This is a genomic window from Acidovorax sp. LjRoot194, assembly GCF_964253015.1.
Classification (GTDB): domain Bacteria; phylum Pseudomonadota; class Gammaproteobacteria; order Burkholderiales; family Burkholderiaceae_C; genus Acidovorax.
In genome coordinates, this window is the sequence record NZ_CAXUQB020000001.1 from 501,355 (window position 1) to 613,900 (window position 112,546).

Annotated in this window: 95 protein-coding genes, 6 tRNA genes and 2 pseudogenes (2 of these 103 running past the window's edge); 62 read left to right on the plus strand and 41 right to left on the minus strand. The window is 67.3% G+C overall.

Features of this window, described 5'->3' with window-relative positions; translation table 11 throughout:
• The 5 genes from sctW to sctV form a co-directional block, all read left to right on the plus strand.
• Positions 1 to 579 carry the 3' portion of a type III secretion system gatekeeper subunit SctW gene (gene sctW / locus ACSQ3N_RS02430; RefSeq protein WP_056164676.1) on the plus strand. 525 nt of this gene lie to the left of the window's left edge, so only the last 579 of its 1,104 coding nucleotides appear in the window; its start codon lies off the left edge, out of view; the stop codon is at positions 577 to 579.
• Between the two features lie 2 nt (positions 580 to 581).
• On the plus strand, positions 582 to 965 hold the full coding sequence (locus ACSQ3N_RS02435) for a hypothetical protein (protein WP_056164674.1): 384 nt from the start codon (positions 582 to 584) through the stop codon (positions 963 to 965).
• Between the two features lie 154 nt (positions 966 to 1,119).
• On the plus strand, positions 1,120 to 1,551 hold the full coding sequence (locus tag ACSQ3N_RS02440; protein ID WP_056164672.1) for a hypothetical protein: 432 nt from the start codon (positions 1,120 to 1,122) through the stop codon (positions 1,549 to 1,551).
• Between the two features lie 8 nt (positions 1,552 to 1,559).
• Positions 1,560 to 1,979, plus strand: a complete 420-nt coding sequence (locus ACSQ3N_RS02445; protein ID WP_156371973.1) for a tetratricopeptide repeat protein — start codon at positions 1,560 to 1,562, stop codon at positions 1,977 to 1,979.
• Between the two features lie 12 nt (positions 1,980 to 1,991).
• Positions 1,992 to 4,112 carry a type III secretion system export apparatus subunit SctV gene (gene sctV, locus ACSQ3N_RS02450; RefSeq protein ID WP_082516783.1) on the plus strand — a complete coding sequence of 707 codons (2,121 nt, stop codon included), beginning with the start codon at positions 1,992 to 1,994 and terminating at the stop codon, positions 4,110 to 4,112.
• Positions 4,113 to 4,216: 104 nt separating this feature from the next.
• On the opposite strand, the gene ACSQ3N_RS02455 is transcribed toward sctV, so the two are convergent.
• Entirely contained in the window at positions 4,217 to 4,549 is a 333-nt protein-coding gene (locus ACSQ3N_RS02455; protein WP_056164669.1) for an STAS domain-containing protein, read from the minus strand.
• 146 nt (positions 4,550 to 4,695) lie between these two features.
• On the opposite strand from ACSQ3N_RS02455, the gene sctD reads away from it, so the two are divergent.
• The 3 genes from sctD to ACSQ3N_RS02470 all read left to right on the plus strand — a co-directional run bounded on the left by sctD (position 4,696) and on the right by ACSQ3N_RS02470 (position 6,812).
• Positions 4,696 to 6,252 (plus strand): type III secretion system inner membrane ring subunit SctD, encoded by a 1,557-nt coding sequence (sctD, locus tag ACSQ3N_RS02460; RefSeq protein ID WP_436145498.1) that lies wholly within the window; start codon positions 4,696 to 4,698, stop codon positions 6,250 to 6,252.
• Positions 6,249 to 6,503, plus strand: a complete 255-nt coding sequence (locus ACSQ3N_RS02465; RefSeq protein WP_056164666.1) for a hypothetical protein — start codon at positions 6,249 to 6,251, stop codon at positions 6,501 to 6,503. Before sctD ends, ACSQ3N_RS02465 begins: the two co-directional genes overlap by 4 nt.
• A 69-nt stretch (positions 6,504 to 6,572) precedes the next feature.
• Positions 6,573 to 6,812, plus strand: a complete 240-nt coding sequence (locus ACSQ3N_RS02470) for an EscF/YscF/HrpA family type III secretion system needle major subunit (protein ID WP_056164664.1) — start codon at positions 6,573 to 6,575, stop codon at positions 6,810 to 6,812.
• Positions 6,813 to 6,912: 100 nt separating this feature from the next.
• On the opposite strand, the gene ACSQ3N_RS02475 is transcribed toward ACSQ3N_RS02470, so the two are convergent.
• The 5 genes from ACSQ3N_RS02475 to ACSQ3N_RS02495 form a co-directional block, all read right to left on the minus strand.
• A complete protein-coding gene (locus ACSQ3N_RS02475; RefSeq protein WP_436145499.1) occupies positions 6,913 to 7,395 on the minus strand; it encodes a type III secretion system chaperone in 483 nt (160 codons plus the stop codon).
• Between the two features lie 69 nt (positions 7,396 to 7,464).
• Entirely contained in the window at positions 7,465 to 8,061 is a 597-nt protein-coding gene (locus ACSQ3N_RS02480; protein ID WP_436145500.1) for a hypothetical protein, read from the minus strand.
• Positions 8,062 to 8,148: 87 nt separating this feature from the next.
• Positions 8,149 to 10,260, minus strand: a complete 2,112-nt coding sequence (locus ACSQ3N_RS02485) for a hypothetical protein (protein ID WP_436145501.1) — start codon at positions 10,258 to 10,260, stop codon at positions 8,149 to 8,151.
• Positions 10,261 to 10,422: 162 nt separating this feature from the next.
• Positions 10,423 to 11,505, minus strand: coding sequence for an ABC transporter substrate-binding protein (locus tag ACSQ3N_RS02490; protein ID WP_436145502.1), 1,083 nt, complete (start codon positions 11,503 to 11,505; stop codon positions 10,423 to 10,425).
• A gap of 29 nt (positions 11,506 to 11,534) precedes the next feature.
• Complete coding sequence (locus tag ACSQ3N_RS02495; protein WP_436145503.1) at positions 11,535 to 14,273, minus strand: MFS transporter; 2,739 nt, start codon at positions 14,271 to 14,273, stop codon at positions 11,535 to 11,537.
• 140 nt (positions 14,274 to 14,413) lie between these two features.
• Here ACSQ3N_RS02495 and ACSQ3N_RS02500 point away from each other — a divergent pair, with 140 nt between their 5' ends.
• Positions 14,414 to 15,115, plus strand: a complete 702-nt coding sequence (locus tag ACSQ3N_RS02500; protein ID WP_436145504.1) for a GNAT family N-acetyltransferase — start codon at positions 14,414 to 14,416, stop codon at positions 15,113 to 15,115.
• Here the strand turns inward: ACSQ3N_RS02500 and ACSQ3N_RS02505 are convergent.
• Genes ACSQ3N_RS02505 through ACSQ3N_RS02515 form a run of 3 tightly spaced genes read right to left on the minus strand, consistent with a single transcriptional unit; the run spans position 15,094 to position 19,956 of the window.
• Positions 15,094 to 17,178, minus strand: a complete 2,085-nt coding sequence (locus ACSQ3N_RS02505; protein ID WP_436145505.1) for a PP2C family protein-serine/threonine phosphatase — start codon at positions 17,176 to 17,178, stop codon at positions 15,094 to 15,096. The genes ACSQ3N_RS02500 and ACSQ3N_RS02505 overlap by 22 nt on opposite strands.
• Positions 17,168 to 19,135 (minus strand): hypothetical protein, encoded by a 1,968-nt coding sequence (locus ACSQ3N_RS02510; protein ID WP_436145506.1) that lies wholly within the window; start codon positions 19,133 to 19,135, stop codon positions 17,168 to 17,170. Before ACSQ3N_RS02510 ends, ACSQ3N_RS02505 begins: the two co-directional genes overlap by 11 nt.
• Positions 19,132 to 19,956, minus strand: coding sequence for a hypothetical protein (locus ACSQ3N_RS02515; RefSeq protein ID WP_056164639.1), 825 nt, complete (start codon positions 19,954 to 19,956; stop codon positions 19,132 to 19,134). Before ACSQ3N_RS02515 ends, ACSQ3N_RS02510 begins: the two co-directional genes overlap by 4 nt.
• 41 nt (positions 19,957 to 19,997) lie before the next feature.
• On the opposite strand from ACSQ3N_RS02515, the gene ACSQ3N_RS02520 reads away from it, so the two are divergent.
• A complete protein-coding gene (locus ACSQ3N_RS02520; RefSeq protein ID WP_056164634.1) occupies positions 19,998 to 20,489 on the plus strand; it encodes an ATP-binding protein in 492 nt (163 codons plus the stop codon).
• 120 nt (positions 20,490 to 20,609) lie between these two features.
• Positions 20,610 to 21,050, plus strand: a complete 441-nt coding sequence (locus ACSQ3N_RS02525) for a type III secretion system chaperone (protein ID WP_056164631.1) — start codon at positions 20,610 to 20,612, stop codon at positions 21,048 to 21,050.
• Between the two features lie 93 nt (positions 21,051 to 21,143).
• Here ACSQ3N_RS02525 and ACSQ3N_RS02530 read toward each other — a convergent pair whose 3' ends face one another.
• Genes ACSQ3N_RS02530 through ACSQ3N_RS02540 form a run of 3 tightly spaced genes read right to left on the minus strand, consistent with a single transcriptional unit; the run spans position 21,144 to position 23,296 of the window.
• Positions 21,144 to 21,710 carry a TPM domain-containing protein gene (locus tag ACSQ3N_RS02530; RefSeq protein WP_056164628.1) on the minus strand — a complete coding sequence of 189 codons (567 nt, stop codon included), beginning with the start codon at positions 21,708 to 21,710 and terminating at the stop codon, positions 21,144 to 21,146.
• A gap of 2 nt (positions 21,711 to 21,712) precedes the next feature.
• Positions 21,713 to 22,654 (minus strand): TPM domain-containing protein, encoded by a 942-nt coding sequence (locus ACSQ3N_RS02535; RefSeq protein WP_436145507.1) that lies wholly within the window; start codon positions 22,652 to 22,654, stop codon positions 21,713 to 21,715.
• Positions 22,655 to 22,693: 39 nt separating this feature from the next.
• Positions 22,694 to 23,296 (minus strand): LemA family protein, encoded by a 603-nt coding sequence (locus ACSQ3N_RS02540; RefSeq protein ID WP_436147906.1) that lies wholly within the window; start codon positions 23,294 to 23,296, stop codon positions 22,694 to 22,696.
• Positions 23,297 to 23,557: 261 nt separating this feature from the next.
• Between ACSQ3N_RS02540 and ACSQ3N_RS02545 the strand changes: the two genes are divergently transcribed.
• The 3 genes from ACSQ3N_RS02545 to ACSQ3N_RS02555 all read left to right on the plus strand — a co-directional run bounded on the left by ACSQ3N_RS02545 (position 23,558) and on the right by ACSQ3N_RS02555 (position 25,648).
• Positions 23,558 to 24,001, plus strand: a complete 444-nt coding sequence (locus tag ACSQ3N_RS02545; protein ID WP_056164621.1) for a YybH family protein — start codon at positions 23,558 to 23,560, stop codon at positions 23,999 to 24,001.
• Between the two features lie 68 nt (positions 24,002 to 24,069).
• The gene (locus ACSQ3N_RS02550; protein ID WP_436145508.1) at positions 24,070 to 25,095 is read left to right on the plus strand and encodes a YheT family hydrolase; all 1,026 of its coding nucleotides are present in this window, start codon (positions 24,070 to 24,072) and stop codon (positions 25,093 to 25,095) included.
• Positions 25,088 to 25,648 (plus strand): DUF2946 family protein, encoded by a 561-nt coding sequence (locus ACSQ3N_RS02555; RefSeq protein ID WP_436145509.1) that lies wholly within the window; start codon positions 25,088 to 25,090, stop codon positions 25,646 to 25,648. Before ACSQ3N_RS02550 ends, ACSQ3N_RS02555 begins: the two co-directional genes overlap by 8 nt.
• 225 nt (positions 25,649 to 25,873) lie before the next feature.
• Here ACSQ3N_RS02555 and ACSQ3N_RS02560 read toward each other — a convergent pair.
• From ACSQ3N_RS02560 to ACSQ3N_RS02575, 4 genes and pseudogenes are all read right to left on the minus strand, one after another.
• Positions 25,874 to 26,437, minus strand: a pseudogene (locus tag ACSQ3N_RS02560) (c-type cytochrome); the annotation flags it as partial.
• Positions 26,438 to 26,594: 157 nt separating this feature from the next.
• Complete coding sequence (locus ACSQ3N_RS02565) at positions 26,595 to 28,013, minus strand: efflux transporter outer membrane subunit (protein WP_056164611.1); 1,419 nt, start codon at positions 28,011 to 28,013, stop codon at positions 26,595 to 26,597.
• The gene (locus ACSQ3N_RS02570; protein WP_436145510.1) at positions 28,006 to 31,161 is read right to left on the minus strand and encodes an efflux RND transporter permease subunit; all 3,156 of its coding nucleotides are present in this window, start codon (positions 31,159 to 31,161) and stop codon (positions 28,006 to 28,008) included. Before ACSQ3N_RS02570 ends, ACSQ3N_RS02565 begins: the two co-directional genes overlap by 8 nt.
• A gap of 13 nt (positions 31,162 to 31,174) precedes the next feature.
• Positions 31,175 to 32,488 (minus strand): efflux RND transporter periplasmic adaptor subunit, encoded by a 1,314-nt coding sequence (locus ACSQ3N_RS02575; RefSeq protein ID WP_436145511.1) that lies wholly within the window; start codon positions 32,486 to 32,488, stop codon positions 31,175 to 31,177.
• 194 nt (positions 32,489 to 32,682) lie between these two features.
• On the opposite strand from ACSQ3N_RS02575, the gene ACSQ3N_RS02580 reads away from it, so the two are divergent.
• The 21 genes from ACSQ3N_RS02580 (at position 32,683) to ACSQ3N_RS02680 (ending at position 53,624) form a co-directional block, all read left to right on the plus strand.
• On the plus strand, positions 32,683 to 33,339 hold the full coding sequence (locus ACSQ3N_RS02580) for a TetR family transcriptional regulator (protein WP_056164602.1): 657 nt from the start codon (positions 32,683 to 32,685) through the stop codon (positions 33,337 to 33,339).
• Between the two features lie 98 nt (positions 33,340 to 33,437).
• Positions 33,438 to 33,513: transfer RNA gene (locus tag ACSQ3N_RS02585), tRNA-Arg, on the plus strand.
• Positions 33,514 to 33,608: 95 nt separating this feature from the next.
• A tRNA-Tyr gene (locus tag ACSQ3N_RS02590) sits at positions 33,609 to 33,694 on the plus strand.
• A gap of 67 nt (positions 33,695 to 33,761) precedes the next feature.
• A tRNA-Gly gene (locus tag ACSQ3N_RS02595) sits at positions 33,762 to 33,835 on the plus strand.
• Between the two features lie 61 nt (positions 33,836 to 33,896).
• Positions 33,897 to 33,971 (plus strand) — tRNA-Thr (locus ACSQ3N_RS02600).
• 74 nt (positions 33,972 to 34,045) lie between these two features.
• On the plus strand, positions 34,046 to 35,236 hold the full coding sequence (tuf, locus tag ACSQ3N_RS02605) for an elongation factor Tu (protein WP_436145484.1): 1,191 nt from the start codon (positions 34,046 to 34,048) through the stop codon (positions 35,234 to 35,236).
• A 21-nt stretch (positions 35,237 to 35,257) separates the two neighbouring features.
• Positions 35,258 to 35,333 (plus strand) — tRNA-Trp (locus tag ACSQ3N_RS02610).
• 90 nt (positions 35,334 to 35,423) lie between these two features.
• On the plus strand, positions 35,424 to 35,810 hold the full coding sequence (gene secE, locus ACSQ3N_RS02615; protein ID WP_056165003.1) for a preprotein translocase subunit SecE: 387 nt from the start codon (positions 35,424 to 35,426) through the stop codon (positions 35,808 to 35,810).
• Entirely contained in the window at positions 35,807 to 36,403 is a 597-nt protein-coding gene (gene nusG, locus ACSQ3N_RS02620; RefSeq protein WP_056165005.1) for a transcription termination/antitermination protein NusG, read from the plus strand. Before secE ends, nusG begins: the two co-directional genes overlap by 4 nt.
• Positions 36,404 to 36,577: 174 nt before the next feature.
• Positions 36,578 to 37,009, plus strand: a complete 432-nt coding sequence (rplK, locus tag ACSQ3N_RS02625) for a 50S ribosomal protein L11 (RefSeq protein ID WP_007850051.1) — start codon at positions 36,578 to 36,580, stop codon at positions 37,007 to 37,009.
• A gap of 1 nt (position 37,010) precedes the next feature.
• Positions 37,011 to 37,709, plus strand: coding sequence for a 50S ribosomal protein L1 (gene rplA / locus ACSQ3N_RS02630; RefSeq protein WP_056165008.1), 699 nt, complete (start codon positions 37,011 to 37,013; stop codon positions 37,707 to 37,709).
• A gap of 237 nt (positions 37,710 to 37,946) precedes the next feature.
• Complete coding sequence (gene rplJ / locus ACSQ3N_RS02635; protein ID WP_056165010.1) at positions 37,947 to 38,471, plus strand: 50S ribosomal protein L10; 525 nt, start codon at positions 37,947 to 37,949, stop codon at positions 38,469 to 38,471.
• Positions 38,472 to 38,510: 39 nt separating this feature from the next.
• Entirely contained in the window at positions 38,511 to 38,888 is a 378-nt protein-coding gene (gene rplL / locus ACSQ3N_RS02640) for a 50S ribosomal protein L7/L12 (RefSeq protein ID WP_007850046.1), read from the plus strand.
• Between the two features lie 300 nt (positions 38,889 to 39,188).
• Complete coding sequence (gene rpoB / locus ACSQ3N_RS02645) at positions 39,189 to 43,301, plus strand: DNA-directed RNA polymerase subunit beta (RefSeq protein WP_436145512.1); 4,113 nt, start codon at positions 39,189 to 39,191, stop codon at positions 43,299 to 43,301.
• A gap of 21 nt (positions 43,302 to 43,322) precedes the next feature.
• Positions 43,323 to 47,561, plus strand: a complete 4,239-nt coding sequence (rpoC, locus tag ACSQ3N_RS02650) for a DNA-directed RNA polymerase subunit beta' (protein WP_056165013.1) — start codon at positions 43,323 to 43,325, stop codon at positions 47,559 to 47,561.
• A gap of 189 nt (positions 47,562 to 47,750) precedes the next feature.
• Complete coding sequence (locus ACSQ3N_RS02655) at positions 47,751 to 48,380, plus strand: LemA family protein (protein ID WP_056165016.1); 630 nt, start codon at positions 47,751 to 47,753, stop codon at positions 48,378 to 48,380.
• Positions 48,381 to 48,404: 24 nt separating this feature from the next.
• A complete protein-coding gene (rsmB, locus tag ACSQ3N_RS02660) occupies positions 48,405 to 49,841 on the plus strand; it encodes a 16S rRNA (cytosine(967)-C(5))-methyltransferase RsmB (RefSeq protein WP_056165018.1) in 1,437 nt (478 codons plus the stop codon).
• 37 nt (positions 49,842 to 49,878) lie between these two features.
• Entirely contained in the window at positions 49,879 to 50,463 is a 585-nt protein-coding gene (locus ACSQ3N_RS02665) for a DUF4390 domain-containing protein (RefSeq protein WP_369817127.1), read from the plus strand.
• Positions 50,460 to 52,754 carry a sensor histidine kinase gene (locus ACSQ3N_RS02670; RefSeq protein ID WP_056165022.1) on the plus strand — a complete coding sequence of 765 codons (2,295 nt, stop codon included), beginning with the start codon at positions 50,460 to 50,462 and terminating at the stop codon, positions 52,752 to 52,754. Before ACSQ3N_RS02665 ends, ACSQ3N_RS02670 begins: the two co-directional genes overlap by 4 nt.
• A 41-nt stretch (positions 52,755 to 52,795) precedes the next feature.
• Positions 52,796 to 53,476, plus strand: coding sequence for a response regulator (locus ACSQ3N_RS02675; RefSeq protein ID WP_056165023.1), 681 nt, complete (start codon positions 52,796 to 52,798; stop codon positions 53,474 to 53,476).
• Between the two features lie 72 nt (positions 53,477 to 53,548).
• Positions 53,549 to 53,624: transfer RNA gene (locus tag ACSQ3N_RS02680), tRNA-Phe, on the plus strand.
• Positions 53,625 to 53,692: 68 nt separating this feature from the next.
• Here the strand turns inward: ACSQ3N_RS02680 and ACSQ3N_RS02685 are convergent.
• On the minus strand, positions 53,693 to 54,289 hold the full coding sequence (locus ACSQ3N_RS02685) for a hypothetical protein (protein WP_156371989.1): 597 nt from the start codon (positions 54,287 to 54,289) through the stop codon (positions 53,693 to 53,695).
• Positions 54,290 to 55,091: 802 nt separating this feature from the next.
• Here ACSQ3N_RS02685 and ACSQ3N_RS02690 point away from each other — a divergent pair.
• Entirely contained in the window at positions 55,092 to 56,069 is a 978-nt protein-coding gene (locus tag ACSQ3N_RS02690; protein ID WP_156371990.1) for a hypothetical protein, read from the plus strand.
• A gap of 293 nt (positions 56,070 to 56,362) precedes the next feature.
• On the opposite strand, the gene ACSQ3N_RS02695 is transcribed toward ACSQ3N_RS02690, so the two are convergent.
• On the minus strand, positions 56,363 to 57,457 hold the full coding sequence (locus ACSQ3N_RS02695) for an AraC family transcriptional regulator (RefSeq protein WP_436145513.1): 1,095 nt from the start codon (positions 57,455 to 57,457) through the stop codon (positions 56,363 to 56,365).
• Between the two features lie 301 nt (positions 57,458 to 57,758).
• On the opposite strand from ACSQ3N_RS02695, the gene ACSQ3N_RS02700 reads away from it, so the two are divergent.
• From ACSQ3N_RS02700 to ACSQ3N_RS02710, 3 genes are read left to right on the plus strand one after another with little or no spacing between them, the layout of a single operon-like run.
• Positions 57,759 to 58,559 carry an SDR family oxidoreductase gene (locus ACSQ3N_RS02700; protein WP_396505174.1) on the plus strand — a complete coding sequence of 267 codons (801 nt, stop codon included), beginning with the start codon at positions 57,759 to 57,761 and terminating at the stop codon, positions 58,557 to 58,559.
• 13 nt (positions 58,560 to 58,572) lie between these two features.
• A complete protein-coding gene (locus ACSQ3N_RS02705) occupies positions 58,573 to 60,144 on the plus strand; it encodes a flavin-containing monooxygenase (RefSeq protein WP_436145514.1) in 1,572 nt (523 codons plus the stop codon).
• 42 nt (positions 60,145 to 60,186) lie between these two features.
• On the plus strand, positions 60,187 to 61,437 hold the full coding sequence (locus tag ACSQ3N_RS02710) for a dienelactone hydrolase family protein (RefSeq protein ID WP_436145515.1): 1,251 nt from the start codon (positions 60,187 to 60,189) through the stop codon (positions 61,435 to 61,437).
• Between the two features lie 75 nt (positions 61,438 to 61,512).
• Here ACSQ3N_RS02710 and ACSQ3N_RS02715 read toward each other — a convergent pair whose 3' ends face one another.
• Both ACSQ3N_RS02715 and ACSQ3N_RS02720 read right to left on the minus strand, forming a co-directional pair.
• Positions 61,513 to 63,015 carry a tripartite tricarboxylate transporter permease gene (locus tag ACSQ3N_RS02715; protein WP_436145516.1) on the minus strand — a complete coding sequence of 501 codons (1,503 nt, stop codon included), beginning with the start codon at positions 63,013 to 63,015 and terminating at the stop codon, positions 61,513 to 61,515.
• A 12-nt stretch (positions 63,016 to 63,027) separates the two neighbouring features.
• Positions 63,028 to 63,486, minus strand: coding sequence for a tripartite tricarboxylate transporter TctB family protein (locus ACSQ3N_RS02720; RefSeq protein ID WP_436147907.1), 459 nt, complete (start codon positions 63,484 to 63,486; stop codon positions 63,028 to 63,030).
• A 164-nt stretch (positions 63,487 to 63,650) separates the two neighbouring features.
• Here ACSQ3N_RS02720 and ACSQ3N_RS02725 point away from each other — a divergent pair, with 164 nt between their 5' ends.
• Positions 63,651 to 64,070 (plus strand): MarR family winged helix-turn-helix transcriptional regulator, encoded by a 420-nt coding sequence (locus ACSQ3N_RS02725; RefSeq protein WP_436145517.1) that lies wholly within the window; start codon positions 63,651 to 63,653, stop codon positions 64,068 to 64,070.
• Between the two features lie 157 nt (positions 64,071 to 64,227).
• Here the strand turns inward: ACSQ3N_RS02725 and ACSQ3N_RS02730 are convergent, their stop codons facing one another.
• The gene (locus ACSQ3N_RS02730) at positions 64,228 to 64,989 is read right to left on the minus strand and encodes an SDR family NAD(P)-dependent oxidoreductase (protein WP_436145518.1); all 762 of its coding nucleotides are present in this window, start codon (positions 64,987 to 64,989) and stop codon (positions 64,228 to 64,230) included.
• 669 nt (positions 64,990 to 65,658) lie between these two features.
• On the opposite strand from ACSQ3N_RS02730, the gene ACSQ3N_RS02735 reads away from it, so the two are divergent.
• A complete protein-coding gene (locus tag ACSQ3N_RS02735) occupies positions 65,659 to 66,912 on the plus strand; it encodes an Hsp70 family protein (protein WP_436147908.1) in 1,254 nt (417 codons plus the stop codon).
• Positions 66,913 to 67,145: 233 nt separating this feature from the next.
• Here the strand turns inward: ACSQ3N_RS02735 and rsmI are convergent, their stop codons facing one another.
• Positions 67,146 to 68,099, minus strand: coding sequence for a 16S rRNA (cytidine(1402)-2'-O)-methyltransferase (gene rsmI / locus ACSQ3N_RS02740; protein ID WP_436145519.1), 954 nt, complete (start codon positions 68,097 to 68,099; stop codon positions 67,146 to 67,148).
• Between rsmI and ACSQ3N_RS02745 the strand changes: the two genes are divergently transcribed.
• The 3 genes from ACSQ3N_RS02745 (at position 68,099) to ACSQ3N_RS02755 (ending at position 69,939) form a co-directional block, all read left to right on the plus strand.
• Entirely contained in the window at positions 68,099 to 68,542 is a 444-nt protein-coding gene (locus tag ACSQ3N_RS02745; RefSeq protein ID WP_436127688.1) for a YraN family protein, read from the plus strand. The genes rsmI and ACSQ3N_RS02745 overlap by 1 nt on opposite strands.
• 102 nt (positions 68,543 to 68,644) lie before the next feature.
• Positions 68,645 to 69,256 (plus strand): SIS domain-containing protein, encoded by a 612-nt coding sequence (locus tag ACSQ3N_RS02750; RefSeq protein ID WP_056165057.1) that lies wholly within the window; start codon positions 68,645 to 68,647, stop codon positions 69,254 to 69,256.
• Between the two features lie 17 nt (positions 69,257 to 69,273).
• A complete protein-coding gene (locus tag ACSQ3N_RS02755) occupies positions 69,274 to 69,939 on the plus strand; it encodes a BON domain-containing protein (protein WP_436127689.1) in 666 nt (221 codons plus the stop codon).
• A gap of 293 nt (positions 69,940 to 70,232) precedes the next feature.
• On the opposite strand, the gene ACSQ3N_RS02760 is transcribed toward ACSQ3N_RS02755, so the two are convergent.
• From ACSQ3N_RS02760 to ACSQ3N_RS02775, 4 genes are all read right to left on the minus strand, one after another.
• Positions 70,233 to 71,147 carry an NAD(P)-dependent oxidoreductase gene (locus tag ACSQ3N_RS02760; protein WP_396505167.1) on the minus strand — a complete coding sequence of 305 codons (915 nt, stop codon included), beginning with the start codon at positions 71,145 to 71,147 and terminating at the stop codon, positions 70,233 to 70,235.
• 142 nt (positions 71,148 to 71,289) lie between these two features.
• A complete protein-coding gene (locus tag ACSQ3N_RS02765) occupies positions 71,290 to 72,426 on the minus strand; it encodes a PilT/PilU family type 4a pilus ATPase (RefSeq protein WP_056165062.1) in 1,137 nt (378 codons plus the stop codon).
• Between the two features lie 76 nt (positions 72,427 to 72,502).
• The gene (locus ACSQ3N_RS02770; RefSeq protein ID WP_056165064.1) at positions 72,503 to 73,138 is read right to left on the minus strand and encodes a Crp/Fnr family transcriptional regulator; all 636 of its coding nucleotides are present in this window, start codon (positions 73,136 to 73,138) and stop codon (positions 72,503 to 72,505) included.
• Positions 73,139 to 73,345: 207 nt separating this feature from the next.
• Positions 73,346 to 74,389: a type IV pilus twitching motility protein PilT gene (locus tag ACSQ3N_RS02775; RefSeq protein ID WP_056165066.1), complete on the minus strand. Its 1,044-nt coding sequence runs from the start codon at positions 74,387 to 74,389 to the stop codon at positions 73,346 to 73,348.
• A gap of 37 nt (positions 74,390 to 74,426) precedes the next feature.
• On the opposite strand from ACSQ3N_RS02775, the gene ACSQ3N_RS02780 reads away from it, so the two are divergent.
• Positions 74,427 to 75,146 carry a YggS family pyridoxal phosphate-dependent enzyme gene (locus ACSQ3N_RS02780; protein WP_436145520.1) on the plus strand — a complete coding sequence of 240 codons (720 nt, stop codon included), beginning with the start codon at positions 74,427 to 74,429 and terminating at the stop codon, positions 75,144 to 75,146.
• A 16-nt stretch (positions 75,147 to 75,162) separates the two neighbouring features.
• Here ACSQ3N_RS02780 and ltaE read toward each other — a convergent pair whose 3' ends face one another.
• Positions 75,163 to 76,233 carry a low-specificity L-threonine aldolase gene (ltaE, locus tag ACSQ3N_RS02785; protein ID WP_436145521.1) on the minus strand — a complete coding sequence of 357 codons (1,071 nt, stop codon included), beginning with the start codon at positions 76,231 to 76,233 and terminating at the stop codon, positions 75,163 to 75,165.
• 241 nt (positions 76,234 to 76,474) lie between these two features.
• Here ltaE and ACSQ3N_RS02790 point away from each other — a divergent pair, with 241 nt between their 5' ends.
• On the plus strand, positions 76,475 to 79,765 hold the full coding sequence (locus ACSQ3N_RS02790; RefSeq protein WP_436147909.1) for a carboxyl transferase domain-containing protein: 3,291 nt from the start codon (positions 76,475 to 76,477) through the stop codon (positions 79,763 to 79,765).
• A 42-nt stretch (positions 79,766 to 79,807) separates the two neighbouring features.
• On the opposite strand, the gene ACSQ3N_RS02795 is transcribed toward ACSQ3N_RS02790, so the two are convergent.
• The gene (locus tag ACSQ3N_RS02795; protein WP_436145522.1) at positions 79,808 to 80,446 is read right to left on the minus strand and encodes a LysE family translocator; all 639 of its coding nucleotides are present in this window, start codon (positions 80,444 to 80,446) and stop codon (positions 79,808 to 79,810) included.
• A gap of 80 nt (positions 80,447 to 80,526) precedes the next feature.
• Positions 80,527 to 81,339: an AraC family transcriptional regulator gene (locus ACSQ3N_RS02800; protein WP_436145523.1), complete on the minus strand. Its 813-nt coding sequence runs from the start codon at positions 81,337 to 81,339 to the stop codon at positions 80,527 to 80,529.
• Between the two features lie 89 nt (positions 81,340 to 81,428).
• On the opposite strand from ACSQ3N_RS02800, the gene ACSQ3N_RS02805 reads away from it, so the two are divergent.
• Both ACSQ3N_RS02805 and ACSQ3N_RS02810 read left to right on the plus strand, forming a co-directional pair.
• Positions 81,429 to 82,568, plus strand: a complete 1,140-nt coding sequence (locus ACSQ3N_RS02805) for an aminotransferase class V-fold PLP-dependent enzyme (protein ID WP_436145524.1) — start codon at positions 81,429 to 81,431, stop codon at positions 82,566 to 82,568.
• A gap of 51 nt (positions 82,569 to 82,619) precedes the next feature.
• Positions 82,620 to 83,939, plus strand: coding sequence for a DUF445 domain-containing protein (locus ACSQ3N_RS02810; protein ID WP_436145525.1), 1,320 nt, complete (start codon positions 82,620 to 82,622; stop codon positions 83,937 to 83,939).
• 640 nt (positions 83,940 to 84,579) lie between these two features.
• Here the strand turns inward: ACSQ3N_RS02810 and ACSQ3N_RS02815 are convergent.
• The 5 genes from ACSQ3N_RS02815 to purU form a co-directional block, all read right to left on the minus strand.
• The gene (locus tag ACSQ3N_RS02815) at positions 84,580 to 85,014 is read right to left on the minus strand and encodes a hypothetical protein (protein ID WP_436145526.1); all 435 of its coding nucleotides are present in this window, start codon (positions 85,012 to 85,014) and stop codon (positions 84,580 to 84,582) included.
• Positions 85,015 to 85,474: 460 nt separating this feature from the next.
• Positions 85,475 to 87,007: an FAD-linked oxidase C-terminal domain-containing protein gene (locus ACSQ3N_RS02820; protein WP_436145527.1), complete on the minus strand. Its 1,533-nt coding sequence runs from the start codon at positions 87,005 to 87,007 to the stop codon at positions 85,475 to 85,477.
• A 226-nt stretch (positions 87,008 to 87,233) separates the two neighbouring features.
• A complete protein-coding gene (locus ACSQ3N_RS02825) occupies positions 87,234 to 87,767 on the minus strand; it encodes an N-acetyltransferase family protein (RefSeq protein ID WP_436145528.1) in 534 nt (177 codons plus the stop codon).
• Between the two features lie 130 nt (positions 87,768 to 87,897).
• Positions 87,898 to 88,803 (minus strand): LysR substrate-binding domain-containing protein, encoded by a 906-nt coding sequence (locus ACSQ3N_RS02830; protein WP_436145529.1) that lies wholly within the window; start codon positions 88,801 to 88,803, stop codon positions 87,898 to 87,900.
• A 174-nt stretch (positions 88,804 to 88,977) separates the two neighbouring features.
• The gene (gene purU, locus ACSQ3N_RS02835) at positions 88,978 to 89,829 is read right to left on the minus strand and encodes a formyltetrahydrofolate deformylase (RefSeq protein WP_056410008.1); all 852 of its coding nucleotides are present in this window, start codon (positions 89,827 to 89,829) and stop codon (positions 88,978 to 88,980) included.
• A 136-nt stretch (positions 89,830 to 89,965) separates the two neighbouring features.
• On the opposite strand from purU, the gene ACSQ3N_RS02840 reads away from it, so the two are divergent.
• Positions 89,966 to 92,227, plus strand: a complete 2,262-nt coding sequence (locus tag ACSQ3N_RS02840; RefSeq protein ID WP_436145530.1) for a putative bifunctional diguanylate cyclase/phosphodiesterase — start codon at positions 89,966 to 89,968, stop codon at positions 92,225 to 92,227.
• A 192-nt stretch (positions 92,228 to 92,419) separates the two neighbouring features.
• On the opposite strand, the gene ACSQ3N_RS02845 is transcribed toward ACSQ3N_RS02840, so the two are convergent.
• Complete coding sequence (locus tag ACSQ3N_RS02845; RefSeq protein ID WP_436145531.1) at positions 92,420 to 93,358, minus strand: ChaN family lipoprotein; 939 nt, start codon at positions 93,356 to 93,358, stop codon at positions 92,420 to 92,422.
• 560 nt (positions 93,359 to 93,918) lie between these two features.
• On the opposite strand from ACSQ3N_RS02845, the gene ACSQ3N_RS02850 reads away from it, so the two are divergent.
• The 5 genes and pseudogenes from ACSQ3N_RS02850 to ACSQ3N_RS02870 all read left to right on the plus strand — a co-directional run bounded on the left by ACSQ3N_RS02850 (position 93,919) and on the right by ACSQ3N_RS02870 (position 99,516).
• Complete coding sequence (locus tag ACSQ3N_RS02850; protein WP_436145532.1) at positions 93,919 to 96,375, plus strand: adenosylcobalamin-dependent ribonucleoside-diphosphate reductase; 2,457 nt, start codon at positions 93,919 to 93,921, stop codon at positions 96,373 to 96,375.
• A gap of 46 nt (positions 96,376 to 96,421) precedes the next feature.
• Positions 96,422 to 97,741, plus strand: coding sequence for an NnrS family protein (locus tag ACSQ3N_RS02855; protein ID WP_436145533.1), 1,320 nt, complete (start codon positions 96,422 to 96,424; stop codon positions 97,739 to 97,741).
• A gap of 28 nt (positions 97,742 to 97,769) precedes the next feature.
• A complete protein-coding gene (locus ACSQ3N_RS02860; protein ID WP_436145534.1) occupies positions 97,770 to 98,459 on the plus strand; it encodes a nitroreductase family protein in 690 nt (229 codons plus the stop codon).
• 48 nt (positions 98,460 to 98,507) lie between these two features.
• Positions 98,508 to 98,919, plus strand: a pseudogene (locus tag ACSQ3N_RS02865) (ribonucleotide reductase subunit alpha).
• A gap of 12 nt (positions 98,920 to 98,931) precedes the next feature.
• Complete coding sequence (locus ACSQ3N_RS02870; RefSeq protein WP_436145535.1) at positions 98,932 to 99,516, plus strand: hemerythrin domain-containing protein; 585 nt, start codon at positions 98,932 to 98,934, stop codon at positions 99,514 to 99,516.
• Positions 99,517 to 99,551: 35 nt separating this feature from the next.
• Here the strand turns inward: ACSQ3N_RS02870 and ACSQ3N_RS02875 are convergent, their stop codons facing one another.
• On the minus strand, positions 99,552 to 100,283 hold the full coding sequence (locus tag ACSQ3N_RS02875) for a GNAT family N-acetyltransferase (RefSeq protein ID WP_436145536.1): 732 nt from the start codon (positions 100,281 to 100,283) through the stop codon (positions 99,552 to 99,554).
• Positions 100,284 to 100,461: 178 nt separating this feature from the next.
• On the opposite strand from ACSQ3N_RS02875, the gene ACSQ3N_RS02880 reads away from it, so the two are divergent.
• Both ACSQ3N_RS02880 and ACSQ3N_RS02885 read left to right on the plus strand, forming a co-directional pair.
• The gene (locus tag ACSQ3N_RS02880) at positions 100,462 to 101,958 is read left to right on the plus strand and encodes a PLP-dependent aminotransferase family protein (protein ID WP_436147910.1); all 1,497 of its coding nucleotides are present in this window, start codon (positions 100,462 to 100,464) and stop codon (positions 101,956 to 101,958) included.
• A gap of 176 nt (positions 101,959 to 102,134) precedes the next feature.
• Complete coding sequence (locus ACSQ3N_RS02885; protein ID WP_436127717.1) at positions 102,135 to 103,211, plus strand: AbrB family transcriptional regulator; 1,077 nt, start codon at positions 102,135 to 102,137, stop codon at positions 103,209 to 103,211.
• Between the two features lie 99 nt (positions 103,212 to 103,310).
• Here the strand turns inward: ACSQ3N_RS02885 and ACSQ3N_RS02890 are convergent, their stop codons facing one another.
• The 3 genes from ACSQ3N_RS02890 to ACSQ3N_RS02900 form a co-directional block, all read right to left on the minus strand.
• Positions 103,311 to 103,610 carry a BTH_I0359 family protein gene (locus ACSQ3N_RS02890; RefSeq protein WP_056165082.1) on the minus strand — a complete coding sequence of 100 codons (300 nt, stop codon included), beginning with the start codon at positions 103,608 to 103,610 and terminating at the stop codon, positions 103,311 to 103,313.
• Between the two features lie 366 nt (positions 103,611 to 103,976).
• Positions 103,977 to 105,164 carry a DUF3108 domain-containing protein gene (locus tag ACSQ3N_RS02895; RefSeq protein WP_436145537.1) on the minus strand — a complete coding sequence of 396 codons (1,188 nt, stop codon included), beginning with the start codon at positions 105,162 to 105,164 and terminating at the stop codon, positions 103,977 to 103,979.
• A gap of 27 nt (positions 105,165 to 105,191) precedes the next feature.
• Positions 105,192 to 105,974, minus strand: a complete 783-nt coding sequence (locus ACSQ3N_RS02900) for an IclR family transcriptional regulator (protein ID WP_056165086.1) — start codon at positions 105,972 to 105,974, stop codon at positions 105,192 to 105,194.
• A gap of 101 nt (positions 105,975 to 106,075) precedes the next feature.
• On the opposite strand from ACSQ3N_RS02900, the gene ACSQ3N_RS02905 reads away from it, so the two are divergent.
• Both ACSQ3N_RS02905 and ACSQ3N_RS02910 read left to right on the plus strand, forming a co-directional pair.
• Positions 106,076 to 107,089 (plus strand): fumarylacetoacetate hydrolase family protein, encoded by a 1,014-nt coding sequence (locus ACSQ3N_RS02905; protein ID WP_436145538.1) that lies wholly within the window; start codon positions 106,076 to 106,078, stop codon positions 107,087 to 107,089.
• A gap of 371 nt (positions 107,090 to 107,460) precedes the next feature.
• A complete protein-coding gene (locus ACSQ3N_RS02910; protein ID WP_436145539.1) occupies positions 107,461 to 108,441 on the plus strand; it encodes a Bug family tripartite tricarboxylate transporter substrate binding protein in 981 nt (326 codons plus the stop codon).
• A gap of 118 nt (positions 108,442 to 108,559) precedes the next feature.
• On the opposite strand, the gene ACSQ3N_RS02915 is transcribed toward ACSQ3N_RS02910, so the two are convergent.
• Positions 108,560 to 108,973, minus strand: coding sequence for a VOC family protein (locus tag ACSQ3N_RS02915; RefSeq protein ID WP_436145540.1), 414 nt, complete (start codon positions 108,971 to 108,973; stop codon positions 108,560 to 108,562).
• Positions 108,974 to 109,121: 148 nt separating this feature from the next.
• The gene (locus tag ACSQ3N_RS02920; RefSeq protein WP_436145541.1) at positions 109,122 to 110,144 is read right to left on the minus strand and encodes a zinc-binding alcohol dehydrogenase family protein; all 1,023 of its coding nucleotides are present in this window, start codon (positions 110,142 to 110,144) and stop codon (positions 109,122 to 109,124) included.
• Between the two features lie 158 nt (positions 110,145 to 110,302).
• Between ACSQ3N_RS02920 and ACSQ3N_RS02925 the strand changes: the two genes are divergently transcribed.
• From ACSQ3N_RS02925 to ACSQ3N_RS02940, 4 genes are all read left to right on the plus strand, one after another.
• Positions 110,303 to 111,235 (plus strand): LysR substrate-binding domain-containing protein, encoded by a 933-nt coding sequence (locus ACSQ3N_RS02925; RefSeq protein ID WP_436145542.1) that lies wholly within the window; start codon positions 110,303 to 110,305, stop codon positions 111,233 to 111,235.
• A 200-nt stretch (positions 111,236 to 111,435) separates the two neighbouring features.
• The gene (locus tag ACSQ3N_RS02930; protein WP_156371991.1) at positions 111,436 to 111,765 is read left to right on the plus strand and encodes a hypothetical protein; all 330 of its coding nucleotides are present in this window, start codon (positions 111,436 to 111,438) and stop codon (positions 111,763 to 111,765) included.
• A 3-nt stretch (positions 111,766 to 111,768) separates the two neighbouring features.
• Complete coding sequence (locus ACSQ3N_RS02935; RefSeq protein WP_436145543.1) at positions 111,769 to 112,122, plus strand: hypothetical protein; 354 nt, start codon at positions 111,769 to 111,771, stop codon at positions 112,120 to 112,122.
• 189 nt (positions 112,123 to 112,311) lie between these two features.
• A protein-coding gene (locus tag ACSQ3N_RS02940; RefSeq protein ID WP_436145544.1) for an iron-containing alcohol dehydrogenase crosses the window boundary here: on the plus strand, positions 112,312 to 112,546 show its 5' portion. It continues 929 nt past the right edge of the window; the window shows 235 of its 1,164 coding nt (coding positions 1-235); it begins with the start codon at positions 112,312 to 112,314; its stop codon lies beyond the right edge, outside the window.

Here is a 112,546-nt window from a genome sequence, read left to right on the forward strand (position 1 = left end):
GGCACGGCGCAGGAGGGTGCACGGGGCCATGCCGATGTGGCGCAGTTCCAGTCCACCTACCGCGACGTGGTGCTGGGCAACCCGTCGCTGGCGGGCACCCTGAAGCTGGCTCTGGAGCGTTTTGGCGACAGCGACTTTGCGGCCGGATTGGCACGCCTGACCCAGGCGCTGGGCCAGGACCTGGCAGCCGCCCGGCCCTCGGCCGACCCCACGCGGCTGCAAAACCTGGTGCAGGACCTGTACCACCTGGGGGTGGCCTCGACGGTGCTCGATGCCAGCCGCGAGCTGCACGCCAAGATCAGCGAACAGCACGGCCCGCTCACCGGCACGCCGGTCGCACTGATGCAGGACCTGGTGGGCATCAGCGCCGAAAAATGGGTGTCGGGTGCGCGGTTCACCGCGCTGGCCGAGAAGTTCGGCGCCACCGGGGTGGAGGCGCAGATCCATTTCCTCACGGGGGTGAAGCTGCTGGTGCGGGACATGCCAGTCAAGGTGTTCGTGGACGGGGACCAGCGGCAGACGATTTTTCAGGCGGTGCAGGATGCGCTGGACGCCGCCATCGACAAGGAGGACTACTGACCATGGCGCATTTGCAACAGGCGCTGGCCGATTTCGGCCGCGATATCGGCCTGCCCACGCTGGAGAGCGGCCCGGACGGGGGCGTGCAGCTGCGTCTGGAGTCGGGCGCGCTGCTGGGGGTTGCCCAGCAGGGCGAGGAGGTGGTGGTGCACTGGGCCGAACCGGTGCGGTACGACATTGCTGCGCTGCTTTTGCGCGCCATGAAGCAGGCGGGCGATGCCCGCGATGCCGCCCAGCCCGTGCAGGTGGGCCTGCGCAGCCTGCCGTCCGGCGACTGGCTGGTGCTGGCCACCCGGTTCGCGGCCGACGGCGTCAGCGCCCGCCGCATTCGGGAGGCTTCGGAGTTTCTGCGCCAGTGGCAGGCCGACCTGGGCGGTAGCCGCTGACCGCGCGCGTGCGAACTCGCAAGCGGCAGAAGGCCACCACCGGGGCGCATCGGCACAACTAAACTGCGCGCGCCATGGAACTTCCCGGTGCGCGCGGTTACTGAAACACGCAAGGCTGCGCCCGCACCCTGCGAATCTTCTGGGAGCATGCTGTATGACGGATATGAGAATCAGCGGTCTGATGTTTGACCGGGGCATCGACAGCATTACCTACGCCCAGCAGGATGCGCAGGCCATGCTGCCCGAACGCGGTGAATCTGCCCCGCCCGACGTGGGCTCGCGCGCCCAGCTGTCGACCTTGCTGGACAAGCCCTCCATCGACGACTTCCTCGACACGGCCACCCGCCCGCAGATCGCCAACCGCGATCTGCTGGTTCCTTCGCGGTTTCGCGAGGCGCTGGACAACACGCTGCAGCAACTGCGTGACGCGGCAGCCCAGTGGCAGTCGCCTGCCGGCACCGAGGCGCCCGCCCAGGGGCGCGACGACGAGCTGCGCGTGCTCAACCGCGCCACCCGCTTGCTGACCGAAGAAGTGGGACTGCGTGACCTGGTGCAGATGTACCGCAGCGCCCTCTACCAGGGCTGATGGCGCACATGGCATCTGAAGCATCAGCAGCAGTGGCAGCAGCAACGGCGAGCACCGAGCCTTCTGGTGCAGTCCCGGCGGCAACCATCGAACTGATGGACCTGCTGGCCTTCGTGTACCTGCAAAACGGCCTGCCCGACAAGGCGGCCGTGCTGCTGGCCGCCCGCAACATCCTGGCGCCCGAAGATCCCCGGGCCCTGCTGTCGCTGGCACTGGCCCAGGTGCGCTCGGCCAAACCCCAGCGGGCCCTGAACACCCTAGAGCAACTGGCGCTGCTGGGCGCCATGGACGCTTCCTTTCATCTTGTGCGCGCCCAGGCCTTGCATGCGCTGGACCGCCGCGACGAAGCGGCGGCTGCGATGCGTGCCTTCGTCGCACAGCGCAACGCTGCAGAGCCCACCCCGGAGACCGCGCCCACCGGGCGCTGATTGCATTCCACCATGTCCCAGACTGCTTCGTTCTCCCCGTTCGCCCGCCTGCAGCGCTTCGTCCAGATACTCACCAGCCGCAACGACCTGATCCTGGCGTTCTTCCTGGTGGCGGTGATCTTCATGATGATCCTGCCCCTGCCGACCTGGCTGGTGGACGCGCTCATCGGCATCAACATGACGATCTCGGCCATCTTGCTGATGGTGGCCATGTACCTGCCGTCGCCGCTGGCGTTCTCGTCGTTTCCGTCGGTGCTGCTGGTGACCACGCTGTTTCGCCTGGGCATCTCGATCGCCACCACCCGCCTGATCCTGCTGCAGGGCGACGCGGGCCACATCATCTTCACGTTCGGCAACTTCGTGGTGGGCGGCAACCTGGTGGTGGGCCTGGTGGTGTTCCTGATCCTGACCATCGTGCAGTTCGTGGTGATCACCAAGGGCGCGGAGCGCGTGGCCGAAGTGGCGGCGCGCTTCTCGCTCGACGCCATGCCCGGCAAGCAGATGTCCATCGACGGCGACATGCGCGCGGGCACCATCGACATGGACGAGGCCAAGCGCCGCCGCAACATCGTCGAGAAGGAAAGCCAGCTCTACGGCGCCATGGACGGCGCGATGAAGTTCGTCAAGGGCGACGCCATCGCCGGCCTGATCATCGTGGCAGTGAACCTGCTGGGCGGCATCGTCATCGGCACCACGCAGCGCGGCATGACCGCTGCGGACGCGATGAAGACCTACTCCGTGCTGACCATCGGCGACGGCCTGATCGCGCAGATCCCGGCGCTGTTCATCGCCATCTGCGCCGGCATGATCGTGACGCGCGTGCAGACGGGCGACGGCCCCTCCAACGTCGGCAAGGACATCGGCCAGCAAGTGCTGGCGCAGCCCCGCGCACTGCTGATCGCTGCGGCCGTGGCGCTGGGCATGGGGCTGATCCCCGGCATGCCGCTGCCGGTGTTCCTGATTCTGGCGGTGGTCATTGGCACCATCGGCTTCACCATCCTGCGCGGCACCCGGCGCGTGGTGGACGAAAAAACCGGCGAGGTCACCGAGGTGCCCGCCATGCAGCCTGCGGGCGAGGCGCGCACCAAGCCCAAGGCATCGGACGGCAGCGACGAGTTCGCACCCACGGTGCCCTTGTTGATGGATGTGGCCGCGGGGCTGCAGACCAGTTTTGACGCCGGCATCCTCAACGACGAGCTGCTCAAGATCCGCCGGGCTCTGTATTTCGACCTGGGCGTGCCGTTCCCGGGCATCCAGCTGCGCTTCAACGAATCCCTGCCGCCCGAGAGCTACAACATCCTGCTGTCCGAAGTGCCGGTGTCGCAGGGCCGCCTGCGCCCCGGCTACCTGCTGGTGCGCGAAAGCCTGAGCAACCTGGATGCGCTGCAGATTCCCTACGAGGAAGACCGCAAGTTCCTGCCGCACATCCCCACCCTGTGGGTGGGCGACCAACTGCGCGAGCCGCTGTCGCGTGCGGGCATTCCGTTCATGGACCCCAGCCAGGTGCTGACGTACCACCTGGCGTTCGTGCTCAAGAAGTACTCTGCCGACTTCATCGGCATCCAGGAAACCCGCTTTTTGCTGAGCGCGATGGAGGGCCGCTTCCCCGATCTGGTCAAGGAGTCCACCCGGGTCCTGCCGATCCAGAAGATCGCCGAAATCCTGCAGCGGCTGGTGTCCGAGGACATCTCCGTGCGCAACCTGCGCGCCATCCTGGAGTCGCTGATCGAATGGGGCCAGAAGGAAAAAGACTCGGTGCTGCTGACCGAGTACGTGCGCTCCACCCTCAAGCGGCACATCAGCTACAAGTATTCGAGCGGGCAGAACATCCTGCCCGCCTACCTGCTGGCGCCCAGCATCGAAGACACCGTGCGCGGCGCGGTGCGCCAGACGTCAGCGGGCAGCTACCTGTCGCTGGACCCGGCGGTGAGCAAGCGGCTGGTGGAGAACATCAAGAAGGCGGTGGGCGACATCGGCGGCAACGCGCAGCGCCCGGTGCTGCTCACTTCCATGGACATCCGGCGCTACATGCGCAAGATGATCGAGCAGGACCTGTACGACCTGCCCGTGCTGTCCTACCAGGAGCTGACCCAGGAGATCAACATCCAGCCGCTCGCGAGGATCGACCTGTGAGCGGAAGCCGACCCTGGAGCGATGCTCCTGAATTCATAGCTGCTACCGCTTGTCCAGCAAGCGGTAGGGCCTATTTTTTCTTCAAATTGAACGCCCCGTCGGCGTTACACCTTGGCGAGGCCTTCGTCCAGCGTGGCAGTCACGGCAAACAGGGTCAGGAAGCCGCTCATGTCGAACACCTCGCGCACCATGTCGCGCAGGCCCACGAGCACCAGCTTGCCCTTGGTGGTGCGCAGCTTCTTGCCCGCCAGCAGCACGACGCGCAGGCCGGCGGAGCTGATGTAGTCCAGGGCCGAGAGGTCGAACACCAGGCGCTGGATGCCCGTGTCGAGCTGCTCGGTCACCACGCGTTCGAGTTCTGGCGAACTGCTGCTGTCCAGACGGCCACGGGGACGCAGGATGAGGATGTCATTGCGGCGTTCCTGTTCGAGATTCATGGACGCAGTCCTTCGGGGGTGAGGGGTGAAATGAGGGAGAAAACCGGGAACGGCGCATTGTATGGGCCGCCCTGCCAACCCGCGCGGATTAATTGCCCGGCGGCTGCCCGGCGTGCAGCGCGGGCGTCGGCCGCCGGAGGCGCACGATGAGCGCCACGGCAGAACTGCGCATCCTGACCGGCCGGCACGCCGGGGCGCGCGCACCCCTGGCGGGCGGCGAGCGCATGGGGGCGGACGACGGTTGCGACCTCATCCTGACCGACCTGGACCTGCCCTCCGACATGGGCGCCTGGGTACAGATTGCCATGGGCCGCTGGTGGGTGCGGTCATCGCCGCCGGAGGCGCAGGCACCGGCCGATGCCCCGCCGGCAGATCCCGCTTCCTCCTGGGTGTCCGAGCAGCCCTGGGGTGCCGTAGCCTACCTGGGGCAGGTGGCGATCACGGTCAGCGCGGCGGACGCCGCCTGGCAGGCCGTGCCGCACGGCCATGTGGATGCGGCTGGTGCGGCTGCAACCGCTGACAAAACCGCCGCAGGAACCAGTGTGACGGCGGCCAACGGCGGCTCGCCAACGCAGGCCTCCGGCACCGGCGACCCGATGCTGGCTGTCATTCCACAGAACGACGCGGCCGATCCACAGCACGGCCAACACCAAGCATTGGAGCAGGGCGGGCGTGCGGTGGACGCCGCGGTGCGCACCGGCGCGGGTGTGGCCGCAGGCGCCGCGTCGTCGCCCAAGGCGCGCCGCCGGTGGCAGCCGGCATTGATCATCGGCTTGGCGCTGGCGGCGTTGCTGCTGTCGGTGTTCTGGTCGTTGCTGAAGGGCCAGGGGGCCCAGCGCGCGGCCCAAGGCGCAGAGGCTTCGGAGGCCAGTGCCGCGGCGGCCGGGGCCGAAAGCCAGCAGCGCCTGCTGCGCGACATCCAGCTGGCCATCGCCCGTGTGGACCCCGGCCTGCGCATGCGCATCGAGGCGCTGCCCACAGGCGGCGCCCGGGTCAGCGGCTGGGTGGCAGACATCGCGCAGCTTGACCGTCTGGCGGAAGGGCTTTCCGGCATCCGCCCCGCGCCCGCGCTGGCGGTGCGCACGGCGTCCGATCTGATGGACGACCTGGTCGAAGCGGGCGGGCCGGACGCGCAGGCCCTGCGGTTCGAACTGCTGGGCGAAGGCCGGGTTCGCGCACATGGCCTGGTCATGGCACCGGCCGAGCGCGACAGGGTGCTGGCTCTGGTGCGCGCCCGCGTGCCGCCGGGCATCGAGATCGTGGACGGCCTGCGCGTGGCCTCCGCCCAGGGCGGCACGGTGCAGGAATGGCTGCGCACCGCGGGTTTCGCGGGCGCAGAGGCACGCTGGGACGGCGAGCATATGGTGATCGGGCTGGAGATCGGCGGCCAGGAAAGGTCGCGGCTGGAGTCACTGCTCGCGCGGGCCGCCACGCCGCTCTCCGGCATACCGTTCGTGCTGCGCGCGCGCGAGGTCGGCCGCGCGCCGGTCGTGGCCGCGGTGCCGGCGGTGCCTGCACACGCCAGCAAAGCGCCGTTGCCTTTCAGCATCCGCAGCGTGGTGGGCGGGGCAGTGCCTTATATCGTGCTGGGCGATGGCTCCAAGCTGCAGCCCGGCGGCCGGCACGCGGGCTGGCGCCTGGTGGCCGTGGAGCCGGACCGGATCGTGTTCGACGGGCCGCGCTCCCTGGTGGTACTGCGGTGAAGCTGTTGCTGCCCGATGCCCACCCGGTAGCGCCCGACGAGCCGCTCAGCGAACTGGAGGCGCAACTGCGCGGCCCCCACGCCGACGTCGCCCGCGCCGACGCGCTGGCCCGGATCGCCGCCCTGGAGCAGCGAATGCGCGCCGTGCTGGCCGACGGCGTGCTCCCGGCGGACTATCCCGCGCTGATGGCAGTGCTGGACGCTTGCCAAGCAGCGCGTGAAGTGTTGACAATGGCGGTGCGCGCGCCCTGAAGGGGCCACGACGGCACCGTTATGCCTTTTTTCATCGTGTTCACCCTTTCTTGAATCAGGAGCTTTCCCATGCTGACAACCGGCGGTATTACTTTCAACTCGATCAACAGCTCCATCTCGCAAGTCACCTCGCGCCGTGAAGCCGACCTGCAGAACACCATCAACAGCCTGGGCGACAGCCCCAGCACCGGCGAGCTGCTCGGCCTGCAGCAGCAAGTGCAGCAGTGGACCATGTTCACCCAGATCCAGAGCACCATCGTCAAGGAAGTGTCCGAAGCGATGAAGGGCGTGATCCAGAAGGCTGCCTGAGCGCGCACGCAGGGGCACCGCCCTCAGGGCGCTGCCCCTGCGTCAATCAATCCAGGGGGCCCGGGGCGACTGGGCCTGGGGCGATTTCGTCTTCAGGGCTTCACGCTCGCTGGTGGAAGAAGGCCATTCCACCCTGAGCCTCCGCAGTCAACGACTGCGCCGCCGTGCCCTGCGGCTCGCCGCCCAGGAAGGTAGACCAATCCTGCGCATGGTCCACAAAGCGTTCCACCGCCTGCACAAACTCGGCAGATGCGCCCGGCACCCGCTCATCGAAACGCTGCGACAGCAGCACCGACGCTGGTTCGTTTTCATCCAGCGACAGCGTGGCGCCGCCGGTGCCGCGCCAGAATCGGTTGGCGCGCAGCATGGCGGCCATCACTTCCTCGCGGCGTGCGGAGGGCACGGCGCCCAGCACCGCAAAGCAGGTGAGCGCATGGGCCGCGGCGTCGTGCTGCAGGTGCACGGCGATCTGGTCGAACGCCAGGGTGCAAGCGCCCTGTGCATCGAGTTCGACCGGGAACAGGCCCGCGGCCTGGCGCAAGGCATCGAACAGCGCACTGCGCGTTGCGGCGGTGTCGGTCATGGGAATCTCTCGCTTTCTTGTCTTCAAGGGTGGTTTCGTTCGCCCGGTGGCGGCAGCGGCACGGCCTGGTTACAGCGCACGCACCGACACGAGTGCCGACAAGTAGGCATCGCCGTCGGCGGCCAGGTCGTCCAGCGACGCTGCGCGGCCGGGTTGGGTACAGCCCCATCGCTGCGGCTGGCTGCCGAAGGCGTCGTCCACCAGCACCAGCGTGCGTCCCTCGGGCCAGCGGCCGTCGGCGCGGGCTGCGGCGGCGCGCTCCTGCAGCAGGCGTGCCAGCGTGAATGCGCCCTCTACCGCCATGGCAGGCGTAGCGCCGGCCGTGCCTGCGCCATCCCCCGCCGGTGACCAGTCGCGCTGCATGAACAGCGCCACGTCCGGGCCTGCGCTGTAGCAGCGCAGCCGGGCATGCAGCCCGCTGCCGATGATGCCGAGCACCGCGTCACCACGCACGCTGCCACCGCGCGAAGACCAGGCCTGAAAGGCTTGGTCTGGGTCGAGTTCAGCCCATTGCGCAGCCACGCCACTGGCGAACAGGTGCGAGGCCAGGGGCTCCAGCGCGTGCACCACGCCCTGGGCGAGCGGTGGCGCGGGCAGGCCAGCACGGGCCAGCCAGCCAGAGGCCGCAGTGCTGGGGCGGGAAAGAAGACCGGAGAGCTTGTCCATGGTGCGTTCCGAGGTGTTGGTAGTCCGGGTGGAAAGTTGCGTGGCGGCTTGGCGCAAAGACCGGGGTGTCGGCGTGCCGGATGTGCGTCAGCGAACGCTGCGCGGGTCCAGCAGCGGTTGCTGGCGACTTGTGCGGACCTCGGCCAGGATGGACGATTCGCGCGCGACGTAGCTGACGTTGGAGATCTGTTCTTCCAGCGCCTGGATCTGCCGGTTGACCGCGGGGGTGCGGGGCTGGCTGCGCAGCGTTTCGAGCTGGGTCAGGGCGTCGGTGGTGCCCATGCCCAGCAGGCTGCCAACGCGCTCGGAACCCCAATCTTCGGTGCGCTCGGCGACCTGGCCCTTGGCCTGCAGGTCGCGCACATGCGTCTGGATGGCGCCGAGCCGGCTCTGCGCGGCCGCTTGCTCCCCGGGGGTGAAGCCCGGCCCCATCAGTTCGAGCATCTTGTCGGGCGTCATCGCCAGCAGTGCGGTGGCGGTCTTGGTGCTGACCACCTGGGGCAGCACGCAGCCCTTGAACGGCGGCGATTCGCCGGTGCGCGAACGCATCGCCGCGGGGTTCACATCGTTGGGGTGGGTCAGCTGGTCGCCGAAGGCGATGTCGTTGTCGATGCCGATCACGCCGGTGACGCGGCCATCCGCGCCTTGCTGCACGATGTAGTTGTGGCCGTGGCGGTCCACCTGGCCGCACAGCGCATCGAGCCACTGCAAATCGGTGGTTTTCTCGCGCAGCACCGGGTCGGAGAAGTCGAACGCCACGAAGGCATCCTTCTCCTGCACCGTGGTGTCGCCGTCCATGTTTTCAACTTCCATGGAGTTGATCAGCTGAATGCCCCCTTCCACCAGCTTGCCATCCACGAAGCCTTTTTCCCGTGCGTAGGCCGTGGCCAGCTCGGGGCTCGCGCTCAGCTCGGCGCGCTTCTCGGGCGACAGCGTCACGACCACATCCCCCGACTTCAGCGGCGACAAGCCTGGCGCGAAGGACATCACCAACCCCATCCGCTGCTGGCCATCCACCTCGTGCACGCCGATTTCGGCTTTGGGTGTGACGCCCATGCCCAGGTGCTGGTCCAGGCGGTGCACCGCCACGTTGCGCTGCTCCATCACGGGCCGATCGGTGTTGATGCCGGACGCCGAGACCGCATCAGGCTGGGCGCCCCCCGGCACGGAGGGCTTGAACACGCCGGTGAAACGCGTGCCGTCGCTCAACTGGTAGTGGCCCTTGAACACCGTGTTGACCGCGCCGCTGCCCAGCTTCGTCAAGCCGCCGCCGGCCTCCGGGCTCCTGTCGAGCGCCTTGTCGTTGAAGGCCAGGCCCGCTGTCTCGGGGCGGATCGGCACGCCGGTCTGCGCGTACTGCTGCGCCAGGCCTTCGGGCATCTTGAGCTTGATGGCCTGCACCAGCGACTCTCCGTCGAGCGGCAGGCTGAACAGCCTTTCGACGCCCGCCTGCAGTTCGGCGGGGTTCATGCCGCTGGCGCGCAGTTCGGTGGTCACGGCACGAATGTCCTGCAGTGACAGCGGCGGCTTGTGCTGCGAGAACGCGCGCGCATCGGCAACGCTCAGTCCCTCGGGCATGCCTTCCCTGCCGATCTGATCGCGCAGCCCATCGAGCTGCGCGCGCTGGGCCTGCACCTGGCTCTTGAGCAGGGCGATGTCGTCCCGGTGACTGTGGCGCGAATTGCCCTGCGCATAGGCGTCGCAGGAGCGTTCGAGCTCGCCCAGTTCCTGCGACAGCTTGTGGATTTGCCCCTCGGCATAGGCCTTGCGGGACTCCGGGGTGGTGGGCGGTGCGGGCGCGCGGTCGCTGCCGGCGGCCTGGTGAAAGGACTCGAGCTTGTTCAACACTTCCTTGTAGCCGGTGGAGCGGTGCAGCACGGTGATGCCGAACAGCTTCCAGTCACGCTTGGGCTCGCCCACGGTGTCGCGCAGCGCGGTGGGTGTGGCCAGCGCCTCGCGGCGCAGCGCTACCGGCGCCTGGGGCGCGGTGGTGACGGTGCGCTCCTGCAGAGACCGTCCGCTCGCGGGCTGGGGTGTGGCGCGCAGCTCTTCGCCCAGCGATGCGTGGGGCGGGGTGGCCAGGGCGGTCACGGTGTGGCCGCCGAGCTTTCCCTGCACTTCGCCGCTGCCCGTCGGGGCGGTGCCTGAGGTCCAGGTCGGAGCCGTCGTGGTGCCGGTCTGGATCGGGGAAAAGGACATGGCTGCTGCTCCTGGCGGTGCGGGGAAGGGGTGGGGCGGCCTCAAGGCCGCGGGACTGCCGCCCGGGCGCCAAGGCGCGGGCGGTGCATGGACTTGGTAACCCCGCCGTGCAAGAGGTTCCATCGCGCCCTGCCCAGGGAGGCGATGGATGGCGTTGCGCGCCTACTTGGCCGCTGCCTGCGTTTCCACGTTGATGACTTCCGCCACGTTGAGCAGCAGCATGGGCGGGTACAGGCCCAGGGCCTGCACGGTGCGCATGTTGATGAGCAGCGAAAAGCGCTGCAGCGTCGACGCTGGAATGTCCTGGGTGCGTTTTTTCTCGACCAGGATCTGGCGCGCCATGGACCCGGCGTAGCGGCCGATGTTGGCGCCGTTGGAGAACAGCCCGAACATGCAGCCCGACTGCCGCACGATGCTTTCGGTGGCGCAGAAGGTCGGCAGCTTGTTGTCCAGCGCGGCGGCAGTGACGGCATCGCGGTGCGTGAAGGCCAGGAAGGTGATGGGCCCCACATACAGCAGGTCGGCGCCGCGCTCGGCCAGGCTCTTGACCTGTGCGGTGATCTGCCCCGGGTCCGGTGCGCCGGTGGGCAGCAATGGCAGGGCGGCCTCGACGACTTCGAAGTTCTGCGTCTTGGCCAGGTCCTTGAGCCGGTCGCGGATGAGCGCCGAATTGGGCTCCACCGGGTTGTGCAGATAGCCCAGCTTGGCAAACGGGCGGTAGGCGCGGATCGCGTTGAGCTGCACCGGCAGGGGCGCCACGTGGCTCACGCCCGTCACGTTGCGCGAGGGGTGCTCCAGCGTGGGCAGCAGACCTGCGCCCACCGGGTCGGTCACTTCCGTGAAGACGATCGGGATGTCGCGGATCGGGTTGCCGGCGTTGGGCTGGTCGTGGCGGCCCGCCAGTGCCAGCGACGTGGGCGTGCCCCACACGTAGATGAGGTCCGGGTTGGCTGCGCGCACCCGGCTGCGCAGGTCGGCAATGTCGTCGGCCTTGCCCGAGTAGCGGATGTTGACGTAGCGCACCGGCACGTCCTGGCGCTGCAGGTAGCTGGTGAACCCGGCCTCGATGTTCTGCTCATCGCGCGGCAGCACCATGGCCACGGTGTAGCGCGCGGTAGCGGCCGCCACCGCGGCGGCGGCACCGCTCGATGATGCGGCGGGGGCGGGCTGCTGCGCCTGCGCGCCAAGCCCGCAGAGAATCGATGCGGCCGCCAGGGCCTGAAGTGCTTTGGAAACGAAGGGCATGAATATCTCCTGTGTGCCGGGCACGGGCGTTACGCGGCCACGCCGGCGCGCGGTGCCACGCGCAGGCCGGCTAGCAGTCCCAGGGTGGCAACCGTCAGCAAGATGCCGACCGCGACGACGGCCCCGGCAAAGCCGAAGGCCGTGACCGCAATCGCCGTCACGAAGGGCGCGACGATGCTGCCGGCCCGCTCGATGAGGCGGAATGCCGCCAGCGCCTGCTCCGGCGTGGCCGTGGCCTTGCCGTCGGGCTGGTGTTCGAACACCTCGGTGGTCAGTGCGATTTGGGGCGACGACTGGAACGCCTGCCCGAAGCCCAGCAAGGCGCAGCAGGCGGCCATGCCCCAGACACCACCGAGCGCCGGCAGCGACAGGCAGGCCAGCACGCTCAGCGCGCCACCCAGCACGATGAAAGGCTTGCGCTGCCCCAGCAGGTCCGACCAGTGCGCCACCAGCGTGGCGGTGGACGCAAAGCACAGAAAGTACAGCAGCAGCACGCGGCCTGCCACGGCGGGCTGCTGCTGCAGCTCGCTCATGTACAGCGGCACCACCACCGACAGCACGGTGACGGCCACCAGGCGGCCGGGCAGGGCGGAGCCCAGGATCACGCACACCGCGCGGGGTTCGCGCAGCACGGCCCAGTAGCCGCGCCAGCCGCCCGTGGTGGCCAGTCCGCGCTGGGCGGCCTGGGCGCCCATGGTGGCGCTGTCGAGCGACAAGCGCATGGCGGCCACCAGGGCGGCGGCCATGCACAGTGCGCAGGCCACAAAACCCGCCACATCGCCAGCGCGCGCCGCGATCATTCCGCCAAACGGCGGGCCCACGATGCCGGCTGCGACGATGGCGGCGGCCACTTCGGCCAGCCCACGCGCGCGCTGCTTGGGCGGTGTGATGCGAACGATGGCGGTCTGCACCAGGATCAGCGCCAGCCCGTAGGCCGCGCCGCCCGTGGCGCGCAGCGCGATGAGCGTCCAGGCATCCTTGGCCCAGGACGTGGCGGCCAGCGCGAACATGCCGACCAGGGCCGACAGCACCAGGCTCCATCGCAGGTCGAATCGCTTGGCCAGCGCCGGGCCCAGCGGCTGGGCCAGTGCCAGCGTGGTCATGAACGCAGCGACCGGCAGGCCCGCCACCATGGTGGGCGACAGCGCCACGTCGAACGGACGGACCTCGCTGGCGAATACCGTGAAGAACGGCCGCAGCAGCTCTTCGGACAGCGCCACCAGAAAGACGGTCAGGCGCAGCAGCGTCAACTGCGACGCGACGGCGGCGGGCACTGCCGTGGCCTCGGCGCGGTCGCCCTGCCGGTGGCCCGCAGCCTCCAGCAGCTGCGCGCGGCACTCTGCGGCGTCGCGGTCATGGGCCTCGGCCGCGTCGCGCGCAACCGCGTGCCGGCGTTGCCAGCGGCGTTGCACGCGCTGCCAGCCCCGGGCCTGGGCGTAGGCGGCCAGCGGGTACAGCAGCGACTTGCGCCACAGGCCGCGCGACAGCTCGCGCACCAGCACTGCAGCGATCACCAGGGCCAGCACCAGATCGAGCAGCATGCCGCCCAGCTGGCGGTTCACGTAGTCGGCAGGGTAGCCCACCACGATCCGCCCGCCATCGGGCGTGACGTTGATTGCGCGTTGGGAGAAGTCCTCCTCGCTCTCTCGCCGCTGGCCCGCGGGCACATCGTCGCCCCAGGTGGTGTGCGTGGCGGCGGCATCGCCCTGGCGCAGCGCCAGGTAGCTCAGCTCCGGCGCTTCGGCCAGCTGCTTCTTGAAAAGCTCGTCCATGCCGTTCAGCTGGCTCCATGGCACGCCTGCGGCGAGCGCACGGGCCACCTGGCCGGACAGGGTGCGGGCCACGGCGTCGGCGTTGTTCTGGATCTGCTCGGTGACGAAGGGGCGGGCGGATTCGCGCGCGATCCACACCATGGTGGAGGGCGCTGCCACCCCCGCCAGCAGCAGTGCCAGCCACAGGGCCTTGCCGTAGCCTTGGGTGCGCGTGCCGTTCGTACCGTTCGTACCGGTGGTTCCGTTCGAGCCATGGACCCTGTCGGTGCGGGCCGTGGGGTCCGCTTCCATGGCGCGACTGGCGCCATGGCGGCGGCGCTGCAGCGACTCGATCACGCGGGTGCCCCAGCGGATCAGCGCCCACCAGGTCAGGAACAGCGTGCCGACAATGAGGGGCAGCGCCTTGAGCACCATGCTGGTGGCGGCATGGTGGGCCTGCTGCCGCACGACGGTGGGGTCCAGCGCCGCCCAGATGGTGGCGGCAGGCGTACCCGTCGAATCGAACATGACCGTGCCCACGAAGACGCCCCGGCCCGTGGTGCGCACGCTGGGGGGGTGGTCCGGGCCGCCGGTGCGCAGCGGCGCGTTCCAGCGCCCGTCAATGGCGGTGCGCAAGGTCTCGTCGCCGGCCTTGGCCACCGGGTCCCCGCGGTCCGTGTCCACAAAGACGGCGCGCAGCGCCTTGTCCTCGGACTGCATGCGCTGCAAGCGCTCCACCAGGGAAGTCTGGTCGGCCACCGCCACGCCGAACTGCATGCCGCGCTCCGCCTCGTCCGCCACCTGCTGCAAGAGCCGCACCACCCGGTCTTGCGACAACTGGGTGAGCAGTTGCTCGGTACGCCAGGCGATCAGCACGAGCGAGAGCCCGAACAGCGCCAGCGAGAAAATCGCCGCGAACACCAGCGACTCGCGGCGCAGGCGGGGGCGCAGCGCCGCGAGATCGACGGACGCGGCAGGGCTCTGCGCGGCGCCTTCTGTGATGGTGCTGTCACTCATGAGGTATACCCTTTGGCTTGGCTGCGATGCAGGGGCTTGCTTTGCAACAGCCACGTTGTCGTGCAAACTCGCACGCTGCTGTCGGAGTCTCTGGTTTGCTGTCGTCGATTCAACTTACGCCCCCGTCCCTGTCGCCTGATGTGGCATTCGCCCATCTCCCGGATCTGAGTGCCCACATCCTTTTGCCGCGTGACTTTGCGGCATGGAGCGCGCTGCGCGACCGGGTCATCGCCGACTTGCCCAACCCCGACTTCTATGTGCGCGAAGACGATGAGCAGGCGTTCTTCGAGGCCCACACGCAGCCCCGGGGCGAGACCATCGGTGTGTTTGCGCACGGCGCGCTCGTCGCCTATGCCATGGTCGGGTTTCCCGAGGCGGATTCGCCCGAGAACCTGGGGGCCGTGATCGGCATCGAGCCGGAACTCCACGCCCAGGTGACCCACCTGTCGAGCTGCATGGTGCTGCCCGAGTGGCGCGGCCGCAAACTGCAGCGCACGCTGCTGGCCGCGCGGCTGGCGCTGGCGCATGCGCGCGGCCGGCCGCTGTGCATGGCGATGGTGTCTCTGCTCAATCACAGCAGCAGGCACAACCTGCTGCGCCAGGGCCTGCACATCGCATGGACGGGCGTGATCGACAGCCTTCAGCGCCATGTGGCCATGATCGACCTGCAACACGGCCTGCACTTCGACATGGGCGACGAGAAGCTGCTGCAAAGCGATGACTTCCATGCCCTGCAGGCGGCCTGCACCGCTGGCTACACCGGCATCGGCGAGGTGCGCGATGCATCGGGCGTGCGCCTTCGGTACGTGCGGCACCTGCATCATGACCGCGCTCCCTGGTAGGTGATAGCCACGACGGTGATGTCGTCCGCCTGCGCAGCCCCAGCCTCGAACGTGCGCACTGCCTGAACCACGCGCTGCGGCACGCCGCCCGAATGGCCTTTGTGCAGAGGGTCGGCACCCACGGCCACCATGGCGTCGAGCAGCGCCTGGTCGCCGAACAGATCGCCTTCGGCATTGTTGGCTTCGGTCACGCCGTCCGTGTACAGCAGCAGCGTCTCGCCGGGTGACAGCATGACCTCGCCCTCGTTGTATTCCTGGCCCTCCAGCACGGCCAGCGCCATGTTGGTGCCGCGCTCGAAGAAGGTCGCCTTGCCGTCCCGCAGCCGAATCGGCGGGTTGTGGCCGGCGTTCACGTAGGTCAGCCGTCCGCTGCTCAGGTGCAGCACGCCGTAGAACACGGTGACGAACATCATCTGGTCGTTCTCGGCGCACAGCTGGTCGTTCAGCGCGGCGATGGTCGCGCCGGGCAGGCGCAGGAACAGCGCATTGCTCTTTAGCAGCGTGCGCGAGATCGCCATGAAGAAGGCGGCCGGCACGCCTTTGCCCGAGACATCGGCCACCACGATGGCCAGGTGCTCGTCGTCGATGGGGAAGTAGTCGTAGAAGTCGCCGCCCACTTCCTTGGCGGGGATCATGGTGGATGCGATGTCCACCTCGTCCATGTCGGGCGCTGACCGCGGCAGGATCGACAGCTGCATCTGGCGCGCGATCTCCAGCTCCTGCTGCAGGCTGGCCAGCATGGCCTGTGTCTGCACGGCGGCCTGCAGCTCGCGCAGCAGCTTGAGCAGGCGGCTTTGCTGCGTGCTCACCAGGCCCGACATGCGCCCCAGAATCCCGGCCAGCTCGGCCAGCTGGTTGGTGCCGCTCTGCACGGTTTCGGCGACGGGCGTGGGGATTTCGCCCCGCGTGGCGAGCGACGCGAGGATCTCCTCGCGCGACGCCGGGTCCAGGCTCTCGGCCAGCGAGCGCAGCTGGTCGCGGATCAGGCGCTCCTGCTGGTGGCGGATGCGGATGCGTTCCTGCCGCAGGGTTTCCAGGTTGAGCAGTTCCGAACGGATGGCTACCACGCCCCGCGCGATGGCGCCGGACTCGTCCTCCGCCTCTTCCTCGCCGTCGTCCAGCGACGCATCGGTGGCCCCGCTGGCCAGCGCCTTGAGCACCCCCACCGAGCGGCTGAGCGGCTCCATGGCGTGCTGCATGTAGGCCGCCAGGCCCATCACCACCAGGGCGGCAAACAGCAGGGCACCGCCGGCAGCCGCCCAGTTGAAGAACTTGTCCGACCGGTACTGCGCGGTGACATCCTGCGCCCACACCAGTGCGCCCACCACGCGCTTGTCGGGGTTCATCACCGGCTGGCTCACCAGCTGCAGCGCGCCCTGGCCGGTAGCGGATGTCGTCGACAGCGGCAGGATCAGCGCCTGCGAAGACCGCACGGGCACCACGGCGCCGGTGGCGGACAGGCTGCCGGGCTGGGTGCCCAGGGTTTCCTTGCCGCGCATGTTGACGAGGAAGATGTCACCGCCCAGGTAGGCGGCCAGCTCGGGCAGCCGCTGCGCGACGTCCTGGCCGATGGCCAGCGCACCGCCGTCGAAGCCGCGCACCAGCACCCAGTCGTACTGCCGCGGCGCCACCTGGCTCAGGCCGCGCACGCCCGAGGGCGATTCCATGGCGGCCTTGACCCAGCCGGATTCGGCCAGCGGCTGCGGGTCGAACCCGGGCTCGGTGGTGGAGATGAGTCCGCCGCCAGGCCCCAGGATGTCGATGCGCAGGCCCGGCGCCTGGCGCACCGCATGCGCCAGCAGCGAGTCGATGCGCTGCTGCGCACCGGGGGCCTGCAGGTTGCGAAACGACGGGTCTTCCAGCAGCTTGCGCGCCAGCGCGTCCTGGCGGTCCAGGCTCTCGTTCTGGAGCTTGTCCCACGCGATCCGCTGGCCCTGCAGCAGAGCCTCGTTGTAACGCTGCGCCCAGCGCTGCTCGCCGAGCCAGCCCATCATGCCCAGGGCGGTCACCAGCAGTGCCATCGCCAACAGCAGGATGAACATGATGCGCCGCTTAAGCTGCATCGTTGTCCTTTCGTGTCGGCTGCCAGGGCTGCGGACGGGGTTGGGCCCACCAGCTGGCCCCGACGGCCAGCGTGGCGACGAGCATCAGGCTGGTGGTCGGCAGGCCCGCTGCCGCGATGCCGCCAGCGAGCAGGGCGCCGATGGCGGCTCCGAGCAGCGTGGCAGACGCCGTGGTGTGGCGGGTGCGCTGTGTCGATGTCACGGCATGACCCAGCAGGTACGCCGTGAGCAGGGCCGCCACCGACAGGGCGGCGATGTGCCAGGAGCCCGTGCCAGGCAGTGCCAGGGCCAGTGCATTCAAGGTGGCTGCCACCCCCAGAGCCGCGCCGGTGTGGCGGCGCCGGCGCAGGGGATCGAGCAGACCCCCCAGCAGTCCGACACCCAGTGCACTGGCCACTGCGGCTTCAGAAAGTCCGTGGGGAATGGCAGTGGCCGCCACCCAGCCCAGCACCATGAGCAGGCCCGACGCCGCCGCGGTGCAGGCCGTGGCGCCCCATGCGCGCAGACCGGTGCGGGCCGCCGCCGTGGGCTGCGGCAGGTTGCGCCCGCCGACCCGGTGGCGCCAGGGGCTGCGCGGCTCGTTCCAGCGCAGCAGCAGGAAGCTGGCGCACAGCAGCGGCAGCGTCAGTGCCAGCCCGCCATACAGCCCGCCGAGCGCGGTGAACGCGACCGAGCCCAGTGCCGGGCCGAGCCAGACCGTGGCGCCCACCCAGGCCCCGATCGCTGCCTTGGGCCAGCGGGGCATGGCGTGCTTGAAGTCCTGGCGGCGCGGCACCTGCTCGACCGTCATGCAGGCCGCCAGCGCGGCACCGGCGAACCCGCCGCACCACAGCGCCACGACCGGCAGCAGGTGCAGGGGGTTGTATCCCGTCAATGCGCCCGAGGCCAGCACCAGGGCCAGTGCGGCCAGCCCGGCGCAGGCCGAGAACAGCACCGACAGCACAGGCCAGCGCCGGCCCTGCGTGATCCAGGCGGCAACGGTGGCAGCGACGATGAACGCGGCAGGCAGCAGCGCGAAGTGGAGGGGGGCGATGTCGGCCACCGCGCTCGATGCCGATGCGGCCAGCCCCAGCAGAGCCATGGCAGCAAGGGTCATGAGCAGGCTGGTCCAGAAGGACTGCGCCTCGGCGGCCACCACACGCACCTGCGTGAGGCCGTGGTCGGCAAATCGGTGGGTGCCCTGGGCTTCAGCCAGCAGCATGTCCAGGTATTCGCGCCGCTGGGCCTGGGGCTCGGTCTGGCGCAGCGACGAAATCAGGCGGCGCACCCGGGTGAGTGTTTCGTGGACGCCGCGCACGGCATGGCCCAGCTGCTGCGCCCGCAGGTCGAACCCGCGCCGGTGCGGCAGCACGATGGACCGGTCGTAGCGCCCGCTGGCAATGGCGCGCATCGCCAGCCGCACGGCATGGTTGCGCAGCTTGACACCCTGGGCTTCAGAAAAGCGCGCGGCCAGGAAGGCCAGCGCCGCCAGCAGCAGCACCGTGGGCAGCAGCAGGATGGCGGCCGAGCGTGCAAACGGCCCGGCGCCTGTCTCCTGCAGGGCCAGGCGCACGGTGCCGCGCGGCTCGCCGCGCACGGTGATGGGTGCATCGGCCACGGTACCGGCAGTCGCCTTCGCGGACCTCTCCCGTTCCACGAACCACAGGACCTTGCCGGGCCCCTGCAGCAGTGCGATGGACTGGATTTCGGCATGGGCGCCCAGGCGCTGGTTGAAGAGTGCCTCCACCCCCACCAGGCCGTCGAGCGGGATGCCGATGTCCAGCGCGTGGCCGATGCGCTGGCTCAACGAGTCGGCCATGAGCTGGGCGCGCACGCGCTCGCTCTCTTGCCGCATGCCGCGCAGCTGCTCGTACGTGTTCCAGGCCAGGGCGGCGGCCGCTGCCAGCAGCAAGACCAGGGCGACGCTGCCCAGGCGCAGGGCGGCATTGGGGCGGCGGGGCCTGCGGTGGCTGCTCATTCCAGGCGCTCGCTTTCGTCCAGCCGTGCCAGGCAATCGTCCATGCGCGCACGCACCGCAGCCGCTTCGGCCAGGGACTGGGCCATGCGGCCGGTGCGCTCGTAGGACTGCCGGCGGTATTGCGGTGCCAGGGCCCAGCGCGCGGCCGCCCAGCCGATCACCACCACCAGCACGAAGATCGCCAGGGTGGTGAGCAGGATGGGGCTGAGCAGCTTGTCGCGCAGCGAGCCGCCGTCCACCCACTGCAGGGCCGGTGCCGGGGCTGCGTAGCTGGTGCTGATGTGTCCCACCACTTCGCCGAAGGCGTTGTGCAGGGGCAGGCCCATGACGGCCTCGGTGCCTACCAGGGCAATCCAGGTGCGGTCGCCGTGGGCTCCGGCTTCGGCGGCCTGCGCGACGCGGGCATGCAGGGGCTCGCCAATGGCGCCGCGGTCGGTGCTGAACAGCGCGATGCCGGCGCGGTCGACCACGTCGATGGCATGCAGTTGCCGGTCGCTGGCCAGTGCCTTTTCAAGCCGCGAGGGCATGGCACGGTGGTCGGGAAGGTCCAGGCCCAGCGCCAGGTCGCCCTCGATGGACTCCTGCAGGCCGGCCAGCGTGAGCGACAGCCGGGCGCGCTGGATGCCCTGTTCTTCCTGGGTGCGGATGTTTAGCAGCAAAAAGGCGATGAGAACCACGCCTGCCAGCACGATCAGCAGCCACAGCCCGGCCAGCTCCCACAGCGCCGCAAACCCGGGCTTGGCGCCCACGGGCGGCGTGGCCGGCGCGGCAGCACCGGGCTGCGCCGGGGTATCAACGGGTGAAAAGGCGGCTCCGCTCATGCCACAATGCGCCGACGCGTGTGCAGGCCGAGAGAGCGGCGATGCGCATCGATGTCCACGGCCCTTTCGAGCGCATGCTGTCTATGAACCCTCCGGCTGAACTGCACTGCACCCTGTCCGGTACCGTCGCGGAGCTCCCGTCGTTCTTCGAGCGCATGGAGGATTGGGCCATGGAGCAGGGCGCTCCCATGCCGCTGGCATCTTCTTTCGGACTCATGCTGGATGAGTTGCTCACCAACGTCGCTACCCACGGGTATGGCGGTCAGGGCGGGCCGGTGTCCGTGCAACTGGTGTTCACGGCCCCCAGCACCTTGAGCGCTGTGGTGCGCGACGAAGGTCCTGCGTTTGATCCCACCACGCTGGTGGCTGCCGATATCGAGGCGTCGCTCGAGGACAGGCATATCGGTGGGCTGGGTGTGCATTTCGTCAAGAAGTTGGCGGATCGTTTCGTTTACCGCCGGGACGGCGCCGTCAACGAAATCGCGGTGTCTCGCACATGGGCGCCGGGCGGCGCTCTGGGCGAAGGTATGTAGCAAAGTGTACAGGCGTATCATTGCCTGTGACCAGCGCCATGTGCGCTGCCCGGCCGCGCTCGCGCCCGGGTGCATCGACTCCTCCCCCTACCGTTTTCCCTTCGACCGCTCCCTGGTGCCATGTCCGACAGCCACGTGTCCCCGTTGATCGCAGCACTGGGTGAAGCCATTGGCATTCCGGCACTGCGCGCCGATGCGCAGGGGTGCTGCCGGCTTCTCTTCGATGGCGACCGCGCGGTGGAACTGCGGTGCGCCCCAGCGCAGGGGCGCTGGGTGCTGTCCTGTGCGCTGCGCGGGCAGCGTCTGGACACGGCGGGAATGCAGGTGCTGATGCAGGGAAACCACATGGGCGCCGGCTTTGGCGGCGGATGGTCGGGCGTGGACGCTCAGGGGCTGGCTGTGGTGCATTTGCCACTGCCGCTGCCCGAGGCATCGGCCAACGCCATGCTCAGCGCCATCGAGTTGCTGCTCAACCATGTGGAGCGATGGGAGCGGCGTCTGCTGGAAGCCGTGCCCGCCGCATCCGGCTCGCGCATGGCTGAGTGGGCGCAGCGCATCTGACGCTCGCGCTGCCAGCGGTTTGAGCGCCTGCCGCTGTCGCCTCATTCCGCGCATTCTCTTTGCCACCAGGGCGTGGAACCTTAACCGTGGCCTTCAGCCCCTGCGGCCGATGATGGGCTCGTCGGGCAGCTCGTTGCCAGGGCGTTTGCTGGTGCTGCCTGCAGCACCCGTAGCACCCGCGGGGCTCGCAGGGAAGTGCTGTTGCAGCAGCGCAGACACTTCGGAAATGGCGCGGGCAAGCCCTTCCTCGTGGCGCCCGGCGCGAAACGCATCGCCCATTGCGGCCACCATGCGCTGCCAGGTATCGGCCGGCACGGCGCCTGCCAAACCCCGGTCGGCCACGATCTCGATGGCGTGCTCGGCCTGCAGCAGATAGATCAGGACGCCGTTGTTGCCCTCGGTGTCCCACACCTGCAACTTGCCGAACTGGGCCACTGCGCGCTCACGGGCGCTGGCACCGCGCCACAGGTACGACAGGGGCAGCCCTGCCTCGACGCAGATGCGGATCTGCCCGGTGTGCAGTTGTTCGCTGGTCGCGACGCGCTCGGTGAGCCGCGCGATCAGATCGGCAGGGAAGGACCGCGTGAGCGCACCGTCGGCCCAGCGGTGGCGGGCCAGGCGCTGGCAGCGGTGCCAGAGGGAGTGGTTATGTCCTGCCATGTTCACCAGCCTCCCGACGCGCCGCCGCCGCCAAAGTTACCGCCGCCGCCCGAGCTGAAACCGCCCCCTGACCCGAAGCCCCCGCCGCCGCGGCTACTGCCACCGCCGCCCCAGCCGCCAGCGCCCGCACCCCAGCCGCCCGCGCTGCCGCCGTGGATCACCGGGCCGCTGCGGCCGCCAAAGAGCCAGGTGTAGAGCAGTGCGATCAGGCCGGCGCCGCCGGCCAGCAGCAGGCTGGAGGTGATGAAGAAGGCAACGGCGCCCACGCCTCCGCCCATGACCAGGCCGCCCATCCGCCCGCCCAGCAGGCTGCGTGCCAGCGGGCCCGCGACGATCACGCCGAAGAACAGAAAGATGGCGAGGTCCGTCCAGTCGAACCCGCTGCCTCCCGCAGAACTGCGGCTGCGTTGGGGCTCGCTGCCTTGCTCCGGGGCGGGCAGGGCCTCGCCTGCGATGCGTGCGCTCAACTGGGCTACCGCGGCGGTCAGGCCGCCAGCGTAGTCGCCCTGTTGAAACTTCGGCTTCATGGCGCCGTCGATGATGCGTGCCGCGGCGATGTCGGGGATGGCGCCTTCCAATGTCTTGGCGACCTCGATGCGCATCCTGCGGTCGTTCTTGGCCACGACCACCAGCACGCCGTCGCCCACCTCGCGGCGGCCGATCTTCCACACGTTGGCGACGCGGTTGGCGTACGCGGCGATGTCTTCGGGCGCGGTGCTCGCCACCATCAGCACCACCACCTGCGCGCCGCGGGTGCGCTCCAGCGCCTGCAGCTGCGCGTCCAGCGCGGCAGCGTCGTCGGTACTGAGCGTGCCGGTCTGGTCGATCACGGCGCGGGTGAGGGCGGGCACGGGCTGCAGGCCCTTGTCAGCCTGGGCCCAGGTGCTCGATGTTGCTATTAAAAATATAGCTGCTAGCGCCCGCCAGATGCGCGGTAGAGGCATTTTTTGGTCCAAGTGAGGGGCTGTGTCGGCGCGCAGGCCTCAGCGCTTGGGTTGTGATGCCGAGAAGTCCACCGTGGGCGGTGCGGAGATCTGCGCCTCGTTGGCGACCGTGAAGGTGGGCTTGGGCGCGTAGCTGAACGCCTTGGCCGTGAGGTTGGTGGGGAAGCTGCGCGCGAGCACGTTGTAGTTCTGCACGGTCTCGATGTAGCGGTTGCGCGCCACGGTGATGCGGTTTTCGGTGCCCTCCAGCGTCACGCGCAGGTCGCGAAAGCCCTGGTTGGCCTGCAGCGTGGGGTAGCGCTCGGACACCACCATCAGCCGCGACAGCGCGCCCGACAGCTCGCCCTGCGCCTGCTGGAACTTGCTGAACGCCTCGGGGTTGTTCAGCGTCTCGGGCGTGACCTGGATCGACGTGGCCTTGGCGCGGGCCTCGACCACGCGGGTGAGGGTTTCCTGCTCGAAGTTGGCCTCGCCCTTCACGGTGGCGACGATGTTGGGCACCAGGTCTGCGCGGCGCTGGTACTGGTTGAGCACCTCGCTCCAGGCAGCCTTGGACTGCTCGTCCAGCCGCTGGAAGTCGTTGTAGCCACAGCCGCTCAGGGCCAGAACGACGGTGAGCAGGGCAAGAATGCGTTTTGTCATCATGAAGGTGGGCACCAGGTAAAACTAAAAAGCCGGACATCAGGGGCCGGGCCGCCGTCGAGCGCTACTGCCATGCCGACCATTCGGCGGATTCTGCATTACACCGGCGCCAGCAGACCTGCCCGGTGCCCTGTACGGTTGGGGGGGCGACTGCACGGGTTGGCCGCACAGGTTGCCTGCACAATAGCAGCCTGCGCGCAGCCCGACCATGAGCCCAGCGCGCTTGTCGTCCTCGGACTTTTCCTACGCCACACTCACCCCATGCCCCGCCCCAGCGCCGCCACCCTCGGAGGGTCCTCGGATGACACCGAGGCCGCTTTCTATGAAGCCCTGCAGCGCGGCGACATCGAGCTGCTGATGTCCTGCTGGTCGGAGGACGACGACATCGTCTGCGTGCACCCCGGGGGCCCGCGGCTCATGGGGGCTGCAGCGATTCGCGCCGCGTTCGAGGCCATGTTCGCCCATGGAACGGTGCGGGCCCGGCCGGTGCAGGTGCACCGTGTGGTGGCCCTGTCGAGCGCGGTGCACAGCGTGGCCGAGCAGGTCGAGGTGATGCTGCCCGACGGCCTGCACCAGGCCGTGGTACTGGCCACCAACGTCTACCACAAGACCCCCGAAGGCTGGCGCATGGTGGCCCACCACGCCAGTCCCGGCACGGCGCCCGACGCGCAGGTAGTGGACACGCAGCGCCCGGTGCTCCACTGAGCCGTGATGCGGGACGTGGATTCAGGTAATTTTGTACCCTACCGCTTGATAGGTAAGCGTTTTAAGCTATGGAATATGTAGCGCCGCGCTGGTTGCCCGGTGGCCAGTTGCAGACCATCTGGCCTGCCCTGTACTCCCGCCGCGCGTTCGGCCCCCCGCCCCAGTACCGGCGCGAGCGTTGGGACACGCCGGACGGCGATTTCGTCGATGTGGATTTTCTGGTGGACGGTGCCCCCCGCACCGATGTCGCAACACCCCGGCCCCTGCTGGTCGTGTTCCACGGCTTGGAAGGTTCATCGCGCAGCCACTATTGCGAAGCGTTCGCTGACTTCGCGCGTGAGCGAGGCTGGGCCTGCGCGCTGCCGCATTTTCGGGGCTGCAGCGGCGAGATCAACCGCGCCCCGCGGGCCTACCATTCGGGCGACCATGCCGAGATCGGCTGGATCCTGCAGCGCCTGCGCGCATCGCACACCGGGCCGCTGGTGGCGGTGGGCGTGTCGCTGGGGGGCAATGCGTTGCTGCGCTGGGCCGCCGAGGTGGGCGAGGACGCCGCACGCAGCGTGGACGCGGTGGCGGCCGTGTGCTCGCCCATCGACTTGGCGGCCGGTGGGCACGCCATCGGGCGGGGCTTCAACCGGCAGGTCTACACCCGCATGTTCATGCGCACCCTGGTGCCCAAGGCGCTGCAGAAGCTGGCGCAGCACCCGGGGCTGTTCGACCGGCAGGCGCTGCTGGCCGCGCGCGACCTGTACGCTTTCGACAACGTCTTCACCGCGCCCGTGCACGGCTTTCGCAACACCGAGGACTACTGGCTGCGGGCCTCGTCCAAGCCGATGCTGCACCGCATCCGCGTGCCGGCGCTGGTGGTCAATGCGCGCAACGACCCCTTCGTGCCGGCGGCCAGCCTGCCGCAGGCGCACGAGGTGGGCCGCTGCGTGACGCTGTGGCAGCCCCCGCACGGCGGCCACGTGGGCTTTGCGCAGGGGCGGCTGCCCGGCAATGTGCGCGGCATGCCCGACGCCGTGGGCGGCTGGCTGGCGAATCAGGCTGACATCGGTGGCTGGACAGCCGCCGCACAATCGCCCCATGGATGACATCGTCAAGCAAGCTATTGCCAAATGGCCCAACGTGCCCCACTGCTACGGCTGGCTGGGGCTGGACGCGCGGGGCCGCTGGTACCTGCGCGACGACGCGGTGCAGGCCACGGGCCCCTTCCCCGACGCCAAAGGCTCGCTGCTGCAGCACGAAAAACTGATCGAGTTCATCGAGCGCAATTACGAGTCCGATGGACAGGGCCAGTGGTTCTTTCAGAACGGGCCGCAGAGGGTGTACGTCGAGCTGGAGGTCACGCCCATCGTCTGGCGCATTCAGCCGGACCTGTCCTTGGTGTCGCACAGCGGGCAGGCTGCCACGGCGCTCGATTGCCTGCTGGACGAAGAGGGCCGGGTCTACCTGGCCGCAACCCAGGGCCTGGGCTTGGTGCACACGCTCGATGTTCTGCTAGCGTCCGAGGCGGTGGAGCAGGGACTGTGGTCGCCGCGCGAGGTGCGGGCGGCCGATCTGGCCGGGCTGTACGGCTACATCCAAAGCCCCCAGGCGCTCCGGGCTGCCAGCGGCGGCGGGGCGGCTGCACCAGCGCCGGTCTGATGCGTCGGCGGGGCTCAGTGGAAATGGTCGGAACAGTGGGGCTGGCGCGTACCGCGCGGGCATGAAAAAGCCGACCTCGGTGGGTCGGCTCTCTTCGGTAGGGTGAGCGCCGTGACGGCGTACGTCCCTCAAGGAAAACGGGCCATGCGCCATTCACCCCCCCATGACCGCAGCGTGGTGCCGCAGACACAGTGTGCGGGCCGCAAGGCCCGCAGAGGATCACTGCGATGCAGCCGAGGCAGGTGCCGCAGCGGCAGAGGCATCCGCGGCAGGTGCCGATGCACCCGCAGCCGCCGGAGCGGCGGGCTCCGCAAACTTGGCACCCGCGGCATTGGCCATGTAGGCCACGGCGCGTGCGATTTCGGTGTCGTTGAAGTCACCACCACCCTGCGGCGCCATGGCGCCCTTGCCCTTCAGGGCCGAATGCACCAGGGTGTCGAAGCCGGTCTTGATGCGTTCTGCCCAGGCCGCGGCATCCGCGAGCTTGGGAGCCCCTGCAGCGCCCGTGGCGTGACAGGCAGCGCACTGGCCCTTGAAGACTGCTTCACCCGTCGCCAGAGGCCGGTTGGCATCGCGCACCTCGACCATGCCCACCTTCTGAATGCGCTCTGCGATGGACTTTTCAGGGTTGGCTGCACCCATGGCCGGCTTGTCGGCCGACGTGACGTACATGACCAGGCCGATGATGGCAAAGATAGGAACCACAAACGAGAAAAAACTCGCCAGCAGCAGTTGCTTGGGGCTCTTGATCGGGCCGGTGTGCGCTTCTTCGTGGTGGGTGTCGCTCATGACTTCCTCTGGTGTATCGGGGGGCTTTGTGAAATCAACCTTAAATTATATCTGCGGCCCCAGGAACTTCAGTCCCGCGCGACGCACACGCGCACCCCGATGAACCCTGAGTGCACCCCTCGCAGCCATGGGCGGGCCGCGGGGGGGCAAGCCCGCCTCAGGAGCGGTTGTCGGCCACAGCCGGCGCGCCGCCGCCCAGGGCCTTGTACAGCGTCACCTGGTTTTGCAGCTGCGCCAGGCGCACCTGCACCACTGCTTGCTGCGTGGCAAACAGCGAGCGCTGGGCGTCCAGCAGGTCGAGGTAGCTCGATACGCCGTTGCGGTAGCGCAGGTCGGCCAGCTGCAGGCGGGCGCCCTCGGCCTCGGCCTGCCGCTGCTGGGCCAGGGCCTGCTCGCCCAGTGTGGCCTGCCCGGCCAGGGCATCCGACACCTCGCGGAAGGCGGTCTGAATGGATTTTTCGTACTGCGCCACGGCAATGCTCCGTCCGGCACGCGCGCTCTCCAGGTTGGCCTGGTTGCGGCCCGCATCGAAGATGGGCAGCAGCAGCGACGGCGCAATCGAGAAGCCCCACGAGCCGCTCTTGAACAGCCCCGACAGCTCGTTGCTGGCCGTGCCCGCCTGCGCGGTGAGCGCAATGCGCGGGAAGAACGCCGCCCGCGCCGCGCCGATGTTGGCGTTGGCGGCAATCAGTTGCTGCTCGGCCTGGCGGATGTCCGGGCGGCGCGTGAGCAGCTCGGACGGCAGGCCCGCGGGCAACTGCGCCATGGCCGGCGCGTTGGCCAGGCGGCTGCCCGCCAGGCTGGCGCGCACGTCGTCGGGCAGGGCCTGGCCCAGCAGCAAGGCCAGGGCGTTTTCGTCCAGCGCGCGCTGGCGCTGTTGCTGCGCCAGCGTGGCGCGGGCCGCCTGGGTCAGCGATTCGGCCTGGCGGAAGTCCAGCTCCGACGTAACGCCTGCGTCCAGGCGCATCTTGGTCAGGCGCACCGATTCTTCGCGCGAGGCGAGGGTCTGGCGCGACAGCTCCAGCAGCTCTTCGTCGGCCAGCAGGTTCAGCCAGCCGTTGGCCACGGCAGCCACCAGGCTCACCTGCGCGGCGTTGCGGCCTTCTTCGGTGGCCAGGTACTGCGCCAGCGCCTGCTCCTTGAGGCTCGCGATGCGGCCGAAGAAGTCGATCTCCCAGGACGAGATGGCCAGGCCGACGCTGAACGAGTTGGTCAGGTCGCCGTTGCTGGCCGACGGGCCCCGGGTCGCGTTGGCGGCCAGGCCCACGCCCGGGTACTGGTCGGCACGCCGCACCTGGTAGGTGGCGCGGGCCTGCTCGATGTTGAGCACCGCCACGCGCAGGTCGCGGTTGTTGGCCAGCGCTGCTTCGATGAGCTGGCGCAGCCGGGGCTCGGCAAAGTAGTCCTGCCACGGGGCGGCGGCCGCGCCTTGTGCAGCGCCGGTGGTGTCTGCGCCGAGCGTCGTGTACGCCGACGGCACGGGAGCCGCGGGGCGCTCGTACGTGGGGATGAACGAGCAGCCGGCCAGCAGCGCGGCCGCGGCCAGGGCGGTGAGGGTGCTGCGGTGATTAGTCATGGGTTCCAACTCCTGCTTCTTCTGCATGGCGGCGGTTCATTTCCTGCTGGCGCGCGCTGCCCTTGAACAGGCTGCGCACCACGACGAAGAACACGGGCACGAAGAACACCGCCAGTGCCGTGCCGGTGATCATGCCGCCGATCACGCCGGTGCCGATGGCGCGCTGGCTGGCAGAGCCGGCGCCCGATGCAATGAACAGCGGCACCACGCCCAGGCCGAACGCCAGCGATGTCATCACGATGGGGCGGAAACGCAAGTGCGCGGCCTCCAGTGCGGACTCGACCAGTCCCTTGCCCTGGGCATGCAGGTCCTTGGCGAACTCGATGATCAGGATGGCGTTCTTCGCGGACAGGCCGATGATGGTGATCAAGCCCACCTGGAAGTACACGTCGTTGGCATACCCGCGCAGCAGCGTGGCCAGCAGCACGCCCAGCACACCGAGCGGCACCACCAGGATCACGGCCAGCGGAATGGTCCAGCTTTCGTACAGCGCGGCCAGGCAAAGGAACACCGCCAGCACGGCAAAGCCGTACAGGATGATCGCCTGCGATCCCGCCTGCTTTTCTTCACGCGACGTACCCGTCCACTCGAAGCCGAAGCCCGGTGGCAGCTGCGCGGCGAGCTTTTCCATCTCGGCCAGCGCGGCACCGCTGCTGTAGCCCGGGGCAGGCTCGCCGCTGATGCGCATGGCGGGGTAGCCGTTGTAGCGCACCGTCTGCTGCGCACCCTTGACCCACTTGGTGGAGGCAAAGGCCGACAGCGGCACGGGCTGGCCCTGCGCGTTGGTCGCGTTCAGGCGCAGCAGGTCGTCGGGCTGCATGCGACCTGGCGCGTCGGACTGCACCACCACGCGCTGCAATCGGCCCTTGTTGGGGAAGTCGTTCACGTAGCTCGAACCCAACGCGGTGGAGATGGCGCTGTTGATGGCGTCAAAGCCCACACCCAAGGCCTGCGCCTTGTCACGGTCGATGTCGATCTGCAGCTGTGGAGCGTCTTCCAGGCCATCGGGGCGCAAGCCCGTCAGCACCTTGCTCTGCATGGCCATGCCGAGCATCTGGTTGCGCGCGTTGACCAGGGCGTCGTGCCCCATGCCCGAGCGGTCTTGCAGGCGGAAAGAGAAGCCGCTGCCGGTACCCAGTTCCGGAATGGCCGGCGGGCTGAGCGGGAAGATGAACGCATCGCGCACGGTAGACAACGCACCGAAGGCGCGGCCCGCCAGGGCGCTGGCGGATTGGCCGGCGTCCTTGCGCTCGTCCCAGTCCTTGAGCGTCACGAAGGCAATGCCTGCGTTCTGCCCCTGGCCCGAGAACGAGAAGCCCAGCACGCCCACCATGCTCTGCACTTCAGGCTGCTTGAGCATGAAGCCTTCGACCTGCTTCATCGCCTCGAGCGTGCGCTCTTGCGTGGCGCCGGGCGGCAGTTGCACGTTCACCAGGATGTTGCCCTGGTCTTCCTGCGGCAGAAACGCCGTGGGGATGCGCGTGTACACCACACCCACCACGAGCAGGATGGCGCCGTAGATGACAAGGTAGCGCGCCGCCTTGCGCAGGATGCGCGACACCAGGCCCTCGTAGCCTTTGGCGGTGCGTGTGAACACGCGGTTGAACCAGCCGAAGAAGCCGCGCTTTTCGTGGTGGTGCCCCGCCTCGACGGGCTTGAGCAGCGTGGCGCACAGCGCCGGCGTGAGCGACAGCGCCATGAAGGCCGAGAAGGCGATCGACGCGACCATCACGGCCGAGAACTGGCGGTAGATGTTGCCGGTGGAGCCCGCAAAGAACGCCAGCGGCACGAACACCGAGATCAGCACCACGGTCACGCCGATGATGGCGCCCGAGATTTGGCGCATCGCCTTGCGCGTGGCCTCCAGGGGCGAGAGCCCTTCTTCGCTCATGATGCGCTCGACGTTTTCCACCACCACGATGGCATCGTCCACCACGATACCGATCACCAGCACCATGCCGAACATGGTCAGCACGTTGATCGAGAAGCCCAGCGCCAGCAGCGTGCCGAACGTGCCCAGCAGGGCAATCGGCACCACGATGGTCGGGATGATGGTGTAGCGCCAGTTCTGCAGGAACAGGAACATCACCAGGAACACCAGCACCACGGCTTCGACCAGGGTCTCGGCCACTTGCGAAATCGAGATCTTCACGAAGCGCGAGCTGTCGTACGGGATGGAGTACTTCACGCCTTCAGGGAAGAACTTCTGCAGCTCGTCCATCTTCTCGCGCACCAGGCGGGCCGACTCCAGCGCGTTGCCGCTGGGCGACAGCTGCACACCCAGGCCGACGGCCGGGGCGCCGTTCAGGCGCGCCGAGGTGGCATAGCTCTGGCCGCCGAGTTCGAGGCGTGCCACGTCCTTCAGGCGCACCGACGATCCGTCGGTATTGGCGCGCAGCACGACGTTGCCGAACTGCTCCACGCTGGACAGCTGGCCCTTGACCACCACCGTGGCCGCAATGCCCTGGCCAGTGATGTTGGGCAGGTCGCCCATCACGCCGGCGGACACCTGGGCGTTCTGTGCGCGGATGGCGGCCGTCACGTCGGCGGCAGACAGGTTGAAGCCGCGCAGCTTGTCGGGGTCGATCCAGACGCGCATCGCGTTTTCGCTGCCGAACAGCTGCACCTGGCCGATGCCCTTGACGCGCTGCAGCTCGGGCTGCAGGTTGCGGGCCGCGTAGTCGCCCAGCTCCACCGGGGTGTACTTGGGGTTGTCCGACGCCAGCATGGCAAACAGCAAAAAGTTGCTGCGGGCCTTGTCGACGCGCACGCCCTGCTGGGTCACGACGGACGGCAGGCGCGGCGTGGCGCGCGACAGGCGGTTTTGCACGTCCACCTGGGCCAGGTCGGAGTTCGTGCCGGGCTCGAAGCTCAGGGTGATGCTTCCGGAGCCATCGGCCTGGGCCACGGACTCCATGTACAGCAGGCCGGGCGAGCCGTTCATTTCACGCTCGATGACGGACAGCACGCTGTCCTCGAGCGTCTGGGCGGAGGCGCCTGGGTAGGCGGTGTTGATCACGATCGATGGCGGGGCCACCGGCGGATACTGGGCAATCGGCAGTTGCGTGATGGCGACGCCGCCCATCACCATGATGAACAGCGCAATCACCCACGCAAAGATGGGGCGGTCGATAAAGAACTTGGCCATGCTGGGCTGCCTCTTATGGCTTGGAGGCCGCGGCCGATGCGGCTGGAGCAGCCGATGCAGCCGTGGCGGTTGCCGCAGCCGGTGCCGCGGCGGAGGCGCCCGGCTGTGCAGGCGCGGCGCCCGGCGCTTGCCACGGCACAGGCTTCACCGGCGTTCCGGGCGGCAGCATCTGCAGTTTCTGGAAGCCGTCCACCATGACCTTCTCGCCAGCCTTCAGGCCGTCGAGCACCACCCAGCGGTTGTTCTGTGCGGCGCTGATCTTGATGGTGCGCTGCGAGATCTTGCCGTCATCGGACACCACGCTGATGGTGTCGCCTTGCTGCGTGCGCGTGACCGCCTGCTGGGGCAGCGTGATGGCGTTGCTGGCCTGGGCCTGCTCGATGCGCACGCGCAGGTACAGGCCGGGCAGCAGTTCGCCCTTGGGGTTGGGCACTTCTGCGCGCAGCGTGACCTGGCCGGTGCTGGCGTCCACCGACAAATCGGTGAACAGCAGCTTGCCCGGCTGGGCGTATTCCGTGCCATCGCTCAGCACCAGCTTGACGCTGGCGGCCTCGCCCCCGGCGCGCTTGAGCTGACCGTTCTCCATGGCACGGCGCAGCTGGAACACATCGCTGGCCGACTGCGTGAAGTTCACATACACCGGGTCGATCTGCTGCACCACCGCCAGCGCCGTCGCCTCACCCTGGCCCACCAGTGCGCCTTCGGTCACCAGCGCCCGGCCAATGCGGCCGGAGATGGGGGAGGTCACGCTGGCGTAGCCCAGGTTGATCTCCGCCGTGCGGACAGCCGCCTTGCCGACTGCCACGTCGGCTTGCGCCTGCTTCTCGGCCGCTTCGGCATTGACGAAGTCCTGCTTGCTGATGGCATTGGCGCTCACCAGCGGGCGATAGCGGTCCACCTGGGCACTGGCCTGCGCCAGATTGGCTTGCGCCTTGGCCAGGCTGGCGCGCGAGCTTTCTGCAGCGGCAGCGTAGGGGGCGGGGTCGATGCGGAACAGCGCCTGGCCCGCCTTCACATCGCTGCCTTCCTTGAACAGGCGCTGCTGCAGGATGCCTGCCGCGCGTGCGCGCACCTGTGCCGTGCGGGATGCCTCCACGCGGCCTGGCAATTCAGTGACCAGCCCCACATCTCCGGGAGTGGCCGTGACAACGCCCACCTCGGGCGCAGGCATTTGAGGGGGTGCACCGCCGGCAGCCTTGCCGTCGGTTTTTCCGCAGGCGACAAGGAGCATCGCCACCGCGCTCACCGCCACGAAAGTGCGCGTCGTGCGGTGCGAAAGGGCCTGGGGGAGGGCGGAGCTGGCGGATGGGTCACGCAGTGTGCGCATGAGAGTCCTTCTGATATGCGTCAAGGAAATGGGGTTGTAGGGGATGGCGGGCCGGCCACGGGCCGTCCCCGGAGAACCCGACAAAACAAGTGCGCGATTATACATACAACCATGAATGTATAATTGTCGATGTGTATGCCCTTGCGTTCTTGCAGGGGCATTAGGACCGGACGGAGCAGAGGAGATAAGCCACCATGGCACGCCGAACCAAAGAAGATGCCATTGCCACCCGCAGCAGCCTCATCGATGCTGCCGAGCAGGTTTTTGGCGAAAAAGGAGTGTCGCGGGCGTCGCTCAGCGATATCGCCCAGGCCGCAGGTGCCACACGCGGTGCCATCTACTGGCACTTCAAGGACAAGGTCGACCTTTTCAACGCCATGATGGACCGCGTGACGCTGCCCCTGGAGCAGGGCTACGGCGAGTTCGAAAGCAGCACGTGCCCCGACCCGGTACAGCGCCTGCGCGCCGTGATGGCGATGGTGCTGCGCGGCGTGGCCTTTGATGAGCGCACGCGCAGGGTCTTCGAGGTGGCGCTGTACAAGGTGGAGTACGTGAGCGAGATGGTAGGCGTGCGCGAGCGCCACATCGCGGCGTCCGAAGGGTTCACGCGCCAGCTGGCGCGGGATTTCGAGCTGGCGTCGCAAGTGCAGGGCGTCGTATTGCCGATGACGCCGACGGAAGCGGCGGTGGGCCTGCATGCCCTGTTTGACGGGCTCATCCGCAACTGGATACTCAGCGAAGGGGGCTTTGATCTGGTGGGGGTGGGCCGTGTCAGCACCGATGCGTTCCTGGTCGGCCTGGGTCTGTCGTTGCCCGAGGCTCGCTGCGATGGGTCGGGTGCGCTCGCTTGACGGCGTGGCTTGGCTGGTGCGCCGCTTGCGGACATGTCCATCTTGTTGGGGATCATGGCTCTGCATGCGATAATCTCGGGCTGTATTGATGCAGTCACGCGGCTGTAGCTCAGTGGATAGAGTATTGGCCTCCGAAGCCAAGGGTCGTGGGTTCGATCCCCGCCAGCCGCGCCAGATGCCTGGGTCCAACGACTTGGGTTTCGAAATTGTGCGGCCTCGCACAATTTTTCAGGCGGGCTAAAAATCAGTGCTATAATTCGAAATTCTCCGGAGGGGTGCCCGAGTGGCTAAAGGGGGCAGACTGTAAATCTGTTGGCTTACGCCTACACTGGTTCGAATCCAGTCCCCTCCACCAGTTAGTGAGTGTTGAGAGTGTCAGCTGTTCTGCTTGCGCAGGGCGGTCGCAAAGGTTGTCAGCCGATGCGGGAGTAGTTCAATGGTAGAACCCTAGCCTTCCAAGCTAATGACGCGGGTTCGATTCCCGTCTCCCGCTCCATCGCTTGGTAGTGCTGGTTGTTGAGTTAGAAATTTTGATGCCGTGCAAGTGGCATCAAGCTGCCCATGTGGCTCAGTGGTAGAGCACTCCCTTGGTAAGGGAGAGGTCGCGGGTCCGATTCCCGCCATGGGCACCACTTTCAGGTGCGTCCGATTCTGGTTGCGCCGAGATCCTGTTGTGTTGATTTAGATTTTTTTCGGAGTCGGAAAAATGGCAAAAGGTAAGTTCGAACGTACCAAGCCCCACGTCAACGTGGGCACGATCGGCCACGTGGACCATGGCAAGACGACGCTGACGGCGGCGATCGCCACGGTGCTGTCCGCCAAGTTCGGCGGCGAAGCCAAGGCCTACGACCAGATCGACGCAGCACCTGAAGAAAAGGCCCGCGGCATCACGATCAACACCGCTCACGTGGAATACGAAACGGCCAACCGCCACTACGCCCACGTGGACTGCCCAGGCCACGCCGACTATGTGAAGAACATGATCACCGGCGCAGCCCAGATGGACGGCGCCATCCTGGTGTGCTCGGCCGCTGACGGCCCCATGCCCCAGACCCGCGAGCACATCCTGCTGGCCCGCCAAGTGGGCGTGCCTTACATCATCGTGTTCCTGAACAAGTGCGACATGGTCGACGACGAAGAGCTGCTCGAACTCGTCGAGATGGAAGTGCGCGAACTCCTGGACAAGTACAGCTTCCCGGGCGACGACACCCCGATCGTGCGCGGTTCCGCCAAGCTCGCCCTGGAAGGCGACAAGGGCCCTCTGGGTGAAGAAGCCATCATGAAGCTGGCTGAAGCGCTGGACACCTACATCCCCACGCCAGAGCGCGCTGTGGACGGTGCCTTCCTGATGCCCGTGGAAGACGTGTTCTCCATCTCTGGCCGCGGCACCGTGGTGACCGGCCGTATCGAGCGCGGTATCGTCAAGGTCGGCGAAGAAATCGAAATCGTCGGTATCAAGGACACCGTCAAGACCACCTGCACCGGCGTGGAAATGTTCCGCAAGCTGCTGGACCAAGGTCAAGCTGGCGACAACGTCGGCCTGCTGCTGCGCGGCACCAAGCGTGAAGACGTGGAACGCGGCCAAGTGCTGTGCAAGCCCGGCTCGATCAAGCCACACACCCACTTCACGGCTGAAGTGTATGTGCTGAGCAAGGACGAAGGCGGCCGCCACACCCCGTTCTTCAACAACTACCGTCCACAGTTCTACTTCCGCACGACCGACGTGACTGGTGCCATCGAGCTGCCAGCCGACAAGGAAATGGTCATGCCTGGTGACAACGTGTCGATCACTGTGAAGCTGATCAACCCCATCGCCATGGAAGAAGGTCTGCGTTTCGCTATCCGCGAAGGCGGCCGCACCGTGGGCGCTGGCGTCGTGGCCAAGATTCTCGCCTAATTCAAGCAAGGCAGAAGATACAGGGGTATAGCTCAATTGGCAGAGCGTTGGTCTCCAAAACCAAAGGTTGTAGGTTCGATTCCTACTGCCCCTGCCACTTGACAGTGGCCTCCAACAAGCCCGCCAGGCCCTGGCGGGCTTCGGTGTCTTAAGTGGCGCCGAGACTCGTAGCAGGAATTATTCAAACATGGCCACTTCACAGGTTGAAACCGTCAACACAGGCGCTGACAAAGCCAAGCTCGCGGCAGTGGTGGCTTTGGTCATCGCGTCGGTGGCTGGTTTCTATTTGCTGAGCAAGCAAGGCGTATACGTCCAGTGGGCTGCATTGATCGTCGGATTGATCGCTGCCGTGGCGGTATTCCTGATTTCTGAGCCAGGTCGTCAGTTCATCGCTTTTGCCCAGGACGCTTGGCGTGAGGTCAAGAAGGTCGTCTGGCCGACCCGCAAGGAAACCTTGCAGATGACCGCGTATGTGTTCGCCTTTGTGGTGATCATGGCGCTTTTCCTGTGGTTCACCGACAAGACGCTGGAATGGGTCTTGTACGACTTGATTTTGGGATGGAGAAAGTCATGACGAGCGCTACGGAAATCACTGGAGCTGAGGCTCCTTCTGGCGCTTCTGCTTCCGCCAACCCAGACCTGCGCTGGTATATCGTGCATGCCTACTCGGGCATGGAAAAGGCAGTGGAACGCAACATCCAGGAGCGCATCGCGCGTTCGGGTATGGAGACCAAGTTTGGTCGCATTCTGGTGCCTACGGAAGAAGTCGTGGAGATGAAGAACGGCCAGCGCAAGACGACCGAGCGTCGCTTGTTCCCCGGCTACGTGTTCGTCGAAATGATCATGGACGACGACACGTGGCATCTGGTGAAGCACACCAGCAAGGTGACGGGTTTCGTGGGTGGTGCCAAGAACCGTCCTGCGCCCATCTCCGAAGAGGAAGTGCAAAAGATCGTCAGCCAGATGCAGGAAGGCACGGAGAAGCCACGCCACAAGGTCGAATTCATGGTGGGCGAACTGGTGCGCGTCAAGGAAGGTCCGTTCACGGATTTCAATGGCTCCGTCGAAGAAGTCAACTACGAGAAGAGCCGTGTGCGCGTCTCGGTGATGATCTTCGGTCGTTCCACGCCTGTGGAGCTGGAATTCGGCCAGGTCGAAAAGACCTGAGTCTTTTGCAAGGACCCTTACGGTCCACGGCGTGTTGCCCAGGGCAGGCACGCCACCAAATTTGGATCCCGCGCTTTCGACTCGGCGCGGTGATCGTCAGGAGAGAGTCTTAACCCCGGGGAGCCGATGCTGCATGGTGCAGCGGATGGCGTCATCACCCGCAAGGAGTAAAACATGGCGAAGAAAATCGTCGGTTTTATCAAGCTGCAAGTTCCAGCTGGTAAGGCCAACCCATCCCCACCTATCGGCCCAGCACTGGGTCAGCGTGGCCTCAACATCATGGAGTTCTGCAAGGCATTCAATGCGCAGACCCAGGGCGTTGAGCCAGGCCTGCCATTGCCCGTGGTCATCACGGCTTTCGCAGACAAGAGCTTCACCTTCATCATCAAGACGCCGCCTGCGACGACTCTGATCAAGAAGGCCATCAAGCTCGACAAGGGTTCTTCGAACCCTCTGAAGACAAAGGTCGGCAAGATCACGCGCGAACAGCTCGAAGAGATCGCCAAGACCAAGATGAAAGACATGAACGCTGCCAACGTCGACGCCGCTGTGCGCACGCTGGCCGGCTCTGCACGCTCGATGGGCGTGACGGTGGAGGGTTTGTAAAATGGCCAAGCTGACTAAGAAGCAAAAAGCCCTGCAAGGCAAGGTTGAGAGCACGAAGCTGTACGCCTTCGCTGACGCAGTCGTGATCGTGAAGGAAGCCGCTACGGCCAAGTTCGACGAATCCATCGACGTCGCTGTTCAGCTTGGCATCGATGCCAAGAAGTCCGACCAAGTCGTTCGCGGCGCCGTGGTGCTGCCCAACGGTACCGGCAAGACGACCCGCGTGGCCGTGTTCGCCCAAGGCGCCAAGGCTGAAGAAGCCAAGGCTGCTGGCGCCGACATCGTGGGTATGGACGACCTGGCCGCGATGGTCAAGGCCGGCGACATGCCTTTCGACGTGGTGATCGCCGCCCCTGACGCCATGCGCGTCGTGGGTACGCTGGGCCAGATCCTGGGCCCACGTGGCCTGATGCCTAACCCCAAGGTGGGCACCGTGACGCCTGACGTCGCTACGGCTGTCAAGAACGCCAAGGCAGGTCAAGTGCAGTTCCGCGTCGACAAGGCAGGCATCGTGCACAGCACGATCGGCCGCCGCTCGTTCGACAACGACAAGCTGCAAGGCAACCTGGCTGCACTGATCGACGCCCTGACGAAGGCCAAGCCTGCAACCAGCAAGGGTGTCTACCTGCGCAAGGTGGCAGTGTCCTCCACGATGGGCCTGGGTGTCCGCGTGGACACGCAGACCATCACTGCAGCGTAATTGCAAGAAATCTTCGGGCAGGCCTTCACGGGCAGGTCCGATGTGGTGGGCTGGGGCTGCTTCGGTAGCCACAGGCCATCCAAGACCGTTGGTGCGCGATCCGGTCGCGCTTAAAGCCAGACAAGGCACCAACGCAGATGGCGATCCCGCTGCAGATGGAATTTTCCAGAACAGTTGGTCGCTGCAACAAGAGCGCGCATGAGGCAACCGCCGAGTGCGCATTTTAAGGAGTAGACCTTGAGTCTTAATCGCAGTGAGAAAGAAGCGGTCATCAGTGAAGTGACCAGCCTCGCCGCTAAAGCTCAAACGCTTGTGATCGCGGAATACCGTGGCATCACGGTCGCCGACATGACCAAACTGCGTGTTGATGCTCGCAGCAAGGGCGTGACCCTGAGTGTTCTGAAGAACACCCTGGCTCGCCGTGCTGTGGCAGGTAGCGCATTTGACGTGGTGGCAGACCAGATGACCGGCCCGCTCATCTATGGCTTCTCCGAAGACGCTGTGGCCGCCGCCAAGGTGGTGGCCGATTTCGCGAAAACCAACGACAAGCTGGTGATTCGCGGTGGCGCTTTCGGTGGCAAGGCCCTGGATGTCAACGGCGTTAAGCAACTGGCTAACATTCCTTCCAAGGAAGTTCTGTTGGCTCAGATTTGTGGCTTGCTTATGTCCCCCATGTCGCGTACGGCCGTTGTGCTGGGCGCGCTGGCGGCGAAAAAAGGCGAAGGCGCTGCCGAAACGGCCGCCGAACCTGTTGCGGCTTGATAGCCCGGCAGACAACCAACTAATTGTTAGGAAATAAAAATGGCATTCGATAAAGACGCATTTTTGACCGCTCTGGACAGCATGACGGTTCTGGAACTCAATGACCTGGTGAAGGCCATTGAAGAGAAGTTTGGCGTGAGCGCTGCAGCCATGGCTGCACCCGCTGCCGGCGGTGGCGGCGGTGCTGCTGCAGCTGCTGAAGAGAAGACGGAATTCAACGTTGTGCTGCTCGAAGCCGGCGCCAACAAGGTGTCCGTCATCAAGGCAGTGCGCGAAATCACCGGCCTGGGCCTCAAGGAAGCCAAGGACCTGGTGGACGGCGCTCCAAAGAACGTCAAGGAAGCTATTGCCAAGGCTGACGCCGAAGCAGCAGTCAAGAAGCTGGTGGAAGCCGGTGCCAAGGCTGAACTGAAGTAATTCAGTCCCCTTCAAGGGCTGGAGTGCTCCTCGCGGGCCTCCAGCCTTTGGTGCTTTCAGAGCGCACTTGAAAACCGGTTGGGCCCGGTTGCCGCTGGCCCCAGGCCAACGGGCAGGCCCAACCGGTTTTCAAGTGTCTTCTGTCAATCCCGACAGCAGAAGATGCCTTGGTTCGGGTGATGTGCAACGCATCACCGTCCGCCATGGTTGGTAGTGGCCAACCGCCAAGCCCGCACGGAAACCTCTCCATGCGGGTCAGTCGTCGAAGACCCAGGACTCACGTCTTTGCCCGGAGATCTCATGGCCTATTCCTACACCGAACGCAAGCGAATCCGCAAGAGCTTCGGCACCCGCGATAGCGTGCTCGAAGTTCCTTATCTGCTGCAGATGCAGAAGGACGCATACACCGCATTCCTGCAGGCAGATAAAGCACCGCAGAAACGCACCATTGAAGGCCTGCAGGCTGCGTTCGACGCCGCCTTCCCCATCGTCTCCCACAACGGTTTTGTGGAGATGAAATTCATCGAGTACAACCTGGCCAAGCCCGCCTTCGACGTGCGCGAGTGCCAGACCCGTGGTCTGACCTTCGCCTCGGCCGTGCGTGCCAAGGTCCAGCTGATCATCTATGACCGCGAGTCTTCGACGTCGCAGTCCAAGGTGGTCAAGGAAGTGAAGGAGCAAGAGGTCTACATGGGCGAAGTGCCTTTGATGACCGACAAGGGCTCGTTCATCATCAACGGTACCGAGCGCGTGATCGTGTCCCAGCTGCACCGTTCGCCAGGCGTGTTCTTCGAACACGACAAGGGCAAGACGCACAGCTCGGGCAAGCTGTTGTTCTCGGCGCGCATCATCCCTTACCGCGGCTCGTGGCTGGACTTCGAATTCGATCCGAAGGACATCCTGTACTTCCGCGTGGACCGTCGCCGCAAGATGCCGGTCACGATCCTGCTCAAGGCCATCGGCCTGAACCCGGAATCGATCCTGGCGAACTTCTTCGTTAACGACAACTTCCGCCTGATGGACAGCGGCGCGCAGATGGAGTTCGTCTCCGAGCGCCTGCGTGGCGAAGTGGCCCGTTTCGACATCACCGACAAGTCCGGCGCGGTCGTCGTTGCCAAGGACAAGCGCGTGACGGCCCGTCACACCCGCGAACTGGAGCAGTCCGGCACCACGCACATCAGCGTGCCCGAAGACTTCCTGATCGGCCGCGTCGTGGCCCGCAACATCGTGGATGCGGACACCGGCGAAATCATTGCCAAGGCGAATGACGAACTGACCGAAGCGCTGCTCAAGAAGCTGCGCTCGGCCGGCGTGCAGGACCTGCAGGTCATCTACACCAACGAACTCGACCAGGGCGCCTACATCTCGCAGACGCTGCGCATCGACGAAACGGTGGACGAGTTTGCTGCCCGCGTGGCCATCTACCGCATGATGCGCCCCGGCGAGCCGCCAACGGAAGACGCAGTGCAGGCCCTGTTCCAGCGCCTGTTCTACAACCCCGACACGTACGACCTGTCGCGTGTGGGCCGCATGAAGTTCAACGCCAAGATCGGCCGCGACGAATCCACCGGTCCCATGGTGCTGTCCAACGAAGACATCCTGGCCGTGGTCAAGATTCTGGTGGACCTGCGCAACGGCAACGGCGAAGTCGATGACATCGATCACCTGGGCAACCGCCGCGTGCGCTGCGTGGGCGAACTGGCCGAAAACCAGTACCGCACGGGCCTGGCACGTATCGAAAAGGCTGTGAAGGAGCGTCTGGGCCAGGCCGAGCAAGAGCCGCTGATGCCGCACGACCTGATCAACAGCAAGCCGATTTCGGCCGCCCTGAAGGAATTCTTCGGTGCTTCGCAGCTGTCGCAGTTCATGGACCAGACCAACCCGCTGGCAGAAATCACGCACAAGCGCCGTGTTTCCGCATTGGGCCCAGGCGGTCTGACCCGCGAACGTGCCGGCTTCGAAGTGCGTGACGTGCACGTGACCCATTACGGCCGCGTCTGCCCTATCGAAACGCCTGAAGGCCCGAACATCGGCCTGATCAACTCTCTGGCCCTGTACGCCCGCCTGAACGAATACGGTTTCATCGAAACCCCGTACCGTCGCGTGGTGGACGGCAAGGTGACGAACGAGATCGACTACCTGTCGGCCATCGAAGAAGGCAAGTACGTGATCGCGCAGGCCAACGCCGTGCTCGACAAGGACGGCCGCCTGACCGGTGACCTGGTCTCTGCCCGTGAAAAGGGTGAATCCATCCTGTGCGGCGCAGACCGCGTGCAGTACATGGACGTGTCCCCCGCGCAGATCGTGTCGGTGGCGGCATCGCTGGTTCCGTTCCTGGAGCACGACGATGCGAACCGCGCGCTGATGGGCGCCAACATGTCGCGCCAGGCCGTGCCTGTGCTGCGTCCTGAAAAGCCTCTGGTGGGCACGGGCATCGAGCGCGTGGCGGCTGTGGACTCGGGCACCGTGGTCACGGCCACCCGCGGCGGTATCGTCGACTATGTCGACGCGACCCGCATCGTGGTGCGCGTGAACGACGAGGAAGCCGTGGCCGGTGAAGTGGGTGTGGACATCTACAACCTCATCAAGTACCAGCGTTCCAACCAGAACACCAACATCCACCAGCGTCCCATCGTCCAAAAGGGCGACAAGCTGGTCAAGGGTGACGTGATCGCCGACGGCGCATCGACGGACTTCGGCGAAATCGCCATCGGCCAGAACATGCTGATCGCGTTCATGCCCTGGAACGGCTACAACTTCGAAGATTCGATCCTGATCTCCGAACGCGTGGTGGCCGAAGACCGCTACACCTCGATCCACATCGAGGAACTGGTGGTCATGGCCCGTGACACGAAGCTGGGTGCGGAAGAAATCACGCGCGACATTCCGAACCTGTCGGAGCAGCAACTGAACCGTCTGGACGAGTCCGGCATCATCTACGTGGGCGCCGAAGTGCAACCCGGCGATACGCTGGTGGGCAAGGTCACGCCCAAGGGCGAGACCACCCTCACGCCTGAAGAGAAGCTCCTGCGCGCCATCTTCGGCGAGAAGGCTTCCGACGTGAAGGACACCTCGCTGCGCGTGGACCAGGGCTCGTCGGGCACCGTGATCGACGTGCAGGTGTTCACCCGCGAAGGCATCCAGCGCGACAAGCGCGCCCAGCAGATCATCGACGATGAACTCAAGCGCTTCCGCCTGGACCTGAACGACCAGCTGCGCATCGTCGAGGCCGACGCCTTCGACCGTATCGAGAAGCTGCTGAACAACCGCGTGGCCAACGGCGGCCCGCAAAAGCTTGCCAAGGGCACCAAGATCGACAAGGCCTACCTGGCGTCGGTCGAGAAGTTCCACTGGTTCGACATCCGCCCCGCGGAAGACGAAGTCGCCACGCAGCTCGAGTCCATCAAGAACGCTCTGGAGCAAACGCGCCACAGCTTCGACCTAGCCTTCGAAGAAAAGCGCAAGAAGCTCACGCAAGGCGACGAGCTGCCCGCTGGCGTGCTCAAGATGGTCAAGGTGTACCTGGCCGTCAAGCGCCGCCTGCAGCCTGGCGACAAGATGGCCGGCCGCCACGGCAACAAGGGTGTGGTCTCCAAGATCGTCCCGGTCGAAGACATGCCTTACATGGCCGACGGCACCCCCGCCGACATCGTTCTGAACCCGCTGGGCGTGCCTTCGCGGATGAACATCGGTCAGGTGCTGGAAGTCCACCTGGGCTGGGCCGGCAAGGGCATTGGCCAGCGCATCGGCAACATGCTGCAGGAAGAGGCCAAGGCGTCGGAACTGCGCAAGTTCATGGAAGAGGTCTACAACTCCCGTGGCCGTACCGAGGACCTGTCGCAGCTGAGCGATGAAGACCTCGTCGCCATGGCGGTCAACCTCACCAATGGCGTGCCGTATGCGACCCCGGTGTTCGATGGTGCTTCGGAAGAAGAAATCAAGGACATGCTGAAGATCGCCTATCCGGACGACATCGCCGAGCGCAAGGGCCTCACGTCCACGCGCACCCAGGCGTACCTGTTCGACGGCCGCACCGGCGAACGCTTCGAGCGTCCGACGACCATCGGCTACATGCACTACCTGAAGCTGCACCATTTGGTGGACGACAAGATGCATGCCCGCTCGACCGGTCCTTACTCGCTCGTCACGCAGCAACCGCTGGGCGGCAAGGCGCAGTTCGGTGGCCAGCGTTTCGGGGAAATGGAAGTGTGGGCGCTGGAAGCTTACGGCGCCGCCTACGTGCTGCAGGAAATGCTGACGGTGAAGTCCGACGACGTGGTGGGCCGTACCAAGGTGTACGAATCCATCGTCAAGGGCGAACACGCGATCGAAGCCGGCATGCCGGAATCGTTCAACGTGCTGGTCAAGGAAATCCGCTCGCTGGGCCTGGACATCGAGCTGGAACGCTCCTAAGCAGAAAAGGAAAGAGTCACTATGAAATCGCTACTCGACCTGTTCAAGCAATTCACGCCGGATGAGCACTTCGATGCCATCCGCATCGGCATGGCTTCGCCCGAAAAGATCCGTTCGTGGTCTTTCGGCGAAGTGAAGAAGCCCGAAACCATCAACTACCGCACGTTCAAGCCCGAGCGCGACGGTCTGTTCTGCGCCAAGATCTTTGGCCCCATCAAGGACTATGAGTGCCTGTGCGGCAAGTACAAGCGCCTCAAGCACCGCGGCGTGATCTGCGAGAAGTGCGGCGTTGAAGTCACGCAGACCAAGGTGCGACGCGAGCGCATGGGTCACATCGACCTGGCCGCGCCTTGCGCTCACATCTGGTTCCTGAAGTCGCTGCCATCGCGTCTGGGCCTGGTGCTCGACATGACGCTGCGCGACATCGAGCGCGTGCTGTACTTTGAAGCCTACGTGGTGACCGACCCCGGCATGACCCCGCTGAAGAAGTTCAGCATCATGTCCGAGGACGACTACGACGCCAAGCGCAAGGAATACGGCGACGAATTCATTGCCAAGATGGGCGCCGAAGGCATCAAGGACCTGCTGGAATCCATCGACATCGACCTGTCGATCGAACGCCTGCGCGGCGACCTGACCGGCTCCGAAGTCAAGGTCAAGAAGAACGCCAAGCGCCTGAAGGTGCTGGAAGCATTCAAGAAGTCGGGCATCAAGCCCGAGTGGATGGTGCTCGAAGTGCTGCCCGTGTTGCCACCGGACCTGCGTCCGCTGGTGCCGCTCGATGGTGGCCGCTTCGCCACGTCCGACCTGAACGATCTGTACCGCCGCGTCATCAACCGCAACTCGCGTCTGCGCCGCCTGCTGGAGCTGAAGGCCCCTGAAATCATCGCCCGCAACGAAAAGCGGATGCTGCAGGAAGCCGTCGACTCGCTGCTGGACAACGGCCGCCGTGGCAAGGCCATGACAGGCGCCAACAAGCGCGCGCTGAAGTCGCTGGCCGACATGATCAAGGGCAAGTCGGGCCGTTTCCGCCAGAACTTGCTGGGCAAGCGGGTGGACTACTCGGGCCGTTCCGTGATCACCGTGGGCCCAACGCTCAAGCTGCACCAGTGCGGCCTGCCCAAGCTGATGGCTCTGGAGCTGTTCAAGCCCTTCATCTTCTCGCGCCTGGAAGCCATGGGCATCGCGACGACGATCAAGGCTGCCAAGAAGGAAGTCGAATCCGGCACGCCGGTGGTGTGGGACATCCTGGAAGAGGTCATCAAGGAACACCCCGTGATGCTCAACCGTGCGCCTACGCTGCACCGTCTGGGTATCCAGGCCTTCGAGCCCATCCTGATCGAAGGCAAGGCCATCCAGCTGCACCCCCTCGTCTGCGCGGCCTTCAACGCCGACTTCGACGGTGACCAGATGGCCGTCCACGTCCCGCTGTCGGTGGAAGCGCAGATGGAAGCCCGCACGCTGATGCTGGCCTCCAACAACGTGCTGTTCCCTGCATCGGGCGAGCCCTCCATCGTTCCTTCGCAGGACGTGGTGCTGGGCCTGTACTACGCCACCCGTGACCGTATCAACGGCAAGGGCGAAGGCCTGGTGTTCGCCGACACCGGTGAAGTGCAGCGTGCTCTGGACGCCGGCGAAGTCGAACTCGCCGCCAAGATCACGGTGCGCATGACCGAGTGGACCAAGAACAAGGAAACGGGCGAATTCGTTCCGTCCACCTCGCTCGTGGAAACCACCGCCGGCCGTGCACTGCTGTCCGAGATTCTTCCCAAGGGCCTGCCGTTCTCCAACATGAACAAGGCGCTCAAGAAGAAGGAAATCTCGCGCCTGATCAACGTCTCATTCCGCAAGTGCGGTCTGAAGGAAACGGTCGTGTTCGCCGACAAGCTGCTGCAAAACGGCTTCCGTCTGGCCACGCGCGCCGGTATCTCGATCGCCATCGACGACATGCTCGTGCCTCCACAAAAGGCCGGCATCATCGAGCGCTCCGAGAAGGAAGTGAAAGAGATCGAACAGCAGTACGTGTCCGGTCTGGTCACCTCTGGCGAGCGCTACAACAAGGTGGTGGACATCTGGGGCAAGGCCGGCGACGAAGTGTCCAAGGTCATGATGGCCCAGCTGTCCAAGCAAAAGGTCATCGACCGCCACGGCAACGAAGTGGACCAGGAGTCCTTCAACTCCATCTACATGATGGCCGACTCGGGCGCCCGGGGTTCTGCTGCGCAGATTCGCCAGGTGGCCGGTATGCGGGGTCTGATGGCCAAGCCTGACGGCTCGATCATCGAGACGCCCATCACCGCGAACTTCCGCGAAGGTCTGAACGTGCTGGAGTACTTCATCTCCACCCACGGTGCCCGTAAGGGTCTGGCCGACACGGCGCTGAAGACGGCCAACTCTGGCTACCTGACGCGCCGCCTGGTGGACGTGACGCAGGATCTGGTCGTGACCGAGGAAGATTGCGGCACCTTCAATGGCTCGCTGATGCGCGCCATCGTCGAAGGCGGTGAAGTGATCGAATCGCTGCGCGACCGTATCCTGGGCCGTACCGCTGCCGAAGACGTTCTGCACCCCGAGAACCGCTCGGTGCTGGTGCCTGCCGGCGTGATGCTGGAAGAAGACATCATCGAAGAGATGGAAGCGGCTGGCGTGGACGAAGTGAAGGTACGCACTGCACTGACCTGCGAAACCCGCTACGGCCTGTGCGCCAAGTGCTACGGACGCGACTTGGGCCGTGGCGGCCTGATCAACCTCGGCGAAGCCGTGGGTGTGATCGCTGCCCAGTCCATCGGCGAACCCGGCACGCAGCTGACCATGCGCACGTTCCACATCGGTGGTGCGGCATCGCGTGCAGCCATCGCGTCGAGCGTGGAAGCCAAGTCCAACGGCGTGATCGGCTTCAACGCCACGATGCGCTACGTGAGCAATACCAAGGGCGAGCTGGTCGTCATTGCGCGTTCGGGTGAAATCATCATCCACGACGAGCATGGCCGCGAGCGCGAACGCCACAAGGTGCCTTACGGCGCGACGCTGACGGTCAAGGCCGACCAGACCATCAAGGCCGGTACCATCCTGGCCAACTGGGACCCGCTGACGCGACCCATCATCACCGAGTTCGCCGGTCAAACCAAGTTCGAGAACGTCGAAGAAGGTCTCACGGTGGCCAAGCAGGTCGACGAAGTGACCGGCCTGTCCACGCTGGTGGTGATCGACCCCAAGCGCCGCGGCGCTGCCAAGGTCGTTCGTCCTCAGGTGAAGCTGATCGACGCGCAGGGCAACGAAGTGAAGATCCCTGGCACCGACCACTCGGTGACCATCGGCTTCCAGGTCGGCGCTCTGATCCAGGTGCGCGACGGCCAGGACGTGGGCCCCGGCGAGGTGCTGGCCCGTATCCCGGTCGAAGGTCAGAAGACCCGCGACATTACCGGCGGTCTGCCCCGCGTGGCCGAGCTGTTCGAAGCCCGTACTCCGAAGGACAAGGGCACGCTGGCCGAAATGACCGGTACCGTGTCGTTCGGCAAGGAAACCAAGGGCAAGGTCCGCTTGCAGATCACCGATCCTGAAGGCCACGTGTTCGAAGAACTCGTGCCCAAGGAAAAGAACATCCTGGTGCACGAAGGCCAGGTGGTGAACAAGGGCGAATCGATTGTGGACGGCCCGGCCGACCCGCAAGACATCCTGCGCCTGCTGGGTATCGAAGAGCTGTCGCGCTACATCGTGGATGAAGTGCAGGACGTGTACCGCTTGCAGGGCGTGAAGATCAACGACAAGCACATCGAGGTGATCGTTCGCCAGATGCTGCGCCGTGTCGTGGTCGAGAACACCGGCGAGTCGAACTACATTGCCGGTGAACAGGTCGAGCGCTCCGAGATCCTGAACACCAACGATGCACTGCAGTCCGAAGGCAAGATCGCCGCGACCTACAGCAACCTGCTGCTGGGTATCACGAAGGCATCGCTGTCGACCGACTCGTTCATCTCGGCGGCTTCCTTCCAGGAAACGACCCGCGTGCTCACCGAGGCTGCCATCATGGGCAAGCGCGACGAACTGCGTGGCCTGAAGGAAAACGTGATCGTGGGTCGCCTGATCCCTGCCGGTACCGGCATGGCCTACCACCAGGCACGCAAGGCCAAGGACGCCATGGACGACGCAGAGCGCCGTGCCATCGCCGACGCCGAAGCTGCCGAAATGGAAGCGCAGGCGGATACGGCGGACGTCGAAGGCAGCGCCACCGTGGCTGCCAGCGACAACACGGCCGATTGAGGCCAAGGCTGAACCCGTTCTTCGCCATGCGCGAAAGACGGGTTCACCGTGGCCTTCAGCCCCCAGGCTGTCTTTGAAACGCTCCCGTCCTGTCCCAGGCAGGCCGGGAGCGTTTTTCATTCAATTCGTTGTTTCGTTCACCCCTTCTTCGGGCCGTGCGCGCCAAGTCCGCGCTGCCGGCATCTGTGCATGTGGTCATCGCCTCTTTTCTGGATCGTCATCGCCATCGCTCTGTTCTGGGCGCTGGGTGCCTACAACCGGCTGATGCGGTTGCGATCGGCTGTCGTGCAGTCGTTCGGCAGCTTCGACGCCCACATGGTGCGCCAGGTGGCGCTACTGGGGGAGTTCAACGCGGCTTGCTCGGTGCAACAGAACGACGCTGAACTGTCTGCACACCAGGAGATGGCGGCGCTGCAGGGCGCCACCACCCAGTTGAGCGCGTCGCTGGCCGTGGCCAGGGCCCGGCCCCTGCGGCCCGATGCGATGGCCGCGCTGGCCGCTGCGCGCGACGTGCTGCACGCCAGCTGGCCTGGCGCGCTGCGCAAGGCGCAAGAAGCTGCCGTGGTCACGGTGCCTGCGGCTGCGCTACCTGCCGCAGCGCCAGCCAATGAGGGCGAGGAGCACAACAGTGCCCCGCTGGCGGAGGTGTTGTCGCCCTCGCTGTTCTGGTCGGTGCGCTGGGGCGACCATGTGCAGCAGAACGATCAGGCCATTGCCGTCTTCAATGACGCTGTGGTGCAGTACAACGAAGCCATCGTCCAGTTTCCAGCCAACCTGCTGGCCTGGGCGTTTGGCTTCAAAGCGGCACGCGGGCTGTAGCCGCCCGCGCACCGAAGGACCCCCATGAGCTCCTCACCATCCCGGGGCAATACGCCCCCAGCCGCGCAGCCCCCGGGCGCAGGGTCTTCCGCCACGGGCCGTGGCGGCCCGCCAGGCCAAAAGCCGCAAGCCGTCGCGCTGTGGCAGCAACTGCTGGCCGTGGCTGGCGCGCTGCAGGCCATCCGCGCCGGGCAGTCCGGCACCGCGGCGCTGGCCGCTGTCGAGGCAGTGTTGCGCCCGGGCGTGCAGGCCCTGCTGTTCCAGGTGCTGCGCCAAGCCGGCCGGGCCGAGGCCCTGCGCCGTGCCATGGTGCCGCGCACGCCGCCCCCCGCTGCAGATGCCTTGCTCTGCACAGCCCTGGCGTTGTGCTGGAACCCGGAGGAGTCGCCGTACGAGCCCTTCACCCTGGTGAACCAGGCGGTCGAGGCCGCCAAGCGCCACGCCGGTACGCGCGCGCAGTCGTCCTTCATCAACGGCTGCCTGCGCAGGTTCCTGCGCGAGCGCGACGCCCTGGTGCAGGGCACCGACGCCGACCCCTTGGCGCGGTGGAACCACCCCGCCTGGTGGATCGCCCGCTTGCGCAAGGACCACCCGGCGCATTGGGAGCAGATCTTGCGCGCCAACAACACCCACGCGCCCATGACGCTGCGGGTCAATGCACAAAAAAGCACGCTACCGCTCTACCAGAAAGCGCTAGATGCTATCAATTTTGATTCTGAGCCTGTTGGTGCGTCGGGGCTGGAATTGCGCCAGGCAGTGCCGGTGCAGGCCTTGCCAGGCTTCGCCGATGGCCACGTCTCTGTACAAGACGCTGCTGCGCAGCTGGCCGCACCGCTGCTGCTCGATGGCTTGGATCTGTCGCAGCCGCTGCGGGTGCTAGACGCCTGCGCCGCACCGGGCGGAAAGACGGCCCACCTGCTCGAGATGGCCGGCGCCGGCGCCCCTTTGCAGGTGACGGCCCTGGAGATCGACCCGCTGCGCAGCGCCCGGATCGGCGAAACCCTGCAGCGGCTGGGTCTGCAAGCCCAGGTGGTGGTGGCCGACGCGGCCCGCCCCGAGGACTGGTGGCAGCAGCAGTGCGGTGGCGCGCTTTTCGACGCCATCTTGCTCGACGCTCCGTGCACGGCATCCGGCATCGTGCGGCGCCACCCTGACGTGCGGTGGCTGCGCCGCGAGAGCGACATCGCCCAGCTGGCCGTTCTGCAGGCACGGCTGCTGGCCGCGTTGTGGCCGCTGGTGCGCCCCGGCGGGCGGTTGCTGTACTGCACCTGCTCGGTGTTCCGCGCCGAGGGAGAGGGGCAGGTCCAAACGTTTCTTGCGCACAACACCGATGCGCAATTGCTGCCGTCACCCGGCCATTTAATTCCCGGTAAAGCGGACAAGCCCGGAACTGTCCCGGACAATCAGTTGGGTGATCACGACGGATTTTTTTACGCACTGTTGCAGAAATCGCCGCAATGAGTCGCAATGGACTCGTTGGAGCCTGCTTTGCAGCGTTCTGTTGGTGTTGTGGAGCTGCTGCTTCCTGGCATCCGTCTCGGTAGCGGCCCCTTCCGCTGTCCCTGAAGTGGGGGACCTGCGGCTGGATCGCACGGAAGACGGCCTGTACCTCAGCGCCAACCTGCAAGTCCTGCTGCCCGAGCTGGCCGAGGATGCGCTCTACAAAGGCATCCCCATGTACTTCGTGGCCGAAGCCCAGGTCACCCGAGACCGCTGGTACTGGTACGACCGGCAAGTGGCGGAAACAACCCGGTATCTGCGACTAAGTTACCAGCCGCTCACCCGGCGGTGGCGCCTCAACATATCGCCAGTGCCTTTCACCAACAGCGGGCTTGGCGTGGTACTGGGCCAGACGTTTGATGAATATGACGACGCGATGGCCGCCATACAGCGCTTTTCACGCTGGAAAATCGCCGAAGGCGACGTCATGGACGCCGATACCGTTCACACCGTGCATTTCAGGTTCAGGCTCGACACCTCCCAGCTGCCCCGTCCGTTCCAGATCGGCACCGTGGGCCGCTCGGGCTGGAACCTCCTGGTATCGCGCAGCCAGCGCGTCGGTGCCCTAGAGCCTGCCAAGTGAGCCCGGATCCTGTCAGTACCCCCGGCTCGGCCTCTGCCCACGCGGCGGCCCGGCAATCCCGCGCGGTGCGGTGGGCGGTGGGGGTGGGCGCGGCCATCATGTCCGCCATCGGGCTGGTGCTGCTGTTTCTGCTGACGCTGGCCACCAACAACCGCGCCCTGTACGAGCGCAACTACGCCTGGCTCTTCGGCGTGAACGTGCTGGTGGCACTGCTGCTGCTGGCCGTGCTGGTCTGGGTTGCTGCGCGCCTGTCCATGCGGCTGCGCAAGGGACGCTTCGGCAGCCGCCTGCTGGTCAAGCTGGCCGCCATCTTTGCGCTGGTGGGGCTGATGCCGGGGCTGCTGATCTACGTGGTGTCCTACCAATTCGTCACCCGGTCGATCGAAAGCTGGTTCGACGTGAAGGTGGAAGGGGCGCTGTCCGCCGGCGTCAACCTGGCGCGCGTGTCGCTCGACTCGCTGGCCACCGACATGGCCTCCAAGACACGCAATGCCGGCACACAGGTGGCCCAGGTGCCAGACGCCGCCGCAGGCCTGGTGCTGGAGCGCATTCGCGACCAGCTGGGCGCGACCGACGTGGTGCTGTGGAACGCTGCAGGCCAGGCCGTGGCCAGCGCAGGGCAGTCCCGCTTCAGCCTCAACCCCGAGCGCCCCAGCGTGTCGCTGTTGCGCACCGTACGCCAGCAACGCGCCAGCGCCCAGATCGAGGGGCTGGACGACATCTCCGACCCCGCCGCAGCCCAGAACGCCCGCGTGAAGGTGCTGGCCCTTGTCAGCAACCCCAGCGTGGGCCTGCTGGCCGAGCCGCGCTATCTGCAGGCCACATTGCCGCTGCCCGCCGCCCTGGTGGCCAACGCCATCGCCGTGCAAGAGGCCAACCGCGAATACCAGGAGCGTGCCCTGTCACGCGGCGGCCTGCGGCGCATGTACGTCGGCACGCTCACCTTGAGCCTGTTTCTGGCCGTGTTCGGCGCGGTGCTGCTGGCCGTGCTGCTGGGCAATCAACTCGTGCGGCCCCTGTTGGTGCTGGCCGAAGGCGTGCGCGAGGTGGCCGCAGGCAACCTGAGCCCCAAGGCCGCGCTGCAGGGCAAAGACGAGCTGGGCGGCCTCACACGGTCGTTTGCGCTCATGACCCAGCAGCTCGCAGACGCCCGCCACGCTGTGGAGCTGAGCATGGGCGAGGTCGATGCCTCGCGGGCCAACCTGCAGACCATCCTCGACAACCTCACCGCCGGCGTCATCGTGCTGGACGATCAGGGCGTCATCCGCTCGTCCAACCCCGGCGCAACGCGCATCCTGCGCGCGCCCATGGCAGCGTACGAAGGGCGGGCGCTGGCAGAAGTACCCGGCCTGTCCGAATTCGCAGCGGCAATCCAAGGCCACTTCGACGCCTTTCTGGGCGATAACGAGCGGCACGGGCTTGACCACTGGCAGCAACCGTTCGAGCTGCATGCGTCGTCCATCGGCGTGGGGCAGCACGCCACCAGCCTGGTCGCGCGGGGCGCTGAACTGCCCGATTCCGCGCGACTGTTGGTTTTTGACGACATTTCAGAGATTGTTTCTGCACAACGTGCGCAGGCCTGGGGCGAGGTGGCGCGCCGCCTCGCGCACGAGATCAAGAACCCTTTGACGCCCATCCAGCTGTCTGCCGAACGCCTGGAAATGAAGCTGGCCGGCAAGCTGCAAGGCCCCGAGCAAGCAGTGGTGACCAAGTCCGTCAAGACCATCGTGGACCAGGTCGATGCGATGAAGCGGCTGGTCAACGAGTTTCGCGACTACGCCCGCTTGCCGGCAGCAGAGCTGCAATTGCTGGACATCAATGCGCTGGTGACCGACGTGCTGAATCTCTATGGCGAAGAGAACGCCACCGTCCGCGTGGAGGCCGAGCTGGACCCCCGTTGCCCCTCGATAGCGGGCGATGCGCAGCAGCTGCGCCAGGTCGTCCACAACCTCTTGCAAAACGCCCAGGACTCCACCGAGCAGGCCGGCGCCACGGCCACCGAACCGCTGCCGCCGGTGCGCATCAGCACCCGCTGGAGTGAGTCTTCACGCCGCGTGCGGCTCACCGTGGCAGACAGTGGCGGCGGCTTTCCGGCGCACATCCTGCAGCGCGCTTTCGAGCCCTACGTCACCACCAAACCACGCGGCACCGGCCTGGGTCTGGCCGTGGTCAAAAAGATCGCCGACGAGCACGGCGCACGCATCGACCTGTCCAACCGCACCGAAGATGGCGTGGTGCGCGGGGCCCAAGTGTCGTTATCATTCGCCCCTGAACCAGCGTTGGCGGCATAACAACACCGCCCCGCAGTACTTCCCAAGGCGTTTCTACACACATGGCAAACATTCTGGTGGTCGACGATGAGCTCGGCATTCGTGATCTGCTGTCGGAAATCCTGAACGACGAAGGTCACAGCGTAGACCTTGCAGAAAACGCCACCCAGGCGCGCAGCGCCCGGGCCGGGAACAGCTACGACCTCGTGCTGCTCGACATCTGGATGCCCGACACCGACGGCGTCTCCCTGCTCAAGGAATGGGCCACCGCCGGCGTGCTGACCATGCCCGTGATCATGATGAGCGGCCACGCCACCATCGACACCGCGGTCGAAGCCACCCGCATCGGTGCCTTCTCCTTCCTGGAAAAGCCCATCACCCTGCAAAAGCTGCTCAAGGCAGTGGAGCAGGGCCTGGCCCGCAACGCCGCCCACCAGGCTGCACCCGCCGCCGCCCAGGCACCCGTCCAGCCCCCGGCAGACCCCACCTTCGCCCAGCTCCCCGCCGTGTCGACCGTGATGGCCGGTGTGGACGCCGGCCCCCACGCCCACCAGGGCTTCGACCTCGACCGCCCCCTGCGCGAAGCGCGTGACGGCTTCGAGAAGGCCTACTTCGAATTCCACCTGGCCCGCGAAGGCGGCTCCATGACCCGCGTGGCCGAAAAGACCGGCCTGGAACGCACCCACCTGTACCGCAAGCTGCGGCAGCTGGGCGTGGACCTGGGCCGCGGCAAGCGCGGTTGATCTTCAGGCATCGTCAAAAATTTCCGTTCATCGCCAGAAAGCCATTTTTTTCTGGTTATAATTTGAGGCTCAGGCCCGGTAGCTCAGTCGGTAGAGCAGAGGATTGAAAATCCTTGTGTCGGTGGTTCGATTCCGCCCCAGGCCACCAGTCAGCATGCGCCCCAGCGCCCGAAAGGGTTCTGGGGCGCTTCTACATTCAACGTCGGTTTTTACAATTCAGCGGAGCGAGGTTGATTCAACCCACGTTGCATCCGGTGCCACTCCCGGCTGCCATTGGCTTCGGTTCCTTTGCACGATGTATGCGGCGGCTCGCCAGAAGGTATCGACCACAAGGCTGATCGTGGCATGCGACATCAGTTGCGGTCCCTTCAGTTCATGCGCATATCGCCATTGCACGAAAGGCTGTTTCCCAAGGGTTTCAAGAGCCCTTTCAAAAGATTCAAGGCGAATGTCGGGGCCTGTTGAATAGGGTTCTGGGTTTAAGTGACCGAACATCCCTCCGATGAGCGTTTTGTGTGCGGGCGCCACCTTTGACCATAGTGGAGGGATGGCGTGGCCAAAGCTGACTTTTTCCGATGACTCTCCTCGGTCAATAAGGTCCACCATCAAAAAGAACTTCAGAAAAAGCTCGAGTGCGAAGCTGGAGCAAACGACTGCCGGGAAGGTCAAAGCCATTTCCTCACAGCGCTTGCCGTAGTCGCTCACCAGCAGCCCCGCGCGAGCGTAAGCGGTCGCAATTGCGTATAGAGCCTCAGGGTCATATGGATCTTCGCTGGGTACAAAGACCAGCGAAGGGATTGCAGGCACGGACATGGGTAGGTCTCCATCGGGTGGCGACCATTCTGCTGCACTAGCGGAGCGGGCGCACCCGTTCACCCATCCGAGCGTTCGCGTAGTGCTCGGTCATCTCCCGATTCTTTTACGCCAGCAGCTTCTGCGAGTGAGCAAGGTCGCCGGTGTCGGTCGCGGCCTTCGCCCAAATATCCCGACAAAGACGCGCTAATGGCCTTCCTGGGTCGCTGGTTGATGCGGCCCATGACGGCCGCCAGCTCGCCGGTAATCTCGATGCCCCAGGCGTGCTCCGGTCTTGTTCTGCAGGATCCACAATGCGCCATCCCGAATATCGGTGCGCTTGATCTTAAGCACATCGGTCGGCCGTTGCCCCGTTAGCAAGGCAATATCTATGGCACCTATCACCGTGGGATGCGCGTTGGCCAGTACGCGTTCGCTTCCTCATCAGTGACACAGCGCGAGCGCCCTGTTTGTTCTGTGGTGGGACTCCATCCCTGGCCTAGTTGAAGATGTGCGAGAACAGGGCATTATCGCGATTGGCGCGTACTTTTGCCATTTGGCCGCGGATAAACGAAGCGAATCAGCATGTGTTTGAGCTCTACACATGCGGTAATGACGCTGAGGTCATCCAACTTTGGCCGTGCCATGCGATTTGAAATCACGAGCCCCGAATGATGACATTGCGATGGCTGACGAGGGTTTTTCAATTTGATTCGATGGAGGGGACATGACAAATCAAAAGGCAGGGCGGGCTGATTGGTCCGCGCGTTGGCGCACTCGACTGAGTCAAGCCGAAAGACGTGAGCCAGCGATACTGAGCACCATGCGGAAGGTCGAGGCGGTAACGAGCGGGCTGCCTTGGAAATGGGTAGGTGCGCTGTTTTTTGTAGTCGGCTGCATGCCTTTGCTTGGATACCTGATCTTCGTTGGCTATGTGCCAACTAATTTGCTCGGGCTTTTGGGTTTGGCCGGTATTTCGTCGGTGTGGCTCTTGTTGCTCTGGACCTTGATAACGGTCTTGATGTTCGGCGTTGTGGCGACAGCGGTTGTATATGAGGTAAAGAACCTTAATTGGAGAACCACCCTTCTCGGGCAACTGGGTCCATTCTTCTTGTTGATGGGAATCTTTTTCCGGCCGTTAGGGTTGTGGTTTTCTGTGTTGTGCGCCGTTTGCGGTCTGTGCGCAATAGTCTGGACACTTGCGAGGCTCTGGCGTGAGCAGCCTAGGAGGGAGACAGAGGGCTTCCTCTTGGCAATAGTCGCGTTGCTATTGGGAGGTCCGTTGGTGTCTCTCGGAGTCCTCTTGATTGGGGCACATTCGGCTAGGCTTGGCCTCCTCGGCGACCCCGGGGTTTGGACGATTGCATTATGGTGCGGCGCAACTGTGGTGTTGATATGCGCAAATGCAGCTGTCACCTATGTGCGTGCTGCCCCTGTGGCTGTATTGGCCCTATGTTTTTTCTCGTCAGGGTTGATTGTTATGGCTGTGGCGGGACCCAGGTATGTGACCGCAGTCGTGGCATCTCAAGTCGGTTTGCGACTGCCGGGAACCGTTGAAATTCTGGTTCCGACAAGCACCTGTGCGACCGTAATTGCAGCAGCGAAGCGTCTCGAAAAACTGACCGGCGCAGACCCGCAGCCTATTTGCGAACGCGCGGTGAATACCTTGTCCGTAGAAGTGCAGTTGCGTTGGGGAGACCGATGGCTGATTGCGGCGAAATCGGTCAACGGCACGCCATTGCCCAAACCTGGCGTCAGATTGACTATTCCCGAAAAGGACACGGAACTCATCTTGCCCTAGTCCGCAGCCCACAACGGACACGCAAGGTGACGCAACGTTTCAGGCTTTGCTCTCTTGTGAGGCCTCCGATTGAGCGTCAATCGTATGACCGTACTTTGTCGAATTTGGGGGAACTCTGGGGGAGCACTGTGGTGCTATCAAATAATAGTTTCTAGATTCCGCGCGTGCTTCTGGGCGCCTTCTTGTAGAGCCTAAGCCACCAAATCCGATAAGCCCCAGTTCAATCCAACTGGGCTTTTGCTTTTCTGACCCGACGACGTATTCCCCTGGGTTCGCCGGCCACGTCACATCGACTACTCCCTCGGCGTCGGCCTCCGAATCCCCGGCTCAATCAGTGCCCCCCCACACCCCCGCTGCCGCGTATCCGACGGCGTCTCTCCAAACCGCTTGCGGTAGCCCACTGCAAAGTGCCCCAGATGAAAGAACCCATAGCGCGCTGCAATGTCCGCTACGTGCGGGGCGCGGTCTGCGCTGGTGGGCTGCTGCAGTGCGGCGCGGGCGGCATCCAGCCGCAGGTCGCGCAGAAAGGCCATGGGGCTTTTGCCTGTGCATTGGGCGAAGGCCTGCTGCAACGACCGGGCGCTGGTGCCCACATGGGCGCACACGTCGGCAAGGGTGATGGGCAGCTCCAGTTGGCTGTGCATGAATTCCTGTGCGCGCTTGACGGCACGTGGCAGCACCACGCGCCCGGCGCCGGCTGTGGATGCGCCCGCGCCTGCGCCAGCGGCAAGCACTGCCGAGTGGTTGTGCTGCGCGGACAGCAGCAGGCTGGTGAGCAGGTGGTTCTCGGCCTGTTCCGCCAGCACCGGGTGCCCCAGCAGGAACGCACTGGTTTCCACCGCCGAACGCAGGTAGGCGATGAAGCTGGCCATGCCCATGAGTGCGGGGTTGGCCAGGTCCATGCCCAGGTCGAACACCAGGGGCTGCTGCACCGGCGCTTGCAGCAGGTCCGACAAGCGGGCGTGCAGCGCGTCGCGCTCAATCTTGACGATGAACTGCGGGCTGTCTTCATGCCAGCGCATGGACAGCGGCTCGGTGGGCGAGGGTACCGAGGCCATCAGCGTGTGCGACTCCACCGTTTGCCCGCCGCAGCGGACCGTGGCGCCGCCGCGCAGCGGTATCTGCAGCAAATAAAAACTGCGCAGGTATCCGGGCTCGATGCGCACTGCAGGGCCGTACTGCACATAGTTCAGGCTGACATGGCGGTGCAGCGGGGCGCTGTGGTGGCATGCGTCCAGCCTGTCGCCGGGGTGCAGGGTGGCCAGGTCGTGCGGGCAGAACACGCGGCCCACGAACTCGCGCGCTTCGTCCAGGTCGTGGCTGTCGAACAGGCGATAGCGCTGCAGCGGTAGCCGGTCGGCGGCGGTGCTCTGCGGGGCGATGTCCATGGTCTTTGCGGCGTGGGCGTGCGTCGGTCGGTCGGTCGGGCGGTCGGTGGATCGTGTGCTGCATGCAGCGGGTGCGCCACGGCGGCGGTGCGAACGAAATACTGCGTTTTAGGGACACCGCCTGCGCTTTCCGGATGCGGTCGGGCCGGCTCCTTTTCTATTCTTGTGCAGGCCCCGAGCCCTGCGCAAGAGCGTTACCCCGGGGCAATCGGCGCGACTGTGTCGGCGTGTAAACGCTGCTGCAGCGCAGCAAAGGCCGCCGGGCGCACTGCCCGGGGCGCAACGCACAGGAGTCACCATCATGGTCCAGGGGTTCGAAGGAATGCGCGGCAAGAGCGCCATCGTGACGGGGGGCGCCACGCTCATCGGGGCCGGGGTGGTGCGCGCACTGCACCAGGCGGGGGTGAGGGTCATGGTGGCCGACATCAACGCAGAAGCCGGGCAGGCATTGGCGGATGAACTGGGTGCCGGCGTGCTGTTTCGGCGCACCGACATCACCAGCGACGCGGAGATCGCCGCCTGCGTGGCCGAAGCTGCAGAGCGCCACGGCGGGGTCCATTACCTGGTGAACCTGGCCTGCTCCTATCTGGACGATGGCATTGCATCGCCGCGGGAGGACTGGCTGGCTTCGCTCAACGTGAACCTGGTCAGCGCAGTGATGGTGCTCAAGGCCGTGCGCCCGCATTTTCAGCGTGCGGGCGGCGGTGCGGTGGTCAACTTCACCAGCATTTCCTCGGGCGTGGCGCAGACCGGGCGCTGGCTCTACCCCGTGGGCAAGGCGGCCATGGTGCAGCTGACGCGCAGCATGGCCATGGACTTGGCGGGGGAGGGTGTGCGCGTGAACAGCGTCTCCCCGGGCTGGACGTGGTCGGCCATCATGGACCAGCTCACCGGCGGCGACCGCGCCAAGACCGACCGCGTGGCCGCGCCGTTTCACCTGCTGCGCCGCGTGGGCGACCCGGCCGAAGTGGCCAACGTGGTGCTGTTCCTGTGCTCGGACCTGGCCAGCTTCGTGACGGGGGCCGACTATGCCTGCGACGGCGGCTACTCGGCCATGGGCCCCGAGTCCTATACCCCCGCCATTCCCCAACTGATGTCGTGAAGGAGCAGCCGCCATGACCATTCGATCCGTAGGCATCGTCGGTGCCGGATTTGCCGGCCTGTCCACCGCCAAGGTGCTGCGCGCCTTTGGCTTTGAGGTGACGGTGTTCGAAAAAGAGCCCGACGTGGGCGGCGTGTGGGCCGCATCGCGCCGCTATCCGGGCCTGACCACGCAGAACCCGCGCACCACCTACGCGCTGTCGGACTTTCCGATGCCGGCGCAGTACCCCGAATGGCCGTCGGGCGAGCAGGTGCAGGCCTATCTGCAATCGTATGCAGAGCACTTCGGCCTGGTGCCCCACCTGCGCATGTCCACGGTGGTGGAGAGCGCGGTGCTGGATGAAGATGCCGGCACGTGGACGGTGCAGACGCGGCCTGCGCAAGGGCAGGGCGATGGCGTGACGCCCACGCAGGCGCAAACGCAGGGTCAGACCCAGACGCACCGCTTCGACTACCTGGTGGTGTGCAACGGCATCTTCAGCGAGCCCGCCGTGCCGCACTATCCGGGTGCGGACTCCTTCGTGGCGGCGGGCGGGCGCGTGTGCCATACCAGCCAGTTCAACGACGCGAGCGATGCACGCGGCAAGCATGTGCTGGTGGTGGGCTACGGCAAGTCGTCGTGCGACGTGGCCAACGCCATTGCGGCCGACAGTGCCAGTACCACGGTGCTCGCGCGCCACCTGATCTGGAAGATTCCCAAGAAGTTCATGAACGTGCTGAACTTCAAGTTCCTGCTGCTCACGCGCATGGGCGAGGCGCTGTTCAAGTACATCGAGCCCAAGGGTTTTGAGAAATTCCTGCACGGTGCGGGCCTGCCGGTGCGCAACTCCATGCTGGGCAGTGTCGAGTCGGTGGTCACCCGGCAACTGAAGCTGCGCGAGATCGGCCTGCACCCGGGCACACCGCTGGAGACCATCGCCCGCAGCACCGTGAGCCTGGTGACCGATGGCTTTTACGAAAAGGTGGCCGCAGGAGCTCTCGGCGTGCGCAAAGGCTTGACCATCCGCGAGCTGCAGCCCGGCCAGGCCGTGCTGAGCAATGGCGAGACGGTGCCGGCCGACATCGTGGTCTGCGGCACCGGCTGGCACCAGCAGGTGCCGTTTTTCGACACTGGCGTGATGCAGCGCATCACCGATGCGCGCGGCAACTTCCGGCTGTACCGCTCCATCCTGCCGGTGGGCATGCCGCGCCTGGCCTTCAATGGCTACAACTCCTCGTTCTTCAGCCAGCTCAACTGCGAGGTGGGTGCGTTGTGGCTGGCCAACCACCTGCGCGGCGGCCTGCAGCTGCCGTCCCAGGCCGACATGAATGCGCAGATCGACCGGCGCCTGGCCTGGATGGAGGAGCGCACCGATGGCAAGCATTCCAAGGGCACCAACATCATCCCGTTCTCGGTGCACAACATCGACGAGCTGCTGCAGGACATGGGCTTGCCGCTCGGCGCCGTCACGCGTTTCAGGCAATGGCTGGAGCCGGTGAACCCCGCCGACTATGCTGTGGTCACCCGACGGTTGCTGGCCCGGCATGCGGGTGCAGCTGCCGGTGCGCCACTGGCCGCCCGCGCTGCAGCGGGCACCGGTGTCTGAAACGATTCGCCCCGACTCTTATCCCACCAAGAAGGACATCCCATGCCAGGACAATGGACCACGCTGGACGCCGCCGACGGCAGCGGCCGCTTTCGCGCCTACCTCGCCACCCCTGCCAGCGGCAGCGGTCCCGGCCTGGTGATCGCGCAGGAGATCTTTGGCGTCAATGCCACCATGCGCGACGTGGCCGACTACTACGCAGAAGAAGGCTACGTCGTGCTGGTGCCCGACCTGTTCTGGCGGCAAGAGCCTGAGGTCGAACTGGACGCCGCCACCGACATGCCGCGCGCATTCGCGCTGTACCAGGGCTTCGATGAAGCCAAGGGCGTGGACGACCTGCAAACCGCCATCACTGCCTTGCGCGCGCGGCCCGAGGTCCAGAGCGCGGGCAGTGCTGGCAGCGCGGGCGGCCTGGGCAAGGTCGGTGTGCTGGGCTTTTGCCTGGGCGGCAAGCTGGCCTATCTTGCGGCCTGCCGCACCGACGCCGACGTGGCCGTGGGCTATTACGGCGTGGGCATCGAGGCCGCGCTGGCCGAGGCGCCCGGCATCCGGTGCCGCCTGGTGCTGCACATCGCCGAGCTCGATGGCTTCTGCCCGCCGCCAGCGCGGGACGCCATCGTGCAGGCCCTGTCGGGCCGCGAGAACGTGGAGCTGTACGTCTACCCCGGTACCGACCATGCCTTCGCCCGCGTGGGCGGCGACCATTTTCACAAGCCGTCGGCCCTCATGGCGCACCAGCGCAGCGTGGCCGCGCTGCGGCGCGAGATGGGCCCGCACTACGACCTGTCGGCGCTGTGGGACAAGCACTGCGAATACGAGTTCGCCACCCGCGACGTGGACGCCACCATGGCCACCATGGTGGCCGAACCGTATGTGAACCACATCCCCACCATGACGGGCGGAGTGGGTTACAAGCACCTGCACGACTTCTACACACGCCACTTCGTCAACAGCAACCCGCCGGACACGAGCCTGACCCCGATCTCCCGCACGGTCGGGGCCACGCAAGTGGTGGACGAAATGCTGTTTAGCTTCACCCACACCACCGAGATCCCGTGGATGCTGCCCGGCGTGGCGCCCACGGGCCGGCGCGTGGTGATACCGCTGCTGGCGGTGGTGAAGTTCCGCGGCGATAAGCTCTACCACGAGCACATCTACTGGGATCAGGCCAGCGTGCTGGTGCAGGTCGGACTGCTCGACCCCGCAGGCCTGCCCGTGGCCGGCGCGGAGACGGCGCGCAAGCTGCTGGACGAGACCTTGCCTTCCAACAGCTTGATGGGCGAGAGCCGCTAGCCTGGGTGCGGCCCGGCGGCATGGCGTGAGGTGCGGGCCGAGGTGAGGGCTTTGCTCTAGCCTCAGGCCGCCTTCTTACGCTTCCTGAAACGCCTCTTCCCGCCGCTTCTTCACCGCCGGCAGCGCCACTATGGCCAGGAGGATCAGCGTGGCGATCAGCAGCCCCAGGGAGATGGGCCGCTCCACAAACGTGGCGAAGTCGCCGCGCGAGAGCAGCAGTGCCCGGCGCAGGTTCTCTTCCATCATGGGCCCCAGCACAAAGCCCAGCAGCAGCGGGGCAGGCTCCATGCCGAAACGGGCGAACAGGTAGCCCGCCACGCCCAGCGCCGCCGTCACGAACACGTCGAAGGTGTTGTTGTTGATCGAGTAGACCCCGATGCAGCAGAACACCAGTATGGCGGGGTACAGCAGGCGGTAGGGCACCTTCAGCAGCTTCACCCACAGCCCGACCAGGGGCAGGTTCAACACGATCAGCATCGCGTTGCCGATCCACATCGATGCGATCAGGCCCCAGAACAGTTCCGGGTTGCTCGTCATCACCTGCGGGCCGGGCTGGATGTTGTGGATGGTCATGGCGCCCACCATCAGCGCCATGACGACGTTCGATGGGATGCCCAGCGTCAGCAGCGGCACGAACGATGTTTGGGCGCCCGCATTATTGGCGGCCTCGGGGCCGGCCACGCCCTCGATGGCGCCGTGGCCGAACTCGTGGCTGCGGCTCGACAGCTTCTTTTCCAGCGTGTACGAGGCAAAAGACGACAGCGTGGCACCACCGCCCGGCAGCATGCCCAGCACCGTGCCCAGCGCGGTGCCACGTGCGGCCGCCGGGATGAAGCGGCGAAAGTCGTCTTTGGTCGGGAACAGCTTCATCACCCCGCTGGTGAAGGTCTCACGGTGCTCGCGCTGCTCCACATTGGCGATGATTTCTGCAAAGCCGAAGATGCCCATCGCCAGCGCGACGAAGTTGATGCCGTCGGTGAGTTCGGGCACGCCGAAGGAATAGCGGGCCGTGCCGGAGTTGACGTCGGTGCCCACCAGCCCCAGCACCAGGCCCAGCAGGATCATGCCCACGGCTTTCAACAACGAACCCGAGGCCAGCACGACCGCGCCCACAAGCCCCAGGACCATCAGCGAGAAGTATTCCGCCGGCCCGAACTTGAACGCCAGCTCGGCCATGGGTACCGCGAAGGCGGCCAGCACCAGGGTCGCAAAACATCCGGCGAGGAACGAGCTGATGCCCGCCGTGGCCAGCGCCGCGCCGGCGCGGCCCTTGCGTGCCATCTGGTAGCCGTCGATGGCGGTGACCACGGACGATGATTCGCCCGGCAGGTTGACCAGGATGGCCGTGGTGGAGCCGCCGTACTGCGCGCCGTAGTAGATGCCGGCCAGCATGATCAGCGCGGATACCGGCTCCAGCGAATAGGTGATGGGAAGCAGCATCGCGATGGTGGTCGAAGGGCCCAGGCCCGGAAGCACCCCGATGAGCGTGCCCAGCAGGCACCCCACCAGCGCGTAGATGACGTTCTGCAGGCTGAGTGCGGTTTCAAAGCCGAGGGCCAGGTTGGAGAGCAGTTCCATGGCGTGCTCCCTTCAACCCAGAAAGGCCGGCCACAGGCCGATCTGCAGGTTGATGCCTTTGATGAAAACACCCACGCTGAAGGCGCTCAGCAGCGCCGCGTTCAACAGCGCCGCCCGCCAGGTGAACTCATGGCTGGCCATGCTGGAGACGACCACCAGCACCACCAGCGACAGGACCAGGCCCGCGGGCTGCAGCAGCACACCGAAGAGCACCACCGCACCCAGGATCCAGGCGATGCTGCCGAACTCGGGGCGCTTGACCTTCTCTTGCGCTGCAGAGGGTTTCAACGAGCCCGCTGCGAGCGCCAGTCCGATCAGCACCAGCAGTACGCCGATCCACAACGGGAACCAACCCGGGCCCATGCGGGCAGCGTCCCCCACGCGGTAGCTCAGCGCACCGATGCTGAACCCCAGGCCTGCGAGCATGTAGATGCATCCGGCGCCGAAGTCCTTCTGATTGCGGACCTGAATTCTTGACCCCATTTTTGTCTCCTTGCACTGTCGTTGATCAAAGGAGCGCGATTTATATCACTGCATGATCTATTTGCATCACAGCATGACATAGATTGGCGTGTGGTTATGGGCCGGGTACATTGGCGGCACGCTCGTTGATTTCATCGGCAGGAAATAACAACATGAAGAAGATCGACAAGGCGCAGCTGGAGCGCCTTTCGCAATTCCGGTACCAACTGCGGCGGTTCATGCGCTTTAGCGAGGACGCCGCCCAAGAGGCCGGATTGACCGTGCTGCAGTACCAGCTCATGCTCCATACGCAGGGCATGGAGGGGCGCCACTGGGCCAGCATCAGTGAGCTGGCCGAGCGCCTGCAAGCCAAGCACCACGGCGTGGTGGCCTTGGTGTCGCGCTGCGAGGCGGCGGGGCTGGTGGTGCGCCGGCAGAACGCGGACGACGGCCGGGTGGTGGAGATCCACCTGACCGCCCAGGGCCAGAAGAGCCTTCAGCAGATCGCCCTGCGGCACGAGTCCGAATTGACGGCGCTGGCAGACATCATCGAGCAGGCCAGTGCCCGGTACCGGGGCGGTTTCGAGAAGTAGGCCCGCCGGCAACGTGCTGTGACGGCCTTTGCGATCAGCGTGGTGCCGATCAGCAGCTGCAAGCGCAACGCGACGTCATCCTGCAGGGGCAGGCCATGAGGCCATGAGGCCTTGAGGACGCGGGCGGGCGTGGTGCGGTGGCCAGCGCCTGCGGGCGTCAGGTCAGATTCAACCCACCGTCCGACAGCAACACCTCGCCCGTCAGGTAGTCGGACGCGACCAGCATGGCCACGGCGTGGGCAATGTCGTCGGGGCTGGCGGCCCGGTGCATGGGGGCGCGGTCGCGCCACAGCGCCTGCGCATCTTTCCAGTCCGCCGTCAGCGGCGTGTCGACCAGGCCCGGTGCGACGGCGTTGACGCGGATGTCCGGGCCGAGCGACACGGCCAGCAGCCGCGTCAGGTGGTTGAGCGACGCCTTGCTCACCGCGTACGGAATGGACGCGCCCTTGGGCCGCACCCCCGCGTGCGAGCTGATGTTGACGACGCTGCCGGCACGGCCGCGCTTCGCTGCCTCGCGCAGGGCCGGCTCGGCCAGGGCGACGAGGTGAAAGGGCGCCACCACGTTGACCTCGTGCAATTCATGCCACACCGCCGACGTGGCTGCCGCCAGGTTGGCGTGCGGGATGACTTTGCTGATGCCGGCGTTGTTGACCAGCACGTCGAGCCGGCCCCACGCGGCCATGGCCTCGTGCATCAGGCGGACCCTGTCGGCCTCCAGGGCCAGGTCGGCTTGCACGTAGACCGCATGTTTCAACTCGGCGGCCATGGCGTGCCCGGTGTCAGCCGAACTGCGCGAATGCAGGACCACCGCGTAGCCTTCGCGGTTCAGCCTGCGCGCGATGGCGGCGCCGATGCCCGAGGTCGACCCGGTCACCAGCGCCACACCCAGCATGTTGTCGGTTGTCGAAGGCGCATTCATCTGTCAAATCCTCGGTGTCGATCGGTTGGCAGGCCTGAGCTGTCCATGTTTTGAAGTGGGCGCGTCACTGTGCGCGGTGCGCCGGTTCCCGCGGCGGAACACGGGTCTCAGATCGATGCGCGCCACAAATTCGATGCCCGCTTTGAGCCGGCGATGGATGGCGGGCCGGAGAGTTTAGTGCGGCGCGCGGTGCAGGCGGCATCACGGGCCGGCGCAGCCTCTGCGCCAAACGCGCTTGCCGTTGCCAAGCAGTTTTTTTGCGCTCCCGCAATGTCATTGTCAGAGCCGCTGATCAGTACGGGCCAGCTCTTCACGCGGATCGGCGACTGCCCATGGCTGGACTGCAGTGCCCGGCGTGAGCGCTGCACTGGAGCTTACTGTGACGTTTTGGGGCACGTTCGGCCCTGCCTTTCGGCGATTTTTGACATTTCCGGGCCCGTTACACGGGTACGGCATGCGATTGCCGCGAGCCCGCCACTATGATTCGGGCCCAAGTTGCGGGCGCGCGCTCCAGCGAGACCTGTTCGGTGGCCTGTATCCGCACCCCATCGGCATCCGCGGCTTCCCCCGCACGCTCCTTTTCCGTTCTCCTTTTCTTTTCGTCTGCAGGTTCCGAGCGTGTGTGAGCGCGTGCTGCAAGCGTTCTTCCATTGCGATATTTTCATGACCATGCGTCTTTTGCAGGACACCACCCTCGGTATCGACTTCGGTACCTCCAACTCCGCGATGGCCGTGCGCCAGGGCACGGGCCCGGCCCGGATGATTGCGCTGGAGGGCGAGGCGCGCGCGCTGCCCACGGCGCTGTTCTTCAACGGTGAGGACCACCGCACCCACTTCGGGCGGGACGCGGTGGCGCAGTACCTGGCGGGCACCGAGGGGCGGTTGATGCGCTCGCTCAAGAGCCTGCTGGGCAGCGCGCTGCTGCAGGACAAGACCGTTGTGCACGACAAGCTGGTGAGCTACCAGGACGTCATCAGCCTGTTTTTGCGGATGCTGGTGGGCAAGGCCTGCGACGACCTGGGCGGCATGCCCGCGCGCGTGGTGATGGGGCGGCCGGTGCATTTTGTGGACGACGATGCCGAGCGCGACCAGCAGGCCGAGGCCGCGCTGCGGCAGGCTGCGGTGGACGCGGGGTTTTCCGAGGTGTCGTTCCAGCTCGAGCCCATCGCCGCCGCGCTCGACTACGAGCAGCGCATCGACCGCGAATCCATCGTGCTGGTGGTGGATATCGGCGGCGGCACGTCCGACTTCACCGTGGTGCGGCTGGGGCCAGACCGTTTTGCGCGGCCCGACCGCAGCGGCGACGTGCTGGCCACCACCGGCGTGCACGTGGGCGGCACGGACTTCGACCGGCGTCTCAGCCTGGATCTGCTGATGCCGCTGCTGGGCTTTCGCCACACCGGGCCGTCGGGGCGCGAGGTGCCCAGCCGCGTGTTTTTCGATTTGTCGACCTGGCACCTGATCCAGTGGCTGTACTCGCCCAAGGCGCTGCGCGACGCGCAGAGCCTGCGCACCGACTACGCGGACCCGCGCCTGTACGAGCGCCTGATGTACGTGCTGCGCGAACGGCTGGGGCACCGCATGGCCGACACGGTGGAGCAGGCCAAGATCGCGGCGTCCCTGGCCGACGCCGAGGCGCCCATGCCGCTCGACTGGATCGAGCGCGGGCTGCAGGCCGCCGTCACGCCCCAGGGGCTGTCGCAGTTTCTGGCCCAGCCGCTGGCCCAGGTGGTGGCCTGCGCGCACGACTGCGTGCAGCAGGCGGGCCTGGGCCCGCAGGGCGTGGACGCCATCTACCTGACGGGCGGCTCGTCCGCGCTGCGGCCGCTGCGGCAGGCGCTCAGGGAGGCTTTCCCGGATACGCCGCAGGTCGAGGGTGACTTGTTCGGCGGGGTGGCGGCGGGTCTGGCCGTGTCGCGCTGAAAGACTGAGTTGTTGATGGGCCGATGCGCTGAATCGAGTTGATCCAATCGATGCAGTGAGTTCGGTGGGTTCAGCCATCGGGCTGATCGGGCCGTTGCGAGGTGCGCGCGGCACGGGGTGCAGCCGCACCGTGAGCGGCGCACCTGCTGAATCCATTTGCTACTAAATTTATAGCTGCTAGCGTTTGTCTATCAAGCGGTAGAGGCCATTTTCATGCTGGATGCAGGCCGTATTCAGTCTGCCGGCTCTTCGCTGTCTTCAACACCCGCTGCATCGCCGCGCTTCCACGCCAGCGCCGTGTCGTACAGCACGTTGCGCGATGCGCCTGTGATCTCGGCCGCCAGCCGCACGGCGGTCTTCAGGGGCAGCTCCTGCACCAGCAGGCGCAGCACGCGCAGGCTCTCGCCGTCGTCGGCCGCCACGGGCACCGGGTGCAGCAGCACCACGAACTCGCCGCGCGAGCGCTGCGGCCCGCCGTCCAGCCAGGCCGCCAGGGCATGCGCGGGCTGGGTCGTCACTTCCTCGAACTGCTTGGTCAGCTCGCGCGCCAGCGTCACCGGGCGGTCGCCCAGCACGGCCAGGGCGGTGGCCAATTCGCCGATGCGGTGGGGGGCCTCCAGCAGCACCACGCAGCGGGGTTCGCCGGCCAGCTGCTTGTGGATGACGGCGGCCCGCTCGGCGTTCTTGACCGGCAGAAAACCCGCAAACACAAAGCCGCCATGCTCGGTGCTGTGCGCCACCGCGCCCGCCACGCTCAGCGCCGTGGTCACGCTGCTGGCGCCCGGCAGGGGCACGGCCCGCAGGCATGCGGCCTGCACGGCGGCCACCAGGCGCGCGCCGGGGTCGCTCACGCCCGGGGTGCCGGCGTCGCTGACGTAAGCCACGCGCTGGCCTTGCTGCAGCCGCTGCACCACGGCCTGCGCGGCCTCGGCCTCGTTGTGCTGGTGCACGGCCAGCAGTTGCCCGGAGTTCTTGTCGATACCGTAAGCGCGCAGCAGCGACTGCGTGTGGCGCGTGTCCTCGCAGGCCACGGCGTCCACCAGTTGCAACACGTGCAGCGCGCGCAGCGTGATGTCCGCCAGGTTGCCGATGGGCGTGGCCACCACGTACAGCGCGCCCTGCGGATAATGCTGCGCAGCCGCTGCCTCATGCGCGGCGCTCTGGGCTGAAGCGAAAGAAGCGCTCAATGAATTTCCTTGGAAGAAAGAAGTCTGCTGCGGCCACGCCTGCGGCGCCCGGCCGCGCTGCGGGCACCACAGCCACGGCGACCGCCAGCACCACCACGCGCGAGCGCGGCAATGCGGCAGAAGACCGGGCCCTGGCGTACCTGCAGGCGCAGGGCCTGCAGCTCGTGGTGCGCAATTATCGGACGCCCGGCCGCGGCGGTGGCGAGATCGACCTCATCCTGCGCGATCAGGATGGCACGCTGGTGTTCGTCGAGGTGCGCAGCCGCGCCAGCGCGTCCTTCGGCGGGGCGGGCGCGAGCATCAGCGCCGCCAAGCAGCAGCGCATCGTTTTTGCGGCGCGCCACTACCTGCTGCGCCTGCCGTCGCCGCCGCCATGCCGGTTCGACGTGGTGCTGGTGGAGGGCACGGTCCAGTGGCTCAAGGCGGCATTCGATGCGCAGTAGTCCGGGCTGTCCGCGTGGCTATGTCACAGCCCGCCAGCGCAAGGCAGACGGCAACGGTTTGCTACAAAAGCTGTAACACCCGGCGGGTATCATCGGGGCCTCATGCTTGAGCAACGCATCCAACAGCATTTCATCGACAGCGCCGACCTGAAGTACCAGGCCGCGCAGGCCCTGAGCCACCCCATCGCTGCCGCCGTGCAGGCCATCCTGGCCTGCGTGACCAGCGGCGGCAAGGTCCTGGCCTGCGGCAACGGTCCCTCGGCCGCAGAGGCCCGGCAGTTCGCCGCCTTCTGCGTCACCGGCTTCGAGCGCGAACGCCCCGAGCTGGCCGCGCTGGCCCTCTCGTCCGATAGCACCCTGCTCACCTCGGCCGCCGTCGGCGCGGGGGCGGTGCACGACGCCACCCAGCAGTTTGCCCGCCAAGTGCGCGCGCTCGGCCAGGCGGGCGACGTGCTGCTGCTGCTGTCGGCCACCGGCAACGATGCCAACCTGATCGCCGCCACCGAGGCCGCGCACGAGCGCGACATGACCGTGGTGGCCCTGACTGGCCGCACGGGCGGCAAGCTGTCTGCGCTGCTGCGCGAGACCGATGTGTTGATCAGCGTCCCCCACGACCGGGCCGCGCGTGTGCGCGAAGTCCATGCCCTGGTGCTGCACTGCCTGTGCGACGGCGTGGACGCCCAGTTACTTGGTGAACAGGAGATTCCGCTATGACGCAAACGACGACGACCATGAACCCGACCCTTCGCCGCGCATCCCGTGCGGTGTGCACCGTGCTCGCCGCAGCCGCCCTGGCCGGGGGCCTCGCAGCCTGCGCGCCGCTGATCGTCGGCGGTGCCATGGTGGGTGGCGTGATGGCCATCGACCGCCGCACGGCCGGCACGCAGATCGAGGACGAAGGCATCGAACTGCGCGCTGCCGCCCGCATCCGCGAAACGTTGGGCGACCGCGCGCACGTCAACGTAACCAGCTACAACCGCCAGGCCCTGCTGACCGGCGAGGTCGCCACGGCCCAGGACCGGCAGACCGTGGAGCAGATCGTCTCGCAGGTGGAGAACACCCGCTCGGTGGTCAACGACCTGGCCGTCATGCCCACCACCACGCTGAGCCAGCGCTCCAACGACACCTTCATCACCGGCAAGGTCCGCGCCAGCCTGGTGGACGCGAAAGACATCTCGGCCAACTCCTTCAAGGTGGTGACCGAGCGCGGCATCGTCTACCTGATGGGCCGCGTGTCGCAGCGCGAAGCCACCCGCGCCTCCGACATCGCGCGCGGCGTGAGCGGCGTGACCAAGGTCGTGCGCGTGTTCGAGATCGTCTCGGAAGAAGAACTGCGCCGCATCGCACCGCAGCCCGCGCCCGTCACCACGGACAACACCAAGCCTGCAGGCGGCTGAATATCATCCAGCAGGCCAGGCAGCCTGCATGACCGCTGACTAAAAAAGAAATCCCGGCGCGCAACACGCGGCCGGGATTCTTTTTTTGGCGACGACCCTGCGCGCCGTGCTGTGAAACTGGCGCTGCACAAGCCAGCGCACCCGTGGAACCGGCTCTGCCGGGCCACCGGGTGCGTCCCCCCTCGGGGGCTGAGGCCCGCGGCTCCAAGCCTGCCTGCGCAGGCTTGGACAGGCCGAAGAGGCCGCGCCTCTGGCGCGTGCCACCGAGGCGCCGCAGGCGACTCAGGGGGGCTTCACTTCAGCCGCTTGACCAGGCTCGACGTATCCCAGCGGTTGCCGCCCATCTTCTGCACGTCGGCATAGAACTGGTCCACCAGCGCCGTCACCGGCACGCGCGAGCCGTTGCGCTTGGCCTCGTCCAGCACCAGGCCCAGGTCCTTGCGCATCCAGTCCACCGCAAAGCCGAAGTCGAACTTGTCGTCCACCATGGTCTTGCCGCGGTTGTCCATCTGCCAGCTCTGGGCCGCGCCCTTGCCGATCACGTCCAGCACCTGCTTCATGTCCAGGCCCGCGTTCTGGCCGAATGCCACGGCCTCGGACAGGCCCTGCACCAGCCCGGCAATACAGATCTGGTTGACCATCTTCGCCAACTGGCCCGCGCCGCTGTCGCCCAGCAGCGTGAAGGCACGTGCAAACGCCGCGGCCACGGGCTGGGCGGTGTTGAACGCATCGGCGTCGCCACCGCACATCACCGTGAGCTGCCCGTTCTGCGCACCGGCCTGGCCGCCCGAAACGGGCGCATCGACAAACTGCAGGCCCTGCGCCTTGGCGGCGGCATACAGCTCGCGCGCCACCTCGGCCGACGCGGTGGTGTGGTCCACGAAGACCGCGCCCGGCTTCATGCCCGCAAACGCACCGTCGGCACCGAGCGTCACGGAGCGCAGGTCATCGTCATTGCCCACGCAGCAGAACACGATGTCCGCCCCGGCCGCCGCCTCGCGCGGCGTGGGTGCATGTTTTGGGGCTGTGGCGCCCGCGTACTCTGCGCACCAAGCTATCGATTTGGTAGCGGTGCGGTTGTACACCGTGACCTCATGCCCCGCCAGCGCGAGGTGTCCGGCCATCGGATAGCCCATCACCCCCAGGCCCAGGAAGGCGACCTTGCGGGAAGGGGTGGCGTCGTAGCTGCGGGGATTCGTGCTTGGCATGGGTGGAAGAGTAAAAGTGGTGAATCAAAAAAGAAAACGCCCGCAAGGGGCGCGTACCCGCCAGGGCCACCGTGGAGCGGGCTTTGCCCGGCCACCGGTGGCGTCCCCCTCGGGGGAAGCCGCAGAGCGGCTCAGGGGGGCTTCAGACGATCGCGAAATGCTCGGTACCCTGCGCCAGGTCCGGCGACTTGGCACGCTGGCTGTTGAGCTTGATCTGCAGGCGCAGGTCGTTCAGCGAATCGGCGTTGCGCAGCGCGTCCTCGTAGGTGATCATGTTGGCCTCGTACAGGTCGAACAGCGCCTGGTCGAAGGTCTGCATGCCCAGGTTGCGGCTCTTCTTCATGATCTCCTTGATCTCGTGGACATCGCCCTTGAAGATCAGGTCCGAGATCAGCGGCGTGTTCAGCATGATCTCCACGGCGGCGGCGCGGCCCTTGCCGTCCTGCTTGGGGATCAGGCGCTGCGACACCATGGCGCGCAGGTTGAGCGACAGGTCCATCAGCAGCTGCGGGCGGCGCTCTTCGGGGAAGAAGTTGATGATCCGGTCCAGCGCCTGGTTGGCGCTGTTGGCATGCAGCGTGGCCAGGCACAAGTGGCCGGTTTCGGCAAACGCCACGGCGTGCTCCATGGTTTCGCGGTCGCGGATTTCGCCCATCAGGATCACGTCTGGGGCCTGGCGCAGCGTGTTCTTCAGGGCCGCTTCCCAGCTGTCGGTATCCAGGCCCACTTCGCGCTGCGTGACCACGCAGTTCTTGTGCGGGTGCACGAATTCCACAGGGTCTTCCACCGTGATGATGTGGCCGAACGAGTTCTCGTTGCGCCAGTCCACCATGGCGGCCAGCGTGGTCGACTTGCCCGAGCCCGTGGCACCCACCAGGATGCACAGGCCGCGCTTGGTCATCGTCACGTCCTTGAGCACCTGCGGCACGCCCAGTCCGTCGATGGTGGGCAGCGTGAGCGGAATCGTCCGCATCACCATGCCGACCTTGCCCTGCTGGACAAAGGCATTCACCCGGAACCGGCCCACGCCCGCGGGCGAGATGGCGAAGTTGCATTCCTTGGTGCGCTCGAAATCCGCCACCTGCTTGTCGCTCATGACCGAGCGGGCCAGCGTCATCGTGTGAGCGGGCGTCAGGGGCTGCGGCGAGACCTTGGTCACCTTGCCGTCCACCTTCATGGCCGGTGGGAATTCTGCTGTGATGAACAAGTCGCTGCCGTTGCGGCTGACCATCAACTTGAGCAGGTCATTGATGAATTTACTGGCCTGATCGCGTTCCATCAGATGTTCTCCCTGGCGTGTCCGCCGGCACGGCGGCTACGGTTGATGATGTTGAATCGTCGGCGCATCATTGGTATCACTTCTGGTTGTCGCTCAATCGCGCACTGACCACGCGCAGGCGCAGTGACAGCTTGCGGGCCAGCAGGGCAATCAGGCTGGCGGCCAGTTGCGGGTCCTTGGTCATCATGTCGTCCATGGCTTCAGCCGACAGCACGGCGATCTCGCAGTCGGTCAGCGTGGTGCAGGCCGAAAATCGGATACCGCTGTCCAAGAGCGACATTTCACCCAGGATGTCGCCGGGCCGCGTCTCGGCCAGGCGCAGTTGTTCGCCCCAGGGCTGCACGCGGTCGACCGCGATGGTGCCGGTGAGGAGCACCACCATGAAGTTGCCGTATTCGTCCTGGCGGATCACGTCGCGGTTGGACGGGATGGCGGCGAACTCGAAGAAGCGCTCCATGCGCTCCACGGCGTCTTTGTCCAGGTGCGCCATGTACTTGTCCTTGGCCCACAGCCCCTGCAGCAGCTTGCCGCCGCGGCTGGTGGGCAGGCGCTTGGCGCCCACTTCCACAGCGCGGGCCTCCCAGGGTACCAGCATCGAGTCGTCCACACCCTGCCCGGCGAACGCGGTGGAGAACAGCACGGAATCCGTGTGGTCGTCCGCGGGCTTGCCGTTGCGGGTTTTCATTTTCAGAAGGCCAAGAATGCCTTTCATAGTGAGCTCCGTAGTGCGACGCTGTGCGCCGCCGTGTCGTCTGTCAATGTGGTGAAGTCTGGATCGCAGAGCGTTCGGAGTCGGCGCGGCCCAAGCCAGCGCCCCCGTGCAAGGGCCGCCCCGCCGCACTGGGGGCGTCCCCATCCTGCATTGCGCAGCAATGCGAGAGAGGGGGAGGGCGGGAAGCGACTCAGGGGGTGTCGCATTTCAGCCTGGGAAGTTATCCGGGATCTTGGCCTTGGCGCGGGCTTCGGCCGGGCTGATGATGTTGCGGCGGACCAGGTCGGTCAGGTTCTGGTCCAGCGTCTGCATGCCCACACTGTTGCTGGTCTGGATGGTGGAGTACATCTGCGCCACCTTGGCTTCGCGGATCAGGTTGCGGATGGCGCTGGTGCCCAGCATGATCTCGTGCGCCGCCACGCGGCCCGAGCCGTCCTTGGTCTTGCACAGCGTCTGCGAGATCACGGCCTGCAGCGACTCGGACAGCATCGCGCGGACCATTTCCTTTTCTTCGGCCGGGAACACGTCGATGATCCGGTCGATGGTCTTGGCGGCGCTGGAGGTGTGCAGCGTGCCGAACACCAAGTGGCCCGTTTCCGCAGCCGTCATGGCCAGGCGGATGGTTTCCAGGTCGCGCATTTCGCCCACCAGGATGGCGTCCGGGTCTTCGCGCAGTGCGGACTTCAGCGCGGCGGCGAACGACAGCGTCATCGGGCCGACTTCGCGCTGGTTGATCAGGCACTTCTTGGATTCGTGCACGAACTCGATCGGGTCCTCCACCGTGAGGATGTGGCCGTACTCGGTTTCGTTCAGGTAGTTGACCATGGCGGCCAGCGTGGTCGACTTGCCCGAGCCCGTGGGGCCGGTCACCAGCACCAGGCCGCGCGGCTTCAAGGCCAGGTCGCCGAAGATCTTGGGCGCGTTGAGCTGCTCAAGGGTCAGGATCTTGGAAGGAATGGTCCGGAACACGGCGGCCGCGCCGCGGTTCTGGTTGAAGGCGTTGACGCGAAAGCGCGCCAGGCCTTCGATCTCGAACGAGAAGTCGACTTCGAGGAATTCTTCGTACGTCTTGCGCTGCGAGTCGCTCATGATGTCGTACACCATGGCATGCACCGTCTTGTGGTCGAGCGCATCGACGTTGATGCGGCGGACATCCCCGTGGACCCGGATCATGGGCGGCAGACCGGCTGAAAGGTGCAGGTCGGAGGCCTTGTTCTTGACGCTGAAAGCGAGCAGTTGGGTAATGTCCACGGAATCCCTCTAATCGTTTGATACGCTGTCAAACATTATGACCACGATTGCTAACAACCTCCAACAGGTTCTGGGCAGGATGGCGCAGGCGTGCACAGCTGCTTCGCGCGACCCCGCCAGTGTGCTCCTGCTGGCCGTTTCCAAGACCTTCGGCGCCGACGCGGTGACCGAGGCTGTTGCTGCCGGGCAGCGCGACTTCGGCGAGAACTACATCCAGGAAGGCGTGGACAAGATCATCGCCCTGCGCGCTGCGGAGCCCGCCGTGGCGCTGCAGTGGCACTGCATCGGGCCCATCCAGAGCAACAAGACGCGCCTGGTGGCCGAGCACTTCGACTGGGTTCACACGGTGGACCGCCTGAAGATCGCCGAGCGCCTGTCGGCCCAGCGGCCGGAGCACCTGGCGCCGTTACAAATATGCGTGCAGGTCAACATCGACGGCGGCGCCACCAAGTCCGGCGTGGCGCCCGCCGACACGCTGGAATTGGTGCGCGCTGTCGCGAAACTGCCACGGCTGGTGGTGCGCGGGATCATGAGCATCCCGGACCATGCTCCTGAATTCGAAGCGCAGCGCGCCCTTCATGCGGGCGCCAAGGCGCTTTTTGACCAGATAGCGGCGCTGCAGGAACCCAGCCTCGAACACTTCGACACCCTGTCCCTGGGCATGACGGCCGACCTGGAAGCCGCCATCCACGCCGGCAGCACGATGGTGCGTGTGGGCACCGGCATCTTCGGAGGGCGGGCCTACCCCGCCGCCTGAAGCGCGAGAAGGCCGATCAGCCCGGCAACTGGAACCGCTTCACGCAGTCCAGCGCCGCGGTCACATCCGCCTCGCTCACGTCCAGATGCGCTACCCAGCGCAGGCGCGTGGCGACGCCGTACAGGCTGCTCGTCACCCGCACGCCGTGCTCGGCCAGCCAGGCCGTGAACGCCGGGGCCACATCCGCATGCAGGTCGGTGAACAGGATGTTGGTCTGCCAGGGGTGGACGGTGATCTTGCCCTGCAGCACCGGATGGCTCTGGTTGAGATCGCTCAGCCCCTGCGCCAGCCGCGCCAGGTTCGCATGGTCGTCGGCCAGGCGGCGCACGTGGTGGTCCAGTGCGTAGTGGCCCGCAGCGGCCAGCACGCCGGCCTGGCGCATGCCGCCGCCCAAAATCTTGCGGGTGCGGCGGGCTTGGCGGATGAAGTCGCGCGAGCCCAGCACCAGCGAGCCGACCGGCGCGCCCAGGCCCTTGCTCAGGCACAGCGACGCCGAATCGAAATGGCTGCACAGCGAACGCGCCTCGTCGTACACATCGGTGCCGTGGCGCGCTGCATTGGCCGTGGCGGCGTTGAACAGGCGCGCGCCGTCCAGGTGCATGGCCAGCCCCCGGCTGCGTGCCAGCTGCGCCACCTCGGCGATGTAGGCGGGCGGCAGCACCTGGCCGCCGGTCGTGTTCTCCAGCACCACCAGGCGGGTGCGCGCGAAGTGCGGGTCGTCCGGCTTGATGGCGGCAGCGATGTCGGCAATGCGCAGCGTGCCATCGGGCTGCGTCTCCACCGGCTGCGGCTGGATGGAGCCCAGCACCGCCATGCCGCCGGCCTCCCAGCGGTAGGTGTGCCAGCTCTGGCCCACGATGGCCTCGTCGCCGCGCTGGCAGTGGCCCCACAGCGCGATCAGGTTGGTCTGCGTGCCCGAGGGGGCGAACAGTGCGGCCTCGAAGCCCAGCAACTGCGCCGCATGCTCCTGCAGCGCGTTCACCGAAGGGTCGTCGGCAAACACATCGTCGCCCAGCGGGGCTTTGAACATGGCCTCGCGCATGGCGGGCGTGGGCTGGGTGACGGTGTCGCTGCGAAAGTCGGGCATGGGCGTCCTGTGGGCAAACAAATGCAAAAGGCGCATCGTAGCGGCGCCTGCTGGTGGGTTGATTTTCAGGGGTTTTTGGCGCGGTGTGCAGGGGACGTGCGACAGTGCCGTGGTGATGCCGTGGTGATGCCGTGGCGGCGGCGGGGCTGTCGCTTGCATGCCACCTGCGCCCGCCGCTGCCCGCCAGAATGCACGGCAACTTCACCCCTCCTCTGGGTACATCTGCATGACCGACCGCCCCCTGTTCGCCAAAGTCCTGGTTGCCAACCGCGGCGAGATCGCGCTGCGCACCGTGCGCGCCCTGCATGACCTGGGAGTTGCCAGCGTGGCCGTGTTTGCCGACGACGACGCCGCCAGCCCCCACGTGCACGCGGCCAGCACCGCAGTCGCGCTGGGCGCCACCGGCCCCGCGGCGTACCTGGACGGTGCGCGCCTCATCGCCATTGCCAAGGCGCAGGGCTGCGATGCCGTGCACCCCGGCTACGGCTTCTTGAGCGAGCGCGCCGACTTCGCCCGTGCGTGCGCCGACGCCGGGCTGCGCTTCATCGGCCCCACGCCCGCGCAGCTGGCGCTGTTCGGCGACAAGGCGCAGGCCCGTGCGCTGGCGCAGCAGCAGGGCGTGCCGCTGATGCCCGGCACGCAGGCGGCGGTGTCGCTCGGCGAAGCGCAGGCCTTCTTCGCGCAGCACGCCACGGCAGGCATCGTCATCAAGGCCATCGGCGGCGGCGGCGGGCGGGGCATGCGCGCGGTGGCGTCGGCCGATGACCTGCCCGCCGCCTACGCGCGCTGCCGCAGCGAGGCGCAGGCCGCCTTTGGTGTGGACGGCGTGTACGTGGAGCGCCTGATGGTCAACGCCCGCCACATCGAGGTGCAGGTGCTGGGCGACGGGCGCGAGGTGATCGCGCTGGGCGAGCGCGAGTGCACGCTGCAGCGGCGCTTTCAGAAGGTGGTGGAGATCGCGCCCAGCCCTTCGCTGCCCGCAGCGCTGCGCGAGCGCATCACCACCGCTGCCTTGTCGATGGCGCGGGCCGTGGCCTACGAAGGCCTGGGCACCTTCGAGTTCCTGGTGGACCTGGCCTCCAGCGACCTGCCCTTCGTCTTCATCGAATGCAACCCGCGCCTGCAGGTGGAGCACACCATCACCGAAGAGGTCACCGGCGTGGACCTGGTGCAGGCGCAGATCGCGCTGGCCGCGGGCCGAACGCTGAAGGACATTGGCCTGAACCCCGCCGCGCCGCCGCCCGTCCAGGGTTTTGCGGTGCAGTGGCGCATCAACGCCGAGACGCTGGATGCCCAGGGCGGCGCCACCCCCGGCAGCGGCACGCTGAAGCGCTTCGACCTGCCCACGGGCCCCGGCGTGCGCGTGGACACCCACGGCGCAGCGGGCACCGCGCCGTCGCCGCACTACGACACGCTGCTGGCCAAGCTCATCGTGCACACGCGCAGCCCGCACTTTGCCGATGCGCTGCGCCGCTCGCAGCGTGCGCTGGCCGAGTGCCGCATCGAGGGCGTGGCCACCAACCTGGCGCTGCTGCAGGCCCTGGCCGCGCGGCCTGAGATGGAAAGCCAGCAGGTGCACACCCGCTGGCTCGAATCTGTGTTGTCCGAGTTGCTGGATGCTATTAAAAACATAGCTGCTAGTGCTTGTCCAACAAGCGGTAGCGGCCTGAAAGACACTAAAAACACTGCGTCCGCTCTCGCACCCGCGCTTGCACCGCCAGGCGCCGTGCTGGCCCCCATGCCCGCGCGCCTGGTGCAGCTCAGCGTGGCCGAGGGCGACGTGGTCGCCGCGGGCGCCGAGCTGGCCGTGCTCGAAGCCATGAAGATGGAGCACGTGCTGCTGGCCCCGCATGCGGGCCGGGTGTGCGCGCTGCTGGCCGTGGCAGGCAGCTACTTGGCGCAGGGGCAGCCGCTGCTGGTGCTGGAGGCGGTCGAAGATGTGGCCGGTGTGGACGTGCAGGGCAGCGCCGCGCTCGACCCCGACCACATTCGCGCCGACCTGCAGCGCATGATCGACCGCCACGCCTTCACGCTCGACGCCGCGCGCCCCGAGGCGATGGCCAAGCGCCACGCGCAAGGCGGGCGCTCCGCGCGCGAGAACATCGCCGACCTGTGCGACGACGGCAGCTTCATCGAATACGGGGCGCTGGCCATCGCCGCGCAGACGCGCCGCCGCAGCCTGGACGACCTCATCGCCAACACGCCCGCCGACGGCATGGTCACCGGCATCGGCGGCATCAACGGCGCACTCTTCGGGCCCGAGAAATCCCGCGCCGTCGTCATGTCGTACGACGCCACCGTGCTGGCCGGCACCCAGGGTGCGCGCAACCACGCCAAGACCGACCGCATGCTGGGCATCGCCCTCGCGCAGAAGCTCCCGGTGGTGCTGTGGGCCGAAGGCGGCGGTGGACGCCCGGGCGATACCGACATGCCCATCGTGGCAGGCCTGCACGTGCACACGTTCGCCAGCTACGCCGCGCTGTCGGGCCAGGTGCCGGTGATCGGCATCGCGGCGGGGCGCTGCTTTGCCGGCAACGCGGCGCTGCTGGGCTGCAGCGACGTGATCATCGCCACGCGCGGCAGCAACATCGGCATGGGCGGCCCGGCCATGATCGAAGGCGGCGGCCTGGGCATCTTCAAGCCCGAGCAGATCGGCCCAAGCGGAGTGCAGCATGCCAATGGCGTGATCGACGTGCTGGTGGAGGACGAGGCCGGGGCGGTGCAGGCCGCGCGCCACTACCTGTCGTTCTTCCAGGGCCGCACACCGCAGTGGTCCGCACCCGACCAGCGCCTGCTGCGCGCCGTGGTGCCCGAGAACCGCCTGCGCGTGTACGACACCCGCACGGCGATGGCGGGCCTGGTGGACGAGGGCAGCCTGCTGCCGCTGCGCACCGGCTTCGGCGCCGGCATCCACACCGCGCTGGCGCGCATCGAAGGCCGCCCCGTGGGCCTTCTGGCCAACAACCCGCTGCACCTGGGCGGCGCCATCGACGCCGATGCGGCCGACAAAGGCGCGCGCTTCATGCAGCTGTGCAACGCGCATGGTCTGCCTATCGTGAGCCTGGTGGACACGCCCGGCTTCATGGTCGGCCCCGAGGTCGAAGCCACGGCCCAGGTGCGCCACGTGAGCCGCCTGTTTGTCACCGCCGCCAGCCTGCGCGTGCCCACCTTCAGCGTGGTGCTGCGCAAGGGCTACGGCCTGGGCGCGATGGGGATGACGGCCGGGGGCTTCCATGCGCCCGTGTTCACGGTGGCCTGGCCCACGGGCGAGTTCGGCGCCATGGGCCTGGAAGGCGCAGTGCGCCTGGGCTTTCGCAAGGAGCTGGAGGCCCTGCCCGAAGGACCCGAGCGCGACGCGCTGTTCGCCAAGCTCCTGGCCAGGTCGTACGCCAACGGCGAGGCGCTTCACATGGCCGCCACGCTGGAGATCGATGCGGTGATCGACCCGGCCGACACCCGGGCGTGGCTCGCGCGCGGGCTGGCGTCGGCGCAGGTGGCGCCGCTGGGGCACCGGTTCGTCGATACCTGGTGAGCCGGCGCCGGCGCTGGCGTTGGCGTTGGCGTTGGCGTTGGTCTAACGCTGCATCAGCGCCAGCTTTCCCCCCAGTGCCACGAACGCCGCGGCAAAGCCGCGCCGCAGCCACAGCAGCACGCTCGGGCGCTCCAGGACCTGGTTGCGAAACCGTGCCGCAAAGACGCCGTAGGCCAGGAACACCACGAACGTCATCGCCATGAACACCAGCGACAACTGCGCCATGCGTGCCGCGGGCTGCGCTTCGCCCGGCGCGATGAACTGCGGCAGGAACGTGAGGAAGAACAGCGACAGCTTGGGATTGAGGAGGTTGACCAGCATGGCTTCTGCGATGCGCGCGCCGGTCGAGCGTGCGGGCGCGTCGGTGCGCACCTGCAGGGCAGCGGGCGAGCGCCACGTAGCCCAGCCCATGTACAGCAGGTACGCCACGCCCACGTAGCGCAGAACGTCGAAGGCGGTGGCGCTGGCATGGAGCAGCGCGGCCAGCCCGGTGACGGCCGCCAACAGGTGCGGCACGATGCCCAGCGTGCAGCCCAGGGCCGTGACGGCGGCCGCCCGTGCGCCGCCCGAGAGCCCGGCCGCCACGGTCAGCAGTGCGCCCGGCCCCGGCGAGACGACGACGATGAATGAGGTGATGAGGAATTCGATGCCCATGGCGCTGAAGCCGCGTCGCAGCGGCATGAGGTGGAGATGGCCGCAGCATCGACTCACCACCGGCCTGCCGTCTTGAACAAAATTGCAGGCGAGCTCTCGCCCCGCCATCAGCCGTGGGCGCGCAGGTAGGCGTGCGGTGTGGCGCCGAAGCTGCGCGCGAACAGGCGTGTCAGGTGGCTCTGGTCGGCAAAGCCGCTGGCGGCGGCGACTTCGGCCAGCGGCATCCGCGCCGCCATCAGTCGCCGCGCGTGGTGCAACCTGCGCTGCACCAGGTAGGCATGCGGGGTCAGGCCCGTCGCCTGCGCGAACTGGCGCACCAGCTGGTATCGGCTCAAGCCTGCTTCGTGGGCCAGCTGCGCCAGGCTCCAGGCGGTCGTGGGGTCATCGTCCATCATGGCGCGGGCCGTTGCAATGCGCGCCGCAGCTGCATGCCGGCCAGGGTCCGGCAAGCGCAGCAGGCGCGCCAGGATCTGGAACAGGCATTCCTCCACCCGCAGCGGTGCGGCCGCGTGAGCCGGGTGCACAGTGGCCGCGGTGAACAGCGCGTGGACCTGCGCCGTGAGCCGTGCGTCGCGCAGGTTGGGCGCATGGAACTCGAAGCTCGCGCCTGGCAGGCCCGGGCGCACCTCGGCCGCCAGGTCCGCCACCAAGGCCGGTTCCAGGTACAGCATGCGCCAGGCGCGACCGCCGTCGCCCAGCGGCTTGCCATCGTGGGCCTCGCCGGGATTGACCGTGATGGTGTCGCCGGGAAGCGACTCCACCGTGCCACGGCCGCTGATGGATTTCTGCGCACCCCGGTCGATCACGCCCAGACCGAACTGCAGGTGCATGTGCCTGCCGAACGCGAACTGCGAATCGGCCCGCATCGCATCGATGCCGGGCACGGCGGTGGGCAGGAACTGGAAGGGTTTGGACGGCATGGCGCGCGGGCTCCGGGTGGCGCGGGGCCATGATAAGCTGGCCCGATCACCTTGTTTCATGCCCCCAGTTTCACACGTGGAGACTCCCCATGCCCGGCCTTCTGCCCGATATCGACCCCGATGGTTTGCTTGAGTTTTCGGTGGTCTACACCGACCGCGCGCTCAACCACATGTCCAAGCGCTTCACCGGCGTGGTGCAGGACATTCTGGGCACGTTGAAAGAGGTCTACCACGCCCACACGGCCGTGCTGGTGCCCGGCAGCGGCACCTTCGGCATGGAGGCCGTGGCCCGCCAGTTCGCCAACCGCGAGAAGGTCCTCATCGTGCGCAACGGCTGGTTCAGCTACCGCTGGACGCAGATCTTCGACGCCGACAAGGGCCTGGGCGGCGGCTCGGTCGTGTGCAAGGCACGTCCGCAGGGCAGCGGCCCGCAGGCGCCCTGGGCGCCATGCCCGGCCGACGAAGTCGCGGCCACCATCCGCGCCGAAAAGCCCAAGGTGGTGTTCGCCCCCCATGTGGAGACGGCCAGCGGCATCATCCTGTCTGACGACTACATTCGCACCGTGACGGCTGCGGCCCACGAGGTGGGCGCGCTGTTCGTGCTGGACTGCGTGGCGTCCGGTGCCATGTGGGTGGACATGCAGGCCACGGGCGTGGACGTGCTCATCAGCGCGCCGCAAAAGGGCTGGAGCGGCTCGCCCTGCTGCGCCATGGTGATGCTGAGCGAACGCGCACGCCAGGCCATCGACGGCACCACGAGCAGCAGCTTTTCGTGCGACCTCAAGAAGTGGATGCAGATCGCCGAGGGCTATGAAAAGGGCCAGCACGCGTACCACACCACCATGCCCACCGACGCGCTGGTGCGCCTGGCCGAGGTGATGGCCGAGACGCGCGCTTATGGCTTTGCCAAGGTGCGCGAAGAGCAGATCGAGCTGGGCGCCAAGGTGCGCGCGCTGCTCGAGTCGCGCGGCTTCCCCAGCGTGGCGGCCGACGGCTTCAAGGCGCCTGGTGTGGTGGTCAGCTACACCACCGACCCCGGCATCCAGAACGGCAAGAAGTTCATGGAAGTGGGCCTGCAGACCGCTGCGGGCGTGCCGCTGCAGTGCGACGAAGGCCCCGACTTCAAGACCTTCCGCGTCGGCCTGTTCGGCCTGGAAAAGTGGCACAACGTGGACCGCACCGTGGGCCATTTGTCGAAGGCGCTGGACCAGATTGCAGCCGCGCCCTGATCTGCGTTGTGGCGTGGCGCGGGGCGTCGTGCCACCGCGCGCCTTGTTGGCATGAACAGCAGTCCGCTACCCCCTTCTTCAGACACCACCGATGACCCGGCACGCGCCCTGCGGCGCGCCAAGCGGCAGGCTCTGGGCTTGTTGCTGCTGGTCACTGCGGTGTTCGTGGCCACCAGCGTGGTCGAGCGCGGCCTGTGGCTCAATTTCGTAAAGGCCATGGCCGAGGCCGCCATGGTGGGTGCGCTGGCCGACTGGTTCGCGGTGGTGGCGCTGTTTCGCCGCCCACTGGGTCTGCCCATTCCGCACACCGCGGTCATTGCGCGCAACCAGGCGCGCATCGGCCGCAACCTGGCCACGTTTGTGCGCGACAAGTTCCTCGATGTGCCCTCGCTGGTCGCGCTGATCCGCCGGCACGACCCTGCCGAGCGGCTGTCGCATTGGCTCACGGCGCCCGGCAACGCCGCGCTGCTGGGCCAGCAGGCCACGCGTTTGTTGTCGGCTGCGCTCGACACCGTGCAGGACGCGCAGGTGGAGCGCTTCATCCAGAAAGCTGCGCGCTCGCTCATCGGCCAGATCGACCTGTCGGGCGCACTGGCCACGGTGCTCGACACGCTGACGCACAACGGCCGCCACCAGGCGCTGCTGGACGATGTGCTGGGCAAGCTCACCGAGTTGCTGCAGAACGAGCAGACGCGCACCTGGGTGGCGCAGACCATCGTGGCCTGGCTCAAGAAGGAGCACCCGCGCACCGAGAAGCTGTTGCCCAGCGACTGGCTGGGCGACAAGGGGTCGTCGCTGCTGGCCCGCGCGCTCGAAAGCCTGATGGCCGAGGTGGCAGCGAACCCCCAGCATGTGCTGCGCGCGCAGTTCGACACGGCGGTGGCGCGTTTTGTGGAGCGGTTGCGCACCGACCCGGAGTGGGCCCGCAAGTGCGAAGAGATTCGGGCGTATCTGCAGAACGATGGTGCGGTGGGGGCCTATGTGCAGACGCTGTGGCAGGACGTGCGGGGGGCGCTGCGGCGTGACTTGGCGGACGAGCAGTCGGCCGTGGCGCGGCAGGTGCGGGCGTTGGGTCAGTGGCTGGGGGAGTCGCTGGCCGGGGATGCGGCGCTGCGGCAGTCACTCAATGCGCGGCTGGAGCAGTGGGTGCAGGGGCTTGCGCCGGATGTGTCGCAGTTTGTGGCGCAGCATATTGAGGACACGGTGCGGCGTTGGGACACTGAGGAGATGACGCAGTTGATCGAGCTGAATATTGGCAAGGACTTGCAGTACATCCGGATCAACGGGACTGTGGTGGGGGGGCTGATTGGGCTGGTTTTGTTTGCGGTGTCGCATGCGGGGGAGATTTGGCGGGCGGTGGTGGGCGGGTAGTTCGGCGAGGGAGAGCAGCAACACCCCCACAACCGTTCGGGCTGAGCTTGTCGAAGCCTGGTCGCTTCATCATCCATCCGTTCGCGCTGAGCCTGCCGAAGCTTGTACTTGTCGACACCCCCAAAACCGTTCGGGTTGAGCTTGTCGAAACCGGGGCGTTGCATCACTGGCCGTTCGGGTTGAGCGTGTCGACGCCTGTGCTCGTCGACACCCCCAGGCCGTTCGGGTTGAGCTTGTCGAAACCTGGGCGCTGCTCGCGGGCTCGCTGATGGGGGCGCATGCCTTTGTTGAGGGCGGGAGCCGGGGTGCGCGCCCGGCGGCGCGGTAACTTTCTCTTGCGTCGCCAAGAGAAAGTCACCAAAGAGAAGGCGACCCCAAGTCTGCGACCCCTTCGCGTTGCGAAGGGGCGACCTGCGTCGGGGCGTTTGCGGGGTGCGCCGTGGAACTCACTGCGCGCTGCGCGCTTCGTTCAGACAGCCACGGCGAGCTAGACAACGAGGCATGGGCGCTCCGACGCCCATGCTCACCCCGCAACCGCCCCGCCGCAGGCGCAGCCACAGGGGTGGGGAGCCGAACAGCCAACAGCCGGACAGCCACACGGGCCGTCGCGTTGCTCGGCCGCGGCCGGGGGCTGCGTCAGCTAGCGTGCTGCCTCATCCGCCGCCATGTTGGCTGCGTGTTCTTCCTGCAGATGCTGCGCAATCTGTGCCCAGGCCAGCTTGGCGTCGGCGTCTTGCGCCCAGGCGTAGCAGCTGGCGATGTGCATGGCCGTCACTGCATGGTGCGGGTCGAGCGCGAAGGCCACCTCGCACTGCAGCGCCGCTTGCCGCCACATCGCGGTCGCATCTTCAGATCCTTCTTTTTGCAGCGCATGGGCTTCTGCTATCCACGCCTGACCGAGCCGGAACGCCGCCGCGTGCAGCCCGGGGTCGGCATCGTGCGCGCGTTGGAACAGCTCCCCCGCCTGACGCCACAACGCGCGTGCTGCTGCGAAGTCTTGCGTGGCTACGGCTTGTGCCTGGGCGACCAGGGCGTTGCCGGATTGGAGGAGGGTGGAGGCGGAGTCGCTGGGCATGAGGATGCAAAGATGGAGGAAAGGGGCTGGGGATTGTCGACGGCTATACCGTCCGCTGCAACGACAGGTTATGACTTTGGGGGAACTCCATATGTCTGGTACTCCCATTCAACGAACTCAGAATGTGAGCCGCTAAAAGCCACCGTGGGGTGATTAGGCCATTCCTTCTCCTGGCGCCAGGTGAGATGCACGACGGATACGTGGTCCTCATGGTTGCAGTGCCGGACAAGAATGTCGTCATCGCCTTCTCGGTGGGCAACGACCTCCACGGGTATTCCTGCAAGTGGATGAACGTCAGCAAGCTCAAGCATGTACTCGGCTTGAAGCGCAGTTTTTTCCGGGTTCTGGGACCACTCCCAACCTTCGGGCAACGGTGGTCGATAGGGTGAACTCACGTGTCATCCTCGATATATATCCAGCTGAACATTCGCCATCTTTGGTATCCGGTAGACGCCACCCTTCAAAACCGCGGCAAATCCGGATGCTTGATCTGCCCCCCGCGCACCAGCATCTTCCCGTACTCCGCACACCGATTCAGCGTAGGGATCACCTTCCCCGGATTCAACAACCCCGCCGGGTCGAACCCGTGTTTCAGCCCGAACATCTGCGCGTTCTCCTCGGCCGTGAACTGTACGCACATGCTGTTGAGCTTTTCCACGCCCACGCCGTGTTCGCCCGTCACTGTGCCGCCCATGGCCACGCTGGTCTCCAGGATGTCGGCGCCGAACAGTTCGCAGCGGTGCAGTTGGTCGGCGTCGTTCGCGTCGAACAGGATCAGCGGATGCAGGTTGCCGTCGCCTGCGTGGAACACGTTGGCGCAGCGCAGCTGGTATTTCTTTTCCATGGCCTGGATGGCCAGCAGGATGTCGGCCAGGCGCTTCCTCGGGATGGTCGAGTCCATGCACATGTAGTCGGGGCTGATGCGGCCGCTGGCGGGGAAGGCGTTCTTGCGGCCGCTCCAAAAGCGCAGGCGCTCGGCCTCGTCTTGGCTGACCGAGATGGCAGTGGCGCCAGCCGCGCGCAGCACGTCGCTCATGCGGCCGATTTCTTCTTCCACCTCTTCGGGCGTGCCGTCGCTCTCGCACAGCAGGATGGCCTCGGCCGTGAGGTCGTAGCCGGCTTTGACGAAGTCTTCCACGGCGGCGGTCATGGGCTTGTCCATCATCTCCAGGCCCGCGGGGATGATGCCGGCCGCGATCACCGCGGCCACGGCGTCGCCGGCTTTGCGCACGTCGTCGAAGCTGGCCATGATGCAGCGCGCCAGCTGGGGCTTGGGGATCAGGCGCACCGTCACTTCGGTGATGACGGCGAGCATGCCTTCGCTGCCGATCACGGCGGCCAGCAGGTCGTAGCCGGGGGTGTCCAGCGCCTGGCTGCCGAACTCCACGGGCTCGCCGTCCACGGTGAAGCCCTTCACCGCCAGCACGTTGTGCACCGTGAGGCCGTATTTCAGGCAGTGCACGCCGCCCGAGTTTTCGGCCACGTTGCCGCCGATGGTGCAGGCGATCTGGCTGCTGGGGTCGGGGGCGTAGTACAGGCTGTACGGTGCGGCGGCTTCGCTGATGGCCAGGTTGCGCACGCCGCTCTGCACGCGTGCCGTGCGGCTGACCGGGTCCAGGTCGAGGATGCGGTTGAACTTGGCCAGCGACAGCGTGACGCCCATCGCATGCGGCATGGCGCCGCCCGACAGGCCCGTGCCCGCGCCGCGCGCCACCACGGGGACCTGCAGGTGGTGGCAGGCCTGGAGCACGGCCTGCACCTGGTCGTACGTTTCGGGCAGGCACACCACCAGCGGGCGCTGGCGGTAGGCGGTCAGGCCGTCGCATTCATACGGGGTGGTGTCCTCGGCGTGCCACAACAGCGCGTGGGCGGGCACGACGCGGCCCAGGGCCTGCACGACCTCGGCCTGGCGCGCGGCGCGCTCTGACGGGGTGGGCCCGGCCGGTGGTTGGGCGGCTGCAGGGGAGGTAGGGGTGGCGGCGGGAGTCTGCATGCCGCCACTGTAGGGGATGGCGGTAGACGCGGGCGTGAGATTTTTGCAGAGCGGCCGTGAAAATCCTGGCGAGGCCGCGGTCTGTACGACTTGGCGACGGGTCACTGGTCGCGGCGACCTCTGCAGTTTTGACCACCGACTTGCCGCCCACACTGGGCCGTATGCGGGTCGCTCACTACCCGCTACCCGCTCGCTATCCAAGCAATGCACAAGCGCTACTCAACCACTACCCACCGCTGGGCGCCAGCAAGGCCGTGTACCGCAGCTCCTGCAGGGTGGCGCCCGCCACCGTGATGCTTTTGACCCCATCCGCATCCGGCGCAAATCCCTGCCGTGTGTAGAACCGGATGGCAGGCGCGTTGGCCGCCAGCACCCACAGGCTCGCTTCTGCCTTGCCACGGGCCAACAGGTGCTCGCGGGCGTGCTGCCACAGGGCATGCCCCGTGCCGCGGGCCCAACGCGCCGGGTCCACATAGATGGCCCAGACTTCGCCCCGCGTGGCGGGCGCTCCGGGGTCGCGGCAGTCGCCCAGGGCGATCCAGCCGGCCACCGCGCCGTCGCTGTCGTCCTGCGCCAGCAGCACCTCGGGTGCGCCCTGGGCAATCGCTTGGGCCCAGTAGCCTTCGCGTTGCGCCGCGGACATGGCGGCCAGGTAGGCGGCGTCGATGATGCCGGCGTACGCCGCCTGCCAGGCCGCGACGTGGATGCGCGCGATGGCGTTGGCGTCGGCGGGCTGTGCAGGGCGGATGGTGAGATTCATGTCGGCAGGTGGTGGATGGATGCGACGGTGATGGTGATGGTGCGTTGTCGCGGTGTTGCAGTGGTGTGTGGGTGAACCGATGGCGCGATGAACTGGCGCAGCGGCGAGCCATGCGCACCGCTGCCGCCACTCACGCCATCGTCTTGCGCAGCCAGTCGGCAAAGGCCGCGCATTCCCAGCGGTCCATGGTGCCGGTGCGCCAGCACAGGTAGTGCGCGTGCGGGCTGGCGGTATCGGTGTCGAACAGGCGTACCAGCGTGCCGTTCTCCAGCCATGGCGCACCGAGCTTCAGCCGCACCAGGGCCACGCCCATGCCCGCAGATGCGGCGTCGCACATCAGGCCGATGTCGTTGAACTGCGAGCCCTCGCTGGGCTCGGCCCAGTCCAAAGCGGTGGCGGCGAACCAGGTGCGCCAGGGCTCCAGCGGGCTGCGCAGCAAGGGCACGCCCTCCAGGTCCTCGGGCTTGTCGAAGGGCCCGTGCTCGCGAACGAACGCGGGCGACGCCAGGGGCGTGACCACGTCGCGCGCCAGCTCCACATGCTCCACGTCGGCATAGTGGCCGGGGCCAAAGCGCACCATCAGGTCGGCGTCTTCGGCCACCACGTCGAGCAGCGGAATGGACACCTGCAGCGCCAGGTCGATCTCGGGGTAAGCCTCGGTGAACTGCCGCAGGCGCGGGATGAGGATGGTGCGCGCAAACGTGGGCGTGACGGCCAGCTTGAGCCGCCGGCGCCCGGGTGCCGATGCCGCCCCGGGAAACCGCTGCAGCGCCCCCAGCCCCTCGCGCACATGGGCCAGGTAGGCGCTGCCTTCGGTGGTCAGCGAAAAGTCGGCCCGCCCGAACAGCCGCACGCCCAGGATCTGCTCGAGCTGCTTGACCCGGTGGCTCACCGCGCTGGGCGTGACGCACAGCTCCTCGGCCGTCTGCGTCACGCTGCGCAGGCGGGCCAGCGCTTCGAACGTGAGCAGGCACTGGATGGGCGGTATGCGCCGCGCCGCGCTGCTCTGGAAGGTCGAAGGGGTCGCCGCAGCCATGTCAGCAAACCTCCGCGCTGCGCACTGGGAGCAGCGCTTGAAACCGCCACAACCCTGGCGAGGGCCGCCGCGCAAGGGCCGCCCCGCCGCGCTGGCGGCGTCCCCCTGCCTGCGGTGCACCGCGCTGCGAGAGCGGGAGGACGGCGCGAAGCGACTCGGGGGGGTGTTGCATTGCTACTTGAAGACGACGGTCTTGTGGCCGTTCAGGATCACGCGGTGCTCGCTGTGCCACTTCACCGCGCGGGCCAGCACCTGGCTTTCGGTGTCGCGGCCGCGGGCGGTCAGGTCTTCCACCGTGTCGGTGTGGTCGGCACGGGCCACGTCCTGCTCGATGATGGGGCCTTCGTCCAGGTCGGCCGTCACGTAGTGGGCGGTGGCGCCGATGAGCTTCACGCCGCGGTCGTGGGCCTGGTAGTAGGGCTTGGCGCCCTTGAAGCTGGGCAGGAAGCTGTGGTGGATGTTGATCGCCCGTCCGGCCAAAGCTTGACACAGATCAAGAGAAAGGACCTGCATGTAGCGCGCCAGCACCACCAGCTCGGCCCCTTCGGCCTCGATAATCTCAAGCTGCCTGGCTTCGGCCTGCGGCTTGGTGGCAGCGGTCACCGGGATGTGGTGAAACGGCACGTTGTAGCTGGCCGCCAGTTGATAGAAGTCGCGGTGGTTGCTGACGATGGCGCGGATGTCGATGGGCAAGAGGCCGCTCTTCCAGCGGAACAGCAGGTCGTTCAGGCAGTGGCCCTCCTTGCTGACCATGAGCACCGTCTTCATCGGCGCTGCCGTGGCGTGCAGGCTCCAGCGCATGGTGTGGGGCTCTGCAAAGCTGGCCAGGCGGGTCTTGAGCGTGGCGTGGTCGTGCTGGTCGCAGGCGAACTGCACCCGCATGAAGAACAGACCTGTGGCGTGGTCGTTGTACTGCGCGGCTTCTTCGATGTTGCCGCCGTGCTCCAGCAGGAAGCCGGAGACAGCGTGCACCAGCCCCAGGCGGTCGGGGCAGGACAGGGTAAGGATGTAGGCGTTGGTCGTCATAGCCGCGACATTGTCGCAGCATGGCTGGCACCGTGTGGCCGCGCCCTTTGCGGCCTTAGTACGGCCGGTGGGCGGATAACGGGGGAAATCGATGGTCAATCCGGGCGAGGTCCCGCGTTTCGCTCCCTGGCGGGGGATGCTGCTGTACCTGGTGCTCGGGGTGGCCTGGGTGTTTGCGGGCGACGCGCTGCTGGCGCACTGGGTGACCGACCCCGCGCGGATCACCCACTGGCAGACCTGGAAGGGCTGGGGCTATGTGCTGCTGACCAGCGCGCTGGCCTGGTGGATGCTGCGGCGCATGCGCCGCGCCGAGAAGGTGCGCTGGGCCACGGCGCGGGAGCTGTCGCAGGTGGTGCGCCATGCGCCCGCCGGGTTCGCGCGGGTAGCGCCGGACGGGCGCTTCCTGTGGGCCAACGAGCGGCTCTGTGCCCTGCTGGGCGTGACGCTGGCGCAAGTGCGCATCCTCAACTTCCGCGATGTGATGCTGGCGCGCGAGCCGGACGGCGCCACCCTGCAGCTGGCCCGCCTGCTGGCAGGCGAGATCGATCACTATGTGGACGAGCGCGAATGCCAGCCCCCCGGCGGTGGCCGCAGGGTGCCGGTGCTGTGCACCGTGACGCAGATCCCCGAGGCCGGCGACGAGCCTGCGCACCTGGTCTGCGTGGTGCAGGACCTGGACGAGATCACGGCCGCGCGCGCCGCGCTGCAGTCCAGCGAAACCCGCCAGCGCCTGGCTGCCACGGTGGTGGACAACACCGTCGAGGGCGTGGTGGTGACCGACGCCCACAGTCGCATCTTGTCGGTCAACGCGGCCGTCACACGCCTCTTGGGCTACACCGAGGAGGAGCTGCTGGGCAAGACGCCGCGCGTGTTCAAGTCCGGCCGGCACGACCGCGCGTTCTACGACGCCCTGTGGGGCACGCTGCGCCAGACGGGCCACTGGCAGGGCGAGATCTGGAACCGCCGCAAGAACGGCGAGGTCTTTCCCGAGCACATGTCGCTGTCGGCCGTGCGCGACCCGGCGGGCGAGGTGACGCACTACGTCTGCATGTTCACCGACATCTCCGAAGAAAAGGCGCACCAGCGGCAGCTTGAGTTCCTGGCGCACAACGACGCGCTCACGGGGCTGTCCAACCGCGCCTGGTTCGGGCACCAGGTCGAGCAGGTGGTGCAGGAGGCGCGCGCCAGCGGCGAGCACATCGCCGTGCTGCTGCTCAACCTGGACCGCTTCAAGGACGTGAACGACAGCTACGGCCACACCACCGGCGACGAGGTGCTCAAGCACATCGCGCGGCGGGTGCAGTCGGCCCTGCGGCCCGGCGACGTGCTGGGGCGCCTGGCCGGCGACGAGCTGGCCGTGGTGGCGCGCCACATGCGCCATGCCGACGGCGCGGCGGCGGTGGCGCGGCACCTGATCGCCGCCGTGGCCGAGCCCTGGCGCTCGCCCGACGGCTTCGAGGTGGTGGCCGGCGTGAGCGTGGGCATCTGCATGTTCCCCGAGCATGCCGCTACCACCGAGCTGCTGCTGCAGGGCGCCCACGCGGCGGTGTACGGCGCCAAGGCGCGGGGCCGGGGCGCGTGGTGCTTCTTCCACGAGGCCATGACCCAGGCCGCGCGCGAGCGGCTGGCGCTCGAATCCCGCCTGCGGCTGGCGCTGGCGCTCGGGCACCTGCAGATGTACTACCAGCCGCAGGTGGACATCCGCTCGGGCCGCATCCTGGGCGCCGAGGCGCTGGTGCGCTGGAACGACCCCGACGAGGGGCTGATATCGCCCGCGCGCTTCATCCCGGTGGCCGAGACCTCGGGCGTGATCGGCCCGCTGGGCGAATGGGTGCTGCGCGAGGTCTGCCGCCAGGGCCAGCAATGGCGCGCCGAAGGCCTGCCCGACCTGACGCTGGCCGTCAACGTGTCGCCGCGCCAGTTCCACCTGACCGACCTGGCGGGCTGCACGTCGGCGGCGCTCGCGGACTCGGGCTTTCCGAGCGAGTGGCTGGAGCTGGAGATCACCGAATCCGCGCTGGCCGAGCGCACCGAAGAGGCGCGCCTGGTGCTGATGCGCCTGCGCAGCCTGGGCGTGCGCATCGCGGTGGACGACTTCGGCACCGGCTACTCGTCGCTCGCGCAGCTCAAGCGCTTTCCGATCGACGTGCTCAAGATCGACCAGGGCTTCATCCGCGACATTCCGCAAAGCAGCGACGACATGGCCATCAGCGCGGCCATCATCGCCATGGGGCACAGCATGGGCCTGTCGGTGCTGGCCGAGGGCGTGGAGGACGAAGGCCAACTGGCCTTCTTGCAAGAGCGCGGGTGCGACGCCTACCAGGGCTACCTGTGCAGCCGGCCGCTGCCCGCGGAGGCGTTTGCGGCGCTGCTGCGCGAGCGCAGCGGGGCGGGCTGAAGGGGAAGAACGGCAGGCGGACGCTGGGCCACCAGCGCGTTGACTTCGGAATCAGTGCTGGATGACCCACTCGTTCGGGCTGAGCCCTGCGACAAGCCCAGCGTGAACGGATGGGGAATTTTTTTGAACGCACGCATGAACGCATGAATGCATGAATGCATGAATGCATGAATGCATGAATGCACGCCGGCATCACCGCGCCGGGCTTGCGCCCTTGCCCCACTGCTCGCGCAGCTCCGCGCAGTGGTCCTTGGCGGGCAGGGCCGGGGTGGCCACGATGGCGTCTGCATCCGCGTCAACATTGGCGACCGCTCCGTTTTTGATAGCTGCTTGCGCTTGCCCTGCCTGCGCCATGGCCACTTTGGACGTCAAACCTGCAGGCAAGTGCGTGGGCACGCCCAGGCTGCGCAGCACATGCCCGCCACCGGCGATCAGCAGCACGGTCTGGCCGCTTACGCGCGCTTCGGTCGCGGTGCGGGCCATGGCGGCGTCCCGGGCGATCTGGATGCGGGCCATGGGCGCGATCTGCGACTCGGGCAGCAGGCCGCAGTGGCCTTCGCGCAGCGCCTCGTACTGGCGCTGCAGTGCGGGCGCGGGCAGGTGCCGGTCCCACGCGGCGTCGGCCATGGCGTCGCGCATGCGGGCGCGGGGCAGGTTGCCGCCCCACACCGGCACGCCCGCAGCCACGGCAGCCATCACCACCGGGCCGTAGGCCTTCCAGGGCCAGGCGGCGTCCTTCCACTGCAGGGCGGCCTGCACCTGGGCCTCGGTGGCATCGCGGGGCAGGCCGGTGGTGCTGTGGCCTTGCTCGGCCATCTCCATCACCACGGCTGCCAGCTGGCCCCGGGCGGCCAGCGCCTGCACGGTGTCGCGCTGCCATTGCTGGTGCTCGGCGGCATCGTGCTTTTCGCCCAGCAGCAGCACATCGGCGGGCAGCAGGGCCTGCAGGCGCGCAGGCCAGGCGGCGGGGGAGACAGCGGGGGAGACAGCGGTGGCAGAGGTCGTGGTGGGTGACGAGGCCGTGGGGGCTGTGCCCAGGCCGGTGCAGCCCCCCAGCAGCGCCAGGCTGGCCACCGCGAGCCCAGGTGCCGCGCGGCGGAATGTGAAGAAGGTCGATGGCGGTGTGTGCATGGCGTGATGCTACGCGCGGCGGGCCTCACGCTGTGGGGTGGTGCAGTGACCCAGCGCGCGGGTAAATCTTGTCACCAATCGCAAGCACTGCCCCAAGCCCGACGGGCTACTTGACCGGCTGCGCGGTTTCCATGACGATGCCTTTGCGCAGTACCGGAAAACCTTCCAGACGCTGGCCGCCCGTGCAGGCGGGGCCCGAGGTCCTCTACTGCACGCAGCAGCGCCCGGTGGTGCTGCGGCTCGAGCGCCTCATGGAGTACCCATGGTGCGCTGTCGGGTGCTGTCGGGGCAGATCAGCCCGCAGGGCTGGCACCATGTGATCAAGGAGGGCGAAGTCCATGTCTTTGACGTCCGAAGTGGTGGCTTTGTGCCCACCCCCATGCCGAGCATGACGGCCCAGTGTGGCTCGACGATGCCTGGCGCGACATGCACACGCGCAGCACGCGTGCGTCTCTGTTTGCGTCTGAACCCCGCGCCGCATGGCGCCCCTGCAATGGCACTGCGTGCGTCTTGACCCAGCGCAAGCCCCTACTGTCGTGAACCCCCAACCATCGGTACCCATGAAGCGCGAACCACAGCACACTCTGGCCACCCCCTCGTCCCTGCAGCCCATCAGCCTGGATGTGCTGCGCGAGAAGTACCTCAAGCCCGGCGAAACCTCCGTGGACGAGCTGTACGCCCGCGTGGCGCGTGCGCTCGCTTCGGTGGAGGCGCCCGATCTGCGTGCGAAGTACGAAGCCCTGTTCCTCGCCAACCTCCAGGCCGGCGCCATCGGCGCGGGGCGCATCATGAGCGCGGCGGGCACCGACATCCAGGCCACGCTGATCAACTGCTTCGTGCAGCCCGTGGGCGACTGCATCCAGGGCGTGGACGACGAAGGCTTCCCGGGCATCTACGAAGCGCTGCGCGAAGCGGCCGAGACCATGCGCCGTGGCGGCGGCGTGGGCTACGACTTCTCCCGCATCCGCCCCAAGGGCGCACATGTGAAGGGCACGGCCTCCATGGCCTCGGGGCCGTGCAGCTACATGAACGTGTTCGACCAGTCCTGCTCCACCGTGGAGAGCGCGGGTGCGCGCCGGGGCGCACAGATGGGCGTGCTGCGCATCGACCACCCCGATGTGCAGGAGTTCATCACCGCCAAGCGCACCCCGGGCCGCTGGAACAATTTCAACGTGTCGGTGGGCGTGTCGGACGCCTTCATCGACGCGGTGCAGAACGACACCCCCTGGGAGCTGGTGCACAAGGCCGCGCCCGGCGCCGCATTGCAGGCGCAAGGCGCCCGCCAGCGGGCCGATGGCCAGTGGGTCTACGCCACCGTGCGGGCGCGCCAGTTGTGGGACACGATCATGAAGTCCGCCTACGACTTCGCCGAGCCTGGAATCCTGTTCCTGGGCCGCATCAACGAAGACAACAACCTGCATTACTGCGAGGACATCGCGGCGACCAACCCGTGCGGCGAGCAGCCGCTTCCGTCGTATGGCTGCTGCGACCTCGGCCCCGTCATCCTGACCCGCTTCGTGCGGCACGCTTTCGGCTTTGGTGGTGTGGCGGCGTTCGACTTCGAGGCCTTCGGCCAGGCGGTGGCGCTGCAGGTGCGGGCGCTCGACAACGTGCTGGATGTGACCTTCTGGCCGCTGCCGCAGCAGCGCGACGAGGCGATGGCCAAGCGGCGCATCGGCGTGGGCTTTACCGGCATGGGCAATACGCTGGCCATGCTGTGCCTGCGCTACGACCGGCCCGAGGGCCGCACCATGGCGGCGCGCATTGCCGAGCACTTGCGCGATGCGGCCTATGCGGCGTCGGTGGAGCTGGCGCGCGAGAAAGGGGCGTTCCCGAAGTTCGATGCGCGGGGCTACCTGGCCGAGGGCACCTTTGCCAGCCGGCTGCCCGCGCCAATACAGGCGTCGATCCGCGAGCATGGCATCCGCAACAGCCATCTGCTGTCCATCGCGCCCACGGGCACGGTGAGCCTGGCGTTTGCCGACAACGCTTCCAATGGCATCGAGCCGCCGTTCTCGTGGATGTACAAGCGCAAGAAGCGCGAGTCCGATGGCAGCACGCTGGAGTACGCGGTGGAGGACCACGCCTGGCGGCTGTACCGCGACCTGGGCGGCGACGTGAATGCGCTGCCCGACTATTTCGTCTCGGCCCTGGCGATGTCTGCGCAGGACCACATCGCGATGATGGAAACCGTGCAGCCCTTCGTGGACACGGCCATCTCCAAGACGGTGAACATCCCGGCGGACTACCCCTACGACGACTTCAAGGACCTGTACCTGCAGGCCTGGCGCGCGCGGCTCAAGGGGCTGGCCACCTACCGGCCCAACAGCATCCTCGGCTCGGTGCTCGAAACGCACGCAGAGCCCGCGCCTGAAGCCGCTGCAATGGCAAAGCCCGCGCCTGCTGCCCCCGCCGCAGCGCCTGTGGACCCGATGCGCACTGTCATCGAGAGCCGGCCGCAGGGCGGCCTGTCGGCGGTGGCCGAGAAGCTCGAATACTGGACGCAGGAGGGCCACAAGACGCTGTACCTCATCGTGTCCTTCCTGCCCGTGCCCACGGGCGTGGGCGGCCGCACGGTGGACCGTGCGATCGAGTTCTTCATGCCCGTGGGGCAAAGCGGCGAGTCGCAGCAGTGGATCACCTCCAGCATGCGCATGCTGTCGCTGGCGGCGCGCGGCGGTTTTCTGGAACGGGCCCTGTCCGACATGCGCAAGGTGGCATGGGACCGGGGCCCTGTGCGCCTGGGGCAGCACCGCAAGGACGACGGCACGCTGGTGCCGATGTGGCACGACTCGGAAGTGGCGGCCATGGCCTATGCCATCCAGAACATCCTGTCGCGCCGCGTGGCGGACCCGGTGCAGCAACTGCTGCCGCTGGACGAGCCCGCGCCGCCGCCCGCGGCCGTGCCACAGGCCATGGCGGGCAAGAAGTGCAGCGAATGCGGCGCCCATGCGGTGATCCGCAAGGACGGCTGCGACTACTGCACGCAGTGCGGCCATCTGGGCAGCTGCGGATGAGCGCGTTCGCCGTGCACGGCAATCTTTCGCAGGGTAGGTACACGCCATGAGCAAAGTCATTCCTGTCGCGATTGGCAGGCCGTCGGCACAGGCCGTGGCGCAGCAGGACCCGCGCTGGCGCTGGCAGTACCTGATGCTGGCGCCGCACCGGCTGGGGTTCTTCCTGGCGATGGTGGTGCTGGTGGCCTCGGGCGCGTGGTGGGCGCTGGTGCAGGTGGCGCGCTCCACCGGCTGGTGGGGCATGTACTACGCGATGTCGCCCACCACCGTGCATGCGGCGGTGATGGCGCTGGGTTTCATTCCGCTGTTCTTCTCGGGCTTTCTGTTCACGGCGGGCCCCAAGTGGCTGGGGGTGGCCCCCTTGCCGCCACAGGCGCTGCGCGCGCCGCTGGTGTTGCAGGCGCTGGGCTGGCTGCTGTGGCTGGTGGGTGCGCACTGGCGCATCGGCGCGGTGCTGGTCGGCCTGGCCCTGGCCGGCGCGGGCCTGTTGTGGATGACGGCGCTGTTCTGGGGGCGTGTGCGCGCGAGCCGCGCGGAAGACCAGCTCCATGCCCGCGTGATCGGCGTGGCCTGCGGCGTGGGCTGCGTGAGCCTGGTGGCGCTGTGGTTCAGCCTGGCGGTGGGCACGCATGCGCTGGCGCGGGCCTGTGTGTACACGGGGCTGTGGGGCTTTGTGGTCGTGGTGTACGTCACGGTCGCGCACCGGATGATTCCGTTCTTTACGTCGAGTGCCCTGCCCAGGGTGCCTGCGTGGCGGCCGTTCTGGGCGCTGTGGCTCATGCTGGCCGCGGCCGGCATGCAGGTGCTGGCCACCTGGCTGGAATGGGCGGGCGTACCCGCCAGCCGCGCCGGGCCCGCCTGGATGCTGGTGCACGGCGCCCTGCAGCTGGTGGTGGGGGGCGTGCTGGTGTGGCTGGCCTGTGTGTGGGGGCTGGTGCAGAGCCTGAAGAACCGGCTCCTGGCCATGCTGCACATCGGCTTTGTGTGGCTGGGCGTGGCGTTCTTGCTGGGCGGCCTGTCGCCGTGGCTGGCCTGGGCCTTTGGCATCGGCACGCTGGGGCTGGGTGCACTGCATGCGCTCACCATGGGGTGCCTGGCATCGCTGATGCTGGCCATGGTCACGCGCGTGTCGTGCGGCCACAGCGGCCGCGCTCTGGTGGCTGACCGCATCGCATGGGCACTGTTCTGGTTGCTGCAGGCGGCCACGCTGCTGCGCATTGCCGCCGCGATGCCGGGCGCATTCGGCGTGGCCTGGGCCTGGCTGCTGCCGGTGGCGGCCGTGCTGTGGGCGGCCACCATGGGGGTCTGGGGCGTGCGGCTCAGTGGCTGGTATGGCCGCCTGCGGGCCGATGGCCGTCCGGGCTGAGCCCCTGTTTGTTGGACAAGGAACTGCGATGGCTGTCATCCCCTGGCCCCTGAACCCGCGCGGCGCCGCACGGCAGCGCACGGCCGCGCCTGCGGTGCGTGCCAGTGGCATCGACGACGTGGCGGCCATCGCGGCCACGCTCATCCAGTCGCGCCAGACCATCCTGCCCAAGCGTTTGGCGGGCCCCGGGCCCGGTACCGACGAACTGGCGCAGATTCTCCAGGCCGCGGCCCACGCGCCCGACCACGGGCAACTGGTGCCCTGGCGGTTCGTGCTGGTGCCCGAGGCTGCACGTGCGGCGCTGGCCGAGGTGTTCGCCCAGGCGCTGCAGCAGCGCGACCCCGCGGCCACGCCCGAGCAGGCCGCGCAGGCGCGCGAGAAGGCGCACCGCGCGCCGGTGCTCATGCTGGCCGTGGTGGACGCGCAGCGCGGCGACCCCGGCATCGACCTGGCCGAGCGCCTGGTGTCGGCCGGCTGCGCGGTGCAGAACATGCTGCTCATGGCCACGGCGCAGGGCTACGGCTCGGCGCTCACCAGCGGCAAGGCGCTCAAGGCGCCGGGCTTGCGTGCGCTGTTCAGGCTGGCGGCCTCCGAGCAGGCGCTGTGCTTCATCAGCATCGGCACGGTGCAGTCGCGCAAGTCGGCGCGGTCGCGGCCTGCGGCGCGCAACTACGTGAGCACGCTGGATGCGCAGCGGGGCGTGGTGCCTGGGTTCTGATTTCTTTTTTCTCTGTCTTTTCTCTTACAACCGTTTCGTTGCCGCCCCATGGATATTTCAAGTTTCGATGACCTGCTGCACCTCGCACGCCAGCAGCCCGAGCCGCAGCGCCCGCTGTTCGTGTTCACGGCGGTGGATCTGCCCGATGACGCCACCGCTGCCCAGCATGCACGCTTCGAGGCGGCGCAGGGCGGCGCCCTTGTGCCGCTGATGTGCGTGGACAAGACGCCGCAGGAGCTGCCATCGTTCGCTGCACTGGTGGAGGACGCCCGCCAGTCACCGCGCCGGGCCACGACTGGGCGATGGTGTTTGCCGCGGCGATGCCGGGCACGTTGAACAGGCGCCCACCCCCGCGGAGGCCGGGGCCCCGCTGCAGCGCATGGTCGATGCGATCCAGCAGGGCGCGCTCGGTGCGTACATCCCCTTTGACCGCCAGGGCCAGCCCGTGCGGTTTGGCTGAGGTAGTGGCCGCATGACGACCGCACCTGCCTCTGCCCGCGAGATCCCGGGTTTCAACGCACCGGGCGTGGGGTTCGAGCAGCCCTTTGCCATGCTGGAGGCCTGCCACGAGCGCGTGCAGCGCACGCTGGCATTGCTGGGACGGCTGCGCGCCCACGTGCAGACCCACGGCGCCGACGAGCCTGCCCGCCAGGCGGCCCGCGACGTGCTGCGCTACTTCGACATCGCGGCGCCGCTGCACCATGAGGATGAAGAGCTGCATGTGTTTCCGCCCCTGCTGGCCCAGGGGCCGGCCGAGGTGGTGGCGCTGGTGCAGCGGCTGCTGCAGGACCACCGCGACATGGTGGACGACTGGGCCGCCGCGCGCCAGCCCCTGCAGGCGCTGTTGGAGGGCCGGGCCTATGCCTTCGGTGCCGCCGACGGCGCGGTGCTGGACCGCTTTGCCGAGCGCTACGCCCGCCACATCGAGGACGAAGAACAGATCGCTTACCCGGCGGCCCATGGCCTGCTGCCCGGCGCCACGCTGCAGGCCATGGGCCTGGAGATGGCGGGCCGGCGGCAGTCCCCGGTGGCAGCGCGCCCGGGCCCGCAGGGGTAGCGCAGGGCAGGGTGCGTGGCGGATCGGCAGGCGGATCAGGCGGCTTGCGCTGTCGTACCCTCGCGCAGTGCCGCCAGGGACACGCGCTGGCTGCCGTCCTCGGTGAAGTTGCCCGGGGCGAGCCAGCGCTCGAAGCCTGCCTTCAACGCGGGCCATTCACTGTCCAGGATCGAGAACCACGCCGTGTCGCGGCTGCGGCCCTTGTAGACGAGGGCCTGGCGAAAGATGCCTTCGAACTGGAAGCCCAGGCGCTTGGCCGCCTCGCGGGACGGCGCGTTCAGGCTGTCGCACTTCCACTCGTAGCGGCGGTAGCCCAGGTCCGCGAACACATACTGCATCAGCAGGTACTGCGCCTCGGTGGAGATCGGGGTGCGCTGGAGCAGCGGCGAGAACATCACATGCCCCACCTCGACCACGCCGTGGGCCGGGTCGATGCGCATCAGCGACAGCGTGCCCACGGCGCGGCCGGTGCGCCGGTCGATCACGGCGTAGTGCAGCGGGTCGGTGCTGGCGGCGGCCTGCTCGCAGTGGGCGCGGTAGCTGGCAGCGTCGGTGAACGGCCCCACGCCCATGTAGGTCCAGCCGCGGCCGTCCGGCGCCTGCGCGTAGGCGGCGTACAGGTCGCTGGCATGGCGGGCGGCGTCCAGCGGTTCCAGTCGGCCATAGTGGCCTTCGAGCACGGTGCGGGCCGGGCGCGGCCGGGGGCTCCAGCCGGGCAGCGGTGCGCCCACGGGTTGCTGGTATTCGTTCACAACGGAAGATGGCATGCGCGGGGTCCTTGCAGAGAGATAGGGAAAAGAAAAAGAAAAATGAATCGGCGTAAGACACCCTGAAGTTAGCTGCGGCGTGGTGTGGTGAAAAGTGCCAGAATCCAGCATTTTTAAGGTGCCACGCATGTCCAGCACTGTGCCCGGCGGTCCATCGTCGCCTTCCCGTGGGGCCCAGATGGCGCAGCCAACCCCGCAGGCCCCGGTCGCGCAGACGCTGCTCGAACGCGCGCTGGACCACGGGCCCGGCGCGGAGCCATTGCGGCGGCAGCTCTTCCAGCGGCTGCGCCAGGCGATCTTCGACGGGCGGTTGGTGGCAGGCAGCGCGCTGCCGGGGTCGCGCGCGCTGGCCGAGGGCCTGGCCCTGTCGCGCAACACGGTGACCGCGGCCTACGAGCAACTGGTGGCTGAGGGCTACGTGGTGTCGGACCGGCAGGGCACGCGGGTGGCGGCGCTGGCGCAGCGGCCAGCCGGGCCATCGGCCGCCCGGCACCCGGCGCCGGCGGTGCCGGAGGTTCCGGCGATGGCCGCCCGCCTCGCGCTCATCCAGCCGCGCGCACCACGCACCGGCGCCACACCGTTGGCGCTGAGCCCGGGCATGCCGGCGCTCTCGCAGTTTCCGCTGGCGGCCTGGCGCCGTGCGCTCGACCACGCGGTGCTCGGTGGCGGCCCGGCAGCGCTGGGCTATGGCGACCCGCTGGGCGAGATGGCGCTGCGCACGGCCATCGCGCGCCACCTGGCCGTGGCGCGCGGCGTGCGCTGTGCGGCCGAGCAGGTGGTCATCACCGAAGGCGCGCAGGAGGCGCTGGCGCTGTGCGTGCGCCTGCTGTCGAACCCTGGCGACGTGGCCTGGGTGGAAGACCCTGGCTACCGGGGCGCCAAGTCCGCCCTGCAGGCGGGCGACCTGCGCACCGTGCCGCTGCGGGTGGATGCGCAGGGGCTGGTGGCGAGCGAGTCCGACTGGACGCTGCGCACCCCGCGCCTGGTCTACACCTCGCCATCGCACCAGTACCCGGGCGGTGCGGTGATGTCGGTGGCGCGGCGGCTGGCGCTCATCGAGCAGGCGCGGCGCCACGGCGCGTGGATCATCGAGGACGACTACGACAGCGAGTTCCGCCACGCGGGCGAGCCCATCGGCGCCATGCAGGGGCTGGTGGACGGCGCCCCGGTGCTGTACGTGGGCACTTTCAGCAAGACGATGTTCCCGTCGCTGCGCCTGGGCTTCGTGGTGCTGCCCGCGGCCGTGCTGGACGCTGTGCGCGTGCCCCTGGCCGAGATGCTGCGTGGCGGCCAGCGGCACGCGCAACTGGCCATGGCGCATTTCATGGACAGCGGCCAGTTCAGCCGCCACCTGGGCCGCATGCGCCGCCTGTACCGCGAGCGCCAGCAGGCGCTGCGGGCCGCGCTGGCGCAGCACCTGGCGCTGCCCCACCAGACCGAGGGCGGGCACTGCGGCATGCACCTGCTGGTGCGCCTGCCGGCCAACTGCCCGGACCAGGCCATCGCCGCCGCGGCGCGCAGCCACGGCATGGCGCCGTCGCCGCTGTCGGGCTTTGCGATGCGGCCGCAGCCGCAGGACAACGGCCTGGTGCTGGGCTACGGCAACACGCCGGTGGAACTGTTCGAGCCCCTGGTGCAGCGGCTGTCGCTGCTGGCGCGCGCCGCAAGGACCTAGGCCCGCTTCAGCCGTTGGACCCGCGCCCTGTCTTTGGCGATGCCTGCCATGCCGGGCGGGTAAGGCCTGGCGACCTGGGGTGGCGGGCGGGGCGCGATACTCGGCGTTGCCTTTTTGCGCGTGCCGTCACTGTGTCGTCATCACCCCTGTTCCCTTTGTCCTCCCTGCCTCCCCGCTTGAAATTCGCCGCCCGCGTGCTGGGCACGCTGCTGCTGGCCTGGGCCGCGGCCGCCGCCTGCGTGGCCCTGCGCACGCCGCTGCCCTGGATGATCGGCCCGCTGCTGGCCACGTCGGTGGTGTCCATCGTCGGCGGGCCGACGGAGAGCTGGGGGCCGCTGCGCAATGCCGGGCAGTGGACCATCGGCGCGGCGCTGGGCCTGTACTTCACGCCGCAGGTGGTGGCACTGATCGGCGGGTTGTGGTGGGCCATCGCGCTGGGCATCGTGTGGGCGCTGTTCCTGGGCTGGCTGTTCGGTGCCTGGCTGTACCGGGTGCATGCACCGCGCATGCATGGCGTGCCGGCACCGATGATGCGCGCCACCAGCTACTTCGCTGGGGCCATCGGCGCCGCGTCGGAGATGACGCTGCTGGCCGAGCGCGAGAACGCCCGCACCGACCTGGTGGCAGCCAGCCACAGCCTGCGCCTGCTCATCGTCACCGTCACGATTCCATTTGCGCTGCAGTGGAGCGGCCTGCATGGCCTGGACGTGCTGCCGCCCACGGTGGCGCGCGTGGTCGACCTGCCCGGCCTGGCGCTGCTGGCCGCGCTCACGGGCGTGGGCGCGTTGCTGATGGACAAACTCGGTCGGGCCAACCCCTGGTTCATGGGCGCCATGCTGGTGTCGATGGGTATCACCATGGCGGGCATCAGCCTGTCGGCCGTGCCGCAGGTGATGGTGAACGCCGCGCAACTGGTGATCGGGGTGAGCCTGGGGGTGCGGTTTCGGGCCGACTTCTTGCGCACCGCGCCGCGGTGGATGGTGTCGGTGGCGCTGGGCACGCTGGTGCTGATGGGGGTGTGCGCCCTCTTTGCCGGGGTGCTGGCCTGGGCGACCGGGCTGCCATGGGTCACGCTGCTGCTGGGCTCATCGCCCGGGGGCATCACCGAAATGGCCATCACGGCCAAGGTGCTGCAGCTCGGCGTGCCGGTGGTGACTGCGTTCCAGGTGTGCCGGCTGATCGCGGTGCTGATGCTGGTGGACCCGCTGTACCGGCGGATCTATCCGTCCGAGGAGAAGCCGACCAAGCTTTGAGCGCGCGCTGCCCCAACGCCAGCGTATCCGTGGAACCGGCTTTGCCGGGCCACCGGGTGCGTCCCCTCCGGGGGAAGGCGCGCAGCGCCTCAGGGGGAGTTAGTGCACCACCACCGGGTTTTGCGCCAAGCCCGCATAGCGGTCGAGCGCGTCTTCCACTTCTTCCTGGGTGGGGGTGTCGCGCTGCCACGCCAGGATCTGTTCCTGGAACATTTCGGCCCACGAGCCGTCCAGGTACACCTCTTTGCCGGACCGCTTGTCCACGATCTCGAAACCATGGCGGGCCAGCTGGGGAAGGGCGGGTGCAGTGTCGTTGAGCACCGGGCCGGCGATTTTCTCCACGGCGTCGGGCAGCATGTGGACCACCACGAAGGATTCTGAGTCGTAGAGCATGTGCATCGTGTTCCCCTTGTCGATATAAAAGTCAGATGACAGCGGGTTCGCAGAGTTCAAGGCCCAGGGTGGCTTCGGTGGAGCGCTGGCAAGCTTGTAACGCCTTGCGCCGCGCCCCGGTTATCAGGGGAAGCCCGCCCCGGTGTGGCACCTGAACTGCGGTCCAGTATTTCACGAAAAACCGGCCTCTCCGGGCTGGTGGGTCTTTTTTACCGCCCCGCCCGGCCAGTGGCGCGAGGACGCAACACCTTTGGCGCGTAGGCCGGGGCGGACGCTGGCGGTGGGTGGATGGGCAGGCATGCGGGGCGCCTGTGCGGCCGCCTGTGGCCCATGGCGGCCCGCTGTGCGTGGGCCGCGCTGGGACGGGTCTCGTCAGGGCGCGCTGCTGCTGCGCAGCAGCAGGTCGGCGAAGTCGCCGTTCGCCTGGGTCAGCTTGATGCGCACCGGCAGGTAGTTGAGGCCGGGCGCCACCCACAGCTCGGCTTTCTGGTCGTAGTCCTTGCGGGGCAGGCGCAGCAGCTTCAGTGCGGGGGTGGGGCCGGCGGGCAGGTCCAGGGTTTCGGGACCTTCGACGGTGAACGTCCAGCGGTCGGCGGTGCGGGCGCTCACCGTGGTGAGCGTGACCTGCGTGCCGGGCGTGAACCGGCCCGGGTCGGCCGCCAGCATGGCGCCCAGCTGGATGAACAGGCTCAGCCGGTCCTGCGCGCCCGGGCCCACGGCGGCCTCGGGCGTGTTGGCGCTGAAGGTCACGCGGCCCTTGGCATGGTCGAAATGCGCGGCCTGTTCGCTGCGGGACTTGTCGGAAAACTTCTCGGGCAGCAGGCCCTGGGCGGTGATGGCGCCCACGCTGCGCTGCGTGCGGCTGCCCACCAGGAAGGCGCTGACCTCCTGGCGCGCCTCGTAGCGGCTGCCGTCGTGCTGCCACAGCAGCTCGGCGCGGGCGCTGTACGCGAACTTCTTGGCCTGCCCGCTCACGTCGAAGGCCAGCCGGGTGGGGGCCGGAATGCGCACGGGCGGCGGCGGTGTCGCGGCCTCGCGCCCCGTGCCGGAGCCAGGGGGCGCAATCTCGGTCCCGGCAGCGGTGGGGTTGGGTGCTTCGGCGGGCGGTGCCGAGGCCACGGGCGCGGGGGCTTCGGCCTGGGGCGCCGACGCAGCGGGCGCAGGGTCTGGCACTGCGGTGCTGGCCGCAGGCGGCTCTGACGTGGGTGCAGGCGCGCCGGCATCGGCGGCCGCCACCTGCACGGGTGCCTCGGGCGCCACTGCCAGCGAGTCTTCCGCGGGGGAGGCGGGGGCGGCGGGGGCTGGCTGTGCGGGTTTCTTGGCGCGCGCCGGGGGCTTGGGCGGGGGCGCGGCGGGGGCCATGGGGGCCGTGACTGCGACGGGCGTGGGCTCAGGGGCAGCGGCCGGTGCGGGCGGCGGCGCCGGCACGCTGCGGGTGCTGAAGACATGCCCCGCCGCTGGCGGCTGGGGGCTGTCCCACGCCAGGGGCACGCCGTGCAGCACCAGCCAGTGCAGGGCCAGTACCAGGGCGGTGATGAGGACCAGGGCGCGCCGGGGCATGCAGTGTGTCGCGGAGCCGGGGGTGAATCAGGCGCTGCCCGCGCCCAGGTCGCTCGACAGCTGGGCCGCGGCCGCGCGCAGGGGCGCGTCGATGGCGCCGCCCCACTCGGGGTCGAAGGTGGCGATGGAGCCCAGCGTGGTGATACCCAGCTCCAGGTGGCCGTCGGCGTCGAACACTGGCGCGCAGAACGCCACGATGCCGGGCAGCAGGGTGTCGACCACGCGGGCCACGCCACGCTGGCGCACGTCGGCCAGCAGGGTGTTCACCTCGCCCATGGTGGCGGGCAGGTCGGCGCGGCGCATCTTGACCGCGCGGGCCAGCTCGTCCTTGAGCAGCGGGGCCACCACCTCGGGCGCCATGTGGGCGGCAAAGCAGCGGCCGGTGGCGGACGAGAGCAGCGGCATCACGTCGCCCAGGCGCAGGTTGGCGGTCACGGCCTGGGAGGATTCCTCCCAGTGCACGATGGTCGGGCCGTGGTTGCCCCACACCGCCAGCGCCAGCGTGTGGCCGATGCCTTCCATCAGCGCGGGCATGCGTTCGCGCGCCAGCCGTACCGCGTCGAGCCGCGCCAGCGATGCCAGGCCCAGCTTGAGCGCCGCGGGGCCCAGGTCGTAGCGGGCGGTGCGGCTGTCCTGCGTGACCAGGCCTAGGCGCTGAAAGCTCACCAGGTACCGGTGCGCCTTGGCCGCGCTCATGCCGGCCGAGGCCGCCACATCCTTGAGCATCAGCGGCCCGCGCGAGCGGGTCAGCCCCTCCAGCAAGGCAAAACCGACCTCCACGGACTGAATACCTGCACGTTCTTTGTCCATGTGCACTAAAATTCGCTAGTTTTGTTTAGTTAAATCAATTTACCCAAGCGTAATTTCGCTAAGGGTACCCTTCCACCACCCTGAGACAAAGGTCCTGCCCCATGAAACTTGCTACCTACAAAGACGGCTCGCGCGACGGCCAACTGGTCGTTGTCTCCCGCGATCTGGGCACGGCCCATTATGCGACCGGCATTGCCAGCAAGCTGCAGCAGGTGCTGGACGACTGGGGCTTCCTCTCGCCCCAGCTGCAGGACCTGTACGACCAGCTCAACAGCGGCCGCGCGCGCCACGCCTTTCCCTTCGACCCCGCCCAGTGCATGGCCCCGCTGCCGCGTGCGTACCAGTGGGCTGACGGCTCGGCCTACATCAACCACGTCGAACTGGTGCGAAAAGCGCGCAACTCCGAAGTGCCGGAGAGCTTCTACACCGACCCGCTGATGTACCAGGGCGGCAGCGACGACTTCATCGGCCCGCGCGACGACGTGGTGGTTCCGAGCGAAGCCATGGGCATCGACTTCGAGGCCGAGATCGCCGTCATCACCGGCGACGTGAAGATGGGCACCAACGCCGACCAGGCGCTGGACGGCATACGCCTGGTGATGATCGCCAACGACGTGAGCCTGCGCAACCTCATCCCGGCCGAGCTGGCCAAGGGCTTCGGCTTCTTCCAGAGCAAGCCCGCCACCGCCTTCGGCCCCGTGGCCGTCACGCTGGACGAGCTGGGCGACGCCTGGGACCACGGCCGCGTGCACCTGACCGTGCAGTCCACCTGGAACGGCCGCAAGGTCGGCATGTGCGACGCCGGCCCCGAGATGACTTTTCACTTCGGCCAGCTGATCGCCCACGTGGCCAAGACGCGCAACCTGCGCGCCGGCTCCATCATCGGCAGCGGCACCGTGAGCAATAAGGGCGTCACAGACGCCAGCGGCCGCACCGAGTGGCCCAAGGGCTACAGCTGCATCGCCGAAAAGCGCTGCATCGAAACCATCCAGGACGGCAAGCCCAGCACCGACTTCATGAAGTTCGGCGACACCATCCGCATCGAGGTCAAGGGCAAGGACGGCGCGAGCATCTTCGGCGCCATCGACCAGACGATTGCAGCGCCTGAAGCCTGAGCCTGAGCCGCGACGGCCACTGCAACTGCAACTGCAACCGTCGCCACAGCCAGTGGCTGCTGGCAGCGTTTGCAGTAGCAGTAGCAGTAGCAGTAGCAGTAGCGGTAGCGGTAGCGGTAGCGAGCAAATGTGCAGTGGCTTTGTCCGGCAGGGCGGGCCCCGCGCACCGCTCGTTCTGCAGGTCGCGCCTGCCAGCCCACCCCCCACCCGTTCGGGCTGAGCCTGTCGAAGCCAGGGCCGAGCGATCAAACCCCGTGTTCAGCACCAGGCTCCCGCAGCAGGTGCAAAATACCCATAAAAACAGGACCTACCGCTTGCTAGTCAAGCGCTAGCAGCTATCAAATCAATAGTAATCCCAAGGAGACAACCCCATGCAACGCAGAACCCTCTTGTCCGCCCTGGCCGCCGCAGGCGCCACTTCCGCCGCCCCCTGGGCCGCTGCACAGCAGGCCGCCTGGCCCGACCAGCCCCTGCGCTGGGTCGTGCCGTACCCGGCCGGCGGCGGCACCGACGTGCTGGCGCGCACCGTGGCCGAGGCCATGCGCCAGACCCTGGGCCAGCAGATCATCGTGGACAACCGCCCCGGCGCGTCCACCAACATCGGCGCGCAGATGGTGGCCACCGCCAAGCCCGATGGCAACACCTTCATGTCGGCCGACAACGCCGTGCTGGCCTTCAACGAGCACCTGTTCACCAAGCTGCCGTTCAACCCGGAAAAAGATTTCACCTACGTGGGCGGCATCAGCCGCTTTCCGCTGGCGCTCGTGGTCAACCCCGCGTTCGAAGCCAAGACGGTGAAGGAATTCCTGGCCTACGCGCGCGCCAACCCTGGCAAGCTCAACTACGCATCGCCCGGCAACGGCTCGCCGCACCACCTGGCGATGGAGATGTTCAAGAACCGCACCAAGACCTTCCTCACCCACATCCCCTACCGGGGCGCCGCGCCTGCGCTGCAGGACGTGATGGGCGGGCAAGTGCCCTGCATGTTCCTGGACCTGGCCGCCGGCCTGCCGGTGATCACCTCGGGCAAGGTGCGCGCCCTGGCCATCGGCTCGGCCAAGCGCGTGGCCGCATTGCCCGACGTGCCCACGCTGGCCGAAGCCGGCGTGCCCAACACCGAGGTGTTCGCGTTCCAGGGCATCTTGGCGCCCGCCGGTTTGCCCGCGGCCATCACCGCGCGTTTGAATGCCGACCTGAACAAGGCCCTGCTCAACCCCGCCGTGGTCAAGCGCATGAACGACTTCGGCATGGAAGCCCTGCCCGGCACGCCTGAGCAGTTCCGCGCCATGGCGCGTGCGGAATCCAAGCGCTGGGGCGAGATCATCAAGGCTGCCGGGGTGAAGCTGGACTGACCGCTCTGAGAGGCGGCGCCGCATTCCCCAATGGATGCGTACCCGGTGGCTCGCCCAAGCCAGTCCCCGGGTGCACTTGCCGCAGACACGCCCTTTTCAGCCAGGGGCGTCTTGCCGCCTACTCCGGCAGGTGGCACACCGCTTCCACGTTGTTGCCTTCGGGGTCGATGACGAACGCGCCGTAGTAGTGCGCGTGGTAGTCGGTGCGCAAGCCAGGGGCTCCGTTGTCTTTGCCGCCCGCGGCGATGGCCGCGGCGTAGAAGGCGTCCACCTGCGCCCGGTTCGGCGCGCGCCAAGCCAGGTGGCAGCCCGTCGTGGCCGGTGCGCCGCCGTAGGGCGAGGGGCCGTCGATGAACCACACATCGGCCTTCTTGCCGTCGGGCTCGGACGCATCGGGGTAGGCAAAGCCCAGCATGTTGGAGCCGTAGTTGCCCTCGAAGCACAGGCTGTAGCCCAGGGGTGCCAGGGCGGCGCTGTAGAACTGTTTGGCGCGCGCGATGTCGGTCACGCGGAAGGTCATATGGTCAATCATGGGAGTGCTCCTTTTTGGGGGTATGGCGTGCATGTCTCTGTTCTCTTCATGCACCACCAATACTGTATTTAAATACAGTATCAGTGGCAAGCGCCAAAACGCCCCGCCCGGTGGCGCAGCCTCCCCGCCGCTGCGGAGCCAGTTCCCGTCAGTTCCACCCCTCCAGCACCAGCTTGCCCCGGGCCTTGCCGCTTTCGATCAGCGCATGCGCGCGCTTGAGGTTCTCGGCGTTGATGGTGTCGAACCGCTGGTCCAGCGTCGTGCGGATCAGCCCTGCGTCCACCAGTAGCGCCACTTCCGTCAGCAGCCGGTGCTGGCCGATCATGTCGTCGGTGCCGAACAGCGCGCGCGTGAACATCAGCTCCCAGTGCACCGACACCGACTTGCGCTTGAACTTCGTCACGTCGAGTGACACCGGGTCGTCGATCAGCGCGAACCGGCCCTGCGGCGCGATGGCCTCCACGATCTGGTCGAAATGCGCGTCGGTCTGCGTGAGGCTCACGATGATGTCCACCGCGGGGTGGCCGATGCGCGCCAGCTCCTGCGTCAGCGGCTTGCTGTGGTCGATGACGTGGTGGGCGCCCAGATCGCGCACCCAGGCCTGCGTCTCGGGGCGCGATGCGGTGCCGATCACCGTGAGACTGGTCAGCCGCGCCGCCAGCTGCGTAAGGATGGAGCCCACGCCGCCGCTCGCGCCGATGATGAGCAATGTCTTGTGGGTGGGCTGCTTGCCGGGCGCCACGCCCAGGCGGTCGAACAGCAGCTCCCATGCGGTGATGGTGGTCAGCGGCAGGGCGGCGGCTTCGGCAAAGTCCAGCGACTTCGGGGCGTGGCCGACGATGCGCTCGTCCACCAGGTGCAGTTCGCTGTTGGTGCCGGGGCGGGCGATGGAGCCTGCGTACCAGACGCGGTCGCCGGGCGCAAAGAGCGTCACGTCCGGGCCCACCGCGCGCACGATGCCGCTGGCGTCCCAGCCCAGCACCTTGTGGTCGGGGCCGTCGCCGCTGCGCGCGCTGCTGTTGCGCACCTTGGTGTCCACGGGGTTGACCGACACCGCGTGCACCTCCACCAGCAGGTCGCGGCCAGTGGCCACGGGGTCGGGCAGGGTGATGTCGAGCAGGGCGTCGGGGCGGTCGATGGGGCCTGGGTGGGTGTAGCCGATGGCTTTCATGGGGAGGACTCCGGGGTGGTCAAACAAGGGGTGAAGCGATGGAGCAATGGTCAGGTTTATGACCTTGTTTGCAAATGGGTAGGCGATTGAATTCATATTCAATGAAAATTTGCAAATACCGGTTGCCGTCCCTCCCGCCACCTCTCAGACAAGACCCCATGAAAAGCCTGCAAGACCTCGACATCTTCGTGCGCACCGTGGACAGCGGCAGCCTGTCGGCCACCGCGCGGGCGCTGGACCTCACGCCCGCAGCGGCCAGCGCTGCCCTCAAGCGCCTGGAGGCCGAGCTGGGCGTGGCGCTTTTCGTGCGGTCCACCCGCAGCCTGCGGCTCACGCAGCAGGGCGCGCTGTTTCTCGAGCACTGCCGCCCCGCACTGGCCGCGCTGTACCAGGTGCGCGGTCAGCTGCAGGGTGGGCGCGCCAGTGCATTCGAAGGAACGCTGCAGCTGGCGGCGCCGTCCGACCTGGGGCGCAATGTGCTGCTGCCCTGGCTGGACGCATTCCAGTCGGAGCACCCGGGCGTCGACATCCGCCTGCAGTTGTCCGACCGCGTGGCCAATGTCTACAGCGAGCCCGTGGACGCAGCCTTTCGCTACGGCAAGCCGCAGGACTCCGGCCTGGTGGCGCTGCCCCTGGCGCCCGACCACCGGCGCGTGCTGTGCGCCGCGCCGGCCTATGTGCAGGCCCACGGCGCGCCGGACGCGCCGCAGGCGCTGGCCGACCACGTCTGCCTGTGCTTCATGCTCGGCAGCGACGTGCACGACCGCTGGCGTTTCTGGGACGCGGCGGGCCAGGAGGTGCTGGTGCGCGTGCGCAGCCGCAACGTGGCCAACGACGGCGACGCCGTGCGCCGCTGGGCCGTGCTGGGTCGGGGCATTGCCTACAAGTCGTACTTCGACGTGGCCGACGACCTGGCCGCCGGACGCCTGGTGCCGCTGTGCCCGGGCTTTGAGACCGAAGCCGTGCCGCTGTACCTGGTGGCGCCCAGCCGCCACCAGATCACGCCGCTGGTGCGTGCGCTGCGGGACTTCATGGCCGAGCGGCTGCAGTCGCTGGCCAGTGCGGCGCCGGGCCCTGCACGGGTAGGGTAAGTACACACGGCTGCCCCCACCCTGGCCGCAGGTGCCATGGCAGCGCAGGTGCCCAGCGCACAAGGCCGCATCCGGCGCCTTCTGTGCGGTGGCCGTGCGGTGTTTGTGCAATGTTCGTACGCTTGCCGCTACAGTCGGTCACCGCCGGGCCCCCTGTGCCGCGCGACAAGTCCACCGCCCACCAGGAACCCGCCGCTTCCATGTCCGTACCCGCCCCACCCGAATGGACCGCCGCATTGCGCCGCGCCCTGCCGCTGGCCGCCCTGCAGCCCGGCGATGTGGACTACTTCCTGGTCAGCCCCGGCGGGCGTTATGTGGCCTGCACGACCCATGCCCTGCACACGGTGCTGATCGACACCGCGCAGCGCCGCTACGCCGTGCTGGCCGACTGGAGTGTGCGCGGGCTCGACGATGCATCGGTCGAGCTGGAGTCCGACGAGACCCGCAGGCAGGCGTTCCCGGTCTATGCCGACCTGTGGCAACCCGCATTCACCGACCCGGCGCTGCCCTGGCAGCCGGCCAGGGACTGACCCATGGCACCTGTCACCCCTTCAGCGTTTCGCGTACCCGGCGCGGTCTGGGCCGGGTGGGGCGTGCTGGCTGTGGGGCTGGGTGCCTCGGTGGCCATGGCCAGCGGTTTTGGGCAGTCCATGGCCTGCGGCACGTTCGGCCTGGACTGCGTGGCGATGGCTTTCGGCATGCTGCTGTTCACCTTGTGCGTCACGCTGGTCCTGCTGCTGCGGGGCTGGAACGCCATGCGTCGCCATGGCGCGCAGGGCGGCGCGTGGGCTTGGCTCGTCAAGGTGCTGACGGCAGGCACCGCAGGCGTGGTGGCACTGGCGATTGTGGTTCTGCTGGGGTTCGTGGTGCTGGTGGTGGTGCGATAGGTCGTCAGGGTGGGCAGGGCGGGGCAGGGTAGGCCTTGAGCGCTGGGTGGTTGGTAACCACAGCTCGCCTGCCATCGAAGGCCGTCCCGAAGTGCCCCCGGGCCTGTCCGTGTTGTTGCCAAGGCGACCGGCAAGCCGGGCACGCCAGCGACACAATGCACCCCCCACCCAAGGACTGCCAGGATTGCCATGCTGAACTTCGACTTCCACAACCCCACCCACATCGCCTTCGGCCAGGGCCGCATCGCCGACCTGAACAAGCTCGTGCCCGCCTCCGCCAAGGTGCTCATCCTCGTGGGCGGCGCCAGTGCCGAGAAGACCGGCACGCTGGCCGAGGTGCGCACGGCGCTGGCCAGCCGCCAGCACGCCACCTTCAGCGGCATCGAACCCAACCCCAGCTACGAAACCTCGATGAAGGCCGTGG

Bases quoted from the DNA above. Each gene is read 5' to 3' on its own strand.
- ACSQ3N_RS02920 (WP_436145541.1), bottom strand. From the start codon at position 110,144: ATGAAAGCCATCGGCTACACCCACCCAGGCCCCATCGACCGCCCCGAC.
- ACSQ3N_RS02910 (WP_436145539.1), top strand. From the start codon at position 107,461: ATGCAACGCAGAACCCTCTTGTCCGCCCTGGCCGCCGCAGGCGCCACT.
- nusG (WP_056165005.1), top strand. From the start codon at position 35,807: ATGACGAGCGCTACGGAAATCACTGGAGCTGAGGCTCCTTCTGGCGCT.
- ACSQ3N_RS02780 (WP_436145520.1), top strand. From the start codon at position 74,427: ATGACCACGATTGCTAACAACCTCCAACAGGTTCTGGGCAGGATGGCG.
- ACSQ3N_RS02905 (WP_436145538.1), top strand. From the start codon at position 106,076: ATGAAACTTGCTACCTACAAAGACGGCTCGCGCGACGGCCAACTGGTC.
- sctV (WP_082516783.1), top strand. From the start codon at position 1,992: ATGTCCCAGACTGCTTCGTTCTCCCCGTTCGCCCGCCTGCAGCGCTTC.
- ACSQ3N_RS02580 (WP_056164602.1), top strand. From the start codon at position 32,683: ATGGCACGCCGAACCAAAGAAGATGCCATTGCCACCCGCAGCAGCCTC.
- ACSQ3N_RS02820 (WP_436145527.1), bottom strand. From the start codon at position 87,007: ATGCAGACTCCCGCCGCCACCCCTACCTCCCCTGCAGCCGCCCAACCA.
- sctD (WP_436145498.1), top strand. From the start codon at position 4,696: ATGAGCGCCACGGCAGAACTGCGCATCCTGACCGGCCGGCACGCCGGG.
- rplL (WP_007850046.1), top strand. From the start codon at position 38,511: ATGGCATTCGATAAAGACGCATTTTTGACCGCTCTGGACAGCATGACG.
- ACSQ3N_RS02765 (WP_056165062.1), bottom strand. From the start codon at position 72,426: ATGGAACGCGATCAGGCCAGTAAATTCATCAATGACCTGCTCAAGTTG.
- ACSQ3N_RS02840 (WP_436145530.1), top strand. From the start codon at position 89,966: ATGCTGCTGTACCTGGTGCTCGGGGTGGCCTGGGTGTTTGCGGGCGAC.
- ACSQ3N_RS02545 (WP_056164621.1), top strand. From the start codon at position 23,558: ATGCCCCGCCCCAGCGCCGCCACCCTCGGAGGGTCCTCGGATGACACC.
- ACSQ3N_RS02825 (WP_436145528.1), bottom strand. From the start codon at position 87,767: ATGAATCTCACCATCCGCCCTGCACAGCCCGCCGACGCCAACGCCATC.
- ACSQ3N_RS02900 (WP_056165086.1), bottom strand. From the start codon at position 105,974: ATGGACAAAGAACGTGCAGGTATTCAGTCCGTGGAGGTCGGTTTTGCC.
- ACSQ3N_RS02930 (WP_156371991.1), top strand. From the start codon at position 111,436: ATGTCCGTACCCGCCCCACCCGAATGGACCGCCGCATTGCGCCGCGCC.
- ACSQ3N_RS02935 (WP_436145543.1), top strand. From the start codon at position 111,769: ATGGCACCTGTCACCCCTTCAGCGTTTCGCGTACCCGGCGCGGTCTGG.
- ACSQ3N_RS02535 (WP_436145507.1), bottom strand. From the start codon at position 22,654: ATGCCTCTACCGCGCATCTGGCGGGCGCTAGCAGCTATATTTTTAATA.
- ltaE (WP_436145521.1), bottom strand. From the start codon at position 76,233: ATGCCCGACTTTCGCAGCGACACCGTCACCCAGCCCACGCCCGCCATG.
- ACSQ3N_RS02815 (WP_436145526.1), bottom strand. From the start codon at position 85,014: ATGCCCAGCGACTCCGCCTCCACCCTCCTCCAATCCGGCAACGCCCTG.
- ACSQ3N_RS02655 (WP_056165016.1), top strand. From the start codon at position 47,751: ATGTGGTCATCGCCTCTTTTCTGGATCGTCATCGCCATCGCTCTGTTC.
- ACSQ3N_RS02470 (WP_056164664.1), top strand. From the start codon at position 6,573: ATGCTGACAACCGGCGGTATTACTTTCAACTCGATCAACAGCTCCATC.
- ACSQ3N_RS02490 (WP_436145502.1), bottom strand. From the start codon at position 11,505: ATGCCCTTCGTTTCCAAAGCACTTCAGGCCCTGGCGGCCGCATCGATT.
- ACSQ3N_RS02795 (WP_436145522.1), bottom strand. From the start codon at position 80,446: ATGCCGCTGCGACGCGGCTTCAGCGCCATGGGCATCGAATTCCTCATC.
- ACSQ3N_RS02540 (WP_436147906.1), bottom strand. From the start codon at position 23,296: ATGACAAAACGCATTCTTGCCCTGCTCACCGTCGTTCTGGCCCTGAGC.
- ACSQ3N_RS02750 (WP_056165057.1), top strand. From the start codon at position 68,645: ATGCTTGAGCAACGCATCCAACAGCATTTCATCGACAGCGCCGACCTG.
- ACSQ3N_RS02480 (WP_436145500.1), bottom strand. From the start codon at position 8,061: ATGGACAAGCTCTCCGGTCTTCTTTCCCGCCCCAGCACTGCGGCCTCT.
- ACSQ3N_RS02705 (WP_436145514.1), top strand. From the start codon at position 58,573: ATGACCATTCGATCCGTAGGCATCGTCGGTGCCGGATTTGCCGGCCTG.
- purU (WP_056410008.1), bottom strand. From the start codon at position 89,829: ATGACGACCAACGCCTACATCCTTACCCTGTCCTGCCCCGACCGCCTG.
- ACSQ3N_RS02770 (WP_056165064.1), bottom strand. From the start codon at position 73,138: ATGAAAGGCATTCTTGGCCTTCTGAAAATGAAAACCCGCAACGGCAAG.
- rsmB (WP_056165018.1), top strand. From the start codon at position 48,405: ATGAGCTCCTCACCATCCCGGGGCAATACGCCCCCAGCCGCGCAGCCC.
- ACSQ3N_RS02760 (WP_396505167.1), bottom strand. From the start codon at position 71,147: ATGCCAAGCACGAATCCCCGCAGCTACGACGCCACCCCTTCCCGCAAG.
- ACSQ3N_RS02555 (WP_436145509.1), top strand. From the start codon at position 25,088: ATGGATGACATCGTCAAGCAAGCTATTGCCAAATGGCCCAACGTGCCC.
- rplK (WP_007850051.1), top strand. From the start codon at position 36,578: ATGGCGAAGAAAATCGTCGGTTTTATCAAGCTGCAAGTTCCAGCTGGT.
- ACSQ3N_RS02495 (WP_436145503.1), bottom strand. From the start codon at position 14,273: ATGAGTGACAGCACCATCACAGAAGGCGCCGCGCAGAGCCCTGCCGCG.
- ACSQ3N_RS02855 (WP_436145533.1), top strand. From the start codon at position 96,422: ATGAGCAAAGTCATTCCTGTCGCGATTGGCAGGCCGTCGGCACAGGCC.
- ACSQ3N_RS02845 (WP_436145531.1), bottom strand. From the start codon at position 93,358: ATGCACACACCGCCATCGACCTTCTTCACATTCCGCCGCGCGGCACCT.
- ACSQ3N_RS02875 (WP_436145536.1), bottom strand. From the start codon at position 100,283: ATGCCATCTTCCGTTGTGAACGAATACCAGCAACCCGTGGGCGCACCG.
- ACSQ3N_RS02455 (WP_056164669.1), bottom strand. From the start codon at position 4,549: ATGAATCTCGAACAGGAACGCCGCAATGACATCCTCATCCTGCGTCCC.
- ACSQ3N_RS02525 (WP_056164631.1), top strand. From the start codon at position 20,610: ATGTCCGACAGCCACGTGTCCCCGTTGATCGCAGCACTGGGTGAAGCC.
- ACSQ3N_RS02440 (WP_056164672.1), top strand. From the start codon at position 1,120: ATGACGGATATGAGAATCAGCGGTCTGATGTTTGACCGGGGCATCGAC.
- ACSQ3N_RS02575 (WP_436145511.1), bottom strand. From the start codon at position 32,488: ATGCGCACACTGCGTGACCCATCCGCCAGCTCCGCCCTCCCCCAGGCC.
- ACSQ3N_RS02520 (WP_056164634.1), top strand. From the start codon at position 19,998: ATGCGCATCGATGTCCACGGCCCTTTCGAGCGCATGCTGTCTATGAAC.
- ACSQ3N_RS02800 (WP_436145523.1), bottom strand. From the start codon at position 81,339: ATGCCGTCCAAACCCTTCCAGTTCCTGCCCACCGCCGTGCCCGGCATC.
- ACSQ3N_RS02690 (WP_156371990.1), top strand. From the start codon at position 55,092: ATGCGGAAGGTCGAGGCGGTAACGAGCGGGCTGCCTTGGAAATGGGTA.
- ACSQ3N_RS02570 (WP_436145510.1), bottom strand. From the start codon at position 31,161: ATGGCCAAGTTCTTTATCGACCGCCCCATCTTTGCGTGGGTGATTGCG.
- ACSQ3N_RS02925 (WP_436145542.1), top strand. From the start codon at position 110,303: ATGAAAAGCCTGCAAGACCTCGACATCTTCGTGCGCACCGTGGACAGC.
- ACSQ3N_RS02895 (WP_436145537.1), bottom strand. From the start codon at position 105,164: ATGCCCCGGCGCGCCCTGGTCCTCATCACCGCCCTGGTACTGGCCCTG.
- ACSQ3N_RS02685 (WP_156371989.1), bottom strand. From the start codon at position 54,289: ATGTCCGTGCCTGCAATCCCTTCGCTGGTCTTTGTACCCAGCGAAGAT.
- ACSQ3N_RS02510 (WP_436145506.1), bottom strand. From the start codon at position 19,135: ATGAGCAGCCACCGCAGGCCCCGCCGCCCCAATGCCGCCCTGCGCCTG.
- rpoC (WP_056165013.1), top strand. From the start codon at position 43,323: ATGAAATCGCTACTCGACCTGTTCAAGCAATTCACGCCGGATGAGCAC.
- ACSQ3N_RS02435 (WP_056164674.1), top strand. From the start codon at position 582: ATGGCGCATTTGCAACAGGCGCTGGCCGATTTCGGCCGCGATATCGGC.
- ACSQ3N_RS02810 (WP_436145525.1), top strand. From the start codon at position 82,620: ATGAACAGCAGTCCGCTACCCCCTTCTTCAGACACCACCGATGACCCG.
- ACSQ3N_RS02715 (WP_436145516.1), bottom strand. From the start codon at position 63,015: ATGGAACTGCTCTCCAACCTGGCCCTCGGCTTTGAAACCGCACTCAGC.
- ACSQ3N_RS02505 (WP_436145505.1), bottom strand. From the start codon at position 17,178: ATGCAGCTTAAGCGGCGCATCATGTTCATCCTGCTGTTGGCGATGGCA.
- tuf (WP_436145484.1), top strand. From the start codon at position 34,046: ATGGCAAAAGGTAAGTTCGAACGTACCAAGCCCCACGTCAACGTGGGC.
- secE (WP_056165003.1), top strand. From the start codon at position 35,424: ATGGCCACTTCACAGGTTGAAACCGTCAACACAGGCGCTGACAAAGCC.
- ACSQ3N_RS02475 (WP_436145499.1), bottom strand. From the start codon at position 7,395: ATGACCGACACCGCCGCAACGCGCAGTGCGCTGTTCGATGCCTTGCGC.
- ACSQ3N_RS02550 (WP_436145508.1), top strand. From the start codon at position 24,070: ATGGAATATGTAGCGCCGCGCTGGTTGCCCGGTGGCCAGTTGCAGACC.
- ACSQ3N_RS02755 (WP_436127689.1), top strand. From the start codon at position 69,274: ATGAACCCGACCCTTCGCCGCGCATCCCGTGCGGTGTGCACCGTGCTC.
- ACSQ3N_RS02805 (WP_436145524.1), top strand. From the start codon at position 81,429: ATGCCCGGCCTTCTGCCCGATATCGACCCCGATGGTTTGCTTGAGTTT.
- ACSQ3N_RS02860 (WP_436145534.1), top strand. From the start codon at position 97,770: ATGGCTGTCATCCCCTGGCCCCTGAACCCGCGCGGCGCCGCACGGCAG.
- ACSQ3N_RS02890 (WP_056165082.1), bottom strand. From the start codon at position 103,610: ATGCACATGCTCTACGACTCAGAATCCTTCGTGGTGGTCCACATGCTG.
- ACSQ3N_RS02850 (WP_436145532.1), top strand. From the start codon at position 93,919: ATGAAGCGCGAACCACAGCACACTCTGGCCACCCCCTCGTCCCTGCAG.
- ACSQ3N_RS02530 (WP_056164628.1), bottom strand. From the start codon at position 21,710: ATGGCAGGACATAACCACTCCCTCTGGCACCGCTGCCAGCGCCTGGCC.
- rpoB (WP_436145512.1), top strand. From the start codon at position 39,189: ATGGCCTATTCCTACACCGAACGCAAGCGAATCCGCAAGAGCTTCGGC.
- ACSQ3N_RS02675 (WP_056165023.1), top strand. From the start codon at position 52,796: ATGGCAAACATTCTGGTGGTCGACGATGAGCTCGGCATTCGTGATCTG.
- ACSQ3N_RS02700 (WP_396505174.1), top strand. From the start codon at position 57,759: ATGGTCCAGGGGTTCGAAGGAATGCGCGGCAAGAGCGCCATCGTGACG.
- ACSQ3N_RS02830 (WP_436145529.1), bottom strand. From the start codon at position 88,803: ATGGCTGCGGCGACCCCTTCGACCTTCCAGAGCAGCGCGGCGCGGCGC.
- ACSQ3N_RS02710 (WP_436145515.1), top strand. From the start codon at position 60,187: ATGCCAGGACAATGGACCACGCTGGACGCCGCCGACGGCAGCGGCCGC.
- ACSQ3N_RS02695 (WP_436145513.1), bottom strand. From the start codon at position 57,457: ATGGACATCGCCCCGCAGAGCACCGCCGCCGACCGGCTACCGCTGCAG.
- ACSQ3N_RS02745 (WP_436127688.1), top strand. From the start codon at position 68,099: ATGAATTTCCTTGGAAGAAAGAAGTCTGCTGCGGCCACGCCTGCGGCG.
- ACSQ3N_RS02915 (WP_436145540.1), bottom strand. From the start codon at position 108,973: ATGATTGACCATATGACCTTCCGCGTGACCGACATCGCGCGCGCCAAA.
- ACSQ3N_RS02515 (WP_056164639.1), bottom strand. From the start codon at position 19,956: ATGAGCGGAGCCGCCTTTTCACCCGTTGATACCCCGGCGCAGCCCGGT.
- ACSQ3N_RS02565 (WP_056164611.1), bottom strand. From the start codon at position 28,013: ATGACTAATCACCGCAGCACCCTCACCGCCCTGGCCGCGGCCGCGCTG.
- ACSQ3N_RS02735 (WP_436147908.1), top strand. From the start codon at position 65,659: ATGCGTCTTTTGCAGGACACCACCCTCGGTATCGACTTCGGTACCTCC.
- ACSQ3N_RS02870 (WP_436145535.1), top strand. From the start codon at position 98,932: ATGACGACCGCACCTGCCTCTGCCCGCGAGATCCCGGGTTTCAACGCA.
- ACSQ3N_RS02445 (WP_156371973.1), top strand. From the start codon at position 1,560: ATGGCATCTGAAGCATCAGCAGCAGTGGCAGCAGCAACGGCGAGCACC.
- rplA (WP_056165008.1), top strand. From the start codon at position 37,011: ATGGCCAAGCTGACTAAGAAGCAAAAAGCCCTGCAAGGCAAGGTTGAG.
- ACSQ3N_RS02485 (WP_436145501.1), bottom strand. From the start codon at position 10,260: ATGTCCTTTTCCCCGATCCAGACCGGCACCACGACGGCTCCGACCTGG.
- ACSQ3N_RS02725 (WP_436145517.1), top strand. From the start codon at position 63,651: ATGAAGAAGATCGACAAGGCGCAGCTGGAGCGCCTTTCGCAATTCCGG.
- ACSQ3N_RS02730 (WP_436145518.1), bottom strand. From the start codon at position 64,989: ATGAATGCGCCTTCGACAACCGACAACATGCTGGGTGTGGCGCTGGTG.
- ACSQ3N_RS02880 (WP_436147910.1), top strand. From the start codon at position 100,462: ATGGCGCAGCCAACCCCGCAGGCCCCGGTCGCGCAGACGCTGCTCGAA.